General features: G+C 66.4%; 99 protein-coding genes, 2 tRNA genes and 2 pseudogenes (2 of these 103 cut by a window edge). 68 read left to right on the plus strand and 35 right to left on the minus strand.

Annotated features, from left to right (window positions below):
• From BVC93_RS20475 to BVC93_RS20500, 6 genes are all read left to right on the plus strand, one after another.
• A protein-coding gene (locus BVC93_RS20475) for a wax ester/triacylglycerol synthase family O-acyltransferase (protein ID WP_083739068.1) crosses the window boundary here: on the plus strand, positions 1 to 862 show its 3' portion. Its footprint begins 572 nt before the window's first position; the window shows 862 of its 1,434 coding nt (coding positions 573-1,434); the start codon falls outside the window, past its left edge; the stop codon is at positions 860 to 862.
• Positions 859 to 2,391: an HAD-IB family hydrolase/lysophospholipid acyltransferase family protein gene (locus tag BVC93_RS20480; protein WP_083739069.1), complete on the plus strand. Its 1,533-nt coding sequence runs from the start codon at positions 859 to 861 to the stop codon at positions 2,389 to 2,391. Before BVC93_RS20475 ends, BVC93_RS20480 begins: the two co-directional genes overlap by 4 nt.
• A complete protein-coding gene (locus BVC93_RS20485; protein ID WP_083739070.1) occupies positions 2,388 to 4,736 on the plus strand; it encodes a glycerol-3-phosphate 1-O-acyltransferase in 2,349 nt (782 codons plus the stop codon). Before BVC93_RS20480 ends, BVC93_RS20485 begins: the two co-directional genes overlap by 4 nt.
• Before the next feature lie 20 nt (positions 4,737 to 4,756).
• A complete protein-coding gene (locus BVC93_RS20490; RefSeq protein ID WP_083739071.1) occupies positions 4,757 to 6,775 on the plus strand; it encodes a cytochrome c oxidase assembly protein in 2,019 nt (672 codons plus the stop codon).
• Positions 6,776 to 6,900: 125 nt separating this feature from the next.
• A complete protein-coding gene (locus tag BVC93_RS20495) occupies positions 6,901 to 7,608 on the plus strand; it encodes an alpha/beta fold hydrolase (RefSeq protein WP_236950041.1) in 708 nt (235 codons plus the stop codon).
• Between the two features lie 59 nt (positions 7,609 to 7,667).
• Positions 7,668 to 8,573: a LysR family transcriptional regulator gene (locus tag BVC93_RS20500; protein WP_192860050.1), complete on the plus strand. Its 906-nt coding sequence runs from the start codon at positions 7,668 to 7,670 to the stop codon at positions 8,571 to 8,573.
• Positions 8,574 to 8,583: 10 nt separating this feature from the next.
• On the opposite strand, the gene BVC93_RS20505 is transcribed toward BVC93_RS20500, so the two are convergent.
• The gene (locus tag BVC93_RS20505; RefSeq protein ID WP_083741194.1) at positions 8,584 to 9,204 is read right to left on the minus strand and encodes a TetR/AcrR family transcriptional regulator; all 621 of its coding nucleotides are present in this window, start codon (positions 9,202 to 9,204) and stop codon (positions 8,584 to 8,586) included.
• Positions 9,205 to 9,283: 79 nt separating this feature from the next.
• On the opposite strand from BVC93_RS20505, the gene BVC93_RS20510 reads away from it, so the two are divergent.
• Positions 9,284 to 10,315, plus strand: a complete 1,032-nt coding sequence (locus BVC93_RS20510) for a Rieske 2Fe-2S domain-containing protein (protein ID WP_083739074.1) — start codon at positions 9,284 to 9,286, stop codon at positions 10,313 to 10,315.
• Complete coding sequence (locus BVC93_RS20515) at positions 10,312 to 11,385, plus strand: NAD(P)H-dependent amine dehydrogenase family protein (protein WP_083739075.1); 1,074 nt, start codon at positions 10,312 to 10,314, stop codon at positions 11,383 to 11,385. Before BVC93_RS20510 ends, BVC93_RS20515 begins: the two co-directional genes overlap by 4 nt.
• A gap of 100 nt (positions 11,386 to 11,485) precedes the next feature.
• On the opposite strand, the gene atzF is transcribed toward BVC93_RS20515, so the two are convergent.
• Positions 11,486 to 13,126 carry an allophanate hydrolase gene (atzF, locus tag BVC93_RS20520; protein WP_083739076.1) on the minus strand — a complete coding sequence of 547 codons (1,641 nt, stop codon included), beginning with the start codon at positions 13,124 to 13,126 and terminating at the stop codon, positions 11,486 to 11,488.
• A gap of 175 nt (positions 13,127 to 13,301) precedes the next feature.
• On the opposite strand from atzF, the gene ssb reads away from it, so the two are divergent.
• The 6 genes from ssb to BVC93_RS20550 all read left to right on the plus strand — a co-directional run bounded on the left by ssb (position 13,302) and on the right by BVC93_RS20550 (position 22,805).
• Positions 13,302 to 13,772, plus strand: coding sequence for a single-stranded DNA-binding protein (gene ssb, locus BVC93_RS20525; protein ID WP_083739077.1), 471 nt, complete (start codon positions 13,302 to 13,304; stop codon positions 13,770 to 13,772).
• Positions 13,773 to 13,868: 96 nt separating this feature from the next.
• Positions 13,869 to 14,996 carry a zinc-binding dehydrogenase gene (locus BVC93_RS20530; protein ID WP_157517011.1) on the plus strand — a complete coding sequence of 376 codons (1,128 nt, stop codon included), beginning with the start codon at positions 13,869 to 13,871 and terminating at the stop codon, positions 14,994 to 14,996.
• A gap of 144 nt (positions 14,997 to 15,140) precedes the next feature.
• The gene (ettA, locus tag BVC93_RS20535; RefSeq protein ID WP_083739079.1) at positions 15,141 to 16,814 is read left to right on the plus strand and encodes an energy-dependent translational throttle protein EttA; all 1,674 of its coding nucleotides are present in this window, start codon (positions 15,141 to 15,143) and stop codon (positions 16,812 to 16,814) included.
• 56 nt (positions 16,815 to 16,870) lie between these two features.
• A complete protein-coding gene (locus BVC93_RS20540; protein ID WP_083739080.1) occupies positions 16,871 to 21,706 on the plus strand; it encodes an NAD-glutamate dehydrogenase in 4,836 nt (1,611 codons plus the stop codon).
• The gene (locus tag BVC93_RS20545; RefSeq protein WP_083739081.1) at positions 21,703 to 22,128 is read left to right on the plus strand and encodes an acyl-CoA thioesterase; all 426 of its coding nucleotides are present in this window, start codon (positions 21,703 to 21,705) and stop codon (positions 22,126 to 22,128) included. The genes BVC93_RS20540 and BVC93_RS20545 overlap by 4 nt, the downstream gene beginning before the upstream one ends.
• Complete coding sequence (locus BVC93_RS20550; RefSeq protein WP_083739082.1) at positions 22,116 to 22,805, plus strand: hypothetical protein; 690 nt, start codon at positions 22,116 to 22,118, stop codon at positions 22,803 to 22,805. The genes BVC93_RS20545 and BVC93_RS20550 overlap by 13 nt, the downstream gene beginning before the upstream one ends.
• A gap of 48 nt (positions 22,806 to 22,853) precedes the next feature.
• On the opposite strand, the gene BVC93_RS20555 is transcribed toward BVC93_RS20550, so the two are convergent.
• Positions 22,854 to 23,249 (minus strand): globin, encoded by a 396-nt coding sequence (locus BVC93_RS20555; RefSeq protein ID WP_083739083.1) that lies wholly within the window; start codon positions 23,247 to 23,249, stop codon positions 22,854 to 22,856.
• 151 nt (positions 23,250 to 23,400) lie between these two features.
• On the opposite strand from BVC93_RS20555, the gene BVC93_RS20560 reads away from it, so the two are divergent.
• The 5 genes from BVC93_RS20560 (at position 23,401) to BVC93_RS20580 (ending at position 26,744) form a co-directional block, all read left to right on the plus strand.
• Positions 23,401 to 24,051: an HNH endonuclease gene (locus BVC93_RS20560; RefSeq protein ID WP_083739084.1), complete on the plus strand. Its 651-nt coding sequence runs from the start codon at positions 23,401 to 23,403 to the stop codon at positions 24,049 to 24,051.
• Positions 24,052 to 24,133: 82 nt separating this feature from the next.
• Complete coding sequence (gene ctaJ / locus BVC93_RS20565; protein WP_083741195.1) at positions 24,134 to 24,340, plus strand: aa3-type cytochrome oxidase subunit CtaJ; 207 nt, start codon at positions 24,134 to 24,136, stop codon at positions 24,338 to 24,340.
• Positions 24,327 to 24,806 carry a DUF5130 domain-containing protein gene (locus BVC93_RS20570; protein ID WP_083739085.1) on the plus strand — a complete coding sequence of 160 codons (480 nt, stop codon included), beginning with the start codon at positions 24,327 to 24,329 and terminating at the stop codon, positions 24,804 to 24,806. Before ctaJ ends, BVC93_RS20570 begins: the two co-directional genes overlap by 14 nt.
• Before the next feature lie 58 nt (positions 24,807 to 24,864).
• Positions 24,865 to 25,749 (plus strand): helix-turn-helix transcriptional regulator, encoded by an 885-nt coding sequence (locus BVC93_RS20575; protein ID WP_083741196.1) that lies wholly within the window; start codon positions 24,865 to 24,867, stop codon positions 25,747 to 25,749.
• A gap of 68 nt (positions 25,750 to 25,817) precedes the next feature.
• Entirely contained in the window at positions 25,818 to 26,744 is a 927-nt protein-coding gene (locus tag BVC93_RS20580) for an SDR family oxidoreductase (RefSeq protein ID WP_083739086.1), read from the plus strand.
• A 4-nt stretch (positions 26,745 to 26,748) separates the two neighbouring features.
• Here BVC93_RS20580 and pepN read toward each other — a convergent pair whose 3' ends face one another.
• On the minus strand, positions 26,749 to 29,331 hold the full coding sequence (gene pepN / locus BVC93_RS20585; RefSeq protein WP_083741197.1) for an aminopeptidase N: 2,583 nt from the start codon (positions 29,329 to 29,331) through the stop codon (positions 26,749 to 26,751).
• A 47-nt stretch (positions 29,332 to 29,378) separates the two neighbouring features.
• Complete coding sequence (locus BVC93_RS20590; RefSeq protein WP_083739087.1) at positions 29,379 to 29,795, minus strand: DUF732 domain-containing protein; 417 nt, start codon at positions 29,793 to 29,795, stop codon at positions 29,379 to 29,381.
• A gap of 214 nt (positions 29,796 to 30,009) precedes the next feature.
• Between BVC93_RS20590 and BVC93_RS20595 the strand changes: the two genes are divergently transcribed.
• Positions 30,010 to 30,618 (plus strand): mycothiol-dependent nitroreductase Rv2466c family protein, encoded by a 609-nt coding sequence (locus BVC93_RS20595; RefSeq protein WP_083739088.1) that lies wholly within the window; start codon positions 30,010 to 30,012, stop codon positions 30,616 to 30,618.
• A gap of 18 nt (positions 30,619 to 30,636) precedes the next feature.
• On the opposite strand, the gene BVC93_RS20600 is transcribed toward BVC93_RS20595, so the two are convergent.
• Positions 30,637 to 31,266 carry a flavodoxin family protein gene (locus BVC93_RS20600; protein ID WP_236950042.1) on the minus strand — a complete coding sequence of 210 codons (630 nt, stop codon included), beginning with the start codon at positions 31,264 to 31,266 and terminating at the stop codon, positions 30,637 to 30,639.
• Positions 31,267 to 31,354: 88 nt separating this feature from the next.
• Between BVC93_RS20600 and BVC93_RS20605 the strand changes: the two genes are divergently transcribed.
• Positions 31,355 to 31,798, plus strand: coding sequence for a nucleoside deaminase (locus BVC93_RS20605; RefSeq protein ID WP_083741198.1), 444 nt, complete (start codon positions 31,355 to 31,357; stop codon positions 31,796 to 31,798).
• Positions 31,799 to 31,854: 56 nt separating this feature from the next.
• Here BVC93_RS20605 and BVC93_RS33210 read toward each other — a convergent pair whose 3' ends face one another.
• Complete coding sequence (locus BVC93_RS33210) at positions 31,855 to 33,252, minus strand: hypothetical protein (RefSeq protein ID WP_236950043.1); 1,398 nt, start codon at positions 33,250 to 33,252, stop codon at positions 31,855 to 31,857.
• Between the two features lie 453 nt (positions 33,253 to 33,705).
• On the opposite strand from BVC93_RS33210, the gene BVC93_RS20615 reads away from it, so the two are divergent.
• From BVC93_RS20615 to BVC93_RS20625, 3 genes are read left to right on the plus strand one after another with little or no spacing between them, the layout of a single operon-like run.
• Positions 33,706 to 34,185: a ribose-5-phosphate isomerase gene (locus BVC93_RS20615; RefSeq protein WP_083739090.1), complete on the plus strand. Its 480-nt coding sequence runs from the start codon at positions 33,706 to 33,708 to the stop codon at positions 34,183 to 34,185.
• A gap of 3 nt (positions 34,186 to 34,188) precedes the next feature.
• Positions 34,189 to 34,995, plus strand: coding sequence for an Fpg/Nei family DNA glycosylase (locus BVC93_RS20620; RefSeq protein ID WP_083739091.1), 807 nt, complete (start codon positions 34,189 to 34,191; stop codon positions 34,993 to 34,995).
• 44 nt (positions 34,996 to 35,039) lie between these two features.
• Entirely contained in the window at positions 35,040 to 36,728 is a 1,689-nt protein-coding gene (locus BVC93_RS20625) for a cation:proton antiporter (RefSeq protein ID WP_083739092.1), read from the plus strand.
• On the opposite strand, the gene BVC93_RS20630 is transcribed toward BVC93_RS20625, so the two are convergent.
• The 6 genes from BVC93_RS20630 to BVC93_RS20655 form a co-directional block, all read right to left on the minus strand.
• Positions 36,725 to 37,492, minus strand: a complete 768-nt coding sequence (locus BVC93_RS20630) for a hypothetical protein (protein ID WP_083741199.1) — start codon at positions 37,490 to 37,492, stop codon at positions 36,725 to 36,727. The two genes, BVC93_RS20625 and BVC93_RS20630, sit on opposite strands and share 4 nt — an antisense overlap.
• A gap of 41 nt (positions 37,493 to 37,533) precedes the next feature.
• Positions 37,534 to 38,505, minus strand: a complete 972-nt coding sequence (locus BVC93_RS20635) for a linear amide C-N hydrolase (protein WP_083739093.1) — start codon at positions 38,503 to 38,505, stop codon at positions 37,534 to 37,536.
• Positions 38,506 to 38,521: 16 nt separating this feature from the next.
• Positions 38,522 to 40,999, minus strand: coding sequence for a CocE/NonD family hydrolase (locus BVC93_RS20640; protein ID WP_192860051.1), 2,478 nt, complete (start codon positions 40,997 to 40,999; stop codon positions 38,522 to 38,524).
• A gap of 105 nt (positions 41,000 to 41,104) precedes the next feature.
• Positions 41,105 to 41,776, minus strand: coding sequence for a hypothetical protein (locus tag BVC93_RS20645; RefSeq protein WP_442928965.1), 672 nt, complete (start codon positions 41,774 to 41,776; stop codon positions 41,105 to 41,107).
• A gap of 168 nt (positions 41,777 to 41,944) precedes the next feature.
• Positions 41,945 to 43,261: a hypothetical protein gene (locus tag BVC93_RS34560; RefSeq protein ID WP_083739096.1), complete on the minus strand. Its 1,317-nt coding sequence runs from the start codon at positions 43,259 to 43,261 to the stop codon at positions 41,945 to 41,947.
• 416 nt (positions 43,262 to 43,677) lie between these two features.
• Positions 43,678 to 43,751, minus strand: a tRNA-Gly gene (locus tag BVC93_RS20655).
• 133 nt (positions 43,752 to 43,884) lie between these two features.
• On the opposite strand from BVC93_RS20655, the gene BVC93_RS20660 reads away from it, so the two are divergent.
• From BVC93_RS20660 to clpX, 5 genes are all read left to right on the plus strand, one after another.
• Positions 43,885 to 43,961 (plus strand) — tRNA-Pro (locus BVC93_RS20660).
• 55 nt (positions 43,962 to 44,016) lie between these two features.
• The gene (gene tig / locus BVC93_RS20665) at positions 44,017 to 45,432 is read left to right on the plus strand and encodes a trigger factor (RefSeq protein ID WP_083739097.1); all 1,416 of its coding nucleotides are present in this window, start codon (positions 44,017 to 44,019) and stop codon (positions 45,430 to 45,432) included.
• 133 nt (positions 45,433 to 45,565) lie between these two features.
• Positions 45,566 to 46,150, plus strand: a complete 585-nt coding sequence (locus BVC93_RS20670) for an ATP-dependent Clp protease proteolytic subunit (protein WP_083739098.1) — start codon at positions 45,566 to 45,568, stop codon at positions 46,148 to 46,150.
• A complete protein-coding gene (locus BVC93_RS20675) occupies positions 46,147 to 46,773 on the plus strand; it encodes an ATP-dependent Clp protease proteolytic subunit (RefSeq protein ID WP_083739099.1) in 627 nt (208 codons plus the stop codon). Before BVC93_RS20670 ends, BVC93_RS20675 begins: the two co-directional genes overlap by 4 nt.
• A 229-nt stretch (positions 46,774 to 47,002) precedes the next feature.
• Positions 47,003 to 48,289, plus strand: a complete 1,287-nt coding sequence (gene clpX / locus BVC93_RS20680) for an ATP-dependent Clp protease ATP-binding subunit ClpX (RefSeq protein ID WP_083739100.1) — start codon at positions 47,003 to 47,005, stop codon at positions 48,287 to 48,289.
• A gap of 49 nt (positions 48,290 to 48,338) precedes the next feature.
• On the opposite strand, the pseudogene BVC93_RS20685 reads toward clpX, so the two are convergent.
• The 6 genes and pseudogenes from BVC93_RS20685 to BVC93_RS20710 form a co-directional block, all read right to left on the minus strand.
• Positions 48,339 to 49,642, minus strand: a pseudogene (locus tag BVC93_RS20685) (glycosyltransferase).
• A gap of 138 nt (positions 49,643 to 49,780) precedes the next feature.
• On the minus strand, positions 49,781 to 50,437 hold the full coding sequence (locus BVC93_RS20690; protein ID WP_083739101.1) for an MspA family porin: 657 nt from the start codon (positions 50,435 to 50,437) through the stop codon (positions 49,781 to 49,783).
• A 321-nt stretch (positions 50,438 to 50,758) separates the two neighbouring features.
• Complete coding sequence (gene fdhD / locus BVC93_RS20695) at positions 50,759 to 51,580, minus strand: formate dehydrogenase accessory sulfurtransferase FdhD (RefSeq protein ID WP_083739102.1); 822 nt, start codon at positions 51,578 to 51,580, stop codon at positions 50,759 to 50,761.
• The gene (locus BVC93_RS20700; protein ID WP_083739103.1) at positions 51,573 to 53,897 is read right to left on the minus strand and encodes an FdhF/YdeP family oxidoreductase; all 2,325 of its coding nucleotides are present in this window, start codon (positions 53,895 to 53,897) and stop codon (positions 51,573 to 51,575) included. Before BVC93_RS20700 ends, fdhD begins: the two co-directional genes overlap by 8 nt.
• Positions 53,898 to 53,906: 9 nt before the next feature.
• Positions 53,907 to 54,971 (minus strand): YncE family protein, encoded by a 1,065-nt coding sequence (locus BVC93_RS20705; protein ID WP_236950044.1) that lies wholly within the window; start codon positions 54,969 to 54,971, stop codon positions 53,907 to 53,909.
• A 102-nt stretch (positions 54,972 to 55,073) separates the two neighbouring features.
• A complete protein-coding gene (locus tag BVC93_RS20710) occupies positions 55,074 to 55,307 on the minus strand; it encodes a hypothetical protein (RefSeq protein ID WP_083739105.1) in 234 nt (77 codons plus the stop codon).
• 232 nt (positions 55,308 to 55,539) lie between these two features.
• Between BVC93_RS20710 and BVC93_RS20715 the strand changes: the two genes are divergently transcribed.
• Together BVC93_RS20715 and BVC93_RS20720 are read left to right on the plus strand one after the other, a co-directional pair.
• A complete protein-coding gene (locus BVC93_RS20715; protein ID WP_083739106.1) occupies positions 55,540 to 57,714 on the plus strand; it encodes a glutamine synthetase III family protein in 2,175 nt (724 codons plus the stop codon).
• Between the two features lie 99 nt (positions 57,715 to 57,813).
• Complete coding sequence (locus tag BVC93_RS20720) at positions 57,814 to 58,299, plus strand: hypothetical protein (RefSeq protein WP_083739107.1); 486 nt, start codon at positions 57,814 to 57,816, stop codon at positions 58,297 to 58,299.
• 37 nt (positions 58,300 to 58,336) lie between these two features.
• On the opposite strand, the gene BVC93_RS20725 is transcribed toward BVC93_RS20720, so the two are convergent.
• The 6 genes from BVC93_RS20725 to iolC are packed head-to-tail and all read right to left on the minus strand — an operon-like array spanning position 58,337 to position 64,929.
• Entirely contained in the window at positions 58,337 to 59,338 is a 1,002-nt protein-coding gene (locus BVC93_RS20725) for a Gfo/Idh/MocA family protein (protein WP_083739108.1), read from the minus strand.
• A gap of 17 nt (positions 59,339 to 59,355) precedes the next feature.
• Positions 59,356 to 60,258 carry a sugar phosphate isomerase/epimerase family protein gene (locus BVC93_RS20730; RefSeq protein WP_083739109.1) on the minus strand — a complete coding sequence of 301 codons (903 nt, stop codon included), beginning with the start codon at positions 60,256 to 60,258 and terminating at the stop codon, positions 59,356 to 59,358.
• Between the two features lie 9 nt (positions 60,259 to 60,267).
• Positions 60,268 to 62,217, minus strand: a complete 1,950-nt coding sequence (iolD, locus tag BVC93_RS20735) for a 3D-(3,5/4)-trihydroxycyclohexane-1,2-dione acylhydrolase (decyclizing) (RefSeq protein WP_083739110.1) — start codon at positions 62,215 to 62,217, stop codon at positions 60,268 to 60,270.
• A gap of 3 nt (positions 62,218 to 62,220) precedes the next feature.
• Positions 62,221 to 63,084 (minus strand): 5-deoxy-glucuronate isomerase, encoded by an 864-nt coding sequence (gene iolB, locus BVC93_RS20740; protein WP_083739111.1) that lies wholly within the window; start codon positions 63,082 to 63,084, stop codon positions 62,221 to 62,223.
• Between the two features lie 5 nt (positions 63,085 to 63,089).
• Positions 63,090 to 63,965 carry a Cgl0159 family (beta/alpha)8-fold protein gene (locus tag BVC93_RS20745; RefSeq protein ID WP_083739112.1) on the minus strand — a complete coding sequence of 292 codons (876 nt, stop codon included), beginning with the start codon at positions 63,963 to 63,965 and terminating at the stop codon, positions 63,090 to 63,092.
• A complete protein-coding gene (gene iolC / locus BVC93_RS20750) occupies positions 63,958 to 64,929 on the minus strand; it encodes a 5-dehydro-2-deoxygluconokinase (RefSeq protein ID WP_083739113.1) in 972 nt (323 codons plus the stop codon). Before iolC ends, BVC93_RS20745 begins: the two co-directional genes overlap by 8 nt.
• 239 nt (positions 64,930 to 65,168) lie before the next feature.
• On the opposite strand from iolC, the gene BVC93_RS20755 reads away from it, so the two are divergent.
• The 5 genes from BVC93_RS20755 to BVC93_RS20775 all read left to right on the plus strand — a co-directional run bounded on the left by BVC93_RS20755 (position 65,169) and on the right by BVC93_RS20775 (position 69,800).
• Positions 65,169 to 65,906: a GntR family transcriptional regulator gene (locus tag BVC93_RS20755; protein WP_083739114.1), complete on the plus strand. Its 738-nt coding sequence runs from the start codon at positions 65,169 to 65,171 to the stop codon at positions 65,904 to 65,906.
• 243 nt (positions 65,907 to 66,149) lie between these two features.
• The gene (locus tag BVC93_RS20760; protein WP_083739115.1) at positions 66,150 to 67,154 is read left to right on the plus strand and encodes a substrate-binding domain-containing protein; all 1,005 of its coding nucleotides are present in this window, start codon (positions 66,150 to 66,152) and stop codon (positions 67,152 to 67,154) included.
• A gap of 31 nt (positions 67,155 to 67,185) precedes the next feature.
• Positions 67,186 to 68,244 (plus strand): ABC transporter permease, encoded by a 1,059-nt coding sequence (locus BVC93_RS20765; RefSeq protein WP_083739116.1) that lies wholly within the window; start codon positions 67,186 to 67,188, stop codon positions 68,242 to 68,244.
• Positions 68,245 to 68,256: 12 nt separating this feature from the next.
• Complete coding sequence (locus BVC93_RS20770) at positions 68,257 to 69,075, plus strand: ATP-binding cassette domain-containing protein (protein WP_083739117.1); 819 nt, start codon at positions 68,257 to 68,259, stop codon at positions 69,073 to 69,075.
• Positions 69,076 to 69,272: 197 nt separating this feature from the next.
• Complete coding sequence (locus BVC93_RS20775) at positions 69,273 to 69,800, plus strand: SRPBCC family protein (RefSeq protein ID WP_083739118.1); 528 nt, start codon at positions 69,273 to 69,275, stop codon at positions 69,798 to 69,800.
• 54 nt (positions 69,801 to 69,854) lie between these two features.
• On the opposite strand, the gene BVC93_RS20780 is transcribed toward BVC93_RS20775, so the two are convergent.
• From BVC93_RS20780 to BVC93_RS20800, 5 genes are all read right to left on the minus strand, one after another.
• Entirely contained in the window at positions 69,855 to 70,631 is a 777-nt protein-coding gene (locus BVC93_RS20780) for a TIM barrel protein (protein ID WP_083739119.1), read from the minus strand.
• A 101-nt stretch (positions 70,632 to 70,732) separates the two neighbouring features.
• Positions 70,733 to 71,695 (minus strand): Gfo/Idh/MocA family protein, encoded by a 963-nt coding sequence (locus tag BVC93_RS20785; protein WP_083739120.1) that lies wholly within the window; start codon positions 71,693 to 71,695, stop codon positions 70,733 to 70,735.
• Positions 71,692 to 72,549: a sugar phosphate isomerase/epimerase family protein gene (locus BVC93_RS20790; RefSeq protein ID WP_083739121.1), complete on the minus strand. Its 858-nt coding sequence runs from the start codon at positions 72,547 to 72,549 to the stop codon at positions 71,692 to 71,694. The genes BVC93_RS20785 and BVC93_RS20790 overlap by 4 nt, the downstream gene beginning before the upstream one ends.
• Positions 72,546 to 73,550 carry a Gfo/Idh/MocA family protein gene (locus tag BVC93_RS20795; RefSeq protein WP_083739122.1) on the minus strand — a complete coding sequence of 335 codons (1,005 nt, stop codon included), beginning with the start codon at positions 73,548 to 73,550 and terminating at the stop codon, positions 72,546 to 72,548. Before BVC93_RS20795 ends, BVC93_RS20790 begins: the two co-directional genes overlap by 4 nt.
• Positions 73,547 to 74,695: a phytanoyl-CoA dioxygenase family protein gene (locus tag BVC93_RS20800; protein WP_083739123.1), complete on the minus strand. Its 1,149-nt coding sequence runs from the start codon at positions 74,693 to 74,695 to the stop codon at positions 73,547 to 73,549. The genes BVC93_RS20795 and BVC93_RS20800 overlap by 4 nt, the downstream gene beginning before the upstream one ends.
• A 74-nt stretch (positions 74,696 to 74,769) precedes the next feature.
• Here BVC93_RS20800 and BVC93_RS20805 point away from each other — a divergent pair, with 74 nt between their 5' ends.
• The 6 genes and pseudogenes from BVC93_RS20805 to BVC93_RS20830 all read left to right on the plus strand — a co-directional run.
• Positions 74,770 to 75,771 (plus strand): LacI family DNA-binding transcriptional regulator, encoded by a 1,002-nt coding sequence (locus tag BVC93_RS20805; RefSeq protein WP_083739124.1) that lies wholly within the window; start codon positions 74,770 to 74,772, stop codon positions 75,769 to 75,771.
• A 320-nt stretch (positions 75,772 to 76,091) separates the two neighbouring features.
• Positions 76,092 to 78,047 carry a 2-oxoacid:acceptor oxidoreductase subunit alpha gene (locus BVC93_RS20810; RefSeq protein ID WP_442928966.1) on the plus strand — a complete coding sequence of 652 codons (1,956 nt, stop codon included), beginning with the start codon at positions 76,092 to 76,094 and terminating at the stop codon, positions 78,045 to 78,047.
• Complete coding sequence (locus BVC93_RS20815; RefSeq protein WP_083739126.1) at positions 78,044 to 79,135, plus strand: 2-oxoacid:ferredoxin oxidoreductase subunit beta; 1,092 nt, start codon at positions 78,044 to 78,046, stop codon at positions 79,133 to 79,135. Before BVC93_RS20810 ends, BVC93_RS20815 begins: the two co-directional genes overlap by 4 nt.
• A gap of 9 nt (positions 79,136 to 79,144) precedes the next feature.
• Positions 79,145 to 79,723: a molybdenum cofactor guanylyltransferase gene (mobA, locus tag BVC93_RS20820; protein WP_083739127.1), complete on the plus strand. Its 579-nt coding sequence runs from the start codon at positions 79,145 to 79,147 to the stop codon at positions 79,721 to 79,723.
• A gap of 32 nt (positions 79,724 to 79,755) precedes the next feature.
• Positions 79,756 to 79,998: a hypothetical protein gene (locus BVC93_RS20825; protein ID WP_083739128.1), complete on the plus strand. Its 243-nt coding sequence runs from the start codon at positions 79,756 to 79,758 to the stop codon at positions 79,996 to 79,998.
• Positions 79,999 to 80,839: 841 nt separating this feature from the next.
• A pseudogene (locus BVC93_RS20830) lies at positions 80,840 to 81,073 on the plus strand (transglycosylase family protein); the annotation flags it as partial.
• Positions 81,074 to 81,150: 77 nt separating this feature from the next.
• On the opposite strand, the gene BVC93_RS20835 reads toward BVC93_RS20830, so the two are convergent.
• Positions 81,151 to 82,326 (minus strand): FAD-dependent oxidoreductase, encoded by a 1,176-nt coding sequence (locus BVC93_RS20835; RefSeq protein WP_083739130.1) that lies wholly within the window; start codon positions 82,324 to 82,326, stop codon positions 81,151 to 81,153.
• Positions 82,327 to 82,435: 109 nt separating this feature from the next.
• Here BVC93_RS20835 and BVC93_RS20840 point away from each other — a divergent pair, with 109 nt between their 5' ends.
• From BVC93_RS20840 to BVC93_RS20850, 3 genes are read left to right on the plus strand one after another with little or no spacing between them, the layout of a single operon-like run.
• On the plus strand, positions 82,436 to 82,975 hold the full coding sequence (locus tag BVC93_RS20840) for a dimethylamine monooxygenase subunit DmmA family protein (RefSeq protein WP_083739131.1): 540 nt from the start codon (positions 82,436 to 82,438) through the stop codon (positions 82,973 to 82,975).
• On the plus strand, positions 82,972 to 83,907 hold the full coding sequence (locus BVC93_RS20845) for a PDR/VanB family oxidoreductase (RefSeq protein ID WP_083739132.1): 936 nt from the start codon (positions 82,972 to 82,974) through the stop codon (positions 83,905 to 83,907). The genes BVC93_RS20840 and BVC93_RS20845 overlap by 4 nt, the downstream gene beginning before the upstream one ends.
• Positions 83,908 to 83,929: 22 nt before the next feature.
• Positions 83,930 to 84,913 carry a heme-dependent oxidative N-demethylase family protein gene (locus tag BVC93_RS20850; protein ID WP_083739133.1) on the plus strand — a complete coding sequence of 328 codons (984 nt, stop codon included), beginning with the start codon at positions 83,930 to 83,932 and terminating at the stop codon, positions 84,911 to 84,913.
• 74 nt (positions 84,914 to 84,987) lie between these two features.
• Here the strand turns inward: BVC93_RS20850 and BVC93_RS20855 are convergent, their stop codons facing one another.
• Entirely contained in the window at positions 84,988 to 85,206 is a 219-nt protein-coding gene (locus BVC93_RS20855; protein ID WP_083739134.1) for a hypothetical protein, read from the minus strand.
• On the minus strand, positions 85,207 to 86,544 hold the full coding sequence (locus tag BVC93_RS20860; protein WP_083739135.1) for an ammonium transporter: 1,338 nt from the start codon (positions 86,542 to 86,544) through the stop codon (positions 85,207 to 85,209). It lies immediately after the preceding gene.
• A 402-nt stretch (positions 86,545 to 86,946) separates the two neighbouring features.
• Between BVC93_RS20860 and glnT the strand changes: the two genes are divergently transcribed.
• From glnT to BVC93_RS20885, 5 genes are read left to right on the plus strand one after another with little or no spacing between them, the layout of a single operon-like run.
• Entirely contained in the window at positions 86,947 to 88,269 is a 1,323-nt protein-coding gene (gene glnT / locus BVC93_RS20865; protein WP_083739136.1) for a type III glutamate--ammonia ligase, read from the plus strand.
• 16 nt (positions 88,270 to 88,285) lie between these two features.
• Positions 88,286 to 89,185: a glutamine amidotransferase gene (locus BVC93_RS20870; RefSeq protein WP_083739137.1), complete on the plus strand. Its 900-nt coding sequence runs from the start codon at positions 88,286 to 88,288 to the stop codon at positions 89,183 to 89,185.
• Positions 89,173 to 89,850 (plus strand): protein glxC, encoded by a 678-nt coding sequence (locus BVC93_RS20875; protein ID WP_083739138.1) that lies wholly within the window; start codon positions 89,173 to 89,175, stop codon positions 89,848 to 89,850. The genes BVC93_RS20870 and BVC93_RS20875 overlap by 13 nt, the downstream gene beginning before the upstream one ends.
• Before the next feature lie 18 nt (positions 89,851 to 89,868).
• Positions 89,869 to 91,194 (plus strand): FMN-binding glutamate synthase family protein, encoded by a 1,326-nt coding sequence (locus BVC93_RS20880; protein WP_083739139.1) that lies wholly within the window; start codon positions 89,869 to 89,871, stop codon positions 91,192 to 91,194.
• On the plus strand, positions 91,187 to 92,374 hold the full coding sequence (locus BVC93_RS20885; RefSeq protein WP_083739140.1) for an NAD(P)/FAD-dependent oxidoreductase: 1,188 nt from the start codon (positions 91,187 to 91,189) through the stop codon (positions 92,372 to 92,374). Before BVC93_RS20880 ends, BVC93_RS20885 begins: the two co-directional genes overlap by 8 nt.
• Positions 92,375 to 92,384: 10 nt before the next feature.
• Here BVC93_RS20885 and BVC93_RS20890 read toward each other — a convergent pair whose 3' ends face one another.
• A complete protein-coding gene (locus BVC93_RS20890) occupies positions 92,385 to 92,858 on the minus strand; it encodes a MarR family winged helix-turn-helix transcriptional regulator (RefSeq protein WP_083739141.1) in 474 nt (157 codons plus the stop codon).
• 90 nt (positions 92,859 to 92,948) lie between these two features.
• On the opposite strand from BVC93_RS20890, the gene BVC93_RS20895 reads away from it, so the two are divergent.
• From BVC93_RS20895 to proB, 18 genes are all read left to right on the plus strand, one after another.
• Positions 92,949 to 94,001 carry an LLM class flavin-dependent oxidoreductase gene (locus BVC93_RS20895; protein ID WP_083739142.1) on the plus strand — a complete coding sequence of 351 codons (1,053 nt, stop codon included), beginning with the start codon at positions 92,949 to 92,951 and terminating at the stop codon, positions 93,999 to 94,001.
• On the plus strand, positions 93,998 to 95,377 hold the full coding sequence (locus BVC93_RS20900) for a DUF2252 domain-containing protein (protein ID WP_197687511.1): 1,380 nt from the start codon (positions 93,998 to 94,000) through the stop codon (positions 95,375 to 95,377). Before BVC93_RS20895 ends, BVC93_RS20900 begins: the two co-directional genes overlap by 4 nt.
• Before the next feature lie 41 nt (positions 95,378 to 95,418).
• Positions 95,419 to 96,066, plus strand: coding sequence for a helix-turn-helix domain-containing protein (locus tag BVC93_RS20905; RefSeq protein ID WP_083739143.1), 648 nt, complete (start codon positions 95,419 to 95,421; stop codon positions 96,064 to 96,066).
• An 82-nt stretch (positions 96,067 to 96,148) separates the two neighbouring features.
• Positions 96,149 to 97,561, plus strand: coding sequence for an ethanolamine ammonia-lyase subunit EutB (locus BVC93_RS20910; protein ID WP_083739144.1), 1,413 nt, complete (start codon positions 96,149 to 96,151; stop codon positions 97,559 to 97,561).
• A complete protein-coding gene (gene eutC, locus BVC93_RS20915; protein ID WP_083739145.1) occupies positions 97,558 to 98,319 on the plus strand; it encodes an ethanolamine ammonia-lyase subunit EutC in 762 nt (253 codons plus the stop codon). The genes BVC93_RS20910 and eutC overlap by 4 nt, the downstream gene beginning before the upstream one ends.
• Positions 98,320 to 98,340: 21 nt before the next feature.
• Positions 98,341 to 100,305: a S9 family peptidase gene (locus BVC93_RS20920; RefSeq protein WP_083739146.1), complete on the plus strand. Its 1,965-nt coding sequence runs from the start codon at positions 98,341 to 98,343 to the stop codon at positions 100,303 to 100,305.
• Between the two features lie 20 nt (positions 100,306 to 100,325).
• Positions 100,326 to 101,585 carry a saccharopine dehydrogenase family protein gene (locus tag BVC93_RS20925; RefSeq protein ID WP_083739147.1) on the plus strand — a complete coding sequence of 420 codons (1,260 nt, stop codon included), beginning with the start codon at positions 100,326 to 100,328 and terminating at the stop codon, positions 101,583 to 101,585.
• A gap of 59 nt (positions 101,586 to 101,644) precedes the next feature.
• Positions 101,645 to 102,232, plus strand: coding sequence for a DUF937 domain-containing protein (locus tag BVC93_RS20930; protein WP_083739148.1), 588 nt, complete (start codon positions 101,645 to 101,647; stop codon positions 102,230 to 102,232).
• Positions 102,233 to 102,267: 35 nt separating this feature from the next.
• Entirely contained in the window at positions 102,268 to 102,786 is a 519-nt protein-coding gene (locus tag BVC93_RS20935; protein WP_083739149.1) for a hypothetical protein, read from the plus strand.
• A 50-nt stretch (positions 102,787 to 102,836) separates the two neighbouring features.
• Positions 102,837 to 105,503, plus strand: coding sequence for a valine--tRNA ligase (locus tag BVC93_RS20940; RefSeq protein ID WP_083739150.1), 2,667 nt, complete (start codon positions 102,837 to 102,839; stop codon positions 105,501 to 105,503).
• On the plus strand, positions 105,500 to 106,981 hold the full coding sequence (gene folC / locus BVC93_RS20945) for a bifunctional tetrahydrofolate synthase/dihydrofolate synthase (RefSeq protein WP_083739151.1): 1,482 nt from the start codon (positions 105,500 to 105,502) through the stop codon (positions 106,979 to 106,981). The genes BVC93_RS20940 and folC overlap by 4 nt, the downstream gene beginning before the upstream one ends.
• A gap of 47 nt (positions 106,982 to 107,028) precedes the next feature.
• On the plus strand, positions 107,029 to 107,364 hold the full coding sequence (locus BVC93_RS20950) for a DUF4233 domain-containing protein (protein ID WP_083739152.1): 336 nt from the start codon (positions 107,029 to 107,031) through the stop codon (positions 107,362 to 107,364).
• 45 nt (positions 107,365 to 107,409) lie between these two features.
• Positions 107,410 to 107,820, plus strand: a complete 411-nt coding sequence (gene ndk, locus BVC93_RS20955) for a nucleoside-diphosphate kinase (protein WP_083739153.1) — start codon at positions 107,410 to 107,412, stop codon at positions 107,818 to 107,820.
• A 387-nt stretch (positions 107,821 to 108,207) separates the two neighbouring features.
• A complete protein-coding gene (locus tag BVC93_RS20960) occupies positions 108,208 to 111,303 on the plus strand; it encodes an Rne/Rng family ribonuclease (RefSeq protein ID WP_083739154.1) in 3,096 nt (1,031 codons plus the stop codon).
• A gap of 180 nt (positions 111,304 to 111,483) precedes the next feature.
• Positions 111,484 to 111,807, plus strand: a complete 324-nt coding sequence (rplU, locus tag BVC93_RS20965; protein WP_083739155.1) for a 50S ribosomal protein L21 — start codon at positions 111,484 to 111,486, stop codon at positions 111,805 to 111,807.
• 15 nt (positions 111,808 to 111,822) lie between these two features.
• Positions 111,823 to 112,080 (plus strand): 50S ribosomal protein L27, encoded by a 258-nt coding sequence (gene rpmA, locus BVC93_RS20970; RefSeq protein WP_068917934.1) that lies wholly within the window; start codon positions 111,823 to 111,825, stop codon positions 112,078 to 112,080.
• A 91-nt stretch (positions 112,081 to 112,171) separates the two neighbouring features.
• Complete coding sequence (gene obgE / locus BVC93_RS20975; RefSeq protein WP_083739156.1) at positions 112,172 to 113,632, plus strand: GTPase ObgE; 1,461 nt, start codon at positions 112,172 to 112,174, stop codon at positions 113,630 to 113,632.
• A complete protein-coding gene (gene proB, locus BVC93_RS20980; protein WP_083739157.1) occupies positions 113,629 to 114,729 on the plus strand; it encodes a glutamate 5-kinase in 1,101 nt (366 codons plus the stop codon). The genes obgE and proB overlap by 4 nt, the downstream gene beginning before the upstream one ends.
• Here proB and BVC93_RS20985 read toward each other — a convergent pair.
• Positions 114,726 to 115,343: the 3' portion of a TetR/AcrR family transcriptional regulator gene (locus BVC93_RS20985; protein WP_083739158.1), read on the minus strand. It continues 39 nt past the right edge of the window; the window shows 618 of its 657 coding nt (coding positions 40-657); its start codon lies beyond the right edge, outside the window; its stop codon occupies positions 114,726 to 114,728. The two genes, proB and BVC93_RS20985, sit on opposite strands and share 4 nt — an antisense overlap.

Genomic DNA, 115,343 nt, shown 5'->3' on the forward strand with positions numbered 1-115,343 from the left:
CACGCTCGCCGGTGGTGTGCGGGACGCGGTGGCCGGGGCGGTCGGGGCCGTCGGCAAGGTGGTCGGAGATCCTGGGTCCGCGTTCTCCGGTGTGCTGGAGTTCGCCTCGGCGAGCAGGCGGGCGACGCGGCAGGCCGCCGCACCGTCACCGCTGCTGCGCCGGCGCAGCCTGGCCAGTCGCACCGAGGCCGTCGACATCAAACTGTCCGACCTGCATCGTGCTGCCAAGGCCGCAGAAGGCTCCATCAACGACGCGTATCTGGCTGGGCTGTGTGCGGCGCTGCGGCTCTACCACCAGGCGCTCGGCGTCCCGATCACCACGCTGCCGATGGCCATCCCGGTGAACTTGCGCGCCGAATCGGACCCCGCGGGCGGCAACCGATTCACCGGCGTCAACCTCGCTGCCCCGGTGGGCACCACCGACCCGGCCGAACGCATCCGCAAGATCCGCATCCAGATGGCCCACCGCAAAGAGGAGGCCGCCATCGACGTGATCGGCTCACTGGCTCCGGTGCTCTCGCTGCTGCCCGACGCTGTGCTGGAATCGCTGACCAGTTCGGTGATCGCCTCGGATGTCCAGGCCAGCAATGTCCCGGTGTTCCAGGGGGACACGTTCATCGCCGGAGCAAAAGTGTTGCGGCAGTACGGGCTTGGTCCGCTACCCGGGGTGGCGATGATGGTGGTGCTGGTGTCGCGCAGTGGCTGGTGCACCGTCTCGGCACGTTATGACCGGGCGTCGATCACCGACGAGGTGTTGTTCGCCCGGTGCCTGAAGCAGGGATTCGACGAAGTGCTCGCCCTGGCAGGCGATCCGGCGCCGGTCGCGACGCCGGCGTCCTTTGATCTGGAGGAGCAGGCATGACCGGCCCACGTGACATGCGGCTGCCCGGGTCGGTCGCCGAGGTCAAGGCCAGCCCTCGAGGCCCGCACATCGGCGCATTCTTCGACCTGGACGGCACCCTGGTCGCCGGCTTCACCGGCGTCATCCTCACCCAGGAGCAGTTCCTGTCCCGCCAGCTCGGGGTCGCCGACTTCTTCGGGATGATCCAGGCCGGCCTGAACCACAAGCTGGGGCGTCGCGAGTTCGAGAACCTGATCACCGCCGCGTCCAAGGCGATGCGGGGTCGCTCGCTGTCGGATCTGGATCAACTGGGGGAGCGGCTGTTCCGGCAGAAGATCGAATCCCGGATCTACCCGGAGATGCGGGAACTGGTGCGTGCGCACCTCGAACGCGGACACACCGTGTGCCTGAGCTCGTCGGCGCTCACCATCCAGGTGGAGCCGGTGGCCCGATTCCTCGGCATCCCCAACACCTTGACCAACCAGTTCGTCGTCGACGACGACGGGGTGGTCACCGGCACCATCGTGGAACCGATCCTGTGGGGCCCGGGCAAGGCCAATGCCGTGCAGAAATTCGCCGCCGAACACGACATCGACCTCAAGGACAGCTACTTCTACGCCGACGGCGACGAGGATGTCGCACTCATGTATCTGGTGGGCAATCCGCGGCCCACCAACCCCGAAGGCAAGATGGCTGCCGTTGCACGGCAACGGGGTTGGCCCATCCTCAGTTTCTCCAGCCGCGGCGGCAGCAGCCTGGGCGGCGTTGTGCGCACGTTGGCCGGTGTGGGGGCGATACTGCCGGTGGGCTACGGAGCGCTCGGCTGGGGTCTGCTGACCCGGAGTCGGCGCCGCGGGGTGAACTTCTTCACCACCAACTGGACGCAGACGCTGCTGGCGGCCAGCGGTGTCCGGCTCGACGTCCTGGGCCGGGAAAACCTCACCGCGCAGCGGCCGGCGGTGTTCATCTTCAATCACCGCAACAACTTCGACCCGGTGATCACCTGTTCACTGGTGCGCGACAACTTCACGGGCGTGGCCAAGAAGGAACTCGAGAACGACCCCCTGGTGGGCAACTTGGGCAGGCTCATCGATGCCGTGTTCATCGACCGCGACGACGCGAAGTCCGCTGTCGAGTCGCTGCACAAGGTAGAAGAGGCCGCCCGCAACGGGCTGTCCATCGTGATCGCACCTGAGGGCACCCGACTGGACACCCACGAAGTGGGCCCGTTCAAGAAGGGCCCGTTCCGTATCGCGATGGCAGCCGGGATTCCGGTGGTGCCGGTGGTGATCCGCAACGCCGAGGTGATCGCCGCACGCGACTCGTCGGTGATGAACCCGGGCACCGTGGACGTCGCGGTGTTTCCGCCCATCTCGGTGTCCGACTGGACGCCGGAGAACATCGAAGAACGCATCGCCGAAGTGCGTCAGCTCTACCTCGACACGCTCAAGAACTGGCCCGACGACCAGTTGCCCACGGCGGCACCGTATCTGCACAGCCCACCCAAGAAGGCCCCCCGAAGGGCCGCGCCGAAGAAGGACCGGCCGTGAGCTCGGCGTCCCGGGACATCCCGGCCGTGGAGATCACCGACGACTCGCTGATCCTGGCAGCGGTGTCCTCGGCGGCCGAACGTGACATGCTCGATGACTGGATCCGCCAGCAACGCACCCGCCATCCCGAGCTGGACGTGGCGGTAGTGCAGTTGCCCGGGGAGGACGAGGAACCACCCCCGGGGGTGATCGCCAAGCTGGTCAACGAACTCTCCGACGGTGACGACCGCTCGGTGGTGCCGGTACGGGTGTTCTGGCCTCCCGGCGGGCTGCCCACGCGCGTGAAGGTGGTCGGGCTGTTGTCCGGTCGCGACACCTACCGGCCTCCGGAGTTGTTGCAACGCCGCATCCTTCGTCGTGATCGGTCGAGGGCACAGGTGGTGGCCGGTGAGCCCGCGAAGGTCTCGGAGCTGCGTCAGCAGTATCAGGACACCACCGTCGGTGAGAGCCCGCGCGATTTCGCCCGGTTCGTGTTGCGCCGCGCCAGCTTGGCGATCGAGCGCATCGAATACCGGCTACTGGGACCGGAATACAAGTCGCCGCGGCTGGTGAAACCGGAGATGCTGGCCTCGGCCCGGTTCCGTGCCGGTCTCGACCAGATCCCCGGTGCCGGCGTCGACGAGGCCGGTGAGATCCTCGACGAGCTGGCCACCGGCTGGAGCCGATTCTCCGTCGACCTGATTCCCAACTTCTCCAAGTTCCTCTACAGCCGCGGTTTCGACCCCCACATCGACTACGACGCCGAGCAGGTCGAAGTGATGCGGCACGCGCTGGAAACCCATCCCGCCGTGATGCTGTGGTCACACCGGTCCAACCTCGACAGCGCGGTGCTGACGGTGGCACTACAGGAGAACCGGCTGCCGCGGGTCAACCTCTTCGCCGGCATCAACATGTCGTTCTGGCCCATGGGTCCGCTGCTGCGCCGCTCCGGAGTGATCTTCATCCGCCGCAAGCTCGATGACCCGCTGTACAAGTATGTGCTGCGCGAATTCGTGGGCTACATCGTCGAGAAGCGATTCAACCTCAGCTGGTCCATCGAGGGCACCCGCTCACGCACCGGAAAGATGTTGCCGCCCAAGCTGGGTCTGCTGGCCTACGTCGCCGACGCGTATCTGGAAGGCCGCAGTGACGACATTCTGCTGCAGCCGGTGTCCATCAGTTTCGACCAGTTGCACGAGATCGCGGAGTACGCCGCCTACGCCCGCGGCGGCGAGAAGGCTCCCGAGGGCGTCAGCTGGCTCTACAACTTCATCAAGGCGCAGAAGGAACGCAACTACGGCAAGATCTACGTCCGCTTCCCGGAGGCGGTCTCCATGCGCCAGTACCTCGGGATCCCCCACAGTGAAGGCGCGCTGGACGAAAACAGCAAGCGGCTGGCCATGCAGAAGATGGCATTCGAGGTGGCCTGGCGCATCCTGCGCGTCACCCCGATCAACGCCACCGGACTGGTGGCGGGACTGTTGTTGACCACCAACGGAATTGCGCTGACCCTCAACCAGGTGCACCACACCGTGCAGGACTCGCTGGACTACCTGGAGCGCAAGCAGACCCCGGTCACCGACAGCGCAGTACGGCTGCGGACTCCCGACGGGGTACGGTCGGCCCTGGATGCGCTCTCGGGTGGGCATCCGATCACCCGGGTGGACGGTGGCAGAGAACCGGTGTGGCGCATCGCGCCCGAGCACCAGCACGAGGGTGCCTTCTACCGGAATACCTTGATCCACGCGTTCCTCGAGACCTCGATCGTCGAACTGGCCCTGGCCTATGCCAGCCGCGCCGACAGTGACCGGCTGGAGGCGTTCTGGTGGCAGGCCCTGCGCCTGCGTGCACTGCTCAAGTTCGACTTCTACTTCGCCGACACCGCGGCGTTTCGGGCCAACGTCGCCGAGGAGATGGCGTGGCACCAGGACTGGGAGGCCCACGTGGCCGCGGGCGGCGAGGAGATCTCCCAACTCCTCTACGACAAGCGTCCCCTGATGGCGCATGCGATGTTGCGTCCCTTCTTCGAGGCCTATGAGATCGTCGCCGACGTGCTGCGCGGAGCTCCGCCGGAGATCGACAGCAAGGAGCTCACCGAGAAAGCGCTGGGCGTGGGTGCGCAGTACGCGGCGCAGCATCGGGTGCGGACCACCGAATCGGTGTCGGCACTGCTGTTCGCGACCGCCCGGCAGGTGGTCGCCGATCAGGGGCTGCTGACGGAGGCGCCCGATCTGGCCGCCAGACGGGTGTCGTTCCTGCAGGAGCTGCGCGGGGTGCTGGCCGATATGGACCGCATCGACAGGATCTCTCGCGAGCAATTCGTCGAGCGGGAGCGTCGGTCCCGGACGAAGTCCGACTCGTTGTAGTAGGTCGCTACCCTGGACAGGTGAACGCAGCTGTTTCCGGCACGACAACCCGGTCGCCGGTGTGGCCGATCCTGATCGGGGTGGCGCTGCTGGCGGGATTCACCGCTGCCGGACTGGCCGCGTTGTCGCTCACCGACGCTCTGACCGCCACCGGACTGCCCGACCCCGGCCCCGTCACCACGATGGGCCTGCCCTTTGTCCGTGCGGTCGGTGAGATCGCCGCCGTCGTCGCCATCGGATCGTTCCTGTTCGCGGCGTTCTTCGTGCCACCCCAAACTTCTGGCGTGCTGGATGCGTCCGGTTACCGGGCGATGCGGACCGGCAGTGTCGCCGCCGGGGTGTGGACGGTGTGCGCGGCACTCTTGGTGCCGCTGACCATCTCCGACGTGTCCGGACAGCCACTGCGTGACCACCTGAACCCGGTGACCATGTGGTCATTGGCCGATCTGGTGGAGACAGCGGGGGCCTGGCGGTGGACGGCCATTCTGGCGGCGGCGGTCACGCTGGCCAGTATCCCGGTGCTGCGCTGGGCCTGGACCCCGGTGCTGACGGCCGCCGCCCTGGTCACCCTGGTTCCGCTGGGGTTGACCGGGCATTCGTCGTCGGGCGGTTCGCACGACGTCGCCACCAACAGCCTGCTGATCCACCTGGTCGCCGCGTCGCTGTGGGCCGGCGGCCTGTTGGCGCTGCTGGCGCATGCTTTGCGACGTGGCGCGCACGCCGACGTGGCCGCGCGGCGCTTCTCCGCGGTGGCGCTGTGGTGTTTTGTCGCGATGGGTATCTCGGGTGTCATCAATGCGCTGGTCCGGATGTTCCCCAGTGACCTCTTCGACACGCGGTACGGTCTGCTGATCCTGGCCAAGCTGGTGGCTCTGGTGGTGCTGGGCCTGCTGGGTTGGCAGCAGCGCCGCCTCGGGGTGGCCGCACTGCAGGCCGATCCCGCCGCGCGGCGTCCCCTGATCCGCCTTGCCCTGACCGAGGCCGTCATCTTCGGCGTCACATTCGGTGTTGCCGTTGCCCTGGGACGCACACCGCCGCCGCCGCCGCGGGTGCTCAACCCGTCGGCCACGGAAGTGGAACTCGGCTACAACCTGAGCGGCCCGCCCACGGTGTCGCGTTTGCTGTTCGACTGGCGCTTCGATCTGCTACTGGGCACAGCCGCAGTGGTGATGGCCCTGGTGTACCTGTTCGGGGTACGACGACTGCGCCGCCGCGGCGACGCCTGGCCCGTGGGCCGCACGGTGGGGTTCCTGCTGGGCTGCCTGACGCTGCTGATCGCCACCTCGTCCGGCGTGGGGCGCTACATGCCAGCCATGTTCAGCGTGCACATGTCCGCCCACATGCTGCTGTCGATGCTGGTGCCCATCCTGCTGGTGTTGGGAGCGCCGATGACCCTGGCGTTGCGTGCGCTTCCGACGGCAGGCAAGGGACAGCCCCCCGGTCCCCGGGAGTGGCTGCTCGCCGCACTGCACAGCAGGTTCTCGCGGCTGATCACCAACCCATTGGTGGCAACCGCCTTGTTCGTCGGCGGCTTCTACGGGCTGTACTTCGGCGGCATCTTCGACGCCGTGGCCGGCAGCCACGCCGGCCACGTCGCCATGAACGTGCACTTCCTGCTGTCGGGCTACGTCTTCTACTGGGTGGTCATCGGGATCGACCCGACGCCGCGTCCCATCCCTCATCTGGGCAAGCTGGCCATGGTGTTCGGCTCCCTGCCCCTGCACGCCTTCTTCGGGGTGGTCCTGATGGGGATGAACACCGTGCTCGGGGAGTCCTTCTACCGCTCGCTGCAGCTGCCGTGGCAGACCGACCTGCTCGCCGATCAGAAGCTGGGCGGTGGCATCGCCTGGTCGGCGGGTGAGGTGCCGCTGGTGGTGGTGATGCTGGCGCTGCTGATCCAGTGGACCCGCAGCGACCGTCGGACGGCCAAGCGGATCGACCGCGCCGCCGACCGAGACGAGGACGCCGACCTGGCGGCCTACAACAACATGCTGAAGGTGCTGTCGGATCAGGAGAAGCGTCGAGACACCTCGCCGTAGTCGACCCGCGGCGGATCGAAGTGCTCTATGAGGTGATCGGGATTTCCGATTGGACCGCGCACGAGCAGTGCGGGATCGTTCCACGCGAAAGATGCTGATTCGCAAGCCGAGAGGTTCTCATGCCGGTGCCGACTGTTGTCCTTGTCCATGGTGCATTCGCCGATGCCTCGTCCTACCAACCGGTCACTCGGGCACTGTTGGACGCGGCGACCCCGGTGGTGGCAGTCGCAGTACCCAACCGCAGTCTGCTCGGTGACGCGGCGATGGTGCGCGCCGCCATCAACTCGATCGAGGGGCCGGTGGTCCTGGTGGGTCACTCCTACGGCGGAGCGGTGATCACCGTGGCCGGCGCGGCAGCCAACGTCGTTGCGTTGGTGTACCTGGCCGGCTATGCCCTCACCGAAGGGGAGAGTCTGGCCGAACTGCAGGGCCAGTTTCCCGACTCGGAGCTACCCGCGGCTTTGCTGCAGACGCCGTATCCGGCCACTTCGGGCGGCATCGGCGGTATCGACGTCAGCGTGGTGCCGTCGATGTTTCCCGCGGTGGTGGCTGCCGATGTGGACCCCGCGCTGGCCGAGGTTCTCGCCGCATCACAGCGCCCTCTTTCCGCAGCCGCGTTCACCGAGAAGGCCACCGAGGCAGCCTGGCGCGACAAGCCGGCCTGGGCGGTGGTGTGTACTGCGGACAAGGCGATCAATCCGGATGTCCAGCGTTTCGGATATGGCCGGGCCGGGGCCACAGTGCGTGAAATCGACTCCTCACATCTGGTGATGCTGTCACAACCGAAGATGGTGGTGGATCTCATCGAAGAGGTCATTGCCGCGGTAGCGTGACGAGCGCTCGCATCCGGTGAACAAGCCGGTGGGTGTACCGGTACGGCATGCTGTACGTCATGGATCTGCGCAGCCTCGAGTACTTCCTCGCCGTTGCCGAGGAGCGGTCCTTCACGCGTGCCGCGCAGCGCTGCTTTGTCACCCAACCCACCATCAGTGCCCAGATGCAGGCATTGGAACGCGAACTCGGAGAGCCCCTGTTCGACCGCGGGCAGCGGGTCGTGACGCTTACCGACGGTGGTCGATTGTTGCTCCCGTACGCGCGTGAATGTCTGCGAGCGGTCCATGACGCGAGGGCCGAATTCTCGGCCCGCACAGGGTTGCTGCGTGGTGAGCTGAGGATCGGCACCGGCGGTGGGGTCGAGCACACCACCATTCCCACACTGTTGGGTGCGTTGCGCCAGAAGTTCCCCGGGATCGATATCGATGTCACCGAGACCACCAGCGCACCCCTGCTGGAGATGGTGTTGCAGGGAAGTCTGCACGCAGCCGTCATTGCCATGCCGCCGGAGCAGCTGCCCGCGACAATCAGCGCAGCGCCGATGTTCACCGAACAGATCGTCGCCGTCTTCGACCCTGCGGTGTTCGCTGATCTCGACGGCGAGGTGGTGACAATCGCCGCAGTGGCCGGGCATTCGGCGATCACCTACCCGAGAACCAGCGCCCTGCGTGCCCGGATCGACACCGTCGCAGCAGAAAGCGGTGCGACGGTGCACGTGCACTACGCCGCCAACGATGCGCGCCTACAACTGGCCTTCGCCGAACAGGGGCTCGGCGTCGCGTTGGTAGCCGGATCGGACCCGGCCCTGCAAAGTACGCACCTGACCGTTCGACCCGTCACTCCGTCCATCGTCTTCGAAAAGGTTCTGGTGTGGCGCAACGATGTCGCTGTCCCGGCGCCCTTGCGGGCCTTCTTCGATCTGTGGAAGGACACCAGCGTCACCGCGCAAGCGGTGTCCGCCTGAACCCGGGAGGTCAGGTTGGGTCGAGGTAGGCGACGATGGCGTTGGTCAGGCCGTGGCGGGCGAGGTCGTGGTCGTTGAAGCTGCCGAGCAGCCGTTCCGAGGCCAGGCCGCGCATGGCGCCGGGGATGAACGCCGCCACCTCGAGGATGCGCTGGCTATCCACCCCGAGATCGGCAAATGCTTTCTGGCAGGACGTATTCCATGCCTGGCCCCAGGAAACGAACTCGGCGGCGGTCTGCGGGTAGAGCCGTTCCAACTCGTCGGGATCGCTGGGCAGCGCGGCTCGCAGGTTCTCGATGGCCCGCGAATGTGTGGAGATCAGTCCGTCGTAGAGCAGGTCGATGATGGCGGCGACCCGCTGCTGCAGGGGCGCATTGGAGTCCGACGGCACCGGTAGTTCGCCTCGGCGTTTCGCGGTGTGGTGCAGCACGGCGGCCCAGAAACCGTCGACATCGCCGAACTGGTACTTCACCGCACCCCAGGTGGCGCCGATGTCCTTGGCGATCCTGGCGGCTGACACCGAACCGGGATCGCCGGAGGCCAGCGAGCGAATTGCGGCGTCCAGCATGTTCTCTCGTGTTGCGAGGCCACGACGATTGCTGCGTCTGCCCTGCGTACCTGCTGCCGCCATCTGCTTGATGGTAGTGGATCGGAAGATTTTCACAGTGCCCTCTATCAATTTTTCGTAGAGGTCACTACCATCTCGTGGCATGGCGAAACCGCCGCTGTCCATGAAGCCCACCGGATGGTTCCAGGTGGCCTGGTCTGATGATCTCGCCGTCGGTGACGTCCGGACGATGAAATACTTCGGTGAAGAGCTGATCGCCTGGCGGGCGCAGTCCGGCCGTGTGACGGTCATGGCCGCCTACTGTGCGCATCTCGGCGCGCATCTGGGCTTCGGTGGTCACGTAGTGGGCGAGGTGATCCAGTGTCCGTTCCACGGCTGGCAGTGGAGCGCCGAAGGTCGAAACGTCTGTATCCCCTACGAGGACAGGCCGAACCGCGGACGCCGGATGACCACCTACCCGGTGACCGAGCGCAACGATTCCATCTACATCTGGCATGACACCGAAGGCAGGGCTCCGTTCTTCGAGGCGCCCGACATCTTCGCCGACTTCGGCGACGACGCCACGGCGACGGACTACTACCCGCAGCAGCGCCTGTATCGCGAAGCGCTGGAACTGCATCCGCAGTACGTGCTGGAGAACGGCGTCGACTTCGCCCACTTCAAGTACGTGCACGAGACGCCCATCGTGCCGGTGTTCACCCGCCACGATTTCGCCGAACCGGTGTCCTATGTCGATTTCACCATCACCTTCGAAGGTGATGAATCTCAGTCGATCGATGATGTGCGCAGCGGTGTCGAGGCCATCAACGGCGGGCTCGGGATCGCCGTCACCAAGAGCTGGGGGATGGTGGACAACCGCACCATCTCCGCGGTGACGCCGGTGGACGAATCCACCTCGGACGTGCGGTTCACCGTGTATATCGGACGGACTCCGGGCAAGGACCAGCCGCGCCATGAGATCAAGGCTCGCCAGTTCGGCGACGAGGTGATCCGCCAGTTCGCCCAGGACGTGCACATCTGGTCGCACCAGCGGTATTCGGATCCGCCTGCGCTGTCGAACTCGGAGTTGCCGGGCTTCACCGCAATCCGCAAGTGGGCCATGCAGTTCTATCCCGACGGGCTCGGTGGTTCCGCTGCCGACCTACACGCGAGAACCAGTGAGGTGTTGCGATGACAATACGAGTGTTCCAAGTGGCGACCGGCAACGTCGGCTCGGAGATGATCAAGCGCATCGCGCTCGAGCCTGAACTGGAACTGATTGGGGTGCACTGCTATTCACCTGAGAAAGTCGGCAAGGATGCCGGAGAGCTGGCGGGAATCGCGCCCAACGGGGTGATCGCCACGGGTACCGTCGAGGAGATCATTGCAGCCCGGCCCGACGTGCTCACCTTTCACGGCGTGTTCCCCGACGAAGACCTCTACGTTCAGGTGCTCGAGGCCGGCATCAACATCGTCACCACCGCTGACTGGATCACCGGCTGGCACCGCGACCACAACCACCCGCACCCGTCGGGAAAGCTGGTCTCGCAACTGTTGCAGGAAGCCTGTGACAAGGGCGGGTCCACGTTCTACGGCACCGGCATGAATCCCGGGGTGAATCAGATCCTGGGCGTGGTGTGCTCGGCCGACGTGGCCGAGATCGAGAACGTCACCACCATCGAATCCGTGGACGTGTCGTGCCACCACTCCAAGGAGACCTGGATCGAAGTGGGTTACGGCCTGCCGGTGGATGATCCGTCGATTCCAGACAAGCTGGAGAAGTACACCCGGGTGTTCGCCGACAGTGTGTTGATGATGGCGGACTGCTTCGACCTGGAACTGGACGAGGTGGTGTTCAGTTACGAACTCGGCGCGTGCACCAAGGACGTCGACCTCGGTTGGTACGTGCTGCCCAAAGGCTCACTGGGCGGCAACTACATCAAGTACCAGGGGTTGGTCGACGGGGTGCCGCGGGTGGAGACCCACCTGGAGTGGCAGATGACACCGCACACCGATCCCAGCTGGGATATCAAGGGCTGCTACATCACCCAGATCAAGGGTGACCCCTGCATCTACAACAAGCACATGATCTTCCCGAAGCCCGGCGTCGACCTGTCCGACCCCACCAACTTCGCCTCCATCGGGATGACCGTCACCGGTATGCCCGCGCTGCACTCGATCAAGTCCGTGGTGGCCGCCCGGCCCGGCATCATCACCAGTGCCGATCTGCCGCTGCGGGGTTTTGCGGGGCGGTTCAAGCTCTAGTTCTTCAGGCGGAGTGCCCGGTGGCATGTTCGAGGTCCTACCGACGCAGTACGCGGGTACGGGGTAGCGCTGAGCTGCGGTTGTCGGCGACCGCGGAGTTCTAAGTCAGCGCACCCGCCGCGATGGCTGCCGGCCAACTGCCGTATTCACTGATGTCCTTGCCCGCCGCGGCGGCATAGCCGTCGCAGCCGAACGCCGTGCGCCAGGTGCCGTCGTCGAACTCGACCTTGCCCAGCTGCATCGGGGCGGGCAGCGCGGTCAGGAAGGTGCCCAGCGCGGCGGGGGAGAGCATCCACCGGTGCCCCAGGATTGCCGTTCCCGAAACGTCCTGGGGCAGGCGAACGATCGCGGGCTTGGGCGGTGTGGTCTGCATGGCAGTCATCCGATAGCGCGGCGCGGTGGACAGTTCGCCAGCCCAGCGGGCACCGAGGTCGGTCAACTGGTGCACCAACACGCCACCGCGCAGGTGTGCTCCGAAGACCACCAGCTCCAGCGCGCCGGCGGGGCCGGTGGGCCAGATGTCCTGCGGGACGTCCTCCCCGGTGATCATCGCAGCGATGTCGAAGGCCACGGCGTCCTCGAAAGTGCGGGCCAATACCGACACCCCGAACTGGGCATCGCCGGCAGTACCGAAAGGCACTGCGACCGCGCACATGTCGAAGAGGTTGCAGAAGTTGGTGTAGGTGCCCAGCCGGGAGTTCACGCCCACGGGATCAGCAGCCACCTCGTCGAGGCGGGGGTGCTCCGGCGCGGTCGGTACCAGCAGGGCATCGGCACCGTCGAGTTGTTCCATGGCCACGGCGCGAAGCCGCGCGAGCTCGCCACGGTCGCGGATCAACTGGTGCGCGGGGATGTCCCTGGCAGCGGTGATGATGCTGCCCACCGTCGGGTCAACGCTGGCATCTGGATGGGTGTCGATGAATTCGCCTACCGCAGCGTATCTTTCGCTGACCAGGGCACCGTCGTAGAGCAGCTTGGCGGCGGCCAGGAACGGGGCGATCTTAACGGTGACGATCTGCGCGCCGGCGGCCTCGAGGTGTTGTACCGCGGACTGGAAGGCAGCGCGCCAGGTGGCGTCGAGTTCGGGCAGTTCGTCGGGCACAGCGACCACGGGCCGCTCAGGAGCGGCCAGTCGCACATCGGCAGGCCAGCTGCGATGGGGGGCGCCGGCGGCCATGGCGGCCATGGCCCGGTTGGCGGTGGCGAGGTCGTGGGCAAAGATCGTGGGGCAGTCGTAGGACTCGCAGGCGGGCACGATGCCCTGCGGGCCGAGCACGCCGTAGGTCGGTTTGATGCCGACGAGGCCTTGGAATGCGGCCGGGATACGGCCGGACCCGGCGGTGTCGGTGCCGATCGCGATATCGGCTTCACCAAGCGCCACTGCCACCGCTGAGCCGGAGCTCGATCCGCCGCTGACGTACTCGGGTCTGCGGCTGTCGGGCACCGCCCCATAGGGCGAACGTGTGCCCACCAGGCCGGTGGCGAACTGGTCGAGATTCGTCTTTCCCACCACCACGGCCCCGGCGGCGCGCAGGCCGGCCACGATCGGCGCATCGGTGCTCGGCTGGTAGGCGAACTCAGGGCAACCCGCGGTGGTGGGCAGCCCGGCGACGTCCACGTTGTCCTTGACCGCAAGGCGCAGACCCGCCAGTGCGCCGCCGCCGGCACGGCTTGTGACCAGGTCGGATTCGACATCCTCCGGCGCCCGACGCGTGATCCAGGCAGCACTGTGGGAAGGCATGCCGGTAAACCTAGCGCTCGACAGGTATTTGTGCGACTCCACAGTCAGGACTTCATCCACAGGCAACAAAGCGACGACGTCTCGTCGCGGCGCAAGTGTCGGTACCCCGGCAGACGGTGAGGTCGGCGCCACCACAGGGCAGCGCATCGAGAACCGAATTGAAGGGACAACCGCGATGTTCGAAACACCTTTGACCGTCACCGGCAGGATCGTCACCGACCCCGTTCGCCGCCGCGTCGGCGACCAGGAGCTGGTCAAGTTCCGGCTGGCGAGCAACTCGCGCCGACGCACCGGCGATGGCACCTGGGAGCCGGGCAACTCGCTGTACCTCACCGTCAACTGCTGGGGCCGGCTGGCTGCAGGTGTCAGCGGCAGCCTCACCAAAGGCGACGCGGTGATCGTCTCCGGGTACGTCTACACCAGTGAATACGAAGACCGTGAAGGCATGAAGCGTTCGTCGGCCGAACTGCGCGCCACAGCGGTCGGGCCGGACTTGGCCTGGTATCTGGTGAAGCTCGAACGCATCAACCACACTCCTCAGGTTGTCGAACCCCAGGCCGAGGAGGCAGGGCAGGCAGTGGAAGACGCCGCAGAGGACAACGGAGTAGCGGGCGACGAGGAGGAGATACTGCCGCTGTCGGCCTGAACTCGACCGCGCGGAGGGTCGGCCGCACGACCCTCCGCGCGGCGGTTGGTTGCGTTGTGAAGCAACGCAACCAACGACGTGAGTAGTCTCACGAACATGACGACCGACACCATGCGCGCAGCTGTCTGGACCGGCGATGGGCCCGCCCTCCAGGTCGAGACCATCCCCGTGCCGCAACCCAAGCGGGGCGAGGCACTGGTCAAGGTCACCGCATGCGGGGTCTGCCACACCGACCTGCACGTCATGAAAGGCGAAGTGGCATTCCCGTCTCCCGCGGTGTTGGGCCACGAGATCTCCGGCTCCGTCGTTGCGCTCGGGCCTGACACGGAACCGGCCCGGGGTGTCGATGTCGGCGCCAAGGTGGTCGGCGCGTTCATCATGCCGTGCGGTGAATGTCGGCAGTGCCAGCGCGGGCGCGACGACATGTGCCTGCCGTTCTTTGCCCAGAACCGGCTCAAAGGCACCCTCTATGACGGCACCACCCGACTGGAGCGCGCCGACGGTTCGCCGCTGGCGATGTACTCCATGGCCGGTCTGGCCGAGTACTCGGTGGTGCCGGTGAACGCACTGGCCCCGCTGCACGGCGACGTTCCGGACGTCGAGGCCGCCGTTCTGGGGTGCGCTTTCTTCACGGCGTACGGCGCGGTGCACCAGACCGCGGCCCTGCAGGCCGGCGAAACCGTCGCCGTGGTGGCCACCGGGGGAGTGGGCACCGCCATCGTTCAGCTGGCCCGCGCAGCCGGCGCCGAGACCGTCATCGCCGTCGACATCAGCGATGAAAAGCTGCAAGCCGCAAAGAAACTGGGCGCCGATCACGTCGTCAACTCCGCCGCCGGAGACGCGGTGGCCCAGGTCAGGGAACTCACCGGCGGTGCCGGAGTGGACGTCGCGTTCGAGGTGCTCGGTCGTCAGCAGACCTTCGAGCAGGCTGTCAAGATGCTCACCGACGGCGGCCGCATGGTCGCGGTGGGTATCGCGGCCGGCCAGTCGACGGCCAATGTGGAGATCACGCCGCTGGTGCGCCGCGGCTACCGCATCATGGGTTCCTTCGGCGGCCGTACCCGCGCGGACCTGCCTGCGGTGATCGACCTCGCCGCCACCGGCGTATTCTCGGTCCAGGACACCGTCACCCGGACCTACTCACTGGACTCCGCCGACGAAGCATTTCAGGCGTTGGCACGAGGTGAGATCCAGGGGCGAGCGGTGATCAGTATGACCTCCTGACCGTCCGGTCGCCGAGCCGGGCGGGGGACGAGCCCGGGGAGAGCGGGCCGGGCTTGGAGACCCTGCTGGCGTCCGTCTGCAGATGGCTGCGGCCTAGGATGGTTCGCGAGTTACACCTGTAGATCAGAAAGGCACTACTGCGGCATGGCCGAATACATCTACACGATGAAGAAGGTCCGCAAGGCCCACGGCGACAAGGTCATCCTCGACGACGTCTTCCTGAACTTCCTTCCGGGCGCCAAGATCGGCGTCGTCGGCCCCAATGGCGCCGGAAAGTCCAGCGTCCTGAAGATCATGGCCGGCCTGGACAAGCCCAACAACGGCGAAGCCTTCCTGGCCAACGACGCCACCGTCGGCATCCTGATGCAGGAACCGCAGCTCGACGAGTCGAAGACCGTTCGCGAGAACGTCGAAGAGGGCGTGCCGATCAAGGCCAAGCTCAACCGGTTCAACGAGGTGGCCGAGCTGATGGCCACCGACTACACCGACGAGCTCATGGAGGAGATGGGCAAGCTCCAGGAGGAGCTCGACGCCGCCGACGCCTGGGACATCGATTCCCAGCTCGAGCAGGCCATGGACGCGCTGCGCTGCCCGCCGCCGGACGAGCCCGTCACCCACCTCTCCGGCGGTGAGAAGCGGCGCGTCGCGCTGTGCAAGCTGCTGCTGAGCAAGCCGGATCTGCTGTTGCTCGACGAGCCCACCAACCACCTGGACGCCGAGAGCGTGCTGTGGCTCGAGCAGCACCTGGCGTCCTACCCGGGCGCCATCCTGGCGGTCACCCACGACCGGTACTTCCTGGACAACGTGGCCGAATGGATCCTCGAACTCGACCGCGGCCGGGCCTACCCCTATGAGGGCAACTACTCCACCTATCTGGAGAAGAAGGCAGAACGCCTCGCGGTGCAGGGCAAGAAGGACCAGAAGCTGCAGAAGCGCCTCAAGGAGGAGCTGGCCTGGGTGCGTTCTGGCGCCAAGGCCCGCCAGGCCAAGAACAAGGCCCGCCTGACCCGCTACGAGGAGATGGTGACGGAGGCCGAGAAGACCCGCAAGCTCGACTTCGAGGAAATCCAGATCCCGACCGGCCCGCGACTGGGCAACACGGTGGTCGAGGTCAGCCATCTGGACAAGGGTTTCGACGGCCGCATCCTGATCAAGGACCTGTCGTTCACGCTGCCGCGTAACGGCATCGTCGGCGTCATCGGCCCCAACGGTGTCGGTAAGACCACGCTGTTCAAGACCATTGTCGGGCTCGAAGAACCCGACAGCGGCACCGTGAAGGTCGGCGAGACGGTCAAGCTGTCCTACGTGGACCAGACCCGCTCCCGCATCGACCCCAAGAAGAACGTCTGGGAGGTTGTCTCCGACGGCCTGGACTACATCGAGGTCGGCCAGAACGAAGTGCCCTCACGTGCCTATGTGTCGGCCTTCGGCTTCAAGGGCCCCGACCAGCAGAAGCCGGCAGGCGTGCTCTCCGGCGGTGAGCGCAACCGGTTGAACCTGGCGCTGACTCTCAAAGAGGGTGGCAACCTGATCCTGCTCGACGAACCCACCAACGACCTTGACGTCGAGACACTGAGTTCACTGGAAAACGCACTGGAGAACTTCCCAGGTTGCGCTGTGGTGATCTCTCACGATCGGTGGTTCCTCGATCGCACCTGCACTCACATTCTGGCGTGGGAGGGCGACGACGACAACGAGGCCAAGTGGTTCTGGTTCGAGGGCAACTTCGGCGGCTACGAGGAGAACAAGATCGAAAGACTCGGTGCCGATGCTGCGCGTCCGCACCGGGTTACCCACCGACGGCTGACACGCGACTAATGTGGCCGCTGCGTGCCAATGGGGCCACGCAGCAGTTACGTCAGGAGTGATCCAGCATGACGGTGAATCCGGGTGCCACGGAGAATTCGGTGCTTTCCCCGGACCTTTTGACCCGGCTTCGGGACGCCTATCAGGCGACCTACCGCGGGCCGCACGGCGACGCTCCCGTCACCGGTGGGGACGCTGCTGATACCGGGCCTGTGAAGCAGATTGCCGCGGCCGAGGACAACATCCCCACCGCATTGCTGACCGCGCACGTCGCGCTGGCCCGACGGCGTCCGGCGGGGCAGGTCTCTGTTGCCGCCTACGACGACGGCGAGAGCTTCGCCCCGGCAATGCAGGTGGTCACCGACCACGGCGGCATGCAGATGGACTCGGTGACGGTGTTGTTGCACCGTCTCGGTGTCGCTTACACGGCGATCATGAACCCCGTGATCCGGGTGCGCCGCGACGCTTCCGGAGAACTGCTCGACATCGTGACGGGGGCTGACGACAACGGGGCCACCACAGAAACGTGGATCCACATCCAACTGGTTGAATCGGTGAACCGCGCCGCCCTCGAGAAAGCGGCCGAGGCGCTGCCCCGGGTGCTCTCCGATGCCCGGCAGGTGGCGCTGGACTCGGTGGCGATGGATTCGGCGCTGCTGAGCCTGGCCGCGCTGTTGGACGCCGATGACGCCGATCGTTTTCCCGGCCCCGATCGCAGCGACGTGGCAGATCTGCTGCGGTGGTTGGCCGACGGCCACTTCGTGATGCTGGGCTATCAGCGCTGCCCGGTCAGCGACGGCCAGGCGTCGGTGGATACCTCCAGCCGCCTCGGTGTGCTGAAATTCCGCGAGGACGTGCTGCCGCAGCTGACCGGAAACGACGATCTGCTGGTGCTGGCGCAGGCCACCATGCCGAGCTATCTGCGCTACGGGGCCTATCCGTACATCGTCGTGGTGCGGGAGGACTCCGGTGACGGCCAAGCGATCGAGCACCGGTTCGTCGGCCTGTTCACCGTTGCCGCCATGAGCGCGAACGTGCTGGAGATCCCGTTGATCGCCAAGCGGGTCCATGCCGCGTTGGCGCTGGCCGAGAACGACCCCAGCCACCCCGGGCAGCTGCTGCTGGACGTCATCCAGACGGTGCCGCGCTCGGAGCTGTTCGCGCTGTCGGCCGAAGAGCTGCGTGACATGGCCAAAGCGGTCATCGATCTGGGGTCGCGGCGCCGCAGCCTGCTGTTCATCCGTGGTGACCAGCTCGGGCACTTCGTCAGCTGCCTGGTGTACCTGCCGCGTGATCGCTACACCACCGCGGTACGTCTGGAGATGCAGGACATCCTGGTGCGCGAATTCGGCGGCACCAGCATCGACTACGCCGCACGGGTCAGCGAATCACCTTGGGCTCTGGTTCATTTCACCGTCAAGATGCCTCCGGGAACCAATCCGCAGAGCATCGACGTGTCCGAGGCCAACGAAGTCCGCATCCAGCATCTGCTGACCGAGGCCGCGCGCACGTGGGGGGACCGGCTGCTGGGCGCGGTGGCCGAGGGATCCATCGGCCACCGGCTCGCCGAGCACTACTCCTCGGCACTTCCCGAGGTGTACAAGCAGGCTGTCTCGCCGCAGGAAGCCATCGACGACATCGCCATCATCGAGGGATTGGGCGACAACACCGTCAAGCTGGTCTTCGAGGATGCCGGCGACGGCGGCAACGCACAGCTGAAGTGGTATCTGGGCGGGCGCTCCGCGTCACTCAGTGAATTGTTGCCGATGCTGCAGAGCATGGGTGTGATCGTTCTGGACGAGCGGCCGTTCACCGTCACCCGGCCGGATGGACTCCCGGTGTGGCTGTACCACTTCCGCATCTCGTCGCACCCCACCATTGCCCCGGCTGCCCCCGAGGACATCGCCGACGTGGCGCAGCGCTTCGCCGACACCGTCACCGCCATCTGGCACGGGCGGGTGGAGATCGACCGGTTCAACGAGCTGGTGCTGCGGGCCGGACTGACCTGGCAGCAGGTCACCATCATCCGTGCGTATGCAAAGTACCTGCGGCAAGCGGGTTTTCCCTACAGCCAGTCGCACATCGAAACCGTGGTCAACGGCAACGCCCTGACCGCGCGCGCCCTGGTGCAGCTGTTCGAGGCGGTGTTCGACCCCGACCTCGCCGAAGCCGACCGCTCGCAGCGAGCCCAGCTGGCCGCCGCCGCGGTGGCCGCTGACATCGACGCGCTGGTGAGCCTGGACACCGACCGGGTACTGCGGGCGTTCGCGTCCCTGGTTCAGGCCACGCTGCGTACCAATTACTTTGTCACGGACGCGAATTCGGCTCGCAGCAATGGTGTGCTGTCGGTGAAGCTGAACCCGGGCCTGATCGACGAACTGCCGTTGCCGCGGCCAAAGTTCGAGATCTTCGTGTACTCACCGCGGGTGGAAGGTGTGCACCTGCGGTTCGGCTCCGTGGCCCGCGGCGGCCTGCGGTGGTCGGATCGCCGGGAGGATTTCCGCACCGAGGTCCTGGGCCTGGTCAAAGCACAAGCTGTCAAGAACGCGGTGATCGTGCCGGTGGGCGCCAAAGGTGGCTTCGTGGTGAAGAATCCGCCCTTGAGCAACGACAGGGACGCCGTCCGTGCCGAGGGCGTCGCCTGCTATCGGTTGTTCATCTCGGGTCTGCTGGACGTCACCGACAACATCGATCGAACCGCGGGCGGAGAGCGCGCCTCGGGCGAGGTCATCGCACCGCAGCGGGTGGTGCGCCGTGACGGAGACGACGCGTACCTGGTGGTGGCCGCCGACAAGGGCACCGCGACGTTCTCCGACATCGCCAACGACGTCGCGAAGTCCTACGGCTTCTGGCTGGGCGACGCTTTCGCCTCCGGCGGCTCGGTGGGTTATGACCACAAGGCCATGGGCATCACCGCCAAAGGCGCGTGGGAGAGCGTCAAGCGGCACTTCCGAGAGATGGGTGTGGACACCCAGGCACAGGACTTCACCGTCGTGGGCATCGGTGACATGAGCGGTGACGTGTTCGGCAACGGGATGCTGCTGTCCGAACACATCCGGCTGGTGGCCGCCTTCAACCACATGCACATCTTCTTGGACCCGAACCCCGATGCGGCGAGCACCTTCACCGAGCGGCGCCGGCTGTTCGACCTGCCGCGCTCCACCTGGGATGACTACGACAGGACTCTGCTGTCGCCCGGCGGCGGAATCTACAGCCGTGACCAGAAGTCGATACCCATAACCCCGCAGGTGCGAGCCGCACTGGGACTGGGTGACGTCACCGAGTTGACCCCTCCCGCCCTGGTGAAGGCAATACTGCAGGCCCCGGTGGACCTGTTGTGGAACGGCGGCATCGGCACCTACATCAAGGCCGAGAACCAGTCCGACGCCGACGTCGGCGACCGCGCCAACGACCCGGTGCGGGTGAACGCGAATCAGGTGCGCGCCAAGGTGATCGGCGAAGGTGGCAACCTCGGCGTCACGTCTCTGGGGCGCATCGAGTTCGACCTGGCCGGTGGCCGCATCAACACCGATGCCCTGGACAACTCCGCGGGGGTGGACTGCTCCGACCACGAGGTCAACATCAAGATCCTGGTGGACTCGTTGGTGACCGTCGACAAAGTGCACCCCGACCAGCGCACCGCGCTGCTGGAATCGATGACCGACGAGGTGGGCGAGCTGGTGCTCGCCGACAACGCCGCCCAGAACGACCTGATGGGCACCAGCCGCGCCAACGCCGCCAGCCTGCTCAACGTGCATGCGCGTCAGATCAAGGATCTCGAGGACAACCGCGGTCTCAACCGGGAGCTCGAGGCATTGCCGTCGGACAAGGAGATCCGGCGGCGCACCGAAGTGGGTCTGGGCCTGACGTCGCCGGAGCTCGCGACACTGATGGCGCACGTGAAGCTGGCGCTCAAAGACGACGTGCTCGCCAGTGAGCTACCCGATCAGGATGTGTTCGCAGCCCGGCTGCCGTCGTATTTCCCTGCGCCGCTTCGGGAGAACTTCACCGCCGAGATCCGCAGCCATCAGCTGCGCCGGGAGATCGTGACCACCATGCTGGTCAACGACCTGGTCGACACCGGGGGGATCAGTTACGCCTACCGGGTCACCGAGGACGTGGGCGTCGCACCGGTGGATGCGGTGCGCACCTTCGTCGCCACCGATGCCATTTTCGGGGTGGGCGACGTGTGGCGCCGAATCCGAGCGGCCAGCCTGGAAAACGGTGTCCCCGTGCATGTCTCGGACCGCATGACCCTGGATCTGCGGCGCCTGGTCGACCGGGCCGGGCGGTGGCTGCTGAACAATCGACCCCAGCCGCTTGCGGTGGGCGCCGAGATCAACCGGTTCGCCACCAAGGTCGCGGCGTTGACCCCGCGGATGCCGGAGTGGCTGCGCGGTGACGACAAGGCGATCGTGACCAAGGAAGCCGCCGAGTTCGCCTCCCATGGTGTGCCGCAGGACCTGGCGTACATGGTGTCCAGCGGTCTGTACCAGTACAGCCTGCTCGACATCATCGACGTCGCCGACATCGTCGACCGCGACGAAGCGGAAGTGGCTGACACCTACTTCGCCCTGATGGATCACCTGGGCACCGACGGACTGCTCACCTCGGTGTCCGGGTTGCCACGTGATGATCGCTGGCATGCGTTGGCCCGCTTGGCAATTCGAGATGACATCTACAGCTCGCTGCGGACGCTGACGCTGGATCTGCTGGCTGTCGGTGAACCCGACGAAAGCGGCGAGGAGAAGATCGCCGAGTGGCATCACACCAACGGTTCCCGGCTGGAGCGTGCGCGCCGCACCCTCGATGAGATCTACGCCGAGGACGAACGTGACCTGGCCACCCTGTCGGTGGCCGCACGCCAGATCAGGAACATGACACGATCGGGGTCTTCGGCTTGACGTCTGTAAGCAGCGAACGTTTTGTCACGCCCATCGGCGTGCGGTGGTCCGATATCGACATGTATCAGCATGTCAACCACGCCACCATGGTGACCATCCTGGAAGAAGCCAGGGTCCCGTTCCTGACGCCGGCGTTCGGCCCCACCATCACCACGGTCGGCCTGCTGATCGCCGAGGTCAAGGTGTCCTACAAGGGGCAGCTGCGGCTGATCGACTCACCGCTGCAGGTCACGATCTGGGTGAACCGTTTGCGCGCAGTCGATTTCACTCTCGGCTACGAGGTGCGCTCGGTGAGCGCCGACCCTGATTCCCGCCCGGCCGTGATCGCCGAGACGCAGTTGGCGGCCTTCGACATCGATGAACAGAAATTGGTGCGGTTGTCGCCGACGCACCGGGAGTACCTGGAGCGATGGGTCCGCTGAGTGCGGAGCGGGGCCTGTGGCTGACCGACCCTGCACACCGCGCTGATCTGACGATGTTCGTCGAGCGCGCTCAGAAGCTCGACGACGCCGCCATCATTCGGATCAGGGCTCGTTCCGACGGCCTGTTGGGTGCCTGGGTGGCCACCAGTTTCGACGTGCTGGCCGGTCGGGCGGTCGGTGGCACCGTGCGACCGGACGACCTGTCGGCGGGGGCCGACGCGCTGTTGCGGGGCCTGGGATCAGTCGATCGTGTCGGGTTCGTGGATCCGGGCTGGGCGATGGACTCGTCCTGGCGCGGTGCCTTGCCCCCGGAGTCCGGATTTGCGCATCTGGACGACGTGCCGGCGCGGGTGATGCTGGACCTGGCGCAGCGGGGTGTGGCCCTGGCCCGCGAACACGGCAGCGGGCAGGGGCCGCCGGTGTCGTTGCTGGACCAGGATGTGGTCAGCGTGAGTGCCGGTGGGGTCAGCGTCGGCATCCCGATGCGGTGTGTGTTCGCGCTGACCGCCATGCGATTTCTGCCCCAGACATCCAACGGGGAGGGCGAGCTGGCTCCCGAGTCGGTGACGCCGGACGAGATCGTGCGCGTGCGGGTGCTGCCGGCTTGGCTGCGCATCGACGCCCGCTTCGGTTCGGTGTACCGCCGCCGCGGCGATCCGTCGCTGGTCCTTCGGTGATTTCGGCGTGATTCCGACCGCTGACCGACCGGAATCACGCCGAAATCCCTAAAACGGCGAGTTCATCATCGACTGCGCGGCCATCTCGAGGTAGTCCAATAGCGCCTTGCGGTGCTCGTCGTCGAGAGTCTGGCTGTCGATCTCGGCGATTGCGGTGTGCATGCACCGCAGCCAGGCGTCACGCTCCAGTGGGCCGATCCGATAGGGGTGATGCCGCATGCGCAGCCGGGGGTGCCCGCGCTGATCGGAGTACGTCCGGGGCCCACCCCAGTACTGCTCGAGGAACATCCGCAGGCGGTCCTCGGCGCCGTCCATGTCGTCGGCGGGATACAGCGGCGCCAGGATCTCGTCCTCGGCGACCTGCTCGTAGAACCGGGAGACGATTCGGTGGAACGTGTCGGCACCGCCGACGGCGGCGTAGAAGGAATGTGGGTCCGAGGGCACGAGTCCATTGTGTACTTCTGCGCGGCGTGATCCGATGTGGCCTCGGGCGTTTTGACACGTCACACGATGTTCACCGGATTGACCTGCGAACACGGATGAAATTGTCGTGCGGTGGCCGCTGATCCATGGTGGACTGTCCGCGGAGGGACCAATGGCCCAGCGCAAGCGAAACCAACTGAATAGGGTTGGACACCGCGCCGCGGTGGGCCGATCCGGGTCTGCTGTCGCGACCACGCTGCACACCGTCGAGGGCGTGCTTCCACCGCCCACGGACGCGGGTTCGGTTTGGGGTCGACGCCGGGTTCTGCTGCTCAATTCGACCTACGAACCGCTGACGGCACTCCCCATGCGACGGGCCGTTGTGATGCTGCTGTGCGGTAAGGCCGACGTGGTGCACGACGACCCGGCAGGCCCGGTGATCCACTCGGCGACACGCACCATCACCGTGCCGTCGGTGATCCGGCTGCGCACCTTCGTGCGGGTGCCCTACCGGGCCCGGATCCCGATGACACGCGCCGCTTTGATGCACCGTGACCGTTTCCGTTGCGCCTACTGCGGCGCCAAGGCCGACACCGTGGACCACGTGGTGCCGCGGTGCCTGGGTGGTGAGCACAGCTGGGAGAACTGTGTGGCGTGCTGCGCCAGCTGCAACCACCGCAAGGCCGACAAGTTGCTCTCCGAGCTGGGCTGGACCCTGCGGGTGACCCCCACCCCACCGAAGGGGCAGCACTGGCGGCTGCTGTCCACGGTCAAGGAGCTGGATCCGGCCTGGGTGCGCTACCTCGGCGAGGGCGCGGCCTGAAAAATGGTGGCTCACTCCGACACGCTGTAGTTGGTGGGATAGGTTTGGCGTTGTGACCGAGACCGCGATTGCCCATTCCGTGATGGGCGGGGTGCCGCTGCTGCTGTTCTTGCTGCTGGCCGTGATCTTCCTGCGCAAGCCGGGGCCGCACCCAGCCTCCTACAAGCTCTCCGAGCAATGGACACACGAGCCCATCCTGTGGGCGGCCACCGACGAGGTGATCGGTGACGCGCACGGACACGGTTCGCACGAATTCAGCGTGGGAGGTGGCGCAAGTGGCAAGTGGTGAGCACAGCACCGAGGTCTCGACCATCGACCCCGAGAACCTGCCCTACGGCTGGGCGCTGACCTACAGCGGCCGACTCTCCGGTGTCACCGAGCCCGGCGAGTTGTCGGAGACCTACCCGTTCTCCATCAAGGAGCGGGTGGAGCTCGATGAAGCGCTGAAGTGGGGTTCACGCGCCTCCAAGGCACGGTTCGCCGTCTACATCGGGGACCTCGGCGCGCCTTCGGCCGCCGCCGCGCGCGCCATCCTGGCCAAGGTGCCCACCCCGGACGAGGCCGTGCTGATCGCGGTGTCGCCGAACCAGAAGGTGATCGAGGTCGTCTACGGCTCGGCTCTCCAGGGCCGCGGCGCCGAATCGGCCGCACCTCTGGGGGTTGCGGCCGCCACGTCGGCGTTCAAAGAGGGCAACCTGATCGACGGTCTGGTCAGCGCAGTTCGGGTGATGTCGGCGGGTATCGCCAGGCCCTGAGCTTATCGGGGGTCTGCTGATCCCTGGCAAGACGCTGTCAGCCTGGGACACTGTGAGCATGGACCAAGGTCAACTGGCTGACTTCCTGCGCACCCGCCGTGAGGCGCTCACGCCGGCAGACGTCGGGTTGCCCACTGGGCCCCGGCGCCGCACCGCGGGACTGCGGCGTGAAGAGGTGGCCGCCCTGGCTGTCATCTCCACGGATTACTACACCCGCATGGAGCAGCAGCGCGGGCCGCAGCCGTCGGCCGAGGTGCTGGCGTCGCTGGCCCGCGCGCTGCGGCTCAACCTCGACGAGCGCGACCACCTGTTCCGGCTGGCCGGACACAACGCGCCCGCCCGCCGCCCGGCGTCCGAGCAGGTCAGTCTGGCGACCATGCGGATCCTCGAGCGGCTGCAGGACACCCCGGCTCAGGTGATGTCGGCGTTGGGGGAGACCCTGGTGCAGACGCCGGCGGCGCGGGCACTGCTGGGCGACGAGACGAAGTACGAAGGTTTGTCCCGCAGCGTGGTCTACCGCTGGTTCACCCATCCCGGCGCGCGCGATGTCTACCCGGAGGCCGACCACCCGCGCATCTCGCGCACCTGGGTCGCGGGTACCCGGGTGGCCTACGTGCGCGACGGCCCCGGCTCACGGTCTGCGCAGATCGTCGACGACCTGCTGCGGCGTAGCGCGGAGTTCACCGAGCTGTGGAAGCTGCACGACGTCGCGGCGCACAACGACCTCAACAAGCGCATCGCCCACCCGATCCTCGGTGTGCTGGACGTGCAATGCCAAGTACTTCACGACCCGGCGCTGCTGCACACCCTGCTGGTCTTCACCGCCGAGCCGGGCACCGCCAGCTATACCAAGCTCGCCGCCCTGGGTGCCGACCCGCAGTCCTATCTGCGCGACGACCGGGCGCAGGCAGGGACTGCCGATCAGTGGACAGCTCGACTCTGAATCTGGATGCCCGGAATCAGGGACCGTGGTCGTAGAGCGCAACACGGCGACGACCAAGGAGAGTTCCCATGACATTCGACGTGCCGGATCTGAGCGGCAAGCTGGCGGTGGTGACCGGGGGCAGCGACGGGATCGGGCTCGGTCTGGCCGGCCGCCTGGCCGCGGCCGGCGCCGAGGTGATCCTGCCGGTGCGCAATCCCGACAAGGGCGCCGCCGCCGTCGAGACCATCACGGGCCGGCTGCCCGGCGCTGCCGTGAGTACCCGGCGACTGGACCTGTCCTCGCTGCAGTCGGTGGCAGACCTGGCCGGCGAGCTGACCGCAGAGGGACGGCCGATCCATCTGCTGATCAACAACGCCGGCGTGATGAATCCACCGAAGCGGCAGAGTACCGCCGACGGGTTCGAATTGCAGTGGGGAACCAACCATCTGGGCCATTTCGCGTTGACCGCCCGCTTGTTGCCACTGCTGACGCAGGGGCGGGCGCGGGTCACCACGCAGTCGAGCATCTCCGCCCGCAGCAATGCGATCAACTGGGATGACCTGAACTTCGAGAAGTCCTACTCGAGTGGCAAGGCCTACAGCCAGTCCAAGATCGCCAACCTGATGTTCGCGCTGGAGCTCCAGCGCCGAAGCGCGGCCGCCGGCTGGGGCATCACCAGCAACGCCTCACACCCGGGCGTGACCCCCACCAACCTGCTTGCCGCCCAGCCGGGCATGGGCCGCACCAGCGACACCTTCGGTGTCCGGGTGATCCGCACCATGGCCCGACTGGGAGTGCTCAACACCGTCGACGGGGGCCTGCTGCCTGCCTTGTATGCCGCCACCAGCCCCGAGGCATCAGGTGGCAAGTTCTACGGCCCCAGCCGGTTTCAGCACCTGTCCGGTCCGCCTGCCGAGCAGGAGGTGTTCCGGCCGGCCCGCGACGCCGACGAGGCCAAGCGCCTGTGGGACATCTCCGAGACGTTGGTCGGAGTGCAGTTCGCGACGGCCTGAGCCGCTACTCCGCGTCGAAAGTCCGGGCCCGCAGTGCGCGCTCGACTCCGGCGCGGCCCTCGAGCACCAACCGCCGCAGAGCGGGTGGCACGTCGGCCGCCAGGAACCGGTCGGCCGCGTCCAGCGCGGCCTGGCTGATGTCCCAGGACGGGTAGAGGCCCACCACCACCGTCTGGGCCACCTCACTCGAGCGCCGCTCCCAGACACCGGTGATGGTCTCGAAGTAGCGCTCGGTGAAGGGCAGCAGCAGTTCCCCCTGGCCGGGTCGGACGATGCCGCCGATGATGGCGCGTCCGGTGATGTTGGCCAAGGTGTCGTCCTCGATCACCTGGGTCCAGGCGGCGTCCTTGACCGCCGGCTGCGGCCGGGCGGCCTTGGCGGCGGCGGCATTTCGGCGGCCGGCAGCGGTGGGATCGGTGGCGGCCTCGTTGTCGATGAACGGGGACTCGAGGCCGTCGGCGTCCAGGTCGCCGCTGGCGGCCAGCGCGGTGACGATGCGCCAGCGCAGATCGGTGTCGATCACAAGCCCGGACAGGTTCACCGCGGCGGGTTCGTTGTCCAGCAGGGTGGCCAGCACCGCGACGTGGTTGCGCGACAGCACCGACGTGCACAGCGCGTTGACGAACGCGAGCTGATGGTCCGAGCCCGGCTCGGACTCGCGGGCCAGGTCCAGCAACTTGTCGGCGAACGCCGGCCAGCCGGTGCTCTGCGCCCAGCCCGGCTCGGCGTAGGAGCTCAGGGCGGTCTGCGCCTGCAGCACCAGCCGCTGAGCCACGCCGACCTCGGTCTCGGCGTGCAGACCACTCATCACCAGCGTGACGAAGTCCCGCGCCTTGAGTTCGGCTTCGCGGGTCATCTCCCAGGCTGCCGACCACACCAGGGTGCGGGGCAGCGGCTCGGCGATGTCGGCGATGCGGCTCAGTGCGGTCTGCAGTGATTCCGCATCAAGGCGCAGCGAGCAGTAGGTCAGGTCGTCGTCGTTGACGAGGATCAACTTGCCGCGCGAAACACCCTGCAGCGCAGCTACTTCCGTCACCGAACCTTCGACGTCGAGTTCCTCTCGATGCACTCGGACCAACTTGCCCGTTGCATCCTCGTCGTAGATTCCGACGGCCAGCCGGTGCACGCGGGTCTCGCCGGCGCCTGGCGCTGCTCCGCCCTGGTTGATGGCGAAGCGGGTGAAGTGGCCGTCGTCGTCGACGTCGAAGTCCGCGCGTAGGGTGTTCAGCCCGGTGGTCTTGAGCCATTGCCGGCCCCAACCGGACAGGTCACGCCCGGACGACTTCTCCAGCGCCCCGAGCAGGTCACCGAACGTCGCATTGGCGAAGGCGTGATCACGGAAGTAGTCGCGCAATCCGGCCAGGAACGACTCCAGTCCCACGTAGGCCACCAGTTGCTTGAGCACGCTGGCGCCCTTGGCGTAGGTGATGCCGTCGAAGTTCACCTCGACGGCGTGCAGGTCGGGAATGTCGGCGGCGACGGGGTGCGTGGACGGCAACTGATCCTGACGGTAGGCCCACGACTTCTCCACGTTGGCGAAGGTGGTCCACGCCTCGGTGTACTCGGTGGCTTCGGCCTGGCACAGCACCGAGGCGAAAGTGGCGAAGGATTCGTTGAGCCACAGGTCATCCCACCACTGCATGGTCACCAGGTCGCCGAACCACATGTGCGCCATCTCGTGCAGCACCGTCTCGGCGCGGCGCTCGTAGGAGGCGCGGGTGACCTTGGAGCGGAACACGTAGTCCTCGAGGAAGGTGACCGCGCCCGCGTTCTCCATGGCGCCGGCGTTGAACTCGGGCACGAACAGCTGGTCGTACTTGCCGAAGGCGTACGGGGTGCCGAAGTTCTTGTGGTAGAAGTCGAATCCCTGCTTGGTCTCGGTGAACAGTCGTTCGTCGTCCATGAATTCGGCCAGCGAGGCGCGGCAGAAGATGCCCAGCGGGATCTCGCCGTGCTCGTCGGTGTAGGTGTCGTCCCACCGCGCGTACGGGCCGGCGATCAGCGCCACCAGATAGGTGCTCATCCGGGGTGTGGTGGCGAAGGTGTGGATCTTGGCGCCGTCGGCATCCTCGACCAGCGTGGTGGCGCCGTTGGAGATCACCTGCCAGTGCGTGGGGGCGGTGACGCTGACATCGAAGGCGGCTTTGAGGTCGGGCTGATCGAAACACGCGAACATCCGCTTGGCGTCGGCGGTCTCGAACTGCGAGTAGAGGTACACCTCGCCGTCGACGGGGTCGACAAACCGGTGTAGCCCCTCGCCGGTGTTGGAGTAGCTGCAGTCGGCGTCGACGACAACGACGTTGTGCTCGGCCAGTCCGGTCAGCGTGATTCCTGTGGACTCGTCGTAGCCGGAGACGTCGATCTCGTGGCCGTTGAGGGTGGCACTGCGCACGCTGTCCGCGGCCAGATCGAGGTAGGTGTCCGAGCCGGCGAGGGCGTCGAATTCAATGGTCGTGACCGACCGAAACGTTTTCTCACCGGCTGCCCCGCTCCCGTCGGTGAGGTCCAGCGAGATCCGGTAGCTGTCGACGGTCACCAACGCGGCCCGTTCGGCCGCCTGGTCCTGGGTCAGATTGGGAAGTGCCACGCCCGCCAACACTAATGGCCGTGGCGCCGGTTGTGCGCGCCTGGGAACTAGAAGGCGCCGAGTCCGGACAGCAGGCTGGAGCCGACGAGTCCGTTGAGTCCCGTCAGGCTGTCGAGTCCGTTGAGTTGATTCAGCACGCTGCCGTCGGCCACCGACGCCAGGAACTGTGGGCAGTACGCCTGGATGGCGATCCCGGCGAAGAACGATGCCATGGCGGGGTTGACACCCTTGTTCTGCACTTCGGCCACCGTCGATGCGAAGTCCTTACCGGGCTGCACCAGCATGTTGCACACCTGCTTGCCCAGATCGGTGGTGTCGTTGGCATTGCCGTAGGCGATTCCGGCGCTGGTGAGCAGATTGAGGAAGTCGCTGTTGGGATCGGCCTGCGCGGGGCCGGCGGCCACGACGGCGGCGGTGGCCAGCGCTGTGGAGAGTGCAACGACAGTTGGGGTGCGGTAAGCCATGGGAGCTCCTGCTCAAAGGGGAATGAATAGCACTCTGGTATCGCAGGTAACGCTGGTCTACTCGAGTAACGTCCGTAACACGGTTTGGTCAAGATTCGAACCCTATGCGTTTCGTGAGGGCCGACAGTGAGATGCGCGTGTTGGACGGGAACACTCCGACACGACGGCGAGTTGTGCTGAAAGTTGAACTCTGACCACCGAGAGGAATGCCGAGATGGCCGGGAAAGATACTGCTGGGTTCTGGTTCGATCCGCTGTGCCCGTGGTGCTGGATCACCTCACGTTGGATCCTCGAAGTCGAGAAGGTTCGCGACATCGACGTCGAATTCCACGTGATGAGCCTGGCGGTACTCAACGAGGGACGTGACCTGCCCGAGGAGTACCAGGAGATGATGAAGAAGGCCTGGGGTCCGGTGCGGGTGGCGATCGCCGCCGAGCAGGCGCACGGGTCGGAGGTGCTGTCCCCGCTGTACACCGCGATGGGCACGCTGATCCACAACGAGAACAACAAGGATTTTGATGACGTGATCGCCAAGTCGCTGGCGCAGGTTGGGCTGCCCGCCGAGCTGGCGGAGGCCGCCACCACCGACAAGTACGACGAGGCGCTGCGCAAGAGCCACCATGCCGGGATGGATGCCGTTGGCGAGGACGTGGGTACGCCGACCATCTACGCCAACGGGGTGGCCTTCTTCGGTCCTGTCTTGTCGCGCATTCCCCGCGGTGAGGAGGCCGGCAAGCTGTGGGACGCGTCGGTGACGTTCGCGTCGTATCCGCACTTCTGGGAACTCAAGCGCAGCCGCACCGAAGGGCCCGAGTTCGATTGAGCCGCGACGGGAGCTGCCTCAGGCGGGCAGCTCCCACACGCGGTTGGAGCGCACCGTGTCCAACCGGTAGTCCGTCACCCTGGTGTCGTAGAGCCGTGCGGCTGTTGCGCGGGCCCGGTCAACGGGATCTGTTGGGTCGCAGACGATCTCACCGCGGCTGTTGCCGTTGCCCACCACCACGCCCACCAGGTCCTGGCGCAGGTAGCGGGTCAGCTCTTGGAACTGGGCGACAACGCCCTGGGTGGCGCCGACGTAGTTCTCCTCGCACGAGATCAGCACCGCGACGCGTTTGTCCATGATCCCGGCCACCACGTCGTCGCGCTGCGGCGCGCTGTTGGCGGTGTAGCAGAACAGTCGGTCGAAGACGGTCTTGAGCCGGGCGGGCATGCCGTAGAAGTACAGCGGCATCGCGTAGATGATGCCGTCGGCGGGCAGGATGTGATCCAGTAGGAGTTCCTGGTAACGGTCGTCCAGGCTGCAGGTGCCGTCGTCGGGGCGGCGGCACTCGCGGCAGTTGCCCAGCATGTGCTGGACGTAGTCGTCGAGGTGAATCAGGTTCACTGTGTGGCCGGCCTCCCGTGCTCCGGCCACCGCGGCCGCGGCGAGGGTGTGGGAGTTGCCGTCGTCGCGCGGGCTCGCGCTGATCACCAGGGTTCGCACTGTTCGGACAACTGCGCGCCACCGTGGAATGTTCCTGATGTTGCATCGCAGCGACCGGCAGGCCACGGTGTATGCCATGACGCCCGCGGAGATGCTCGACGTTGCCTATGCCGAAGCCCGAAAGGGTCTGGACGAGGGCGGGATACCGATCGGCGCCGCACTTTTCAGCGCTGACGGGACGCTGCTGGGCAGCGGTCACAACCGCCGGGTGCAGCAGGACGATCCATCAGTGCACGCCGAGACCGACGCGTTCCGGGCCGCCGGGCGCCAACGTGACTACCGGTCGACGATCATGGTCACCACGCTGTCTCCGTGCTGGTACTGCAGCGGCCTGGTCCGCCAGTTCAACATCGGCGCCGTGGTGATCGGGGAGAGCCGTACCTTCACCGGTGGGCATGACTGGCTGGCCGAACACGGGGTGTCGGTGACGCTGCTCGACGATCCGCGTTGCGTGGCGATGATGACCGACTTCATCGCGGCTCAGCCGCAGCTGTGGAACGAGGACATCGGGGTCAGCTGAAACGGGGACGGCCCCCGGCTCTGATGAGCCGGGGGCCGTCGCACTTGGGGTACTGACTACGGGCTGGCGTTGTCGCTGCCGTCGTTGCCCTGGTTGCCGGTGCTGCCACCGACGCCACCCTGGCCGCCCGAGCCGCCGTTGCCGCCGGTGCCCGCCTTGCCGGCATCGGGGTTGGCGCTGCCGCCGCTGCCGCCGTTGCCGCCGTCGGCGTTCAAGCCGCCACGGCCGCCGGTTCCGCCGTTGCCGCCACGAGAGGTACCGCCGGTTGCGGAACCACCGCTCATGCCCTGGCCGCCGATGCCTTGGATGGCGCCGCCGTCGCCGCCGTTGCCGCCACGACCGCCGACGGTGTTGCCGCCGGTCGAGGTTGCGCCGCCGCCCCTGCCGCCACGGCCACCGAGGCCGGTGACCACGGAGTCGCCGCCGCTGCCGGCCGCACCGCCGGTGGCGGAGCCGGACTCGGAGTTGGCCGCGCCGCCGCTGCCGCCGTTGGTGCCGCGGCCGATCAGGCGCTCGCCGCCGTCGCCGCCGGTGCCGCCGACAGCCTTGGCGCTGCCGCTTGCGGTGGCTGAGCCGCCGTTGCCGCCGCCGCGGCCGAGAACCTCAGGCGTGCTGCCGCCGGAGAGGGTGCCCTTGCCGGCCATTCCGCCGTTGCCGCCGGTGGCGGTCTGGGTGCTGTCGCCGGTGCTGGTGGTGCGGTCGCCAACGGTGGCCGAACCGCCCGCGCCGCCGGCGCCCGCACCGTAGGAGGTGGTGTCGTCCTGCGAGAACGGGATACCGATGGTGGCACCGCCGCCGACGCCGCCGTCACCACCGGTGGCGTTGCCGAACAGCGAGGTGGCGCTGCCACCGGCGCCGCCCTTGCCGCCGTTGCTCGGGACGAAGGTCGCGCCGTTGCCGCCGCGCCCGCCGTCACCGGCCACGGCGTCGCCGGCGATGGTGGCGTTGGCGTTGCCGCCCGCGCCGCCGTTGCCGCCGTCGCCTGCGAACAGGCCGGCGCTGCCGCCGTTGCCGCCATTGGTGGCGGCGGAGATCAGCGCACCTGTTTCGGCGTCGTAGACCGCGTCGACGCCGTTGCCGCCGTTGCCGCCGCTACCACCGAAGTAGCCGGCGTTGCCGCCGTTGCCACCGTTGGCGCCGGCACCGCCGTTGCCCCACAGCAGGCCTCCGTTGCCGCCGTTGCAGGCGCTGCCGGTGCACGAGGCACTGGCGTCGATGCCGTTGCCGATCAGGAATCCGCCCTCACCGATGACCGTGGCGCCGGTGTAGACGTTGGCGCTGGCGGTGGCGGGGCCACCCTCGGTGTAGAGGAACGGGTTGATCGGGGTCTCGTCGTTGACCAGCTTGACGTCGGCGCTGAAGGCGGCGGGTACCGACGGTTCCTCCGACGCGGCGGCGGCAGCCACCAGGGCACCGAGCCCCACCATTGCCGCGCCGGCGACGCCCGTAGCCACGTGCTTGTGCACGGAACGGTTAGTCGCCTTGTGGCGTCCGGACTTCACGTACATGTACCAACCCCCATCGGGATGAGCCTGCGCGTGCAGGCGGGTTACTTGATTCCTTAGGCATTCCTGTGAAAAGCCGCCCTGATTGTTGGGTTTGCGGAGTCACTCGTCAAGACCTACCCCTAGGCAAGGCTTACCTATCGTTGCGTTTTCAACTAAAACCCCAGGGGTCTCGTGGCTGGTAGGCCGTTTTCCTGCAGGTAGACGTATACGTAAATTTCTTTTAGGTCACACTTGTGTGACCTAAGCCTCATAAATTCAAAGTTATCCCGGTTTGTCGCCCATCTGTGCTAGAAACTTCGGCGACCCAGAATGGCTGATCTGGTTTGCTGGAATCGCGCGGCCGGGTGAACAGCGCCGGAGTGTGCAGCGCGGGGAGCCTCGGAAAGTAGGGTTACCGCCATGCGCGTCTACCTCGGTGCCGACCACGCCGGATACGAACTCAAGCAGGCCATCTTCGATCACCTCACCGCTACCGGCCACGAGCCCGTCGACTGTGGTGCATACACCTACGACGCCGAGGACGACTACCCGGCTTTCTGCATCGCGGCGGCGCAGAAGACCGTCGCTGATCCAGGCAGCCTGGGCATCGTTCTCGGCGGGTCAGGAAACGGGGAACAGATCGCCGCCAACAAGGTGCCCGGGGCGCGTTGCGCGCTGGCGTGGAGCACCGAAACGGCGTCGCTGGCCCGTCAACACAACAACGCCCAGTTGATCGGCATCGGTGGCCGGATGCACACAGAAGAGGAGGCGTTGGCCATCGTCGACGCGTTCCTGAGCACACCCTGGTCGGAGGCGCCGCGCCACCAACGCCGCATCGACATCCTCGCCGAGTACGAGCTGACGCACGACGCGCCGCCCGTACCCGGCGCCCCGGAGTAACCCGTGCCCGAAGGGCACACGCTGCACCGGCTGGCTCGCCTGCATCAACGCCGGTTCGGCCGTGCCCCCGTACGTGTGGGCAGCCCGCAGGGCAGGTTCACCGACGGAGCAGCCGCTGTTGACGGACGGGTGTTGCGCAAGTCCGACGCGTGGGGCAAGCACCTGTTCCATCACTACGACGGCGGGCGGGTGGTGCACGTCCACCTTGGGCTCTACGGCACGTTCACCGAGTTCCCCGCCGCCGACCTCGACGCCATCCCGGACCCGGTCGGCCAGGTGCGAATGCGGTTGATAGGCACCGAGTACGGCACCGATCTTCGCGGTCCGACAGTCTGCGAAGTGATCAGCGAGGCCGAGGTCACCGACATCGTGGCCAAGCTCGGCCCCGACCCGCTGCGCAAAGACGCCGACCCGGCCCCCGCGTGGGCGCGAATCACCAAATCGCGCCGACCGATCGGCGCACTGCTCATGGACCAGTCGGTGCTCGCCGGGGTGGGCAACGTATACCGCAGCGAACTGCTCTTCCGACACCGGATCAACCCGCTGCGCCCCGGCACGGACATCACCGCCGGCGAGTTCGCCGCCATGTGGACCGACCTGGTGGAGCTGATGAACGTGGGGTTGCGCCGGGGCAAGATCGTGGTCGTCCGCCCCGAAGACGACCATGGCGCACCGTCGTACCGGAAGGGTCGGCCGCGCACCTACGTCTACCGGCGCGCTCTCGAACCGTGCCGTGTGTGCGGTACCGCCGTCAAGACGATGGAGCTCGAGGGCCGCAACCTGTTCTGGTGTCCCAACTGTCAGGCCTGACTGCCCAGTCAGCAGGTTCACAGGATTGACGCGACAATCTGCGGGTGGAACTGATCTTGGTTGTCGTCGGTGCGATCGTAGTAACTGCCATGGCGCATCGGCGTGGCCTTGAACCGGCGCTGATCATCGTCGTCATCGGTGGTGTGGTGTCGTTCCTGCCGGGATTCGAAGCGCCCGAACTCGATTCGCACATCCTGTTGAGCGTCGTGCTGCCGCCGCTGCTGTACTCGGCCGCACTGGACTTCTCGTTCCCGACGTTTCTGCGCAACATCAAGCCGATCCTCGGCCTCGGCGTCGCGCTGGTGGTGGTCACCGCCTTCACCGTCGCAGCGGTGTCGTCATGGTTGGTCGTGGTGCCCCTGACCTTCGGAACCGCACTGATCCTCGGCGCCATAGTGGCACCACCGGACGCGGTGACCGCGGTGGCCGTCGGCCGCAAACTCGGGCTGCCCAAACGGGTGATGGCCATCCTGACCGGGGAGAGTCTGATCAATGACGCCGCAGCGCTGGCACTGTTCTCCATCGCCGTGGCCCAGGTGGCCGGCACCCACACCTTCATCGAGAACCCGCTGCTGCTGTTCGGCTATAGCGCGGTGGTGGGGCCGATAGTCGGTGCCGCACTCGGTTACGTCACGCTGTGGATCCGGCGACGGCTGAACAACCCGGGGCTGGAGACCGTGCAGGGACTGGTGGTTCCGTTCGCGGCGTTCATCGCCGCCGAACACCTCCACGCCTCCGGGGTACTGGCCGTGGTGGTTGCCGGCTTCGTCGTCGGTAGCGGCACCGTCGACGCCGGGTACCAGACCCGACTCCAGGAACGCTACGTCTGGAACTCCGTCGACGTCCTGTTGGAGGCGTTCGTCTTCGCCTACATCGGACTGCACCTGCGCTTCGTGCTGGAGGACCTGCGCGAAGCACACGAGTCGTTGGCAGAGGTGGCCGTCGCGTCGGCGATCGTGCTGCTGGTGGTTCTGGTGATCCGACCCCTGTCGGTGTTCGCGATGTTCAGCCGAGGAGTCCTGTCCCGCCACGTCGAGCGGCGCTTCAGCGTGCCGGTTCCCGAACGTGGCGGCCGCGGCGCCCTGGGCACCCGTAAACGCGACCGAGCACCCGCCAAGTGGCGATCGCGTATCGACAACCGCAGGCTCACCTGGCAGGAGAACGTGGTGGTGTCCTGGACCGGAATGCGCGGTGTGGTGACTCTTGCTGCGGCAGCGGCCATTCCGGTGACCACGGCCGCGGGGGAGCCGTTCCCGGAGCGGGCGACCATCCAGGCCATCGCATTCGTCACGGCCATCGGCACCCTGCTGCTGCAGGGCTGGACGCTGCCGCTGCTGATCCGCCGCCTAGACTTGACCTCCGACGACGAACACGTCTACGCGTTCGCTGAGACCGCCAAGGCCGAAGACGTTGTGCACCGAGCCGCCGTCGAGGTGCTGGCCGAGTTCCGCGACAACCCGCCGGAAGGGCTTGACCCCCGCATGCTCGCCGAGATCCGGACCACCATCGCCCGGCAGTCGCAGGATGCTGATGAGATGCCGGATCCGGAGGCGCACACACTGCGCGCGGAGACCTTCGCCGCGCTGTACCGAGCGGTGTTGACGGCGCAACGAGCGGCCCTGATCGGGGAACGCGACGAAGGCCGCATCGATGACGAGGCGGTCCGCGCCATGCTGGAGCGACTGGACCTACAGGAGGCGGGCGTCACCGCCCGTCTGGAGAGCCGGTTCTAGAAGCCGAAATCTCCACCGAAGTCGCCGCCACCGAAATCGCCACCGCCCCAGTCGCCGCCACCCCAGTCACCGCCGGTGTCACCACCGAGGTCGCCGCCGCTGTCACCGAAGCCTTGGTCGTAACCCTGGGCGAAGCCTTCTTCATACCCGGTGCCGGCCATGCCGGAGAACAAGGTGCTGAACAGCAGCATCGAGCCCACGCCCCAGGCGCCGGCCACCAGCGCCGGCTTCCACCACGGCTCCGAGTACCAGCCCGCGGGAACCGGCCGACCTGCGACGTTGCCGCCGGGGTAGTAGTTCGGGGTGCGCTGCGACGGGGACGGTGATGCTTCGATTTCACGGCCCTCGAACTCCACGCGACGGTCCTCGGTGACCTGCCCCGCGGTGCGCTGCCCGTGCAGGGATTCCAGCTCGGGACCGGGATCCATGCCCATGGCAAGGCGGGCTGCGCGCACGTAGTAGAGACCTTCGAGCGCGCTTTCCTTGGCCAGCAACGCCTGCTTGGCGGTGGTGGCCTGCTCGATCTGCGACCCGGCGGCGGTGAAGCGCTCCGAGGCGTCGGCCAGCGCCTGCTTGGAAGCGTCGTCGTTGCCGCTGAGGTTGATCACCTGCCCGCCGAGCCGGTCGATGACCCGCCGGGCGTCGGCTTTGGCGTCGGCCAGCGATGCCTCGTTACGCCGGCCGCTGTTACGCGAGGAACTCCACACAGCCAGGCCGATGGCCCCGACAACAACGAGGATGAGTAGCAGCAGGAAGCCGTCCATGGCGTCCAGGGTACTCACAGAAACCGAGTGCTCCCCAGATATCAGAACCCGAGGTCGACGGGAGCGAACTTCGAGGTCACGTCACCGGCCAGCGACTCGTCATAGGGGTTCACCGCGTGCGGTTGCACACCGGCGCTGATGTCGAGGCCGTCGAGTTGCGCCCACAGCACGCTGGGGCTGCTGGTCAGCTCGAAGAAGTAGGTGCGATTGGTCAGATCGCAGACCGTGCGGTATTCGGTGTTGTACACACCGAAGTCCTCATAGGGCGCCCCGAACGGTACCGAGACATTGCGGGCGATGGCCATCACCGCGGCCACCGCCTGCCGTTCGTCGGCCGGTTCCGGCAGCAGACCCGAGAAGTAGGCGGCCCGCTGGAAGCGGTCGACGGCGTTGACGTTGCCGGGCACCGGTGTCGATCCGGTGGGATGTGAGAAGTCATGCTGGGCAAGCAGTTCCAGCTGTTCCTCGTAGGTGGGGTCATTGGTCATCAAGGTGTACTGCCGCCCGTGGTGCACTACCGGCTTGCCGTCGGCGAATTCGATGATCGCCGAGTCTCCGCTGGCGTCCTCGAGCGCCACATGCAGGTTGGCGTCGAAGCCACGGACATTGATCAGCACCACCTGGATGGCCTCCATCAAGGCCAGCGCGTCGGCGACCGTTTCCGCCTGGTCCAACAGGTACTGCACCCAGAGCCCGGTTTGCACACCGGGTTTGGACGAGTCGCGGTCGCCGAAATCCGTCGAGTCCAGATACAGGCCGTGTGCTGCCAGGCCCCGCTCGTTGAACCCGTCGATGGTGCCGATGCCGTAGATCGTGGTGACCAGGCTGCCGTAGCGGCTGGTCCACGTCAGTGGATTCTCGGTGACCATCACCTGGGAGCCGACCAGTCCGCCGTTGCGCTTGCGGCCCCGCGGCATCGCAACGACTAGAGGCTGCGTGGACTCCGGCCAGTCCATGGTCCGTCCCGAAAGGACGGCCAGATCATTGCTGTTCCAAAGGATTCGGGTGCACACATCACTACCGTAGTGGTCAGCGGGCCGATGCGCCGGTGAGTAGCTGCTCGACGCTTGAGGCGCTCGAGGTTGCGGGCGGTACTGGCACGTGCGGCAGTGTGGTCGGCACTGCCTGGGCCGCCGTCGGCAAGGAGATGGCGACATCGGAGACGTTGACGATGCCGAACGACGTGAAATCCTCGTACGCCACCGCGGAATCCACGATTTGCAACCGCAGCACATCCCGGGAGTCGGCCATGGTGTAGGCGATGTTCTCCATCTTGATCTCGACGGTGTGTTGGCGGCCGTCGAGGGTCACCGGGATCGGAGTCACCAGGTTGCCGACCACCAGGCCCGTCTTGTCGTCCACCAGTTGGGCGTAGATGGTGCGGCTGGTACCCACGCCGGAGTAGGTCAGGGTCACCGTGGGTGCGCCCACGATGTGCACCGGTGCCTGCGCGGTGCCCTGGCTGGCAATCTCCACTTCGAGTGCGTGTCGTGACGCGGCGGCCGAGGGCAGCGACAGGGGGAACGGCGCCTGGGTCTGCGGGCCGGAACCGCCGAGAAAGGGCACCACCGGCAAGAGGCCGCCGGGCCCGGACTGGTTTATCACCTCGCTGCCGAAGAAACCGGTGCCCGGCAACGGGAGGTGATCGGCGGCGAACCAATCACCTTTCTGGTCCACCCACATGAACGTCGGGCCGGGAGTCGGTACCTCGTCACCTTTGTTCTTGACGTAGGTGTCCATCCAGGCCAGCGTCTGGGCAGTGAGGAAGCCGTACTGGTCGGCGCTCTGCTGCTTGTCCAGATTGAGGCAGTACCCGTGCCCGCCGCAGTACCAGATCATCCGAACCGGCACGTCCTGGCCCAGCTGTGCGGCATTGTCCAATGCCTGCTGCAGCACGAACAACCCGTCGACGGTGCCCTGAAGGAACATCGTCGGTGCGGTGATGTCACCCACCACGGTGTCGGGGCTGTTTCTCGAGAGGAACCGCTGCTGGCCAGGTGTCAGGAAGCCTGCGACGAGACCGGTCACGATGCCCGCGTAGATCTGTGGATCGGGCCGGGAGCCGGTCAGCGCCAACGACAACGCCAGGAGCGACGCCCACGCGCTCTTGAAGGTGCGGTTGGGATACAGGGCTTCGTTGAGCGAGTTCCATGCAATACCGGGTGCGATGGCATCGATGCGGTGATCGATGCCCGCCGACGTCAACTGGATGCCGCCGCCGTAGGAGCCGCCGACCATCCCGACCAGAGGATCACCCGCGGTCTCGTTCTTCACCCCGGGCTGACTGCTTGCCCAGTCGATGATGGCCGACACGTCGCGGGCCTCGAACAGTTCCGAGTCCAGATGCATGAGTCCGCCGGAGGCGAACTCACCGCGCGGATCCCAGGTCACCACGTTGTAGCCGGCGGCGCGCATCCGCGAGATCCCCGGCACCAGGCCGGCCACCGTGCTGGCCTGCTGCAGGTTGACGTAGCCGGCGGTTGCCAGGCTGGGTCCGTTGAGGAGGGTGGGCGCTTCCGCGCCGAACTCGAGGCCGCTGGCGGGGAAGAAGTTCACGCTGATCCGGGTGCCGTCGAAGGATCGGATCTCGGTGGTGAACGCGATGGGGGCGGCGTCCTCGCCGACGTACGGGGCCACGTCGACGACGACGCTGTACACGTGCGCACGGCCGATCAGCGGGGAGAGCACGTCGTTGACGATCGGCACCTGCTGCAGCACGACGATGATGCGGGGGGCCAGGGCGCCGACGACGGGAATGGCCTCGACAGTCTGGGTGAACCGGGTCTGTTCGGCGACCAGGACCGAGAACCGTTCCTGGGCGGCAGGACGCGACGGTGACAGGTAGGGCAGGAATGTGAAGTCACCGTCTGCTGTGTCCAGGCTGACCTTGCCGCCACCGCTGGGTTTGCGAACCAGGGTGTAGGTCAACGGTTTTGGCGGCTCGGCCATGTTGGTACCGGTGATGACGCCGTCGTCGAGTGAGATGCTGGGGGTGTAGGGGACTGCGGCATCGGCCTGGCGCCCGGCGCCTGCGACCAGCGGCGGGTCCGTTGCGGTGTCCGTGGGCTCGCCGCGCTCCTGCCGTTCCGGGGTTGTGGTGGCGGCTGACCCGGTAGGCGTCGGGCTGGAGTCCAGTGTGTCCTGATTTGCCGAGTCGTCCTCGTCGGCGGACGTCTCGGCCACGTCGTCGTCTGCGGCGGTGTCCTGGGAGTCCTTGGCTCCGCGGTCCGTGTTAGCGGTGCGGTAGCTCGATCGCTTCGTGGTCGCACGCGTGTCTTCGGCGCCGGAGTCCGTCTCGGCCTTGTCCACTTTGTTGGCAGACGTGTTGTCCTGCTTGGTATCTGAGGCCTTGTCATCCTGGGCAGACGACGACTCCGAGGTGCTGGTGCCGGGGGAGCTGTCCTCGGTATCGGCAGTGGCGGCACCGCTGCCGACAAAGATCGCGATGCCGACGCCCAGTGCGACGGCCAATCCGCCGACTCGGCCCACATACTTCGAAGCGCCCATCATGACCTCGTTGTCACCCGACGGAATGTGGGCCGAGACTACCGCCGATCAATCGACAATTGACGGCATTCGCAAATTAGCGCGTGAGGAAGATCGAGCGTCAGCTCAGCGGTAGTAAACCTCGCCGCCGTCGGGATATCCGCCGCCGGTGGTGGTGATGTGCACGTGGTCGTAGTGCCCGTAGCCGCCACGTTGGGCGCCGGACGGTGTGTAGTAGACGCCGCGCCAGATGGCGTCCTGGATGCCGAACCGGTCGGCGTGCTTGAGGACGTAGGCCACGATCTGATTGCCCAGTTCGATGCTCTGGGCTGATCCGGGGTTCTGGATCATGACATCGAGTGCCAGGCCGTCCGGGTGCCAGCGCAGGGCATCGGCGCGAACACCGCCGATCTGCTGGATCTCGGGGAACACGGCGCTGATGCTGCGCGCGGTCAGGATGGTCCTGACTTGTAGGCCGCGTTCGGGGGCGACGCCGACGGGCAGGGTGCGCTCGACGGTGCGCAGCCCGCGTGACGCCGACGCGTTCTGGTCGGCGGCGTATTTCATGTCACCGCCGGCGAAGCCCATCGGGGAGACGGCGACCAGTTCCACGCAGCACAGCGCGGCGGTTTCTTCGGTGGAGGGGGCCATCTGATCGACGATGGGAGCGGCCTGGACCTCGACGGGAACCTGCCCGACGTCACCTTTGACGGCGAAGAGCACGGCGGCCGGAACGGCGACGGAGGCCAAGATCATCGACGGTTTGCGCCGCGTCTCGGGTTGTGAATGCCGTCCCACGGACAGCAGCCTACGACAGGCGCGGCACAGTACCCCAACAAAAGTGGAAAAAGTATCCGCGACACGATTCGTTACTCGATCGAGATTGAGGCGCCATCAACCCGCGATGTGGCCGCCCGGATGCGGGTTGACCTGCGCAAAGAAGATCAACCCGCACCGAGTGCGTCCTCAGTCGATCGAGTGGCTGTCGCCGTCGGTGCCGGACTGCCCGGAGCTGCCACCGATACCGCCGGAGCCACCCTTGCCGCCGGTGCCTCCTTCAGCCTCGATGCCGCCGGAGGCGTCACCGCCGTCACCGCCGCGGCCTCCGCTGCCCGCAATGGCGCCACCCGCACCGCCGGCGCCGCCATCACCGCCGTAGGCATCGGCAGGTTCCGACGATGCGTCGCCGCCGCGACCTCCTGCGCCGCCCGAACCGGCGATCGCACCGCCGCGGCCACCCGCGCCGCCCTTACCGCCGTCGCCGGTTCCGCGGGTTGTGGTGCCGCTGCCGGCGTTGCCGCCGCGGCCGCCAGTGCCGCCGATGGCGGAATTGCCGCCCTGGCCGCCTGCGCCGCCGACTGCATGGCTGTGGAAGTTGTCGGCGTCGCCTCCCTCGCCTCCGTTGCCGCCGTCGCCGATGACCGCATATCCGCCTGCGCCACCCGCGCCGCCTGTCGCGGTGGTGCCGAAGTCGGCGGCCTCGGCGTAGCCTCCGTAGCCACCGTCTGCGGCCACGCCCAGCGTGGCGTCACCGCCTTCGCCGCCGGCGCCTCCGGTGGCGTTGCCGAAGCCCGCCTGGGCCTGCCCGCCGTCACCGCCCACGCCGCCGTCGCCGACGATCCAGCCGCCGCGCCCGCCGTTGCCGCCCGCGGCGCCCTGGGCATTGACGACGTCCGCGTCGGGGCCCAGCCAGTTGATGTCGTTGCCGCCGTGGCCACCCACGCCTCCGTCGCCGGAGAACAGCCCACCGCGTCCACCGTCCCCACCGCGGGTGGCTGCCGAGAGTTGGCCGTCGACCAGGTCGTAACGGGCGCTGGAGCCGGCACCGCCGTCACCGCCGTTGCCGATCAGCCAGGCGCCGTTGCCGCCCCGGCCGCCCGCCAGACCGACGCCGTGACTGCCGTTGCCGCCGTTGCCGAAGAGGAAGCCGGCGTCACCGCCGTTGCCGCCATTGGCTCCGTTGCCGCCGTTGCCCCACAGCAGTCCGCCGTTGCCGCCGTTGCACGCCGAGCCGGTGCAGTCCTGCGCGGCATTGGCACCGTTACCGATCAGCCATCCGCCATTGCCGATCGCTGTGCCCACGGTGAACGCGGCTGTGCCAACGGCTGGGCTGTTGCCGTCCAGCAGGTAGTTGAGCGTGGACTCGTTCGTGGTCAGCTGGATGTCGGTGCTCGGCATCTCGACGGAAGCGGCGATGGCCCACGCGCCCATTCCTGCCAGCGCGGCGCCGGCGATGCCTGCCGATGCCGCTGTCTTCCGGAGGGACGAAGTGGGTTTTGCCATGGGGAAGGGTCTCCTAGCTGTTGGAAACGTCGACGGCTGAAGCCGATGGCCACGGGCTGGTGGCAGACAATGAACTTATTGATGGCTCTTGTGCTGGTCAACTGTTGTTTACGCTAAACAAATTTACGCAACTGTTAAAAGTCCTGACAGGGACTGGCAAAGTCATCCTGGGCCTCCGTTGGTTTTGCTATGGGTGAGCCTCCGGGGTGTCGCCTCGGTGGATGGCTCCTGTCGCCGGGGATTGGAGTCCGTGCCGCAGAAGCACTCTCGGCAGTCGGGGGCCGCGCGGGTAAAAGTCAACCGGCGCAGTGGGTTTCGTCCACCGGGAGGGTGGATTGGCGGCCGGGGCCCGCTTGTTCTCCCGGTCGAACGCCTGTGTGAAAACAGAAAACCGGCCCGCATCGGGGCCGGTTCTGTGGAGCGGGCGACGGGAATCGAACCCGCGTAATTAGTTTGGAAGACTAAGGCTCTACCATTGAGCTACGCCCGCGTGCACTGCTTCGAGCCAGACTGTACCGGCCCGAGGGAGCTCAAATCCAATCGATAGTCTTTCACCGATACGGCCTGTTTAACAGCCATGCCCGCGGAAGCCGTAGGATGCCGTGGGCTTGTGATGAGCATGCCGGGGTGTAGCGCAGCTTGGTAGCGCATCCGCTTTGGGAGCGGAAGGCCGCAGGTTCAAATCCTGTCACCCCGACCAGCACGACCACCGACCAAGACATCGTTGACCAGCGAAAGTGATTCGAGGAGTACCAGTGAAGAGCACCGTCGAGCAGTTGAGCCCCACCCGGGTGCGGATCACCACGGAGGTGCCCTTCGAAGAACTGAAACCAGACTTCGACCGCGCCTACAAGGAGCTGGCCAAGCAGGTCCGTCTCCCCGGTTTCCGCCCGGGCAAGGCGCCCGCCAAGCTGCTGGAGGCCCGCATCGGCCGCGGCGCCGTGCTGGAGCAGGTCGTCAACGACGCGCTGCCGTCCCGCTACAGCGAGGCCGTGACCACCACCGAGGTCAAGCCGCTGGGGCAGCCCGAGATCGAGATCACCAAGATCGAGGACGGCGAGGAACTGGTGTTCACCGCCGAGGTGGACGTCCGTCCCGAGATCGCGCTGCCCGACTTGAGTGCACTCAAGGTCGAGGTCGACGCCATCGAGATCACCGATGAGGACATCGACAAGGAGCTGCAGACCCTGCGCGCCCGGTTCGGCACCCTCACCGGCGTGGACCGCCCCGCCCAGGACGGGGACTTCGTCTCCATCGACCTGTCGGCCACCGTCGACGGCGAGGACGTCCCGGACGCCAAGACCGAGGGGTTGTCCCACGAAATCGGTTCCGGTCAGCTGATCGAGGGCCTGGACGAGGCGATCATCGGCCTCAAGTCGGGTGAGACCAAGGTCTTCACCACCACGCTGGCAGCCGGCGAGCACGCCGGCAAGGAAGCCCAGGTCACCGTCACCGTCGGATCGGTCAAGGAGCGTGAGCTGCCCGCGCCCGACGACGAGTTCGCCCAGCTGGCCAGCGAATTCGACACCATCGACGAGCTGAAGGCCAACCTGTCCGAGCAGGTCGAGCGCTTCAAGCGCATCCAGCAGGCCGAGAGCATCCGCGACAAGACGCTGGAGACCCTGCTCGAGACCGTCGAGATCGCGCTGCCGGAGAAGATCGTGCAGGCCCAGGTGGACGAGACCGTGCACCAGGCCATCCACGGCCTCGACCACAGCGAAGAGCGCTTCGCCGAGCAGCTGGCCGAGCAGGGCACCACCCGCGAGGAGTTCGACGCCGAGGCCCGCAGCAATGCCGAGAAGGCCGTCAAGACCCAGCTGCTGATGGATGCCATCGCCGATGATCTCGACATCCAGGTAGGCCAGAACGACCTGACCGAGCGGCTGGTGCTGATGTCGCGTCAGTACGGCATCGAGCCCCAGCAGCTGCTGCAGGTGCTGCAGCAGAACAACCAGCTGCCCGCCATGTTCGCCGATGTGCGTCGGGGCCTGACGGTCGCCGCCGTGGTCGAAGCCGCCACCATCACCGACTCGGCGGGCACTGTGATCGACACCTCGGAGTTCTTCGGATCCGGTTCCGAAGAGGCCGATGTCGCGGACGCTGTTGACGAGGACGAAGCCGCCGAGGACGAGGCCGAATCCTCCGTCGAACCCGACGGCGACACCAAGTAAAAAACGAGCGCAGCACCCCGGGCGCGTGACGCTCACAGCGAAAGCATGCGTCTCGGGGAGTGCACGTGTCGGCCAGTTGGTTAGGGTCGTTTGAGTATGAACACGAGAAAGCAGGTATCCCGTCGTGACTGACATGCGTTCCGGGTCAATGGGCCTGAACCTCACCGACTCGGTCTACGAGCGGTTGCTGGCCGAGCGGATCATCTTCCTGGGCACCCAGGTGGACGACGACATCGCCAACCGGCTGTGCGCGCAGATCCTCCTGCTGGCCGCCGAGGACCCCACCAAGGACATCAACCTCTACATCAACTCGCCGGGCGGTTCCGTCAGCGCCGGCATGGCCATCTACGACACGATGGTGCTGGCGCCGTGTGATGTCGCCACCTATGCCATGGGCATGGCCGCGTCCATGGGCGAGTTCCTGCTGGCCGCCGGCACCCGCGGCAAGCGTTACGCCCTGCCGCACGCGCGCATCATGATGCACCAGCCGTCGGCCGGTATCGGCGGTAGTGCTGCGGACATCGCCATCCAGGCCGAGCAGTACGCGCTGACCAAGAAGGAGATGAACCGGCTCAACGCCGAGTTCACCGGTCAGCCGCTGGAGCGCATCGAGGCCGACGCCGACCGTGACCGCTGGTTCACCGCGCCGGAGGCCCTCGAGTACGGCTTCGTCGACCACATCATCACCCGCGCCCACCTCAACGGGAGTGCATCATGACCTCACCCAGTGCCCGTTACATCCTGCCCTCGTTCATCGAGCACTCCAGCTTCGGTGTCAAGGAGTCCAACCCGTACAACAAGCTGTTCGAAGAGCGAATCATCTTCCTCGGCGTGCAGGTGGACGACGCTTCGGCCAACGACATCATGGCCCAGCTGCTGGTGCTCGAATCGCTGGATCCCGACCGCGACATCACGATGTACATCAACTCGCCCGGTGGTTCGTTCACCAGCCTGATGGCCATCTACGACACCATGCAGTACGTGCGCGCCGACATCCAGACGGTGTGCCTGGGGCAGGCCGCCTCGGCCGCCGCTGTGCTGCTGGCCGCCGGCACTCCCGGCAAGCGCCTGGCCCTGCCCAACGCGCGTGTGCTGATTCATCAGCCCGCGGTCGGCGGCGCCATCCAGGGACAGGTCTCCGACCTGGAGATCCAGGCCGCCGAGATCGAGCGCATGCGCACCCTGATGGACACCACGCTGGCCCGCCACACCGGCAAGGAACCGGCCGTGATCCGCAAGGACACCGACCGCGACAAGATCCTGACGGCCGAGGAGGCCAAGGACTACGGGATCATCGACACGGTGCTGGCGTACCGCAAGCTGTCGGCCCAGTCGGCCTGATGCGCAGCGGCGGTGTCGCGGGCGGATAACTACCGCGACACGGCCGCGCGTTGCGCGCCCCGCGAGGGGAATCAGACGATATGTTCTTGCGACAGGCGAATACCACCGACGCTATTCGCTTTATCGGTCGCCCAGTACCCGCGGAAGCGGGTAGCGTCGGGAACGGCACCAACAGAGCCCGACATCCCGGTGAATTTCACCGGCGGACAGGAAGTGGGACCCCTGCACCATGGCGCGCATCGGAGACGGCGGTGACCTGCTGAAGTGCTCGTTCTGCGGGAAGAGCCAAAAGCAGGTCAAGAAGCTCATCGCGGGCCCCGGGGTGTACATCTGCGACGAGTGCATCGACCTCTGCAACGAGATCATCGAAGAGGAACTGGCCGACGCCGACGACGTCAAGCTCGACGAGTTGCCCAAACCGCAGGAGATCCGAGATTTCCTCGAGGGCTACGTCATCGGCCAGGACACCGCCAAGCGCACACTCGCGGTGGCTGTCTACAACCATTACAAGCGCATCCAGGCCGGCGAGAAGAGCGGCCGAGACTCCCGCTCCGGTGAGTCCGTCGAGCTGGCGAAGTCGAACATCCTGATGCTCGGTCCCACCGGCTGCGGCAAGACCTACTTGGCGCAGACGCTGGCCAAGATGCTCAACGTCCCGTTCGCCATCGCCGACGCCACTGCGCTCACGGAGGCAGGCTATGTCGGTGAGGACGTCGAGAACATCCTGCTGAAGCTGATCCAGGCGGCGGACTACGACGTCAAGCGCGCCGAGACCGGCATCATCTACATCGACGAGGTCGACAAGATCGCCCGCAAGAGCGAGAACCCGTCGATCACCCGCGACGTCTCCGGCGAGGGTGTGCAGCAGGCGCTGCTGAAGATCCTCGAGGGTACGCAGGCGTCGGTTCCTCCGCAGGGCGGCCGTAAGCATCCCCATCAGGAATTCATCCAGATCGACACCACCAACGTGTTGTTCATCGTCGCGGGTGCGTTCGCCGGGTTGGAAAAGATCGTCTCCGACCGAGTGGGCAAGCGCGGCATCGGCTTTGGCGCCGAGGTGCGCAGCAAGGCCGAGATCGACACCCAGGACCACTTCGCCGAGGTCATGCCCGAAGATCTGATCAAGTTCGGTCTGATCCCGGAGTTCATCGGCCGCCTGCCCGTGGTGGCTTCGGTGACCAACCTGGACAAGGACTCGCTGGTTCAGATCCTGTCGCAGCCGAAGAACGCCCTGGTGAAGCAGTACACCCGCCTGTTCGACATGGACGGCGTGGAGCTGGAGTTCAGCGCCGATGCGCTGGAAGCCATCGCCGATCAGGCCATCCACCGCGGCACCGGTGCCCGCGGCCTGCGCGCCATCATGGAAGAAGTCCTGCTGCCGGTGATGTACGACATCCCCAGTCGCGACGATGTAGCCAAGGTGGTGGTCACCAAGGAGACGGTCGACGACAACGTGCTGCCGACCATCGTGCCGCGCAAGCCTTCTCGGACCGAGCGTCGCGACAAGAGCGCCTAGTAGACACCGGGAGGCGCCCTCTGCCCACTGGGGAGAGGGCGCTTTTTCGTCAGCGTGCCACCGCGGCCCGTTGGGCGATCACTTCATCGACCAGCACGGCGATCTCGGCGACACCATCGCGGCGGGCGTACGCGGATTCCAGTGCCCGTGCGTTGGTCAGGAAGTGGCCGTGGTCCAGAATGTCGCGTACTGCGCGTCGCACCATGCTCGCCGAGGGTGTTCCGGTGTTCAGGTTGATTCCGGCACCGGACCACTGCACTCGCGCGGCCACCTCGGGCTTGTCCTCGGTGTCTCCGGCGACCACCAACGGGACGCCCTCCGACAGCGCACGTTGCACAGCGCCATAACCGCCGTTGGTCACCATGACGTCCACCTTGGGCAGTAAGAGGTCGTGCGGAACATACTCGGCGACACGGACGTTGGCGGGCAGCGGGATGCTGATCTGCTCGACGGGCCGCCCGCCGGTGGTGGCGACCACCAGAACGTCCTCGTCGGCCAGCGCAGTGATGGTGGGTTCGAGCAGCCGGCTCAGATCGGCGTTGTCGATGGTGCCCTGGGTGACATGTACCACCGGCTTGCCTGCGTCCAACTCCGGCCACCACGCCGGTGCACGGAAACCTTCGGACGGCCGAGGGTGCACGTGTCCGACATAACGCACAGCGGTAGGCAGGTCACCGCGCGGATAGTCGAAGGTCGGCACGGTCGGTGCGATGAGCCGGTCGGCCATGGCCGGGGAGTCCATGACGAACACCGGCAGTTGCGGTGCGTCCAACCGGCGCAGCTGGTCATTGGCCGCACGTTGGCTCGCTCGCAGCAAAACGTTGTGTGACAACAGGTTCAGGATTCGATTGCGCAACCGGCCCAGCACGGTCGCCGACGGTTGCAGGCCCAGACCGAAAGGGGCGTGGTCGCGGCTGCTGATCATCAGCGGGGTGGTGGAGTAGGTGAGCACCGGCGGCCGTTCTGCCGGGTCGCCCAGCAGCAACGGCAGGATGCCGAAGAATCCGGCGTCGGCGATCAGCGCGTCGTAGGCGGTGGTGCGCATGAGTTCGGTCAGTGTCGCGGTCTGGTACTGCATGGGTCCGAGAAAAACATTCGTGATGTCGAAGTTCACCCGTTGTATCCCCGAAGTGGCTGAACGGCCCGGGAATTCGGCTTCCAGGTTGGTTTCGTCGAACTCCGCTTCGGGGGCAGCGCGGCCGGGATGGCCCCGACGGCCCGGATACGGGCGGCGTGCTGTGATGCGGTCAGTACCGTCACCCGGTCGCCACGGGCCACCAGCCCCTCGGCGACCGTGAGCAGCGGTCCGACATGGCCGACCGGTTGCATCGAGGCGATCAGAATCTCCGCCATTGGTGAGTCCTCCCTTGGTTCGCGTGTCGATTGCGTTGGCGTCGATGCTTCTCGACGGCGCTGCGGCGAACTTGGAGGCTGTGTGGAGATCCGATGGAGATTGCAGGTAGACGGCCCGAGGCATCAGGCCGCCCTGCCTCAGTTCATGTTCCAGGGGGTGCCGTAGGTGGTGACGCTGTCTCCGGCGTCGGAGATCAGCCGAGCGTACGGGCGCAACATGACGCCGCCGGCCGCGCCGGTGACGGTGCCGCTGGCGTTGGCGACGGCCACCGCCCCGTTGGCGCCCTTGACGTCCACCGAGAACGTGGCGACCTCCTGGATGCCGGGACCGTTGCCCAGGTCGGCGGAGATGGAGGCGCCGGGTAACAACGGCGGTGTGACGATGGCCGGAATCAGATCTATCGACGTGGGGACGCCCGGTCCGAACGATCCGTAGTCCTGGCTGTCGAAGGCGATGTTGGGGGTGGTGTAGCTGAAGTTGATGCCGACGCCCAGCGACCATGGGAAGCCGACTTGGTAGCCGAGTTCGAGCGTGCCCTTGAACTTGTCGGCGTTCTCACCGGTCACCGTGTAGACGGCTTTGCCGGAGTGAAACCACTCCCGGGTCAGGCGGTTGCGGTCCAGCGGCGGAACACCGTTGAGGAAGGTGTCCCATTGCTGAATTGTCAGGGTGCGGCCCTGTCCGTCGACCAGGCTCAGTTCGTTGTCCATCCCGGCGTGTGCGACGCCGCTGCCGGCGAACAGCACTGTGGCGGAGGCGATCAACGCCATGAGAAGCCGACCGACAACCGACATATCCGCTCCTTGCTACCCACCAACGACGACTCGCAGAACCTATAGGCAAAAGCGCGGGTTTGGTGATCGAGATCGCCTCAGCAGAGCGGATTTTGGAGGTTGCACGGGTGACTGCGCAGTCGCCACGTGCGGTGATGGGCATGGCTGCCAATCCACTGTGGACTTGCTCAACCCTTGGTGTCAACACCTGTGGCGGCGGATCTTTGGGCATCACAACCTATGCCGGCACCCGCTGAGATGTGCCGAGCGTAGGGTCCGCACGGCACACCACCGCGCAGCGGAACCACTCGGGGCCAGGTCCGAACAATCGGAACTGGATCTTCAGAGAATTCGGTCCGGTCGACTGTAGATGTTCATCGACTCACCACGCAGGAACGCGACGAGGGTGACGCCGGACTGCGTGGCCAGATCGACGGCCAGTGAGGAGGGCGCTGACACCGCGGCCATGACGGGGATGCCTGCCATGACGGCCTTTTGGGTCAACTCGAACGACGCCCGACCGCTGACCAGCAGCACGGTGCCGGTCAACGGGATGCGGTTGTGCTCCAGGGCCCAGCCGATCACCTTGTCGACGGCGTTGTGCCTGCCGATGTCCTCACGCAGCACCAGCAGGGTGCCGTCGGCGGTGAACAGTGCGGCCCCGTGGAGTCCGCCGGTGCTGGCGAACACCTTCTGGCCGGCACGCAACTTCGCCGGCAGCGCGGTGAGAGTGTCCGCGGAGATGGTGGTGGGATCGTCGCCAGGGGAGTGACGGCTGATGGTGGCCACCGCGTCGAGAGAGGCCTTGCCGCAGATCCCACACGACGAGGTGGTGTAAAAGTTGCGGCGAACATCCACGTCGGGCGGCGGCACCCCGGGGGCCAGGGTGACGTCCAGGACGTTGTAGCTGTTGACCCCGTCGGCGTCGGCGCCGCGGCAGTAGCGCACGCCGCTGATATCATCGCGGTTGCCCACCACACCTTCGGTGAGCAGAAATCCTTGCGCCAGTTCCACATCCGAGCCCGGAGTGCGCATGGTGACTGTCAGCGCGCTGCCGTCCAGCCGGATCTCCAGCGGCTCCTCGACCACCAGCGTCTCGGGACGTTCGGTGACGTGCTCGGCCGAGACGTGGCTGGCCCGGCGACGCGCGGTGACCCTACCCATGGACCTGCTCGATACGGATGGTCACGGCCTTGGACACCGGTGTATTGGACTTGATCGCGGTGTGATCCAGCGGCACAAGCGGATTGGTCTCCGGGTAGTACGCCGCCGCGTTGCCCACCGGTGTGGAGTACGGCACCACCCGGAAGTTCTTCGCGCGTCGTTCCTGGATCCCACCGTTGCCGTCGGGGTACTCCGAGATGAGGTCGACGTGGGAGCCGTCGCGCAGTCCCAGTGCAGCCATATCCTCGGGGTTGACGAAGACCACCCGGCGACCGCCCTTGATACCGCGGTAGCGGTCGTCCAGACCGTAGATGGTGGTGTTGTACTGGTCGTGGCTGCGTAGTGTCTGCAGCACCAGCCGGCCTTCGGGTACCGGTACCCATTCCAGTGGATACACCGAGAAGTTGGCTTTTCCGGTATGGGTGGGGAATTCGCGGGAATCGCGCGGCGGGTGCGGCAACTGGAACCCGTCGGGCTGGCGCACGCGTTTGTTGTAGTCGGCGCATCCGGGCACCACGGCGGCGATGGCGTCGCGGATCCGGTCGTAGTCCTCGACGAACGACAACCAGGGAACCGGATGGCCGTCACCGAACAAGGTGTGCGCCAACTGGCAGACGATGGCGACCTCGCTGCGTAGCTCATCACTTGGTGGGTGCAGGCTGCCGCGGGACAGGTGCACCATCGACATCGAATCCTCCACCGACACCAGCTGTTTACCGCCGGCCTGGATGTCGCGGTCGGTGCGGCCCAGCGTCGGCAGGATCAGCGCGGTGCGGCCGTGCACCACGTGGCTGCGGTTCAGCTTCGTCGAGATCTGCACGGTCAGAGCGCAATTGCGCAGTGCGGCTTCGGTGACCTCGGTGTCCGGGGTGGCGGCCGAGAAGTTGCCACCCATGCCGATGAACACCTTGCCGTGGCCGTCACGCATGGCGCGGATGGCATCCACGGTGTCCATGCCGTGCTTGCGGGGGCTGGTGATGCCGAAGCGGGCATCCAACGCGGCCAGGAACTCCTCAGGCATCTTCTCCCAGATGCCCATGGTGCGATCGCCCTGCACATTGGAGTGCCCACGCACCGGGCACACCCCCGCGCCGGGCTTGCCGATCATGCCGCGCATCAACAGCAGGTTGGTGGCTTCACCGATGGTGGCAACACCGTGGCGCTGTTGGGTCAACCCCATCGCCCAGCAGATGATGGTCCGGTCCGAGGCGATCAGCATCCGCGCGACCTTGTGCAACTGCTCGCGGCTGACGCCCGACGCCTCGACCACCGTGTCGAGGTCCACGGCTCGGGTCTGCGCCTCGTATTCGGCGAAGCCAGCGCAATGGCCGTCGATGAAGGCGCGGTCCAGCACGGTTCCGGGAGCGGCATCTTCGGCCTCGAAGAGCAGCTTGCCCAGGCCGGCGAAGAACGCCATGTCCCCGCCGATGCGGATCTGTACGAACTCATCGGCGATGGGCACCCCGTGGCCCACGACGCCGTGCACCTTCTGCGGGTCCTTGAACCGCATCAGCCCCGCCTCTGGCAAGGGGTTGACCGCGATGACGGTGGCTCCGCGCGCCTTGGCCTTCTCCAGGATGGACAGCATCCGTGGATGGTTGGTGCCCGGATTCTGTCCCGCGATCATGATGACGTCGGCCTCGATGAGGTCTTCGACGGTAACCGAGCCCTTGCCGATGCCGATGGCGTCCACCAGCGCCGCGCCCGACGACTCGTGGCACATGTTGGAGCAGTCCGGCAGGTTGTTGGTGCCGAAGCTGCGCACCAGCAGCTGATAGAGGAACGCGGCTTCGTTGCTGGTGCGCCCGGAGGTGTAGAACATCGCCTCGTCGGGGTCGGCGAGGGCCCGCAACTCCTCGGCGATCAACCCGTAGGCGTCGTCCCAGGAGATGGGCTCGTAGTGCGTGGCGTCGGGCCGTAGCACCATCGGGTGGGTCAACCTGCCCTGCTGAGACAGCCAGTACTCGGGCTGCTCGGCCAGCTCGGCAACAGAATGCCTGGCGAAGAAGTCCGGGGTCACCACACGTTTGGTGGCTTCCTCGGCGACGGCCTTGGCGCCGTTCTCGCAGAACTCGGCCAGCTTGCGGCCGCCATGTTCCTCGGGCCAGGCGCACCCGGGGCAGTCGAAGCCGTGCCGCTGGTTCAGCCTGGACAGCGCCGCCGCCGTGCGTAGCGGGCCCATCTGCTCCACACCGCGCTGCAACGACACCATCACCGCTTTGACGCCCGCGGCCTCGTGCTCGCGCTCGGAGGTGATCACCGCGCTTTCGTCGACGGTGGCGATGTTGTCCTGATGGGGATGACGGCGGCTGCTCACTACACCAATCTATTCCTGAGGGTCGATGATCTGAACATTCCCCGATGTCGTGCCAGCCACGAACAGCCGGCCTGTGCGTGCGTCGACGCCGAGGGTGTACGGATTCTGCAGCGTCGGTATCCGCGCGACCTCGCGTGGCGTCTGTTGGGTCATGTCATAGCCGACCACTTCGTTGGCTCCCGACGAGGCCACCCAGACCCGATCGCGCACCTCGTCGTAGGTGATGCCGTACGGACCGCCGGGTTGGACGACGCTGGCCACTTCTCTTGGTTCTGGGAGTGCGGTGAACACACGCACCGCGTCGCCGCGGGTGTCGGCAGCGATCAGCCGGCCGTGCTTGTCGGCAACAAGATGGGTGGGGCCCGCACCAGCCGGTGTTGATCCGACGATGGCGAGACTGTCGACGTCGTACACCGTGAGGTCGTTCTTGCGGACGTCGAGCAATCCCATCACCGAGCCGGTGGGAGCCAGACCGGCCGGTTGCACGCTGTCGGTGAACACCATCACGATGTCGTCACCGCGCAGGGCTGCCACGGTGCCGCCGTGCTCGTTGGCGACGAAGACGATGCCGTTCCCGGCCTGGGCGGCGTCGTGGGGGAACGTGCCGGTGAGGATTTGTTGTCGGACTGCACCGTTGGGCAGGTCCACCCGAACCAGCGTGTCGGCGCTCTCTACCGGCACCAGCACCGGCCCTCCCGGGGCCGCGAGTTGTAGATGGCGGGCGAAGCCGGGCAGCGGACTGCGACCGCTGACCGTTCCGCTGTCTGCGTCGAGCAGGACCAGTTCGTTCGGCTCCCTGGAGGCGATGGCGACGCGGCGCGTGACGGGGTCGACGACGACGCCTTCGGGTGACGTCCCAACCCGGACCTGTCTGCCGGGAAGGTCGTTCAGAGGTGGCGGCGCCTGTTGTGGCTCGGCCGGTGAGGGCAGTCCGTCGGCATCGGGGCGGGTGCCTTCGGTGGGCACGCCGGAAGGCAGCAGGCCGGTTGTTGTCCCGGACGGGGCATTGGGCGACGGGGGTGTGGCGCCGCAGCCGCCGGTCAGCAGGGCGCAGACGGCGACCACTGTGGCCATGGCACGCATGCCGCAGCGGTACCCCGGCCGCCGGCGGCTGATGTCTGCTCCTCGGTGACGATGATGTGACGCCCCCTGGATGAGGGCGTCACATCATCCCGGTCAGCGTCGGCGAGCGGCCTTCTGCGCTACGTCGGTAGCCGGGCAGTCAGAGCCGGGGGCCTTGGCGACGGCGCAGGCCTTGGCCACCAGGTCGGCCGGCGCCTCGGCAGCGGCGTGGGTGGTCTGGGGAGCCGGTGCCGGGGCAGCGACGGCTGTGCCTGCCAATCCCAGGCCGGCGATACCGATGGCGGTGGCGGCGATGGCGGACCGGATGGCGGTGGCGAACTTCGACATTGTTTCCTCCTGTGTTTCGGACTTGCGTGAACACAGGATCGGCGGTGGTTCTTGGCGGATTCTCCAAAGATCCTCAACGCTCACGCGGTTGTTTGCCGTCCGTCCCACTCTTTGCGTCCTGTGCCGCATTCTGACGTTGACGCGTCTGTAACAAATTTGCCATCGAATGTTCCTAGGTTGGGTCGGTCACACGTCCGTCGACCAGATGCGGACGCAAGCAGTAAGGAAGTCCATGAGCGGAAATGCCGTCCGTCTGCAGGCGATCAACAGCGTGGAGGCCTATGAACCTCCGGCCATCAGCTTCGACCCCACCGAGGCACCCGGAGAGATCTTCGGCTCCAATGTGTTCACCAAGGCCGAGATGCAGCTCCGCCTGCCGAAATCGGTGTTCAAGTCCGTGGTCGCCACCATCGAGAAGGGTGCGACGCTGGATCCCGCCGTCGCCGACTCGGTGGCCTCGGCCATGAAGGACTGGGCGTTGAGCAAGGGCGCCACCCACTACGCGCATGTCTTCTACCCCATGACCGGATTGACCGCCGAGAAGCACGACAGCTTCCTCGAGCCGGTGTCCGACGGCCAGACATTGGCCGAGTTCGCCGGTAAGACCTTGATCCAGGGCGAGCCGGACGCCTCCAGCTTCCCGTCGGGTGGCCTGCGCAGCACCTTCGAAGCGCGCGGCTACACCGGCTGGGATGTCACCAGCCCGGCGTACATCCTGGAGAACCCCAACGGCAACACGCTGTGCATCCCGACGGTCTTCGTCTCGATGACCGGTGAGGCCCTGGACTACAAGACTCCGCTGCTGCGCAGCCAGCAGGCCATGGGCACCCAGGCCGAGCGCATCCTGAAGCTGTTCGGGCATTCGAACTTCGACAACATCGTGTCGTTCTGTGGCCCCGAGCAGGAGTACTTCCTGGTCGACCGCCACTTCTTCCTGGCGCGCCCCGATCTGGTGAACGCGGGCCGCACCTTGTTCGGCGCCAAGCCGCCCAAGGGCCAGGAGTTCGACGACCACTACTTCGGCTCGGTGCCGGACCGGGTGTTGGCGTTCATGATGGACACCGAGCGTGAGCTGTTCAAGCTCGGTATCCCCGCCAAGACCCGGCACAACGAGGTCGCTCCCGGACAGTTCGAGATCGCGCCGATGTTCGAGCGGGCCAACATCGCCGCCGATCACCAGCAGCTGCTGATGACGACCTTCCGCAACATCGCCAAGAAGCACGGCATGGAGTGCCTGTTCCACGAGAAGCCGTTCGCCGGTGTCAACGGATCGGGCAAGCACGTCAACTTCTCCATGGGCAACGCCCAGTTCGGCAGCCTCCTGGTGCCGGGTGACACCCCGCACGAGAACGCCCAGTTCCTGGTCTTCTGTGCCGCCGTCATCCGGGCCGTGCACAAGTACGCGGGCCTGTTGCGGGTGTCGGTGGCCTCGGCCACCAATGATCACCGCCTCGGTGCCAACGAGGCCCCGCCTGCCATCATCTCGATCTTCCTCGGGGCGCAGCTGGCCGACGTGTTCGAGCAGATCGCCAAGGGCGCGGCCACCTCGTCGAAGGGCAAGGGGACGATGATCATCGGCGTCGACACCCTTCCCGTGCTGCCCACCGACCCGGGCGATCGCAACCGCACCAGCCCGTTTGCGTTCACCGGCAACCGGTTCGAGTTCCGCGCCCCCGGTTCAGGCCAGACCATCAACGTCCCGATGATCATCCTGAACACGATCATGGCCGACTCGCTGGACTACATGGCGACCGCGCTGGAGGCCGCCGTGGCTGAGGGCACGGACTTCGATGCGGCCGTGCAGACGCTGCTGACCGAGATCATCACCGAGCACGGCGCGGTGGTGTTCAACGGCGACGGCTACTCCGACAACTGGCAGATCGAGGCGGCCGAGCGTGGGCTGCCCAACCTGAAGACCACCCTCGATGCCATCCCGGAGCTGATCACGCCGGAAGCCATCGCGGTGTTCGAGAAGTACGGCGTGTTCAACGAGCGTGAGTTGCACAGCCGCTACGAGGTGCGCCTCGAGCAGTACGCCCTGACCATCGCCGTCGAGGCCAAGCTGGCATTGGAGATCGGCACCACCGTGATCCTGCCCGCCGCTGTGCGCTACCAGACCGAGCTCGCGCAGAACGTCGCGGCGCTCAAGAAGGCCGGTGTTGAGCCCAGTTTGATGATGCTGGAGGAGGTTTCGGCTCCGATCTCAGCTCTGACGGCGGCGCTGGGAACGCTGAAGTCGGCACTGGGCGAGCACGTCGAGGGCTCGCTCGAAGAGGCCACGCATGCCCGGGAAGCGCTGCTGCCCGCCATGGCTGCCGTGCGTGAGGCTGCCGACACCTTGGAATCCGTTGTGGCCGATGATCTGTGGCCGCTGCCCACCTACCAGGAGATGCTCTACATCCTCTGATCCACCTCGGCGCGAGCGTGCGCGTCCCCGGCCGACACATGGTGTCGCAGCCCCGGGGGTGCGCACGCTCGTTGCTTTGTGGCGACTAGTCTCGCGCGTATGCCGAAGAGCAAGAGTCGCGCAAAGAAGTCCAAGGGCAAGGCCTGGCGCACTGGGCGGGCCGGCTCGGAGTACCAGGACAACAGCGTCGCCGAACCCGCATCGGACTTCGACATCGCGTTACCTGACGGCATGCTGGAGGCGCTCGCGGAGTCACTGGCCGAAGAAGCCGAGCAGGTGTACGGCGACGAAGAACTGGGTCGCGTCCTGATCCGTCGTGGCTGGGAGCCGATGCACGAGCACATCGAGGACAGCTCCGATATGTGGTCGTGGCTGCCGTCGGCCCCCGACGACGATTCCTGGGTGCCCACCATGGTGACGGTCTTGGAGGACGGCTACCTGGTCCAGTTCGCCGACTACGAGGCGTTGATGCGTGATCAGTTCGCCGAGTACGGCAGCCGAGAAGAGCTGCTCGACGACATCGAGGCCATTGAGGCGCACCGGCACCCCGCGGACCCGCGCCAGGGCATCGACGGCGGCGGGTAGGTCATCGGGGTGAGTTGAGCGCGGCGGCCCGTCGCCGTCAGCGCTTCGCCAGCTCCACGGTCTCCACGGCACCGGACTGTAGCGACCGTACTCCGGCCTCGCACACGGCGGTGGAGGCGTAGCCGTCCCATGTCGTGGGCCCGTCCACGTTGACCCCACTGTGGACGGCGTCGACCCAGCGCTGGATCTCGGTGTCGTAGGCCTGGCCGAAACGCTCGCGGAAGCCCGGGGTGATCTGCCCGCCCCAGTGCCCGGGTGCGCTCTTGCGGATCAGGCCCACGTCCAAACCGATCATCGCGCTGCCCAACTCGCCGACCACCTCGGTGCGAACCTCGTAGGCCACCCCGGTGGTGACGAACAGCTCGACGTCGACGTGCTTGCCGGATGTGGTGCGCAACACCGCGATCTGCGGGTCCTGCACGCCCTGGGGTGCATTGGGATTGGCGGAAGGCTTGATGATCTGGATGGACGTGATCTCCTCATCGAAGAGGAATCTGGTGACGTCCACTTCGTGCACCAGCGAGTCGCGGACGATCATCATGCTGTCGAAATACGTTGGTACAGCTGGGTTACGATGCACACAGTGCATCAGCAACGGCTCACCCAGGGCGCCTCCGGCGAGCAGCGTCTTCAGCTGGACGTACTCGTGATCGAATCGGCGCATGAAGCCCACCTGGATCAGCGGAACGCCGAGTTCGGCCTCGCGCCGCACGATCTCCAAAGAGCTGGCGGAGTCGGTGGTCAACGGCTTCTCGCACAGCACCGGCTTGCGGTGCTCCAGGCAGGCCAGCAGTTGCTTCTCGTGACTGGGGCCGGGGGTCGCCAGCAGCACGGCATCGACCTCCGCGTCGGCGATGGCATCCAGCGGGTCGGCCACCGCGCGGCACCCCGGGATCTCCGAGGCAAGTTGCTCGGCCTTCTCGGTGAAGTAGTCGTTGACCACGGACACCCGGGCTCCGCTGATCTTCGACGTGATGCGTGCGACGTGATCAGTGCCCATGACACCGACACCCAGAACGGCAATTCGCAAGTCAGACATCGCTCTTCGCTTTCTCTTCAGAACCGGACCGCAGGAACGCCGCAGGACCCGAGATACTGTCGGGTGCGCCGGGCGATGGGCAGGGGAGCGTCGACCTCGCACGGGTACATGTCCTGCTCGACGATGGCGAACACATCGATGCCCAGTTTCTCGACGGCCTCCAGCAGCGGCGGCAGCTCCGGGATGCCCCGCGGCGGTTCGGTCATGGCGCCCAGTCTGACCGCTTCACCGAACGGCAGGTCTGCGGCCGCCACCTTGGCCCGCACCCCGGGATCGACCTGTTTGAGATGCAGGTAGCCGATGCGCTCGGGTGCGCGATTGATGATCGCGATGTTGTCGCCGCCACAGTAGGAGACGTGCCCGGTGTCCAGGCAGAGATTCACGAATTCAGCATCGGTGCCGTCGAGGAAGCGGTAGATGTTCTCCTCGGTGTCCACATGACTGTCGGCATGCGGATGGTATTGGGCTCGCACACCGTATTTTTCGAACATGGCACGCCCCAGGTCGTTCATACCCCTGGTCTTGTTGTGCCACTGTGCAGGGGTGAGGGTGCGGTTCTCGAGCACGGCGCCGGTGGCCGGATCACGCCACATCTCGGGGATGACCACGACGTGTGAGGCGCCCGCGGCCGCGGTGAGTCTGGCGACGTCCTCGATCTGGCTCCACACCGCATCCCAGCTTGCGTCCTGGTGCAGGTGCTCGAAAACCGTTCCCGCGGAGAGTTTCAGGTCACGAGCACCCAGTTCGTCGAGTAGTCGCTGCGGGTCGGTGGGCAGATAGCCGTAGGGTCCCAGCTCAATCCACCGGTAGCCGGCGGCTGCCACTTCGTCGAGGAAGCGAGTGTAGGGGGTCTGGTTGGGATCGTCGGGAAACCACACACCCCAGGAGTCAGGAGCGGAGCCCACCAGGATTGTGCCCATCGGGATACCTCAGCGGTCGGAGGGGTTGAACAGGGGGCGCTGGACGTTCTTCCATTCCGCGTAACGCTGATAGGCGGCCTGGGTGGACTCCAGCTCGGAAACCTCACTGACCGGCACGTCCCACCAGGAGTGGCTGTCCGGGGCGAAGATCATCGGGTCGGTCTCCACGTGGATCACCGTGATGCGATCGGCGGCCTTGGCCACCTTGACTGCGTCGGCGAATTCTGCGGCGGTGGCCGCCTTGATGACGTCGGCACCCAGGCTGGCGGCGTTGGCCGCCAGATCGACGGGAAGCTTGCCGCCGTCGAGACGGCCGTCGTCACTGCGATAGCGGTAGGCGGTGCCGAATCGTTGTGAGCCGACGGATTCGGAAAGCCCACCGATGGAGGCGAATCCGTGATTCTGCACCAGAACCGGGATCACTTTGACACCCTCCTGGACAGCGGTGGCGATCTCGGTGGCCATCATCAGATAGGAGCCGTCGCCGACCATGACGAACACGTCGCGGTCCGGTGCGGCCATGCGCACACCGATGCCGCCGGCGATCTCGTACCCCATGCAGGAGAAGCCGTATTCGACGTGATAGCCCTTACGATCCCTGGTCCGCCACAGCTTGTGCAGATCACCGGGCATCGATCCGGCCGCACACACCACCACGTCCCGTGGGTCCGACAGGGTGTTGACCAAGCCGATGACCTGGTTCTGGTTCAGTTGCACGCCGTCCTGGCAGGCGTACGCCGCGGATACGGTGTCCTGCCACTCTGCGGCCAGTTCCGTGACGCGGGTGCGGTACTGCTCGGACACCCGGTGGTCGCCCAGCGCCGCGCCCAGTGCCTCCAGCGCTTCCCTGGCATCCGCGACGACGCTGAGGCCGCCCTGCTTCACCGTGTCCAGCGACGCCACGTTGATGTTGATGAACCGGACGTCCGGGTTGTTGAACGCCGTGCGCGATGCGGAGGTGAAATCGCTGTAGCGGGTCCCTATTCCGATGATGAGGTCGGCATCGGAGGCCAAGGCATTGGCTGCGGTGGTGCCCGTCGACCCGATGGCGCCCACCGACTGGGGGTGGTCGTAGTGCAGTGATCCCTTGCCGGCCTGGCTTTCTCCGACCGGGATGCCGGTGTGTTCGCAGAATGCGGCGAGGGTATCTGTGGCGTCGGAGTAGATGACCCCGCCACCGGCGACGATGAGCGGCTTCTTCGCCGAGCGGATGAGCTCGGCGGCGCGGTTGACCACGGCGTGTTCCGGTAGCGGTCGTGCGACGTGCCAGGTGCGCTCCGCGAACAGCGACACCGGCCAGTCGTGCGCCTCGGCTTGCACATCCTGGGGGATTGCGACGGTGGCGCAACCGGTTTCGACCGGATCGGTGAGTACCCGCATGGCCCCCAGTAGAGCGGCGGGCAGCTGCTCAGGCCGCCACACCCGGTCGAAATACCGCGACAACGGTTTGAACGCGTCGTTGACGGTGACATCGCCGGAGGACGGCAGTTCGAGTTCCTGCAATACCGGGGAGCTGACCCTGGTGGCGAAGGTATCGGCGGGCAGCAGCAGAACGGGCAGCCGGTTGATGGTGGCCAGCGCCGCGCCGGTGAGCATGTTGGTGGAACCGGGTCCCACGCTGGCGGTCACGGCCCACGCCTGTAGGCGGTCCTTCTGGCGGGCGTAGGCGACCGCGCTGTGCACCATGGCCTGTTCGTTGCGGCCCAGCACGTAGGGCAGCAGCGGTTCGGTGCCGGCTGTGCCGGCGGCGATCTCGTCCTGCAGCAGCGCCTGACCCAGGCCTGCGACATTGCCGTGCCCGAAGATGCCGAAGCAGCCTGCGAAGAATCGGGACCGCTGTCCGTCGCGCTCGACGTACTGGTTTCCCAGGAAGCGGACGGTGGCCTGGGCGACGGTCAGCCGGACGGTGTCCTCGGAGTCGGCGAACTTCGCGGCGGACTTGGGTGCGGTGGAGACCATGGCTCAGCCTTTCGGATCATGCAGTGGCAGGCGCGGATCGACGTCCTGGCCGTCCCAGGTACCCCGCAACCAGGTGTGTTCGGGATCGTCGACGATCTTCCAGGCGCGTTCTGCGCCCGGTCCGGCCATCACGTTGAGGTAGTACATGTGGTAGCCGGGGGCGGCGACGGACGGGCCGTGGTAGCCGTGTGGCACCAGGACCACATCTCCGGTGCGGACTTCTTCGAGCACCTCGATGGGCCGCTCCGGTGTTCCGTACACCCGGTGATAGCCGAAGCCGCGCGAGTTGTCCGGTCCGTCAGCGATCTCGAAATAGTAGATCTCCTCGAGAGCGCTCTGGGTCGGGGTGTTCTCGTCATGCTTGTGCGCCGGATAGCTGGACCAGTTGCCGCCGGGCGTGATCACTTCACACGCGATCAGGGAATCGGCTTCGAAGGTGTCGGCAGTGCCGAAGTTGTGCACCTGGCGGCTGCAGTTGCCGGCGCCGCGCAGTTCCAGCGCTACGTCGGCGGCGGCCACTCGGCGGTTGGGCAACGACCGTGTGGCGCGTGCGCCGCAGACAGCGAACCGGCCGGCGCCGGACAACGTGTACCGCTGGTCGATCCCCAGGTACACCATGTCCGAGGGGCCGTCGAAAACCGAGGCCCGCGGGGACAGTTCGAAGGTCACCCCGTCACACGTGACGGACCCGCCTCCGGCCAGTGGCAAGATCATCACCTCGTTGTCGCGGGTGCCCAAGTCGACGCTGCCGCCGTCGAGTTCGAGGACTTGTAGCGACGTCTCGGTCCAGCCCGCGCTCTCGGGCGTGATGTCGACGGTGTAAGGCTGCGCAGCGCTGCGGGCCGGAATGTAGAGCTTGCTGTGCATGTTCCCTACCGCACCATCGCCACTGCGGTGGCCACCGCGGAGCTCACGTCGTCATCCGGCGGGTAGAGCAGCGTGCGTCCCACGATGAGGCCGCGCACCGACGGCAGCGCCAACGCCTTTTCCCAGCTCGCGAAGGCTTCATCGGGATCTGTGGGATCACCGCCGAGCAGCAGGGTGGGCAGTGTGGTGGCCTCCATCACCCGGTCCATCTCGTCGACCACCGGCAACTTCATCCAGGTGTAGGCCGAGGTGGACCCGAGGCCCTGGCCGATGTGGATGGACTTGATCACGGCGTCGGGGGACAGGTCGTTGCGTACCTTGCCATCGATCCGGGTGGACATGAAAGGTTCGACCATGGCGATCAGGCCGTTGGCGGCCAGCTCATCGACGGCCTGGGCGCACGCCGCCATGGTGGCCACGGTACCGGGATCGTCGAGGGCAATGCGGCACAACATCTTTCCGCCGTTCATCCGGGCTGCCGCGGTGGACGCGGCGGTGGCTCCGGTCATGCGGTCGTCGAGTTCGAACGCCGCTCCCGCCAGCCCGCCTCGGTTGAACGACGAGAACACCACCTTGTCGTCGAGCGCACCCAGCAGCACGAGGTCGTCGAGGATGTCGGAGGTGGCCAGCACACCGTCGACACCAGGGTCTGCCAGTGCGGCCTGCAGCCGGTCCAGCAGATCGGTGCGGCTGTTCATCGCGGTGGGTCGGCTGCCGACGGCCAGCGCGCCGCGGGCCGGATGGTCGGCGGCCACGATCATCAACCTGCCGTTGCCGCGCATGGTCGGACGGGTCACACGGCTGTCCCAGGCCCGCTGGACGGCACCCGGGTTGGATGCGCGCAGGTCGGTGACCTCGGCGTAGTCACGGCACTCAGACATTGACGGCCTCCACTGCGGTCTCTTCGGCCAGGGCAGCCACCTCGGCGGCCGTGGGCATGGCGGTCGAGCATTCGAGCCGGGAGGCCACGATGGCACCAGCGGCGTTGGCGTACCTCAGGGTCTTCTCGATCGACCAGTTGTGCAACAGGCCGTGAATCAAGCTGCCGCCGAAGGCATCTCCGGCTCCCAGACCGTTTACGACGTCCACTTCGTTGGGGGGTACCACGACGGAACTGCTGCGTGTCTTGCCCAGTACCCCGCGCGGGCCCTGTTTGACGATCGCCAGCTCCACACCGAGGTCCAGCAGTGCGTCGGCAGCCCGGTGGGGATTGGACTCGCCCACGGCGATCTCGCACTCCTCACGGTTGCCGACGGCTACCGTGACCTGGCTCAGTGCCCGTTGCACTTGTTCGGTGGCCGCGGACGGCGACTCCCAGAACATCGGCCGGTAGTCCAGGTCCAGCACTGTCAGGGGCACCCTCCCGCGAGCCTCCCAGGCCGCGAAATGTGCACTGCGACTGGGCTCTTCGGACAAACCGGTGACGGTGGACCAGTACAGCCGGGCTGAGCGCACCGCGTCGAGGTCCAGCTCGTCGACGCGGATCTGCAGGTCAGGGGCCGACGGCTTGCGGTAGAAGTAGAGGGGAAAGTGATCGGGTGGGTAGATCTCGCAGAAGGTCACCGGAGTCGGATACTCGCCGTGTTCGGTGACGAAGCGGTTGTCGACGCCCAGTCGGGCGAGTTCCGTGCGGACGAAGCGGCCGAACGGATCGTTGCCCGCGCCTGAGATGAGTGCGGCTCGGTTACCGAGTCGGGCTGCGGCGACCGCGACGTTGGCTGCGCTGCCACCGAGGAACTTGCCGAACGACTCCACGTCCTCGAGGCCGACGCCGATCTGCAGGGGATAGACGTCGACGCCACTGCGACCGATGGCGAGTACGTCGAAGGGTTCTGTGAGGGTCACGGCTGACTCCGAATCGGTAGTGCGTGTTGTCTGTTCAAAGTGCGCAGAGGCGCCTGACCGGACCGAGCATCTTGTCGGTCGGGAAAGGCGACGCGCCCGGTGTCGGTGTCGACTGTGCTCCGGATCACCCCGTTGTGTCAAGAGTTTGTTCGGACATTCTTACTTTCCGTCATAGCGCGGTAGTCTGTTGTTCACCGTCAGCGAATTCGCGTCAGTGAGGACAAAGGATCGGAGCAGGAGTGACCACCACGCTGTCCGTCGAAATTGACCGCTCGAGCCCCGTGCCGCTGTATTTCCAGGTGGCGCAGGTATTCGAGAAGGCCATCCTGGACGGGCAGCTTAAGCCGGGGGATCGGTTCGAGAACGAGCTGGCGCTGGCCTCGCGCCTGAATCTGTCGAGACCCACCACGCGGCGGGCAATCCAGGAACTGGTGGACAAGGGCCTGCTGGTCCGCAAACGGGGCGTCGGCACGCAGGTGGTCCAGACGCCCGTGCACCGCCCCGTCGAGCTCACCAGCCTGTTCGACGACCTGGCACGGGCGGGGCAGGAACCGGCAACCCGCGTACTGGAGTACCGGCTGGGACCGGTGGCCGAAGATGTTGCCGCACACCTCAATTTGGCACCCGATGCAGAAGTGGTGACCATGCGCAGGCTGAGGACGTCCGGCGGTCAGCCGTTGGCCCTGATGACCAACCACCTGCCCGCTGCCCTGGCGCCGGATCAGGAGGAACTCGAGCGCGCCGGCCTCTACCAGGCCCTTCGGTCGCGCGGGGTGCACATCCGGCTGGCCCGCCAGCGCATCGGCGCCAAGGCTGCCGACCGTGACGAGGCCCGGCTGCTCGACGAGAAACCCAAGGCCCCGTTGTTGGTCATGTCGCGGACTGCTTTTGATGACTCCGGCCGCATCGTCGAGTACGGCAATCACGTCTATCGGGCGTCGCGCTACTACTTTGACACCACGTTGGTAGATCGCTGACCTAGCGTCCGGGATCTTTGCTGAAATCATCGGATCCCTTGTGGTGCAGCACCTTTGGCTACCGCTATCAAGCCTGTGAGTTTGCCGCCCGCGGGCGTCGGCCTGACTCGCATTTGACTTGCAGTCCTAATGTCAGAACAAAGTCTTGACTTCTGCCTGTGATGCGTATTACATCATCAGGAGTGCGTGATCTATGACCGGCCGAACCCGGCCGAGTTGGGCGTCATTCCCTGAGGAGAATCCATGAAGTTGCAGGAAGGCCCGCAGTGTCGCTGGGTCAAGATCGCCGGCGTCGCAGCAACTGTGACGCTGTTGGCCGCGTGTTCGAGCACCGGCGGTAAGTCCGAGGAGGCCGGTGGCGACGGTGCCGGTGGCGGCTCGGTGGACACCCCCCGCTTCACCGTTGCGATGATCACGCACGAGGCGCCCGGCGACTCCTTCTGGGACCTCGTCCGCAAGGGTGCCGAGACAGCGGCGCAGAAGGACAACATCGAGTTGCGGTATTCGAGTGATCCCGAAGGCCCCAACCAGGCCAATCTGGTGCAGACGGCCATCGACAGCAAGGTCAACGGCATCGCCGTCACTCTGGCCAAGCCCGACGCGATGAAACCGGGCGTGGATGCTGCTGTCGCAGCGGGCATTCCGGTGGTTGCATTCAACGCCGGCCTCGAGGACTGGCAGTCGATGGGCATCAAGGAGTACTTCGGCCAGGACGGCTTCATCGCCGGCCAGGAGGCAGGCAAGCGTCTGGCGTCGGAAGGGGCCACCAACGCCATCTGCATCATCCAGGAGCAGGGTCACGTGGACCTGGAAGCGCGCTGCGCCGGCCTGAAGCAGACCTTCCCGGCGTCCGAGGTGCTCAACGTCAACGGCAAGGACATGCCGTCGGTGGAAGCCACCATCACCGCCAAGCTGCAGCAGGACCCGTCCATCGATTACATCGTGGCTCTGGGTGCGCCGTTCGCGTTGACCGCCGTGCAGTCAGCCAAGACCGCGGGCAGCTCGGCCAAGGTGGGCACCTTCGACACCAATGCCGCACTGGTGGACGCCATCACGGCGGGTGACATCCAGTGGGCGGTGGACCAGCAGCCCTATCTGCAGGGCTACCTCGCAGTCGACTCGCTGTGGCTCTACCTGACCAACGGCAACGTCATCGGCGGCAACCAGGCCACCCTGACCGGACCGTCCTTCATCGACAAATCCAACATCGAGGCCGTCGCCGAGTATGCGAAGGCCGGCACGCGCTGATGAGCGCCGCCCCGGAGAACGGAGTGGATCCATGACCACACAAGCAGACCTCGATCTCGGCACCCACAAGGTCGTCCACGACGAACGGGTCAAAGAACAGAATCGGTTGCAGCGCATTCTGATCCGACCTGAGATGGGCGCACTGGTCGGGGCCGTCGGGATCTTTGCCTTCTTTCTCGTGGTCGCACCGCCGTTCCGTTCTCCGGAGGCGCTCGCGACCGTGCTCTATGCCAGTTCCACCATCGGGATCATGGCGGTGGGTGTCGGTCTGCTGATGATCGGCGGCGAGTTCGACCTGTCAGCAGGTGTTGCCGTCACCACGACATCACTTGCCGCGTCGATGCTGTCGTACAACTTGCACCTGAACCTGTGGATCGGTGCGGCCCTGTCGCTGGGCCTGGCGCTGGCTGTTGGATTCTTCAACGGCTACCTGGTGATGCGTACGAAGATTCCTTCCTTCCTCATCACGCTCGGCACGTTCTTCATGCTGGCTGGCATCAATCTTGCTGTCACCAAGCTGCTTTCGGGACAAGTGGCTACTCCGAGCGTGTCCGACATGGCGGGATTCGACTCGGGCCGCGCGGTGTTCGCGTCCTCCTTCACGTTGTTCGGGGTATCCGTCCGGATCACCGTGGTGTGGTGGATCCTGTTCGCCCTGGTCGCCACGTACGTCCTGTTCAAGACCCGCATCGGCAACTGGATCTTTGCCGTCGGCGGCAATCAGGACAGCGCACGGGCCGTGGGCGTGCCGGTGATGAAGGTGAAGATCGGGCTGTTCATGGTGGTCGGCTTCTGCGCCTGGTTTGTCGGCATGCATCTGCTGTTCTCGTTCAACACCGTCCAGTCGGGACAGGGCGTCGGCAACGAGTTCTTCTACATCATCGCCGCCGTGATCGGTGGCTGCCTGCTCACCGGTGGTTACGGCACCGCGATCGGCACCTTGATCGGCGCGTTCATCTTCGGCATGACCAACCAGGGCATCGTCTACGCGGGCTGGAATCCGGACTGGTTCAAGTTCTTCCTCGGCGGCATGCTGCTGTTCGCGGTGATCGCCAACAATGCCTTCCGCAACTACGCGGCCAAGCGGTAGGAGAAAGCAACAATGAGTACTGCTGCTGAAACGGCGATCAATCCGTCCTCCCCGGGTGGGGCGATGCCCCTGGTGGAGCTGAAGAGCGTCGGCAAGAGCTACGGGAACATCATCGCGCTCAAGGACATCAACCTTCGGGTGGGTGCCGGGCAGGTGACCGGCGTGCTGGGCGACAACGGCGCCGGAAAGTCAACGCTGATCAAGATCATCGCCGGCCTGCACAAACCCACCGAGGGTGAATTGCTGGTCGACGGTGAGGCCACCACGTTCGATTCACCCAAGGATGCCTTGAACAAGGGCATCGCCACGGTGTACCAGGATCTCGCCGTGGTTTCTCTGATGCCGGTGTGGCGCAACTTCTTTCTGGGGCAGGAGTTGAGAAAGAAGGGCTTCCTGCGGTCCCTGGACATCAATGCCATGCGCGCCACCACCATCTCCGAACTGCACAAGATGGGTATCGACCTGCCCGACGTGGACGCACCCATCGGCTCCCTCTCGGGAGGCCAGCGTCAGTGTGTGGCGATCGCGCGGGCCATCTTCTTCGGAGCGCGGGTGCTGATCCTCGACGAACCGACGGCCGCGCTCGGCGTCAAACAGTCCGGCATGGTGCTTCGCTACATCACCGCTGCCAAGGAACAGGGATTCGGCGTCATCTTCATCACCCACAATCCCCACCACGCGCACATGGTCGGTGACCACTTCGTCCTGCTGAACCGCGGCAGGCAGAAGTTGGACTGCACCTATGACGAGATCACGCTCGAACACCTCACCCAGGAGATGGCCGGCGGCAACGAATTGGAAGCTCTGACGCACGAACTCGGTCGGCGGTAACCTCGACGCTGGAGAGCATCTGCTCATCGACGGCGCCGGAAGTGCAGTGGCAGCGGGCAGTTTGCGGGCCACGACTCCCGGCGCCGTTGCATGTGTCCCGCTCTTGGGATGCGCTTGCTATTTTCTCAGGAAATTCATGTCCTACCTGGCATACTCCTCATGGTTATCGTTGCTGGTTTGCGGGTACTGTCCGTTACATGGTGACTGTCGTCGACGTGGACGCGGGCCCAACTGCCGTTGCAAGGCGGGTGGAGGTCGCAGCTCCCGCTGCTGAAGTGTTTGCCTTGATTGCGAACCCCCAACAGCATCGCGAATTTGATGGTTCGGGGCTCCTGCGTGACCTCCCCGTCCTTGGCCCCGAGCGCCTGTCGATCGGGGACAGTTTCACCGTAGCCATGCAGCAAGCTGGTGTTCCGTACCAGGCCACGTCCACCGTCACCGCTCTGGAAGACGGCAAGTCCATCGAATGGCAGGATGCCTACGGCCGCGTCTGGCGGTGGGAGCTCACCGAAATCGCTCCCGGCACCACCGAGGTCACCGAGTCCATGGAGTACGGCACCGCCGTGACTCCGCTGTTCGATCAGCTCACCGGTGACGCCGATCAACACGCGTCGACCATCACCGAGAACCTGCACAAGCTCGCTGAGAAGTTCGCCCACGAGCCGGCCCGCCCAGCAGTTTGCTACGCCAGGTGGGTCAGCCCCAATCTGCGGGCCGCCAGCTAGCGCAGACACCAAAAAGGCGGGCGCCGAGGCGCCCGCCTTCGTCGTCTCAGAGGCTTACACGGTGAAGGCCGCCCGGAAAGCCTCGAGAGCCACCACGGTGTCACCGGCGGCGAACGCCTCCATGCCGACAGGTCCGCGATACCCGGCGTCGTGCAGCGCCGCGGCCACCGCGCGGTAGTTGATCTCGCCGGTGCCGGGCTCACACCGGCCCGGCACATCGGCCACCTGGATCTCACCGATCGCCACGCCTGCCCGGCGCACCAGCTCGATCAGATTCCCCTCGCCGATCTGGGCGTGGTAGAGATCCAGCATCATCTTCACGTTCGGATGTGCCGCCGCTTCGACGAGTGCCAGGGTGTCCTTGGCGCGCGCCAGTGGCACACCCGGGTGATCCACGATCGTGTTCAGGTTCTCCAGGCAGAAGGTGACTCCGGAATCGGCGCCCAGTTCCCCCAGCGCTGCCAGGCCCCGCTGGGCGGCGAACCACATCTGACCGGTGACCCGGTGGACCGGTCGCGCCGCCTGCCCGTCCACCAGCTCGCCCGGGTGTACCACCAGCCGCGGAACGCCCAGAATGGCAGCAGCTTTCACCGCAGCCTGGGCCGTCCGCACCACTTCGTCGGCGCCGTCGGCGTCGTAGAGGTCACCGTGCAGGTACCCGGTCATGGAAGAGAACCGCGCCCCGGTGGCGGCAAGGGCATCGAGATCCTTGTCGTGGAAACTCCAGATCTCGACGGCGAAGCCCAGGTCGTGGATACGGCGCACCCGCTCGAGGATCGGCAGGTCGGTGAACACCATCTCGGCGCAGACTGCCAGGTCGAACCTGCTCATGCCGGTACCGCCGTCTGTGCGGCAGGTGATTCGGCGTGCACCCGGCCGATCCAGCCGGTACCGATGAGGTCGAAGCGACGTGTCATTGTGTCTCCCGGAGACTAGCGCGGTTCCATGCCGGCGGCGCGGTAGGCCTCGTCGATCAGCGCCATGTTGGCGACGGCATCGTCGAGACCGATGGGCAGGGGAGCTCCGCGTTCGACGTGGGCGGCGAACGCCTCCAGCTGATAGGTGTAGGACGCCCGTGTGCCCAAGTGCTCCACCCGGGTCCCCTCGGCGGTGGTGACGGTGATCCTGTCGTCATCGTGGGGTTTGATGAAGTTGTGCACCAACACCTCACCCTGAGATCCGATGATGCGCAATGTGAATCGGTAGGCATCGGAGTCCATGGCATAACGGGACACGCCCACCGTTCCGTCAGGGAAGGACAACTCGACGTCGCAATTGGCGTCCACCCCGGGGGTGCGCTGCGTCGCGCTGGCCGCGGTCACGTGCGGGGCGCCGAACCTGCGCATGATGTGCAGGCCGTAGCAGCCCAGGTCCATCAATGCGCCGCCGGCCAGTTCCAGTGACCACCGCGGATCATGCGCCGCGGGCTCGGGCATGGTCATCAACACCTCGACGCGGCGCACCGCACCCAATGACCCGTCACCGGCCAGTTCCAGTGCCCGTCGGGTCACCGGATGGAAGAGGTAGTGAAAGCCTTCCAGCACAGGCACTCCCGTGGCCTTCGCTGCCGCGGCCACGTCGGCGGCCTGCTCACGGTTGTCGGCGAACGGCTTCTCGGTGAGCACCGGCTTGCCCGCCTTGATCGCCGCCAGATTCCACGGCGCGTGTAGTGCGTTGGCCAGCGGGTTGTAGATGACGTCGACTTGCTCGTCGTCGATCACGTCCTGGTACGAGCCGAGCACCCGTTCCACGCCGTACTTGTCGGCGAACACCGCTGCCCGCCGCGGGTCCCGCGCCGCCACCGCCACCAGCTGGTGACCCAGCTCGGCAGCCGGCCCGACGATCGCCGTCTCCGCGATCCGCGAGGCTCCCAGTATCCCGATGCGAAGGGTCATGAAATTCCCTGCAGGAAACGGACACTGGTTACCACGTCGGCCAGCGGCCCCTCTCCGTCAGGGGTATCGGCGAGGATGTTGTCCTGCTCCATCACGTACCAGCCCGTGTAGCCGCCGTCCTCGAGTGTCTTGACGATGCCGGCAATGTCGACATCGCCGGCGCCCAAAGGCACGTACATGCCCGCCGCCACAGCCTCGGTGTAGGTCAGTTCACCGGCCTGGACCTTTTGCGCCAGCGCGGCGTCGACATCCTTGAGATGGGTGTGCTCGATACGGTGGGGTACTTCCTGCGTCAGAGCCAGCGGATCCGTCCCGCCGATCAGCAGGTGGCCGGTGTCCAGGCACAGCGGGATCGTCGAACCCTCCAGTACCCGGTCCACGTCTGTCCGAGTCTCGACCATGGTGCCGACGTGGGGATGCAGTACCGCCTTCAGGCCCCGCGCGGCGACGATGCCGGCCAGCCGATCGAGGTTGTCCAGCAATGTCTTCCACTGTGTGTCATCGAGCTCGGGACGGGCGTCGTAGCCCTCGGCGCCGGTGGCGGCGGCCAGCACCACGACATCGGCGTGGGCGGCGACCAGTGATTCCAGCGGTCCCGCGAGATCGTCGGCGGGGTCATGGCTGTCGTCGTGCAGCAGTACCGGGACAAATCCGCCGACACAGGACAGCCCGTAGCCGTCGAGAAAGGACGTGAGTTCCGCGGTGTCCGAGGGTAGGAAGCCGTCCGGGCCCAGTTCGGTGGCAGTCAACCCGGCCTCGCGCATTTCGGCCATCACCCGGTCGCGGTCCAATTGGTAACCCCAGCCGGGCACTTCACACACGCCCCAGGAAATGGGGGCTCCGGCGATCTTCACTGGCGGACCTCCTCGATGCGTACCGGGGTGCCGCGACGCAGCGACTCGGTGGCGGCTTCGGCGATCCAGGCCACCTCCACCGCGTCGGCCACCGTCGCACCCAGGATCGGGCCACCGTTGACCACGCGCACGAAGCCGCTGAGCTCGGTGCGGAACGCCTCGGTGAAACGGTCCATGAAGAAGTGATGCGGTGTGCCGGTGGGGAAGTCCACTGCCGGGTCGGTGTTGCCCACGGGCACCCCCTGATCCCAACCGGCGACCACGGTGTCGTTGAAGCCGTGCACCTCGAGGCGGCAGTCGTAACCGCGGCCGTTGTAGCGGGCGTTGGAGACCACGCCGAGCGCACCACCGTCGAAGCGGACGATCACCGCGGCGGTGTCCACGTCGCCGTACTCGGTGAACAGTGGATCACCTTGCACGCTGCCGGTGGCGTACACCTCGACGGCCTCCTGGCCGGTGATCCAGCGCAGGGCGTCGAAGTCGTGCACTGCGCAGTCGCGGAAGATGCCACCGGATCCCTTGATGTAGTCCAGCGGCGGGGGAGCGGGGTCCATGGTGGTGCTGCGGACGGTGTGCAGATGGCCGAGTGCGCCACTGTCCACCACCGCCTTGGCGGCGGCGAACGCGGCGTCGAACCGGCGCTGGTAGCCGATCTGCACCGGCACCCCGGACTTGGCGATGGCCGCTGCCACCCGTGCGCTTTCGGTGGCGGTCGAGGCCACCGGCTTCTCGCAGAACGTCGGCAGTCCACGCTCCACGGCGGCCAGCGTCAGCTCGGCGTGCGCGGGGGTGGCCGCAGCCACCACCACGCCGTCGATCCCTGAATCAAGCAGCGCCGCAACCGAATCCACCGGCGTCGCGCCGTATTTGTCGGCCACCTGGCGAACCAGCTCGGTGCGCTCGTCGGTGATGACGAGACCGTCGAGTTCCGGCAGGCCGCTCAGTGTCTCGGTGTGGAAGGCCCCGATGCGGCCGAGGCCGATGAGTCCGAGGGTGGTCATGGAATTCTCCGTTCGTTCTGGTTGCGCAATGCGGTGTCGAGTTGTTCGAGGGTCAGCTGGTCGCGAAGTGCGTCGAGGACGACGTCGACCTGACTGGGCGGCGCCAGGCTGCCGATCGGCTGGTCGCGGTCGAGGTTGGTGGGGAAGGCGTAGCCCTCGGCGGTGGCCACCACGGCGTTGAGCACGTCTCGACCGGCGTGGTGCATCTGCAGGAGGGTCGGGTAGATCGCGCGCACCATCGCGGTGCGATCCAACGACTCCATGGCCCGGCCGAACGGCGACGAGATCTGCAGCAGGTTGGCCATCCGCTTGATGTCGGCCGACTTGTTGTGTCCCGCACCGTGATACAGCGCTGGATTGAAGAACACCGCGTCACCCTTGCTCAGCGGTATCTGCACCTGATGTTCGATGAAGAACTCGATGAACTCGGGACGGTAGAAGGCGATGTAACCGGCCGCGAACTTCTGCGAGTGCGGCAACAGCATGGTGGGGCCGCTCTCGACCGGCATGTCGCAGTGGGCCACCGCGCCCTGCAGTGTCAGGGCGGGGGAGAGCAGGTGCAGATGGGTGGGGTAGCTGGCCAGCTGGTCGGCGTTGACGAAGCCCAGGTGATAGTCACGGTGCGGCACTTGGGCGGCGCCACCCGGATTGACGACGTTGACCTGGGAGGTCACCTGGTAGCGCGGTCCCAGCCAGGCTTGGGAGATCAGCGCCAGCGCGTCGTTGGCGTAGTACTCGGCGAACACCTCGGGAGCGTGCAGCGCAAGTTTCTGCGCGGCGTTCCACACTCGGTCGTTGGCGCCGGGCTTGCCGAAGTGGTCACCGGCCGCCGCACCCTCCGCGCGCTGGTCGGCGATCAGCTGGTCGAAGGCGGCGCTGGCCCGGTCCACCACGTTGTCGTCGAAGGCGTTCTCGAATACGACCACGCCGGGGCCGTCGGAGAGTGCCCGGATCAGTTCGGCCTGCAGGGCGCGACGATCGGCAGCCTCGAACGAACCGGAGGAGTAGACGAGCACACCGCCGCGGACGTCGTGCGCATGGGGATAGTCGGCGAGGTCGGTGCTGCGCAGTACCTGGGCGCGGAACTCCTCGAGGCTGCAATCGGCGTCTTCGATCCAGGCGCCCGGCAGAACGGATGTGGACATGTCGAGAAGTCTTGCTGTGCGATGGGACACAATCAACACCAGAAAACCATCAAAAAACCCTCACAAGGAGATCCATGCACCGCTACAAGGTCAGGGAGATCGCGCAGCAGTGCGGGCTCAGCGAGGCGACGGTGGATCGTGTCCTGAACAACCGCGCCGGTGTCCGCGAGAACACCCGTGCCGAGGTACTGCAGGCGATCGCCGATTTGGACAAGCAGCGCGCGCAACTGCGGCTCAACGGCCGCCGCTATCTGATCGATGTGGTGATGCAGACCCCCAGGCGCTTCTCCGATGCCTTCCGGGAGGCCGTCGAGGCCGAGTTGCCCTCATTTGCACCGGCCATGCTGCGGGCACGCTTTCATCTGTGGGAGAGCGGCACCACCTCGGCCACCGTCGACATGCTCGAGAATCTGCGCGGCAGCCACGGCGTCATTCTCAAGGCACCCGACGAGCCCGAGGTCGCTGAGGCGGTCGACCGTTTGGTCGCCGCGGGCACGCCGGTGGTCACCTACACAACCGACATTCCGGCCAGTAGCCGGTGCGGCTACGTCGGCATCGACAACCACGCGGCCGGTCTGACCGCGGCCTACCTGATCAGGCAGTGGCTGGGCACAGACCTGGGGTCTGTCCTGATCACCCTGTCACGCAATGTGTTCCGCGGTGAGGGGGAACGTGAGGTGGGCTTCCGGTCCGGGCTGCGCGGGTCCGGACTGGCCGTGGTCGACGTCACCGACAGTGACGGGATCGACGCCACCAACGAGGGGCTGGTACTGGCTGCCCTGGAGCGCAACCCCGACATCGAGTCGGTGTACTCGGTGGGCGGCGGCAACACCGCCACCGTGTCGGCGTTCGAGAAGCTGAACCGCAGATGCCGGGTCTTCGTCGCTCATGACCTGGACGCGGACAACCGCAGGCTGCTGCGGGAGGGCCGGCTCTCCGTGGTGCTGCATAACGACCTGCGTGCCGATGCGCGCATGGCGTTGCGGACGATCCTGCAGGAGCGGGGTGCGCTACCCACCGAAACCGTGCGTCCGGTTCCCATTCAAGTGGTCACGCCCTACAACATCCCCGGGTGATGGTGTAACGCTGGGCACTCGCTCAGCGCAGTGCTGGAACAAGTTACTGGTGCGTACGTTGTGGTTCTTATATTTTGAGCCCCGGCAACAGTGACGAAAACCACAAATTTGTCTCACCTGTGACGTCGATGGGTCGCTGATCAGGGCTGACGGCTGCACCGCGGCGGCGTGTCGACTCACCCCGGCGTCAGGCGTTGCCTAAGGAAAGTGCAATAATCGGTACTACGAGTGACATCAACTTCTGATGGGCTGTGCCCAACGGAGCGTTCAACCGAACCGCGCCGGGGTGCGTCCACATCCGAAGTGGTGCATATACACGGGTGAAAGGTGGGGACGTGGGTCCGACCGACAACGGAACCAAGTCGCATCCTCGGGAAAAACTGGAGAAAGTTGTCATCCGGTTCGCGGGTGACTCCGGCGACGGTATGCAGCTGACCGGAGACCGGTTCACCTCCGAGGCCGCGCTCTTCGGTAACGATCTGGCCACCCAGCCCAACTACCCGGCCGAGATCCGGGCACCACAGGGCACGCTGCCCGGTGTCTCGTCGTTCCAGATCCAGATTGCCGACTACGACATCCTCACCGCCGGTGACCGCCCCGACGTGCTGGTGGCGATGAACCCCGCGGCGCTCAAGGCCAACATCGGCGACCTTCCGCGCGGCGGTCTGGTGATCGCCAACTCCGACGAGTTCACCAAGCGCAACCTGGCCAAGGTCGGCTACGAGTCCAACCCGCTGGAGAACGACGAGCTGGCCGACTACAACGTCCAGGCCGTGGCCATGACCTCGTTGACCCTCGGTGCGGTCGAGGAGATCGGCGCCTCCAAGAAAGACGGCCAGCGCGCCAAGAACATGTTCGCGCTCGGTCTGCTGTCGTGGATGTACGGACGGCCCATCGAGACCTCCGAGACTTTCATCCGCGAGAAGTTCGCCCGCAAGCCCGACGTCGCCGACGCCAACGTGCTCGCACTGAAGGCCGGCTGGAACTACGGCGAGACCACCGAGGCGTTCGCCACCACCTACGAGGTGTCGCCCGCCAAGCTCAAGTCCGGCGAGTACCGCCAGATCTCGGGTAACACCGCGCTGGCCTATGGCCTGGTGGCGGCCGGACACCTGGCCGACTTGCAGGTGATGTTGGGCAGCTACCCCATCACCCCGGCCTCGGACATCCTGCACGAGCTGTCCAAGCACAAGAACTTCAACGTCCTGACCTTCCAGGCCGAGGACGAGATCGCCGGCATCGGCTCGGCCATCGGTGCCTCCTATGGCGGTGCGCTCGGTGTCACCACCACCTCGGGCCCCGGCATCTCGCTGAAGTCCGAAGCCATCGGCCTGGCCGTGATGACCGAGCTGCCGCTGGTGGTCATCGACGTGCAGCGCGGCGGCCCGTCGACCGGGCTGCCCACCAAGACCGAGCAGGCCGACTTGCTGCAGGCCATGTTCGGTCGCAACGGCGAATCGCCGGTGGCGGTGCTGGCTCCGCGTTCACCCTCGGACTGCTTCGACATCGCCGTGGAGGCGGTGCGGATCGCCATCAAGTACCACACTCCGGTGATCGTGCTGTCCGACGGTGCCATCGCCAATGGCAGTGAGCCGTGGCGTATTCCGGACATCACGAGCTACCCGCCCATCGAGCACGCCTTCGTCGAACCGGGTCAGCCCTTCCAGCCCTACGCACGCAATCCGCAGACCCTGGCCCGCCAGTTCGCCATCCCGGGTACGCCGGGAATGGAGCACCGCATCGGTGGACTGGAGTCGGCCAACGGCTCGGGCAACATCTCCTACGACCCGGCCAACCACGACCTGATGGTTCGGCTGCGCCAGGAGAAGATCGCCGGTATCGAGGTACCCGACCTGCAGGTCGACGATCCCTCCGGTGACGCCGAACTGCTGCTGCTGGGCTGGGGAAGCTCCTACGGTCCCATCGGCGAGGCCTGCCGTCGCGCCCGTCGCAAGGGCTTGAAGGTGGCGCACGCGCACCTGCAGTACCTCAACCCGTTCCCGTCGAACCTCGAAGAGGTGCTCAAGCGCTACCCCAAGGTGGTGGCTCCGGAGATGAACCTCGGACAGCTGGCACTGCTGCTGCGTGGCCGGTTCCTGGTGGACGTGCAGTCGGTGACCAAGGTGCAGGGCATGGCATTCCTGGCCGACGAGATCGAAGGCGTCATCGATTCCGCATTCGACGGAACGCTGGCCGAAAAGGAAGTCGACAAGGCCAAGCTGGCTCGGTTAGGCGCCGTGACCATTGATCTTGACGGGGCAGGAGTGAACGCATGACGGACCTGATGGGAAGCATCAACGGCCTCGATCTGGGACTGACGCCGGGACTTTCGAAGACCCACGGCGTGCCCACCACCGATCAGCCCATGAAGGGCAAGGACTTCACCAGCGACCAGGAGGTGCGCTGGTGCCCCGGCTGCGGTGACTACGTCATCCTCAACACCATCCGCAACTTCCTGCCGGAGCTCGGGCTGCGCCGCGAGAACATGGTGTTCGTCAGTGGTATCGGCTGCTCCAGCCGGTTCCCGTACTACCTCGAGACCTACGGTCTGCACTCCATCCACGGGCGCGCGCCGTCGATCGCCACCGGGCTTTCGCTGGCCCGTGACGACCTGTCGGTCTGGGTGGTCACCGGTGACGGCGACGCATTGTCCATCGGCGGCAACCACCTGATCCACGCGCTGCGCCGCAACATGAACATCACCATTCTGCTGTTCAACAACCGGATCTACGGTTTGACCAAGGGCCAGTACTCGCCCACCTCCGAGGTCGGCAAGGTCACCAAGTCGACGCCCATGGGCTCGCTGGATCACCCGTTCAACCCGGTGTCGCTGGCGCTGGGTGCCGAGGCCACGTTTGTCGGCCGCGCTCTGGACTCCGACCGTGCCGGTCTCACCGAGGTGCTGCGCGCGGCGGCCGCCCACCGTGGCGCCGCGCTGGTGGAGATCCTGCAGGACTGCCCGATCTTCAACGACGGCTCGTTCGATCTGCTGCGCAAGGAAGGCGCCGAGGAGCGTGTCATCCGGGTCAAGCCGGGTGAACCGATCACCTTCGGTACCGGCGACGAGTACGCCGTGGTGCGCAGCGGCTTCGGGCTCGAGGTTGCCAAGACCGCTGACGTGTCCGCCGACGAGATCGTGGTGCATGATCCCTCGCTGAACGACCCGTCGTACTCGTTCGCCCTGTCGCGGTTGAGCGATCAGAATCTCGACCACACGGTGATGGGAATCTTCCGGCAGGTCAACCGACCCACCTACAACGACGCCGCCCGGCATCAGGTGGCCACCGCCAGGGAGACCATCCCGCACGACACGGCAGCACTTCAGTCACTGCTTCGGGGCCGCGACACCTGGACCGTCGACTAGCCTGAGCGCATGACCTCAGAGCTCGCCGGTGTGGTGCTGGCGGGCGGGGCGTCGCGTCGAATGGGTCGCGACAAAGCCACCGTTACCTTCGACGGTCCGGACGGGGTCAAGTCGATGGTCGAGTACGTGGTGGCTGCGGTCGCCTCGCGGTGTGCGCCGGTCTTCGTGATCGCCGCACCAGGCCAACCGTTGCCCGAGTTGGCGGCGACAGTTCTGCGCGACGAGGTTCGTGGAGTGGGGCCGCTGCTGGCCACCGGCCGCGGGTTGCGTGCCGCCGCCGGTGCCGGTGCCGACCGGGCTTTTGTGTGCGCGGTGGACATGCCGCAGATGACGGCGGCGTTGATCGACGAGCTCGCGATGCACACCGGGGCCGACGTGATCCTGCCGTGGGACGGTCGTGACCATTACCTGGCCGGCGTCTACAGCACCGCGCTGGCGGACAAGGTGGACCAGTTGATCGCGGCGGGGGAGCGCAGCATGCGAGCACTGGTCGACACTGTCAACACCCAGCGCATCGTGATGCCCGAAACGCCTGCGTTGGCCAATGTCAACACCCCCGCAGATCTGGGCGCACAACCCGCCAGCTAACTTCTGCCGCCGGCGCATCGGTGGCAGTCAGCGTGAATCCGTTTCGCCCGCCGTCGTCTGCTTCGTGGGCGTCGGGGTCGACCGGCGGTGAGATCCGGTGTGGGAACGCGGATCTGCTGCGAACCAAGGCTGCTGCGGTGGGGCGGCACCGGGTTTGCTGGAAGCCGATGCTGGTGATGCCGGTCGAGGTGGTGGGTGTCGGCATCGTCTGGCGCCTACTTCCGAGGATGCCCCGGCCTTGGAGCATCAGCGCCATCCACGTCGAATATCGGTGAAAAGTACTGTGATGGAGAGGTTTTCGTCACAGAGTCCGAGCAATGAGTGTCAATCATGGCTCTGCCGTGGCCAGTTGGTGATGGGATTTGCGCCGCGCATCGGTGGCGGGATTGCTTCACGATGGTCGGTGAAAATCACTGTGGATAAGCAACTTTGGACTTCTCGGCCGGAACTGCTGAGCTGAGGACAGTGGATTGCGTGTAGCAAAAGTGTTGGGCAGAAATGGTTCCAACTCGGACCAAATCCAAAACACTTGTGTCACATGGTTAACAGATTCTGGATAGTCCCCACCCGAGAGGCTGTCGCGAGCCGTCGCGGAGTGGTCCAGCTCACAAAAATGTGGTGAGTTGCGTCACCTCTGGAATGTATTCATCCTGGTCGGGTACGTCGCTCGATTGCTGCAGTGACCTGCATAGATTCCTCTCAGGTTTCGTCGTGATCTGACTGTTATCAAAACGAGATATCCAGATCGGCGATGTGACTCGTCCAGATTCGGCACGTACGGTCCATTTGTCCCGAAAGGGAGCAAACAACTTCACAAGAACCACGAAACCTGCGTGTGAGTGGGAGTGGCGGGGCCCTGGACGGGCTCGGCCGCCGCCGAGTTTCGGCGGGCAGATGCTGCCTCCCCTGTCATGTCTGACCGAGACGACGTGACCCGACCTGCCGCGGTCCTCCCCCCAGAGAACCCAGCACGCCCACTTCCTGAGTGGGTGTGGCGATGGCGCGCGCGTGGCGAAAGGAACGATGTTGCAGAACCTCCGCAAGAAACTCACGATGGCTGCGATCGGGGGAGCCCTGGTGGTCGCCCCGATGGCGCTCAGTGCCGGTACCGCGAATGCGGACAGCGTGAACTGGGATGCCGTTGCAGCCTGCGAGTCTGGCGGCAACTGGGCGATCAACACCGGAAACGGCTACTTCGGTGGCCTGCAGTTCACCATGGGTACCTGGCAGTCCAACGGCGGAAGCGGCTCGCCGCACCATGCCAGCCGTGAAGAGCAGATCCGCGTCGCGGAAAACGTGCTGCGCAGCCAGGGCATCGGCGCATGGCCGGTGTGCGGCGGCCGCGGCTAGCGAGCCGAGCACTACCCGGTCAGTCGATCTGACGAGCTGATGGTGTCGGGCGAACCGCCCGGCACCATCAGCGTTTTTCAGTCGGGCAGCTGAAACGCGGTCCTGGCGGCCACCGACGCCAGGTGGTTGATCAACACCGCTTCCGGCACCAGTGCGGAGGCGCGTGTGAATGCCGCGCCGAGGCCGCGGAGGTTCAGAATTGTTCCGATCGCGGCCGACTCTCTCACCAGGGGAGTGGTTCTGGCCTTGCGAGCGGCGGCGAAGTCCGCGAACGCCGCCGCCGGGTCTCTTGCTCGCCGAAAAGCGCCGCTCGCCGAACCCGGAGGGCGCCGCAGCAGATGGGCCAACACGGCTGCGTCCTCGAGCGCCTGGCATCCACCCTGACCCAAATGGGGCCGCATCGGGTGCGCGGCGTCACCCAGGATCACCACCCGACCGCGCGCCCACTGCCGCGCAGGTGTGCGGTCGTAGAGGTCATTGCGTAACACCTGTGCGGGCGCCGTCGCGTCCAGGATCTCGGGCACCGGTTGTGCCCAGTGCGCGAACTTCTCCTTCAAGTACTTCAATTCCCCGTCCGGCCGGTGCCCTCCCTCTCGCGCGCGTTCGGTGGCGAACCAGTAGGTGAGTTCCTCTCCGAGCGGCACATGGCCCACCTCGGCCCCCGCGGCCAGCGTCTCGCCGGCCAGGTCGGGATCGAGGGCGTAGCGCGCCACCCCGCGCCAGGCGGTGTACCCCGCATAACGGTTCGTGAGCGTGCCGTTGAGATGCCGCGCGACCACTGAGTGGGTGCCGTCCGCGCCGATCACGGATTCGCCGATCACCACACTGTTGTCGTCCAGCGTCAGGCGCACACCGTCGGCTGTTGCCACCAGCGCAGTGACGGCCACGCCATAGCGCACAGTGCCGGGGGCGAGTGCGCCCGCGAGGATGTCGCGCAGGACCGCGCGCTCAACCACCACCAACGGCTCGCCGAGCGCCTTGACAAGACGCTGCGGTGAGGGCCGTCGCAGCCATGAACCGTCGTACCATCGCATGGCCCCCGCGGTGACCCGGCCCCCGGCCGACCGCACGGCGTCACCGAGTCCGATCTCGTCGAGGGCGGCCAGCGCGTTGGGCCAGATGCTGATCCCGGCGCCCGGTGAGGTGTCAGAACGCGCCTCCAGCACCAGGACCTGATGTCCGTCGCGCTGAAGTGCGGCGGCAGTGGCCAATCCGGCGATTCCGGCGCCCACGATCACGAAGGCTTCGCTCACGGGTGAACGGTAACCGGTGGAGACGTCGGATTCACATCGACGAAACGCAGCGATGATTTCCTGTCAGGGAACAATGTCTACCACTGGTACACGTTCGACGGAAGGTGCGATGAAACCCGAACTGGACTTGACCAGCGTGCCTGCCTGGGCGGCCGCTGCCCGCGAGCCCGAGGCCGACCTGACCGGGCGGTTCTGGACCATCGTGGGATTCGGCGCCGACGCCCGCTCGATCGTCGAGCGATGGACCTCGCAGATAGACGGCAGGCGCCCGGGCGCGCACGTGTCGGTTCACCTCTTCGAGCCCGACGCGGACGTCCTTGCCGCCGAGTCGGTATCGGCGGCTCTGGCCGACGCGTTGGTGGGCTGGCGACTGATGATCGCCGGCCCTGCCGCCGTGTGCCTGCGACTGCGGGCGCACGCGCTGCGTTGCGGGGTTGCCGACGACGAGATCCTGGTGGCCAGCACCACGGTCGCCGTTCGTGACGTGGCCTGCGTGCACTGCGGTGCCCGCACCAGCACCGAAGTCGGCATCGAGGGAGTGGTGCCCTGTATCGGCTGTGGCCGCAATCTCCTTGTCTACTACCATGTTTCACGACTCAAGGGTGCACACCTCGGATTCATGGTGGACGCCGAGGAGGTTGCGTCGTGACGACACTCGAGTTGGTGGTGCGTGCCATTGACGACGGGGTTCCCGGCGTCCGTACCCTGACCCTGGCCCGCGCCGACGGGGCTGCGCTACCGTCTTTCACCCCCGGCAGCCATCTCGTCATCGAGTGTGGTGACAAGGCCAATGCCTATTCACTCACCTCCGACAGCGTCGCGCCGCGCGAGTACACGGTATCGGTGCTGGAATGCCCGGACGGAGCCGGCGGATCGCGCTGGATCCACCACGAACTGGCGGTCGGGGACAGCGTCGTCACCCGCCCGCCGCGCAGCGCCTTCGCTCCGGTGCTGCGCGCCCGCCGGCACCTGTTGGTGGCGGCCGGCATCGGTATCACCCCTATGGTGTCGCACCTGCGCAGCGCACACCGCTGGGGCAGAGAGGTGCAGCTGCTGTACCTGCACAGAGAAGGCAAGGGTGCCTACCTCGATGAGGTCAAGGCACTCACCGACGAAGCCCGCATCTACACCGACCGAGCCGCGTTCCTGGCTGATCTGACCCCGGCGCTGGCCACCCAACCGTTCGGGGCGCACCTCTATGTCTGCGGGCCCGCGTCGTTCATGGACTATGTGATGGCCACGGCGGCCGAGCTTGGTTGGCCGGCCAGCCGAAGTCACATGGAACGCTTCGGAATCGACGCACTCGATCCAGGTGAGCCGTTCGAGGTGACGCTGCGCGGCAGCGGTGAGATCTTCGTGGTCGAATCCGGGGTGTCCCTGCTGGAGGCGCTGGAGGCGCGCGGCCACGACATTCCCAACCTGTGCCGCCAGGGCGTGTGCGGTGAATGTCGGGTCGCGGTGACCGGGGGGGACATCCTGCATCGCGACCTCTACCTCAGCGATGCCGACAAGCAGGCCTGCGACTCGATGATGAGCTGCGTCTCGCGGGCCGCCGGCGACCGTGTGGAACTATCTCTGTGAAAGGAAGCCGAGCATGCCCCCTTTGATCTCCGCACCGGATCTGGTGCGCACCTTTCCTTTTCCGTTTCCCGCCGAGACCTACCGGTACAGCACCAATGTCGAGCCGGCGGGCACAGCGGTGGTCACCCCGGCAGGGCAGTGGGGTGAGCGGGTCATCGACATCGACAGTGAGTACGAATACGAACTGGCCGAACGCAAACGCATCCTCGATGAGGATCCCACCCGCTACGCCGTGCTGCCGCACATGCGCACGGCGTGCTGGGACGTGATGCTGAGCCTGATGACCGAGATGGCCACCGCCTACCCCGAGTTCATTTCGTTGACCCGCGACGGCGAGCTGTGGCACTGGCGTAATGAAAAGCTGGGTCTGACAGCGGATTTTGTGGTCGGTGACGAGTCGACACTGCCCTCCGAACCGTTGGCCTTCATCGCCGCCCAGGTGCAGGAGGACATCGTGCTGCTCGACCAGCGCGACGGCGATCTGTTCGGTGATGCGGGCGTGGTCACCTTCGCCGCCGACTGGTCATTCGGATTCGACGTCGGGATGACCTTCCTCGAGATCCACGGCCCGGTGCCGCGTTTGCGGCAGACCGGAGTGATCACCCGCGCTCGCGAGTTCCTGATGCGGCTGCAACCGAATGAGACCTACCGTCGCACCAACTGGTCGATGACCGTCGGCCGGCGCCTGGACGTGTCCACCGAGCTGTACCACGAATGGGGGCCGGACCGGCCGATGGTGGGCACCGTGGACGACGAGACCTTCGGCAGGCTGGTGCATCTGCGGGTCGAGGTGCAGCACCTGATCCGGCTGCCGGAGTCCGGCGCGATCTGTTTTCTGATCCGCACCTACATGCTGCCGCTGGCGGATCTGATCACCTTCGAGCCGTGGCGGGCGCGCGCCGAGATGGTGCTGGCCGAATTGCCGGACGACATGGCCGATTACAAGGGAATCATCTCCTACCGCGACCGAGCTGTGGCCTGGTTGCGGTCGCACGCGCCGAACTGAACCGGGCTCGGCACAAGAAGCGGGGCCGACCACCTGGCGGTGGCCGGCCCCGAATCTGTTGGGCTGCAGATGGATCAGTAGACGGGCGGTTCGCCTTCGGCGGCGGGGCCGGCCTCGACTGGCTTGTGCTCGATCATTGCTTTGTACGCGTGGTTCTCGTGCTGGATCATCCGGACGAAGAACCCGACGAACAGCACCACTGCGAGGATCACCGAGATCCAGACGCCGACCGAGTTTCCGCCGAACGTGAAGACCGGGCCCAGTTCGTCATAGCTGTCGATGGGACTGAACATTTATTTCACCCCCTCGCCGGCTCCGAGCACCGCGGTGCCGCTGGAGGGTTTCATCGCCGTCATCGGGATACCCTCGGGGTACGGCGTGGCGGGGATCTCGGTCAGATCCAGGCCCTGCACTTCGACCTCCGGCGGAATGCGCAGCAGCCCGACCTTCTTGAGCAGCAACGACAGCAAGTAGGTCGGGAAGAAGCCCAGTGCGGCGAAGACCAGTGCGCCCACTGCCTGGCCCCAGAACGAGATCGACGGGTTGCCGTCGGTGTTCGGGTAACCGGCCAGGAAGATGCCGGCGACCAGCACCGAGTACAGGCCGACGCCGCCGTGGACGGTGACCGCACCCACCACGTCGTCGATCTTGAACTTCTCGATCAACCTGCCGATGAACGGGATCAGTGCGCCGGCAACCAGGGCGATGACGAATGCCAGCGCCGGATGGTAGAGGTCCATGCCCGAGGCGATACCGATGATTCCGGCCAGGCCGCCGGAGATGGTCCAGAACGGCTCACCGCGGGAGGTGATGTACGTGCCGATGATGCCGCCGGCCAGACCCATCAGGGCGTTGAAGGCGAAGGCGGACAACGTGGTTGGGCTGCCGTAGATGGTGGCGTAACCCGCGCCGCTGTAGATGACGCAGCCCATCAGGAAGCCGAAGAAGCCGGCGAAGATGAGCATCAGGCCCACCATGGTCAGCGGCAGGTTGTGCGGCCGGATGGTGATGGCGGTGCCGTCCGGGGCGAACCGGCCGATACGCGGGCCGAGGTTGATGAGGATGCCGAGGGTGGCGAAGCCGGCGATCATGTGCACACAGCCGGCGGCGCCGACGTCGTGGAATCCGAGCTGGGTCAGCATCCAGCCGGCACCGTGCCAGCCCCAGGCCGCGCCGATGATCCAGACGACGGAGCCGACGAGCACGGTCAGGATCAGGAAGGCACTGGTACGGATTCGCTCGAGCACCGCACCGGACATGATCGAGCCGGTGGTCGCGGCGAACAGTGCGAACGCACCCCAGAAGATGCCGCTGGCGGAGTCGGCCGTGTTCGGGCCCATGTTGTCACTCCACGGCAAGGCTGCCTTGGCCGCATCGGTCATCTCGATGAAGCCACTGGGCATGGCGTTGTAGAGGAACCAGCCGACGAAAAAGAAAGACGCAATGATGGTGGCCAGGGCCAACAGGTTCTTCATGGCCGTCGCCAGCACGTTCTTGGAACGCGATGCGCCCATTTCGTAGGCGAGGAAGCCGGCGTGGATGAGCATCATCACCGCGATGGACATCCAGTAGAAGAACTCATTGTTGACCGCAGCCATGGTCGTTAATGCGTCCTCGACTTCAGGTGTCAAGGGAAACCTCCACGGGTCGGAAACTCTGTGGTTTCTCCACAGTGTTCGGGGGGTACTGCCGGGATACGAGGCTTGACGCTAGCTGTGGATGTGTGTCCCACCGGTCACCACGCGTTAATTTGCTGTGAAGTCCTCCTGTGAGACGAGCGCGACCTCGGATTTTCTGGATCATGGTCGGCGCAAAGGTGATCCCGCCCACGAGGCTTCGACGATCTGAGACCGCCCAGATTGGCGGAAATATCTGCTCGGGGTGCAAAGAACTCTTCCCGGGGCCACGCCGTGAGATCTGAATCTCATGGCCGTGTCATGCCGGTGAAACAATTGCGTGTTTACCTTTGGTGTACATTGACCACTATGAGGAAACGTTCCGCACGTTACTAATCACAGGAAGAGGCTTCCGAGATGGCAGCTCCCACGGATCTGGCGCAGGCGGCGAAGGACACGAACACCAAGTTCATCCTGGCGTTGTTCGTCGACCTTCGCGGCAAGCCCTGCGCCAAGCTGGTTCCCGTCGAGGCCGTCGACATGCTGGTCGAAGAGGGCGTGGGTTTCGCCGGATATGCCGTGGGTGCTATCGGCCAGGAGCCCAAGGACCCCGACCTGATGGCCATGCCCGACGCGGCGTCCTTCACACCCATCCCCTTCATCAAAGAGGGGCTGGCCATCGTGCACTGTGATCCGCACGTCGAAGGCAAGCCGTGGCCGTTCGCCCCGCGGGTGATCCTCAAGTCGATGCTGGCGCGGGCCGCGGACAGCGATCTGAAGGCCTATGTCGGTGCCGAGGTGGAGTACTTCCTGCTGCGCCGCGACGCCGACGGCAACCTGTGCACCGCCGACCCCGGCGACAGTGCCGACCAACCTTGTTACGACGCCCGCGGCGTCACCCGCATGTTCGACCACCTGTCTGGCATCTCCACCGCCATGAACACACTGGGCTGGGGCAACTACGCCAACGACCATGAAGACGGCAATGGTCAGTTCGAGCAGAACTTCACCTATTCCGACGCTCTGACCACCGCCGACCGGGTGATCACGCTGCGCTATCTGTTGACCATGCTCGCCGAACAGCGCGGCATGATCGCCACCTTCATGGGCAAGCCGTTCAGCGACCGTACCGGCAGCGGCATGCACCTGCACCTGTCGCTGCGCGGCAAGGACGACTCACCGGTGTTCCCGGACGCCGACGATCCACGCGGACTTGGCCTCTCGTCGCTGGCTTACAACTTCCTCGGTGGCATCCTCGAGCACAGCTGCGCGCTGCAGGCCGTCGTCGCGCCCACGGTGAACGCCTTCAAGCGCACCGGCGCTGTCTCCACCACGTCCGGGGCCAGCTGGGCGCCGCGCACCCCGACCTACGGCGGCAATGACCGCACCCACTACGTGCGGATCCCCGACGACCAGCGCATCGAACTGCGCGGCCCGGACGGCTCTGCCAACCCCTACCTGGCCATCGCCGCCGCCCTGGGCGCCGGTCTGGATGGCATCAAGCGCAACGTCGATCCCGGCGAGCCCGGCGCCTCCACCGAGCAACGGCTGCAACCACTTCCGCTGACCCTGCTGCACGCGGTCGAGGCGCTGGAGGCCGACGACGTGATTTCGGGTGCGCTGGACGGCGCGGGCGAGGGCGTGGCCGCGTACTTCGCCAACCTCAAGCGCGAAGAGTTCTTCACGTGGCACCGCGAGGTGACGCCGTGGGAGATCGATCGTTACCTGCAGGCGTTCTGAGTAAGGAGTCAATCGAATGTGCGGAATTGTCGGGTTGCACCTGCGCAACCCCGAGCTCTATCCCAGGCTGGGGGAGTTGCTCACCGGGATGCTGTGCGAGATGGGCGAGCGCGGCTCGGACTCCGCCGGTGTCGCGGTGTACGGCGACCCCACCTGGTCGCCGGCCGGGCACAGCACGGTGTCGCTGCTGGAAGTAGACGCTGCGCAGGCAGATTCGTTGAGCGCGGTGCTGAGTGAGGCGCTGGGCGCGGACGTGACGGTGCTGCCGCTGGGGGACACCCTGGTGGTGCATGCACCGGTGGACACCGACGCGCTGTTGGCCGCCGCCAAGGCCGCCGTGCCCACGGCGCTGGTTGCCGGGTTCGGTCAAGACGTCGCCGTCCTCAAGGGGGTCGGTCACCCCCGCGAGCTTGCGCAGCGCTACGGCCTGGCGCAGGCGCAGGGCTGGCAGGGTGTCGGGCACACCAGGATGGCCACCGAGTCCGCCGTCAACGCCGCGGGCTGCCACCCTTACGCGGTCGGACCCGACCAGTGCCTGGTGCACAACGGATCCTTTGCCAACCACGCCACCATCCGGCGGGAACTGCGTGCCGACGGGGTGGCCTTCGACAGCGAGAACGACACCGAGGTGGGTGCCCGGTTCGTGGCACACCAGCTGGCGTCGGGTGCCGACGTCGAGCTGGCGCTGAAGCGATTGTGCGCCGAATTCGACGGCTTCTACACGCTTCTGGTGTCCAACTCCGACTCCTTTGCGGTGGTGCGCGACGCCATCGCCTGCAAACCGGCCGTGGTCGCCGAAACCGACGACTGGGTGGCCATGGCCTCCGAATACCGCGCGCTGGTCGGACTGCCCGGTATCGAGAAGGCGCACTTGTTCGAACCCGAACCCGAGGTGGTGTACGCATGGAGTCGATGACGTCCTTCGATCTGCAGCAGAGCAGCGTACGAGAGGTCAACGCCGCCTTGCATTCTCCCGATGCCGACGGCGCGTTCACGATTTTGAATCCGGCCGGGGCCCACAACCTGGCGGTGGGGATCGACGCTGATATCCGGGTGCGGATTGCCGGTCACGTGGGCTACTACGCGGCAGGGATGAACAAGCACGCCGAGGTGACCATCGAGGGCAACGCCGGAGTGGGCGTCGCGGAGAACATGATGAGTGGCACCGTGCTGGTCAAGGGCAACGCCTCCCAGTCGGCGGGTGCCACCGCCCACGGCGGCCTGTTGGTGATCGAAGGGGATGCCGCAGCGCGCTGCGGCATCTCCATGAAGGGTGTCAACATCGTCGTCGGCGGCAACGCCGGGCACATGAGCGCGTTCATGGCGCAAAGTGGCACCCTGGTGGTCCGCGGTGATGTCGGTGATGCACTGGGTGATTCGATTTACGAAGCCCGCATCTACGTCCGGGGTGAGGTCGCCTCCCTCGGTGCCGACTGTGTGGCCAAGGCCATGGACGACGAACACCACTCCGAGTTGGCCACACTGCTCAAAGAGGCCGGCTTCGACGACGACACCAGCACCTACACCCGGTACGGGTCGGCGCGTTCGCTGTATCACTTCCACTCCGACAACACGTACTGAGCTTCCGAGGATCCCGATATGAATGACGACGCCCGCGTTCAGCGCGGCCTGCGTGAGTCCGCCACCTTCGACCGCGCCACCATCGCCGACATCCAGCGCGCCGCCGCCACCGGTATCTACGACATCAGGGGTTGGGGCGCCAAGCGACGGCTGCCGCACTTCGACGACCTGGTGTTCTTGGGCGCCAGCATGTCTCGCTATCCCCTGGAGGGTTACCGTGAGCGCTGCGACACCGACGTGGTGCTGGGCAGCAGGCACGCCAAACACCCTCTACACCTGAGTATCCCGGTGACCATCGCCGGGATGAGCTTCGGGTCGCTGTCGGCCAACGCCAAGGAGGCGCTGGGACGCGGCGCCAGTGAGGCGGGTACCTCCACCACCACCGGTGACGGCGGTATGACGCCCGAGGAGCGGGGCCAGAGCAAGAATTTGGTGTACCAGTATCTGCCCAGCCGCTACGGCATGAACCCCGACGACCTGCGCAAGGCCGACGCCATCGAGGTGGTGCTGGGCCAGGGCGCCAAGCCCGGTGGCGGCGGAATGCTGTTGGGTCAGAAGATCACCGAGCGTGTGGCCAAGATGCGAGACCTTCCTCAGGGCATCGACCAGCGCAGCGCATGCCGGCATCCGGATTGGACCGGGCCGGACGACCTGACCATCAAGATCAACGAGTTGCGTGAGCTGACCGACTGGGAGAAGCCGATCTACGTCAAGATCGGGGCGTCCCGGACGTACTACGACGTCAAGCTTGCGGTCCACGCCGGCGCCGACGTCGTCGTCGTCGACGGTATGCAGGGCGGCACCGCCGCCACCCAGGACGTCTTCATCGAACACGTCGGCATTCCCACGCTGGCCGCTGTCCCGCAGGCGGTGCAAGCCTTGCAGGAGTTGGGCGTTCACCGCGAGGTCCAGTTGATCGTCTCCGGTGGTATTCGCAGCGGCGCGGACGTGGCCAAGGCGCTGGCACTGGGCGCCGACGCGGTGGCGATCGGTACCGCAGCTCTGATCGCCTTGGGGGACAACGATCCTCGCTACGAAGACGAGTACGCCAAGATCGGCAGCGCTGCCGGCTTCTACGACGACTTCCAAGACGGCCGCGACCCGGCCGGTATCACCACCCAGGATCCGGAGCTGTCGTCGCGGCTGGATCCGGTGGCGGCTGGCCGACGGTTGGCCAACTACCTGCGCGTGATCACCATGGAGGCGCAGACCATCGCCCGTGCATGTGGCAAATCCCATGTCCAGCATCTCGAACCGGAGGACATGGTGGCTTTGACCATCGAAGCCGCCGCCATGGCCCGCATTCCGCTGGCCGGTACCGATTGGATTCCCGGCCATGCCTGAAGTCGTCATTGTGGGAGGTGGGCTCGAAGGAGCCGCCACAGCATGGGCACTCGCGCAGCGCGGCGTCACCGACGTGCTGGTACTGGAGCGCTCCACCGTCGGCTCCGGGATGACCGGCAAGTCCAGCGGTATCGTGCGTTGCCATTACGGGGTCAGCTCGCTGGCCGCCATGAGCCAGTACGGGCTGGAGGTGTTCGAGGCGGCCGAGGACCTCTTCGGCCAACCCATCGGATTCCACGGCACCGGCTATGTGGTGGGCGTCGGCGAGGGCGACGTCGAAGCCCTGGATGCCAACCTGGCCGCTCAGCAGGCTGTCGGGGTGCAGACCGAGCGCATCGACCACACCGAGGTCGCAAAGCTCTGGCCCACAGCGTATCTCGACGACTTTGCCGGGTTCGCCTACGAGCCGCGCGGCGGCTACGGTGACGCCTACATGACTGCACAGGCCATGGCCGTCACCGCGCGGGCTGCCGGAGTGAAGATCCGGCAGAGCACCACGGTGGCCGAGATCGTGACCGACGGTGACCGGGTTACGGGTGTGCGGTTGCGCGACGGGGAATTCATCTCCTGTGCCACCGTGGTGCTGGCCACCGGAGCGTGGTCGCCGTCGTTCCTGTCCGCGCTGGGTATCGACCTGTCGATCACCGTGGTGCGCGAGCAGATCGTCATGCTCAAACCGCCCGCCGATGTCGGTGACACGGCTCTGCTCCCGGTGTTCTCCGATCTGGTGTCGCTGCAGTACGTGCGCCCCGACGTCGGCGGCGAGATCCTCTTCGGCAACAGCGATATGGAGACCATCGAGACCGCCGACCCGGACGCCTACAGCAATCGCGCCGACAGCGATTTCCTCGAGACCACGGTGGAGAAGCTGAGCCACCGGTTCCCGGGTCTGGCCGACGGGGCCGTCGCGTCCACCTACGCCGGCTGCTACGACGTCACCCCCGATTTCAACCCGGTGATGTCGCGCACGGACATCGACGGCCTGGTGTTGGCGGTCGGGTTCAGCGGGCACGGGTTCAAGATCGCTCCGGCGGTGGGACGCCTGGTCGCCGATCTGGTGGTCGACGGGCGCAGCAGCGACCCGCGGATTCCCGAGTCGGACTTCCGGTTGTCGCGCTTCGCCGAGGGGAAGAAGCTGACCAGCCCGCATCCGTACTCCGGTGCGGGGCAGCTGCGTTAGTCGGCTCAGCTCAGCCCGGTCGGGCATCGAGGTGTCGGCGCATGGCTGCGGCAGCTTCGCCCAACTGGGTCAGTTGGGCAGCAGTGAACGCGTCGACGAACTCCTCCTTGATCGCCTTGAGATGCGGTGCGGTGCTGGCGCGGAAGGCGCGGGCACCGTCGTCGGTGAGGACGACGCGTGCGCCGCGGGCGTCCTCTTCGCAGGGTTCGCGCCGAACCAGGCCGCGTTTCTCCATACGGCCGAGGTGGCCGGACAGGCGGCTGCGTTCCCACTCGATAACGGTGGCGAGTTCCGATGACCGCAGTGCGTTTCCGTCCGCCTCGCTCAGTGCCAGGAGTATCCGGTAGTCGCCGCTGGACAGTTGGCAGTCGTGGTGTAGCCGGGCCTCGATGCGGGCGCGCACCATCTCGAAGGTCTCCAGGTGTGCTCGCCAGATTGCCAGCTCGTCCCTGGTGGGCAGGCGTCGACCCGTCGGTGTGTCCATCAGGCCTCCAGAGTAGTTGACATGTGAACAATGCCAGGCATGATCGATATGTCAATTACATGTGGCGACCGTGGAGGGCCCAGCAATCACATGGATGTTCCGCAGATCGAGTTCGGTATCGACAGCTTCGGAGACCTGCCACGCGGCGACGACGGGGAGGTGGTCTCTTACGCGCAGGCAATCCGCGCCACGGTGAGCGAGGCGATCCTGGCCGACGACGTCGGCATCGACGTGGTGGCGCTGGGGGAGCACCACCGGCCGGACTATGCGATCTCGAGTCCGGAGACGGTGCTGGCGGGCATCGCGACCGCCACACAACGCATTCGCCTCGCGTCCGGGGTGACGGTGCTGTCCTCGGACGATCCGGTGCGGGTGTTCCAGCGGTTCGCCACCGTCGACGCGCTCTCCAACGGCCGCGCCGAGATCATCCTGGGGCGCGGGTCGTTCACCGAGTCGTTCCCCCTCTTCGGCTACGACCTGAAGGACTACGAGGTCCTGTTCGAGGAGAAGATCGAGCTGTTCCACCGGCTCCTCGACGAGAAGCCGGTGACCTGGTCGGGCACCACCCGCGCCGCTCTGCGGGACGCGGATGTGTACCCCAAGACCGAATCGGGGCGTCTGCGCACCTGGGTGGGCGTCGGCGGGTCGCCGCAGTCGGTGGTCCGCACCGCCCAGTACGGATTCGGTCTGATGCTGGCCATCATCGGCGGCGCCCCAGATCGGTTCGCCCCCTACGTCGATCTGTACCGGCGTGCGACGCAGGAACTCGGCACCACCGCTCAGCCGGTCGGCATGCACTCGCCCGGCTTCGTGGCCGCCACCGACGAGGAAGCCAAGGAGCTGTTCTACCCCGGATACCGGGAAATCCGCGACCGGATCGGGGCGCAGCGGGGCTGGCCGCCGATCACCCGGCGGGAGTTCGACGCGGAGGTCGAGCACGGCTCGCTCTACGTCGGCTCGGTCGAGACGGTGGCGCAGAAGATCGCCCATGCCATCGGTGTGCTCGACGTTGGCCGGTTCGACATGGTCTACAGCTCCGCGGGTGCGGTGTCCGCCGATGCGAGGCTGCGTTCGGTCGAGTTGTACGGTGCCCACGTCATTCCCCGGGTCCGTGAGTTGCTGGCCGAGGCGTCGGCGGCATGACCACGGTCCCGGCGCCGCGTTCGCGAGCCATCGACATCGTTCCCCAAGATGCAGCCGATGGCCGGCGTGCGCGTAAGCGCGCTCCCCGTCGGGCCGCGGCGCAGTGGGACGCCGGCCTTCGCCAGATGAGCGCCCTCGACCGGTTGCGTGCACAGGAGGCCGTCCGCGACACCACGCTGCTGCCGTTGCGGTACGCCCGGATGGCGGCCTCGCCGTGGACGTATCTGCGGGGTGCGGCCGCGGTGATGGCGGCAGATCTGGCTGCGACGCCGCACTCGGGGTTGACGGTGCAGATGTGCGGCGACGCCCACGTGCTGAACTTCGGTTTCTGGGCCTCGCCGGAACGGCAGTTGCTCTTCGATGCCCGCGATTTCGACGAAACGCTGCCCGGACCTTTCGAATGGGACCTCAAACGCCTCACCACCAGCGTCTATGTACTCGCGGCCGCAGAACGGCTGCCGGGTGGATGTGGCGAGGATGCCGCCGCCGCGGCCGTCGAGGGCTACCGCGCGGCGATGCGCGGTTACGCCCGGATGGCGGAGCTGGACGTCTGGTATGACCGGATCACCTGTGAGGTCCCGCTGAAAGGCCTGGCTTCGGACTTCGCCGATGCCGCCATTCGCGATATCGCAAAGCAGTCACGCAAGCGAACCCATCACGGCGCGGCTGCGCAACTGGTCACCAAGGACGACGGGCGGAGCCGGATCAGCCTGGACCCGATGAAGCGCATGGACGACGGGCTGAGCCCCGAGCAGCGGGTGCAGGCCTGGGAGCAGGTTCACGAAACTTATCTGGCCTCGATTCCGCCGCACCTGCGTCGGCTCGTCGGGCGCTTGCAACTCGTCGATTCGGTCCGGCAGATCGTGGGCGTGGGCAGCGTCGGCATGCGGGTCTGGTTGAACCTGATGGAGGGCGACAGCGGCAAACAGCCGGTGTTCACCCAGGCCAAGCAGGCAGCCGCATCGGTGTACGAGGAGTTCCTGGGTCCCAGCGAATTCGCCAACCACGGCGAGCGGGTGGTGGTCGGCCAGCGTCTCATGCAGACGGCCAGCGACATCTTCCTGGGACATATGCGCGTCGACGGATTCGATTACTACGTGCGCCAGTTCCGCGACATGAAGGTCATCCCCGACGGCAAACAGATCGCGGGTTACCTGCCGCAGTTCGCGTCCGCGTGCGGGCACGCCCTGGCCAAGTCGCACGCTCGCAGCGGGGATCCCGCCGCGATCGCGGGCTACATCGGCAAGGGTGATGCTTTCGCCGACGGCATCCGCCGATACGCCCGCGCCTACGCCGAGCAGACCTGCCTCGACCATGCCGATCTTCGCACCGCGATCGCCAACCAAGACGTGGTGGCCGCAGCACATGGGTGGTAGGAAGCACCTCTGATAGGCGTGTCAGGGTAGCGTCTCCTGCCATGACCGATGATCCACTCCTGCGAAACCGCGCTGGTAGTGCGGGGGAGCGCACCACCGCGGAGCCGCTGCTCGGCGCCGGATTGGAAGGTGCGATCGCCCGCAATGTGCGTGCGTTACGCACTCAAAGTGGGCTCTCGGTGTCGGAGATGGCCGATCGTGTCGGCATCTCCAAGGCGATGATGTCGAAGATCGAGAACGCTCAAACCTCTTGCAGTCTGGCCACGCTGGCGCGACTGGCGGCGGGGTTGGACGTGCCGGTGACGTCGCTGTTCCGCGGTGTGGACGCCGAGCGGGCCGCGGTGTTCACCGCCGCGGGTACCGGCCCGCAGATCGCCCGCAACGGCACTCAGGTTGGCCATCACTACGAGTTGCTGGGCGCGTTGCGCGGACAGCACAAGCGGCTGGAATCACTGCTGGTGACGCTCACCACCGAGAGCGAGACGTATCCGCTGTTCCAGCATCCAGGCACGGAGTTCATCTACCAGCTCGAAGGGGTCATGGAGTACGGCCACGGCGCGTCGGTCTACCGGCTGGGGCCTGGCGATTCACTGCAGTTCGACGGTGAGGGTGCGCACGGGCCCACCGCCCTGATCGCCCTGCCGATCCGATTCCTGTCGGTGATCGCCTTCCCGGACACAACCCCATAGTGATTTCGGCGTGATTCCGGTCGCTCAGCGAGGGAAATCACGCCGAAATCGCTAGGTAACAGCGGACGACAAGGATGGGACGGTGACTGTTCGCCGCCATACACTCGCCGGTCAGACGTACACCTTCGACAGCCTGGTGGAGGTGATGGCCAAGGCCTCGCCGGCGCGGTCGGGAGATCAACTGGCCGGATGCGCCGCGGACACCGACGCCGAGCGCGCCGCTGCCCGCTACGCCCTGGCCGAGATCCCGCTCGCCGATTTCCTCACCGAGGTGGTGGTGCCCTACGAAACCGACGAAGTCACCCGCCTCATCATCGACAGCCATGACGCCGAGGCTTTCGCGCCGGTGAAGTCGCTGACCGTCGGTGAACTGCGAAACTGGTTGCTGCGCATGGTTATCGACCCCGAGGGGGCCGAAAAGGTGACTGCGCTGGCGCCCGGGCTGACACCCGAGATGGTGGCGGCCGTGAGCAAGCTGATGCGCAACCAGGACCTGGTGGCCGTGGCCCGGCTGCCGCTGGTGACCTCGGCCTTCCGCTCCACCATCGGGCTGCCCGGCCGGCTGGCCAGCCGGCTGCAACCCAACCACCCCACCGACAATCCGCACGGAGTCGCCGCCGCCACTCTCGACGGCCTGCTGATGGGCAGCGGCGACGCAGTGATCGGCATCAACCCCGCCACCGACTCGCCCCGCGCGGTCTCCGAGCTGCTGCGCCTGCTCGACGAGATCCGCTCGCGCTACGACATCCCCACCCAATCCTGTGTGCTGACGCACGTCACCACCACCATCGACCTGATCGACAAGGGCGCGCCGGTGGATCTGGTGTTCCAGTCCATCGCAGGCACCGAGGCCACGAACAAGGGCTTCGGCATCACCATCGACCTGCTGCGCCAAGGCATGGAAGCGGGGCGTTCACTACAGCGCGGCACCGTCGGCAACAACGTCATGTACCTCGAAACCGGCCAGGGCTCCGCGCTCAGCGCGGGAGGGCATCTGGGGGTGGGCAACCAGCCCGTGGATCAGCAGACTCTCGAGGCCCGCGCCTACGCCGTCGCCCGCGAGGTCGAACCCCTGCTGGTGAACACCGTCGTCGGCTTCATCGGCCCCGAGTACCTCTACGACGGCAAACAGATCATCCGCGCCGGGCTGGAAGACAACTTCTGCGGCCGCCTGTTGGGTCTGCCGATGGGGGTGGACGTCTGCTACACCAACCACGCCGAGGCCGACGGCGACGACATGGACGTTTTGCTGACGCTGCTGTCCGCGGCGGGCACCGCCTTCGTGATCGCCGTGCCCGGCGCCGACGACATCATGCTCGGCTACCAGAGCCTGTCATTCCACGACGTGCTGTACGCCCGCCGCACCCTCGGGCTCAAACCGGCACCTGAGTTCGAGGAATGGCTTGCCGCACAGAACATGATCGGTGCCGACGGCCTGATCCGTCCGTTGGATGCCAGTGCGTCGTCGCTGCGGGCATTGGCGGCCAGCGCATGAGCTCGCGCGATGCCGAACGCGCGCTGTGGGACCGGCTCCGCGTACACACCCGCTCGCGCATCGGGCTGGGGCGCGCCGGTGACGCACTGGACACCGCCGCCGTGCTGGATCTGTCCGCCGCACATGCAGCGGCCCGCGACGCCGTGCACTCCGCCATCGACGCCGACGGCCTGGCCGCCGCGCTGAGCGAACTCGGGGTGGGTGAGGTGCCGGTGATCACCAGCCAGGCTCCGGACCGCTCCACCTACCTGCGCCGTCCTGATCTCGGTCGGCAACCCGACGATCTCCGTGCCCTGAACGCCACCCGCCCCGATGTCGCGATCGTGGTGTGCGACGGTCTGTCCGCGCGCGCGGTCACCGACCACGCGGTGCCGATGGTGCGGGCTCTGGTGGACGCATTACCCGCGTTCACGACGTCGGTCGTCGTCGCCACCCAGGCCAGGGTGGCACTCGGGGACCACGTCGCCGCCGCTCTCGGTGCCGAGGCGGTGGTGGTGCTGGTCGGGGAGCGGCCGGGACTCTCGGTCGCCGACAGCCTGGGTGCCTACCTGTCCTACCGGCCGCGGCCCGGTATGGCGGATTCGGAACGCAACTGCGTGTCCAACATCCACTCACATGGTGTGGGCTACCAGCGCGCCGCAGCCATCGTCGCGGCGCTGCTGGCCGGCGCCAAGGAGCTGGGCCGTTCGGGCGTCGACCTCAAGGACACCTCCGAAGACCTGCTGGTCGAGGCCGAGCAGGCTGCTGCGCTGCAGTGAGTGTGTGCTAGACGTGGCGGTATGACTTCGCCGTTTGACGACCTCGACGACTATCTGGCCCTGCCGCGGATCACCGACCTGGCCGCCAGCGCCGACGGCAGCCGGGTGGTGATGGCGTTGAGTGAGCTCGCTGCCAAGACGACCGAATTCCGCACTGCCCTGTGGGAACTGGACCCGTCGGGAATCAAGCCGGCGCGTCGGTTGACTCGTGGCGCCAAGGGGGAGTCGTCCCCGACGTTCACCGCAGGCGGTGATCTGCTGTTCCTGGCTGCGCGCCCCGACGCGGACGACGACACTCCGCCGGCCGCGCTGTGGCGGCTGCCGGCGGCCGGCGGAGAGGCCGAGAAGATCCTGTCGCTGCCGGGCGGGGTCAGCGGTGTGCACACCGCCCGCGCCGCGGAACGCACCGTGGTGTCTGCCTCCCTGCTGCCGTCGGCTGCCGATCTGGACGAAGAGAAGCGGCTGCGCGACCTGCGCAAGGACTCGAAGGTCAGCGCGATCCTGCACACCGGCTATCCGGTGCGGTACTGGGACGCCGACCTGGGGCCCGCGCAACCTCACCTGTTGGACGCGGACTCGACGCGTGACCTGACGCCCATGCCGGGAGATGCGCTGCGGGAGAGCAAGTTCGACGTCAGCGCCGACGGCACCTTCATCGTGGCGGCTTGGCGGCGACCCGGACCGGGTGCGTCGCTGCGCAGCGTGCTGGTCCGCATCGACGTCGCGACCGGTGATCGCAGCGTCATCGCCGACGATCCGGACGCCGACCTGGAATCTCCGGTGATCTCTCCTGACGGCACCCAGATCGCGTTCACCAGGGAATCGCTGTCCACCCCACATCAAGCGCCGCGGATCACCTTGTGTCGCATGGTGTTCGGATCCGACATCAAGACCGTGGCGCCGGACTGGGACCGGTGGCCCGCCGCCGTCACCTGGGCGGCGGATGGGGCGGCGCTGCTGGTGGTGGCCGATGACCGCGGCCGCAGCCCCGTCTTCCGGGTGACCTTGGACGGGACGGTGACCCGGCTGACCGTCGACGATTTCGCCTACACGAGCGTGACCGTCACGGACACAGCGGTATTCGCCCTGCGCAGCAGTTACGCCTCGCCGCCGCACCCGGTGCGTATCGATACCGACGGCACGGTCACGGTGTTGCCCAGCGTCGACCTGCCCGCGTTGCCCGGCGAACTCACCGAGATCGAGGCCACCGCCGCCGACGGACGTACGGTGCGCTCGTGGCTGGTGCTGCCGGACGCCGACGATCCCGCCCCGCTGCTGCTGTGGATCCACGGCGGACCACTGGGCAGTTGGAACGCCTGGTCCTGGCGGTGGAACCCATGGCTGTTGGCCGCGAAAGGCTACGCGGTGCTGCTGCCCGACCCGGCGCTGTCCACCGGCTATGGTCAGGATTTCATCCAATTGGGTTGGGGCGCATGGGGTGGACCACCCTATGACGACCTGATGGTCGCCACCGACGCCGCCTGCGCCCATCCTCGCATCGACGAGACCCGCACCGCCGCCATGGGTGGCTCGTTCGGTGGGTACATGGCCAACTGGGTGGCCGGGCACACCGACCGGTTCGCCGCCATCGTCACCCACGCCAGCCTGTGGGCACTGGATCAGTTCGGCGCCACCACCGACTCGTCGTACTACTGGCTGCGGGAGATGACGCCCGAGATGGCCGAACAGAACTCCCCGCACCGCCACGTGGCGAACATCAGCACCCCGATGCTGGTGATCCACGGCGACAAGGACTACCGCGTCCCGATCGGCGAGGCGCTGCGGCTGTGGTTCGAGCTGCTCACGGCCTCCGGGCTCCCCGCCGACGACAGCGGACAGTCGCCGCACCGCTTCCTGTACTTCCCGTCGGAGAACCACTGGGTGTTGACGCCCCAGCACGCCAAGCTGTGGTACCAGGTGGTGACAGCGTTCCTGGCCGAGCACGTCTTGGGCGAGACCTCCGCGTTGCCGGAGACGTTGGGCTGACCGACCGGTAGGTTGAGCTCATGATCGCAGCGGAGCGCGAATTCGACATCGTGGTGTACGGGGCGACAGGCTTTGTCGGCAAGCTCACCGCCGCCTACCTGGCCCACTCCGGCGGTGATGCCCGTATCGCGTTGGCCGGACGCTCACCGGAGAAGTTGCTGGCGGTCCGGGACTCACTCGGACCCGACGCGCAGGCCTGGCCGTTGATCACCGCCGACGCGTCGCAGCCGTCGACGCTGAACGCGATGGCCGCCCGCACCCGGGTGGTGGTCACCACGGTGGGTCCCTACACCAGATACGGCCTTCCGCTGGTGGCGGCATGCGCGGCCGCGGGCACCGACTATGCCGATCTCACCGGCGAGACGATGTTCATCCGAGACAGCATCGACGCCTACCACAAGGAAGCCGCCGACACCGGTGCGCGGATCGTGCATTCGTGTGGATTCGATTCCGTCCCATCCGATCTCACCGTCTACGCGCTGTACAAGCAGGCGCAGGCAGACGGGGCGGGGGAGCTGCGGGACACCACCATGGTGGTGCGGCGCTTCGCCGGCGGCGTGTCCGGCGGCACCGTCGCCTCCATGATCGAGGTGATGAAAACGTCGTCGAAAGACCCGGCGGCGCGGGTGGCGATGCTCGATCCCTACACCCTGAGCACCGATCGTGGCGCCGAACCCGACCTCGGTGCGCAACCCGACGTCGGCTGGCGCAAAGGAGCACAGATAGCTCCGGAGTTGGCGGGCATCTGGACCGGCGCGTTCGTCATGGGCGCCACCAACTCCCGGATCGTGCGGCGCAGCAATGCCCTGCTGGAGTGGGGTTATGGCCGCGGGTTCGCCTACAGCGAGGCGATGAGCATGGGATCCTCGCCGATGGCTCCCATCGCCGCGGCGGTGGGCACCGCCACCAACGCCGCCGTGGTGGCACTGGGCAGCCGGTACTTCGACAAGTTGCCGGACCGGCTGGTGCAGCGCATCGCCCCCAAACCGGGCACCGGCCCCAGCGAGCGGGCCCGCGAACGGGGCCACTACACGGTCGAGACCTACACCACCACGACCTCCGGAGCGCGTTACCGCACCACCATGGCCCAGAAGGGCGATCCCGGCTACAAGGCGACTGCGGTGCTGCTCGGCGAATGCGGGTTGGCGTTGGCGCTGCACCGCGACACGCTCTCGGATCTGCGAGGCGTGCTGACCCCGGCCGCCGCCATGGGCGATGCGCTGCTGGACCTACTGCCGGCCGCCGAGGGTGTCACCTTGGAAACAACCCGGTTGAACTGACCCCCGGCTTCGCCCGAGAGGTCTACCGTCGAGATAACTTCGACGAAGAGGTGCACGCCATGGCCGGACTCGACGATCTCTACCGCCAGATTCCCGTCGACGACATTGCCGCCAGACTCGGCGCCGACCGCGGTGAGGTGGACACCGCCATCCGGGCGCTGGTGCCCACATTGGTGGGCGGACTGGCGCACAACGCCGGCGCCGACGACGCCACCGCAACCACGATCGAAGCTGCCGCCCACGATCATGCCGCCGCAGGACTGCTGGACGGCGGTGTCTCTGTCGACGACGTGGACCTGGCCGACGGCGACAAGATCGTCGGCAAGATCTTCGCCGGCCGCGACAGTGATGCGGTGGCCTCGGCGTTGGCCCCCGCAGGCGTCGGCAGCAGCGGCCTGATCAAACAGCTGTTACCCATTCTCGCGCCCATTGTGCTGGCCTACCTCGGCAAGCAGTTCGGCCAACAGTCGTCGGGCGGCGGCGGGATCGGTGACATCCTCGGCAGCATCCTCGGCGGTGGCAGTGCGCCGCGCGGACAGAGCGACAACCCACTGGGCAGCATCCTGGGCGGCATGCTCGGAGCCGGCTCGGGCAAGGACAATCCGATCGGCGACATTCTGGGTGGACTGTTGGGCGGCAAACGCTGAACTGGATCCGGCGCCCGCCCGGGCCGGTTCTGGCCTTGGCCGCAGTGGTCGCCGGAATCTGCCTGATGTGGGCGTCGAGCCTGCCCAGCTCCGATTTCGGGCTGGCGATGTACTCGGTGTTGGCCGGGATGACGATCTGTGGGCTCTGGTTGATACGCACCGTGTGCTTTGTGATCACCACCCGGCGGCTCTCGTCCTGGATCGTAGTGGTGCCCGCGGTGGTGGTGCTGTGTCTGAGCATCAACGCGGCGCAGGCTCCGTTGCGGCTGCGTTTTGCGCTCGCCGAGAACGCCTTCACCCAGGCACTGGCCGCCGCCGTCGACAACCCACAGGCTGCGAACACCCTCGCCGGCGACATCGGCAGCTACCCGGTCAGCAGTGTCGAAGTCCACCACGACCGGGTCTACTTCTGCGTCGCAGGCAGCGGGTTTCTGAGTCAGGGTGGGTTCGCCCACCTACCGTCGGGGCTTCCTGCGACCGACGATCCGATCGGGGAGTCGGTGACTGTCAGCCCGCTCACCGGAGCCTGGTACGTGTTCAGCTCGTCATGGTGAGCGCCCAACCCGCGGTCTCCGGCGCCCGCGTCGCTACCTAGAATTGACCGGTGACTGCCAGCTCCCATACCGACGCCGCTGCCTCCCGGGCACAAGACCTGCCCAAGTCCTGGGACCCAACGGCCGTAGAAAGCGAGCTGTACGAGGGCTGGGTCAAGGCCGGGTACTTCACCGCCGACCCCTCCAGCGACAAGCCGCCCTACTCGATCGTGTTGCCGCCGCCGAACGTGACGGGCAGCCTGCACATGGGCCACGCCCTGGACCACACCATCATGGACGCGCTGACCCGGCGGCGCCGCATGCAGGGTTACGAGGTGCTGTGGCTGCCCGGTATGGACCACGCCGGCATCGCTACCCAGTCGTTGGTGGAAAAGCAGCTAGCCGAGGACGGCAAGACCAAAGAAGACTTCGGCCGCGAGCTGTTCATCGACAAGGTGTGGGACTGGAAGCGCGAGTCCGGAGGCACCATCGGCGCACAGATGCGCAGCATCGGCGACGGCGTCGACTGGAGCCGTGATCGCTTCACCATGGACGACGGCCTGTCCCGTGCCGTGCGCACCATCTTCAAACGGCTCTACGACGCCGGATTGATCTACCAGGCCGAACGCCTGGTCAACTGGTCGCCGGTGCTGCGCACTGCCATCAGTGATCTCGAGGTCAAGTACGAAGACGTCGACGGCGAGTTGGTGTCCTTCCGCTACGGCTCCATGAACGACGACGAACCACACATCGTGGTGGCCACCACCCGGATGGAGACCATGCTGGGCGACACCGCCATCGCGGTGCACCCCGACGACGAGCGTTACCGAGCGCTGGTCGGCAAGACCCTGCCGCACCCCTTCCAGGACCGTGACATCGTGATCGTCGCCGACGAGCACGTTGATCCCGAATTCGGCACCGGCGCAGTCAAAGTGACACCGGCCCACGACCCCAATGACTTCGAGATCGGCCTGCGGCACAACCTGGCGATGCCGACGATGATGGACGAGACCGGCCACATCGCCGACACCGGAACGCAGTTCGACGGGATGGACCGGTTCGCGGCGCGTGTCGCCGTGCGTGAGGCGCTGGCCGCCCAGGGCCGCATCGTCGCCGAGAAGCGGCCCTACCAACACAGCGTCGGCCACTCCGAGCGCAGCGGTGAGCCCATCGAACCCCGGCTCAGCCTGCAGTGGTGGGTCAAGGTGGAGGGTCTGGCCAAGGCGTCCGGTGACGCAGTCCGCAACGGCGACACCGTGATCCACCCGGCCAGTCTGGAACCGCGGTGGTTCGGCTGGGTCGACAACATGCACGACTGGTGCATCTCGCGTCAGCTGTGGTGGGGCCATCGCATCCCGATCTGGCACGGCCCCGACGGTCAGAAGGTCTGCCTGGGACCTGATGAGACCCCGCCGGAAGGCTGGGAGCAGGACCCCGACGTACTGGACACCTGGTTCTCCTCGGCGCTGTGGCCGTTCTCCACGATGGGCTGGCCGGACAAGACGCCGGAGCTCGAGAAGTTCTATCCGACATCGGTTCTGGTGACCGGTTACGACATCCTGTTCTTCTGGGTGGCGCGGATGATGATGTTCGGCACCTTCGTCGCCGGGGACGAGACCATCCCGAATCCGGCCACGGGCCGTCCCCAGGTGCCGTTCCAGAATGTGTTCCTGCACGGGCTCATCCGCGACGAGTTCGGCCGCAAGATGAGCAAGTCCAAGGGAAACGGCATCGACCCGCTGGATTGGGTGCAGACGTTCGGCGCCGACGCCCTGCGCTTCACCCTGGCCCGCGGGGCCAGCCCCGGCGGTGACCTCTCCATCGGCGAGGATCACGCCCGCGCGTCACGCAATTTCGCCACCAAGTTGTTCAATGCCACCCGCTTTGCGCTGATGAACGGTGCGGAACCGGCGGAGTTGCCCGCGGAATCAGTGCTCACCGATGCCGACAAATGGATCCTTGGACGCCTCGAAGAGGTTCGGGCCGAAGCGGATTCGGCGTTCGAGAACTACGAGTTCAGCCGTGCCTGCGAAGCGCTCTATCACTTCGCCTGGGACGAGTTCTGCGACTGGTACGTCGAACTGGCGAAAGTGCAACTGGGCCAGGGGCACACGCACACCACGGCGGTGCTGGCCGCAGTGCTCGACAGCCTGCTCAAACTGCTGCACCCGGTGATGCCGTTCGTCACCGAGACACTGTGGAAGGCGCTCACCGGCGGTGAGTCGCTGGTGATCGCCGACTGGCCGCAGACCTCGGGCATCACCTTGGATCAGGGCGCCGCCGGGCGGGTGGCCGATCTGCAGAAGCTGGTCACCGAAGTGCGCCGATTCCGCAGCGATCAGGGTCTGGCCGACCGGCAGCGGGTGCCGGCCCGGTTGTCCGGTATCGACGCCGCGGGGCTCAGCGACCACATCCGCGCCACCACGGCGTTGTCCTGGCTGACCGACCCCGCGGATGGTTTCATCCCGTCCGCCTCGATCGAGGTGCGCCTCGGCGGCGGCACGGTGCAGGTGGAATTGGACACCTCCGGCACCGTCGACGTCGCCGCCGAACGTCGCCGTCTGGAGAAGGATCTGGCCGCCGCGCAGAAGGAGCTGGCAGGCACCACTGCCAAGCTGGGCAACGAAGCATTCCTGGCCAAGGCGCCCGAAGCCGTGGTCGCCAAGATCCGGGACCGCCAGCAGCTCGCCGGCGAAGAGGTGGACCGGATCACCGCCCGCCTGGCCGGATTGGCATGAGCGAGTCCGATTTCCCGCTCGACGATGACTTCGGGGATCCGGAAGCGATCACCCCCGAGGCCATCATCGAACCGAGCCCCGACGAGGTGGCGGCGCTGCTGCAGGTCGAGCACCTGCTGGACCAGCGGTGGCCGGAGACCAAGATCGAGCCCAGCACGGCGCGCATCTCGGCATTGATGGAGCTCCTCGGCTCGCCGCAGCGCAATTACCCGAGCATCCACATCGCGGGCACCAACGGCAAGACCTCGGTGGCGCGGATGATCGACGCGTTGATCAGCGCACTGCACCAACGCACCGGTCGCACCACCAGCCCGCACCTGCAGTCGGCCACCGAGCGCATCTCGATCGACAACGCACCCATCAGCCCGGCGAAGTACGTCGAGACCTACCGGGAGATCGAACCGTTCGTCGAGCTCGTCGATCAGCAGTCGCACGCCGCCGGCGGGCCGTCCATGAGCAAGTTCGAGGTGGTCACGGCCATGGCATTCGCGGCTTTCGCCGACGCCCCGGTGGACGTCGCGATCATCGAGGTGGGCCTGGGCGGTCGCTGGGACGCCACCAACATCGTCGATGCGCCCGTCGCCGTCATCACTCCGATCGGTATCGACCATGTGGAGTACCTCGGCAACGACATCACCTCCATCGCGGGTGAGAAGGCCGGCATCATCCGCAAGCCCGAACCCGACGACGTGCTGCCGGAGGGCGTCGATCCCAGCATGGTCGCCATCATCGGCCAGCAGGTGCCTGAGGCCATGGAAGTCCTGATGGCCCAAGCTATCGAAGCCGACGCCTCGGTGGCCCGGGAAGGCTCGGAGTTCGCGGTGCTCTCGAGGCAGGTGGCCATCGGCGGGCAGCTGTTGGAACTGCAGGGCCTCGGCGGCGTGTACTCCGAGGTGTTCCTGCCCCTGCACGGCGAACACCAGGCCCACAACGCGGCTGTCGCCCTGGCCGCCGTGGAGGCGTTCTTCGGTGCGGGCGCCTCACGTCAGCTCGACATCGACGCCGTACGCGCCGGTTTCGCCGCCGTCACCAGCCCCGGCAGGCTGGAGCGGCTGCGCACCGCCCCGACGGTGTTCATCGACGCCGCCCACAATCCCGCCGGCGCGACGGCACTGGCCGCCACGCTGGCCGAAGAGTTCGACTTCAGGTTCCTTGTGGGCGTGGTCTCGGTGATGGGCGACAAGGACGTAGCGGGCATGCTCGACGTCCTGGAACCGGTATTCGATCAGCTTGTGGTCACGCACAACGGATCGCCACGGGCGCTGGAGACCGATGCCCTGGCGCTGCTGGCCGAAGAACGGTTCGGCCAGGAGCGGGTGATCACCGCCGCCACGTTGGCCGACGCCGTGGAGACCGCCACCGCGTTGGTGGAGCAGGCGGGCCAGGACGGCGGAGTGTTCGGTACCGGGATCGTCGTCACCGGGTCTGTGGTCACCGCCGGCGCGGCTCGCACCCTGTTCGGCAAGGACCCGCAGTGACCGACACGCCGACACCGCCAGACCCGTGGAAGAGTTTCCGGGGCGTGATGGCCGGGACGCTGATTCTGGAAGCCATCGTGGTGCTGTTGGCCCTGCCGGTGGTGGGCGCTGTCGGAGGCGGTCTGAACGCCTTCTCGATGGCGTACCTGATCGGCTTCGCGGTGTTCTTGATCCTGCTGTCCGGGATGCAGGGCAGGCCATGGGCGTTGTGGGTGAACTGCGGTGTCCAGGTGCTGCTGATCGCCGGATGGGTGGTCTATCCCGGAGTCGGATTCGTCGGGCTGGTGTTCGCGGTGGTCTGGGGGCTGATCGTGTACCTGCGCGCCGAGGTGCTCCGGCGACAGCGCCGCGGGCTGCTCCCGGGGCAGCGGAATAGCGACTGACCAGGCGATACAACGAATTCGCCCGCGTTCGGTACGCTGTGCGCCGTGACTGAGCGGACTTTGGCCCTGATCAAGCCTGATGGCGTCGAGCGGCAACTGATCGGAGAGATCATCAGCCGGATCGAGCGAAAAGGACTCTCGATCGCAGCGTTGGAGCTCAAGCACGTCAGCGACGAGCTGGCGCGCGCCCACTACGCCGAGCACGAGGGCAAGCCTTTCTTCCCCTCACTGCTGGAGTTCATCACCTCCGGTGCCGTGGTGGCTGCCATCCTCGAAGGCCCCCGCGCTGTGGCGGCCTTCCGGCAGATCGCCGGCGGCACCGATCCGGTGGAGAAGGCCACGCCCGGCACCATCCGCGGTGATTTCGGCCTGGAGACCCAGTTCAACCTGGTGCACGGATCCGATTCTCCGGACTCCGCAGAGCGCGAGATCGCGCTCTGGTTCCCCAACTCCTGAGGCCGGGCCAGGCCGGGTGTCAGTTGGTCCGGCCCTGCCCTCTCGGCGCGCCGGGGGCACCTCAGCCCGGTTCCTCCGCGCGGCGTCGGCGACCGGCCTGACCCGACTCTGGTCGGACGCACTACTTCGGTATGGGATACTGGACGCGGGTGTACGGCGTCAGACCGGTGGCGTACACCCGGATGAAGACTTAGACGAGCGCGACCACCGCTATCCGCGATGCGGCGCCGACCGTCCCAGCCATCATTCAACCCAGGCACCGGGTGGGTTCATACAGAGCCGCCCGGGGCGAGACCACAACAAGTTCGGTGAAGCCAGCCGAGCCCATAACCGAAGTCCTCGCGCGGCCGCGTCGTATGACGCGCCCGGGGGCTCGAAGGAGAGTACGTGGACGACGATGCCCAAATCCATGACCACACCGACAGCAGCGCCGCGGAGAACAGCGCGCCTGCTGACAACGGCGGGGACACCTCTCACCCGGAGATTCCCGAGCGACTGAGAGTCCACTCGCTGGCCAGGGTGCTTGGCACCACCAGCCGCCGCGTGCTCGAAGCGCTCGCCGAGTTCGACGGCCGGTCCCGCAGCGCGCACTCCAGTGTGGATCGTGTTGACGCGGTGAAGGTGCGTGACGTCCTCGCCGCGGCCGAGCAGGCCCAGGCGCCCGCCCCACAACCACAGTCGGTGCCCGAACCCGAGGTTGCGCCGGAACCCGAGGCCGCTCCGGAACTCGAGGTGGCTCCGGAATCGCGACCTGAACTGGAAATCGTCGAGCCCGACACGCCGCAGGTTGCCGAATCCGAGTTCGCGACCATCTCCTCAGCGGACGAGGTGCCCGAGGGCGAGCCTGAATCCCGGCTGCTGATCGACGTGCCGCAGGAGCCGGAGTCCGAGGCCTCCGATGCCGTGGTGGCCGACTATCTGCCGCTGTTCGTGGCACCGCAGCCGGTCAAGGACCGGCCGGTCAGGGAACGTCCCGCCCCCGAGGTGCGTGCTGACGAGGCCGACTCCGACACCGATGACGGCGACACCGACGACGGTGACGACTCCGATGACGAGCAGGCCGAAAAGCCGGCCAACCGCAGGCGCCGGCGTGGACGCCGTGGCCGTGGCCGCGGTCGCGGTGGTGAACCCGGGTCCGACGATGACTCCGACGACGAGCAGGCCGAGAAGTCCGACACCGAGGACAAGTCCGATGGTGACGAGGCTGCTGAGGATTCTTCGGACGACGACGGCGAGGACGACGACAGCGGCAGCGGTGACGGCTCCAGCCGGCGCCGTCGCAGGCGTCGTCGCCGCAAGTCCGGTTCCAGCGACGACGGGGGTGAGTCGGCCTCGCCTGACGACCCGCCGAACACCGTCGTCCACGAACGCGCCCCTCGCAGCAAGGCCGACAAGGCCGACAAGGCGTCCAACGAGATCCAGGGCATCAGTGGGTCCACCCGACTGGAGGCCAAACGCCAGCGCCGCCGTGACGGCCGTGACGCCGGTCGTCGCCGCCCGCCGATCCTGTCCGAGGCCGAGTTCCTGGCCCGCCGGGAGGCTGTCGAGCGGACCATGATCGTGCGGGACAAGATCCGCACCGAGCCGCCGCATGCCGGCGCCCGCTACACCCAGATCGCGGTTCTCGAAGACGGCGTGGTGGTGGAGCATTTTGTCACCTCGGCCGGGTCCGCTTCGTTGGTCGGCAACATCTACCTCGGCATCGTGCAGAACGTCCTGCCGTCCATGGAGGCGGCGTTCGTCGACATCGGCCGCGGCCGCAACGGCGTCCTGTACGCCGGCGAGGTCAACTGGGAGGCCGCTGGGCTCGGCGGCGCCCAACGCAAGATCGAGCAGGCCCTCAAGCCCGGCGATTACGTCGTCGTCCAGGTCAGCAAGGACCCGGTGGGGCACAAGGGCGCGCGGCTGACCACACAGGTGTCCCTGGCCGGCCGCTACCTGGTCTACGTTCCCGGCGCCTCGTCGACGGGCATCAGCCGCAAGCTGCCCGACACCGAGCGCCAGCGGCTCAAGGAGATCCTGCGTGAGGTGGTTCCCGCCGACGCCGGCGTGATCATCCGCACCGCCTCCGAAGGCGTCAAGGAAGAGGACATCCGCACGGATGTCGAGCGCCTGCAGAAGCGGTGGACCGAAGTCGAGGCCAAGGCTGCCGAGGTCACCGGCAAGAAGGCCGGCGCCGCCGTCGCGCTGTACGAAGAGCCCGATGTGCTGGTCAAGGTGATCCGCGACCTGTTCAACGAAGACTTCTCCGGACTGATCGTTTCCGGTGACGATGCCTGGAAGACCATCAACGACTATGTCGCCTCGGTGGCTCCGGAGCTGATGTCGAAGCTGACGAAGTACGACGCGGCTGACAACGGCGGGCCCGACGTCTTCGCGGTGCACCGCATCGACGAGCAGCTGACGAAGGCCATGGACCGCAAGGTGTGGCTGCCGTCCGGCGGCACCCTGGTGATCGACCGCACCGAGGCCATGACCGTGGTGGACGTCAACACCGGCAAATTCACCGGTGCCGGCGGCAACCTCGAGCAGACCGTCACCAAGAACAACCTGGAAGCTGCCGAGGAGATCGTGCGCCAACTGCGGCTGCGCGATATCGGCGGCATCGTGGTGATCGACTTCATCGACATGGTGCTGGAGTCCAACCGGGACCTGGTGCTGCGCAGGCTCACCGAAGCCCTGGCACGCGACCGCACCCGGCATCAGGTCTCCGAGGTGACCTCGCTGGGCCTGGTGCAGTTGACCCGCAAGAAGTTGGGCACCGGCCTGGTCGAGGCGTTCTCCACCACCTGCACCCACTGTGCGGGCCGCGGCATCGTCCTGCACAGTGATCCGGTCGATTCGGGGGCGCCCGCACCGGCGCGCAAGGCCGCTGAGCCTGCCGGGGGCAGCCGGCGCAGCAAGCGTTCTGGCAAGAGGGGCAAGGCCGAGGAGCCCACACCGGAAGTCGCCCGGGTGCCCACGCACAGTGCCGAGCATCCGATGTTCAAGGCGATGGCCGCCGCCAATGGCAAGCACGAAGACGACGACGAATCCGACATCGACGAATCCGACATCGAGACCGCCGAGTCCGAGGAGATCCTCACCGAGGAGGCTGTGCACGATGCGGTCGGTGAGGAACAGTCGCAGGAGCGGGTGGACGCCGAACTCGAGGATGACTTCGACGATTCGGACGACGACGACGATTCGGACGACGACGATTCGGACGACGACGATGATTCGGAGGACGAGTCCGACGAACTCGATCTCGACGAGGTAGACGAGGACGAGGACGAGGACGAGGACGACGACATCGAACTCGACGAGGACTCGGACGAATCCGACGAGGACGACGACGACTCCGATGACGACGACGATTCCGATGACGAAGAGTCCGACGACGACCCCGAGGACGAGCCCGAACCCGTCGTTGAGGTGATCTCCACCACTCGGCCACGTCGCCGTCGGGCGGCCGCAAGACCCGCGGGGCCGCCAAAGGCCTGATCAGAGCGCGGTTTGACCCGTAAGACGCTGCTCACGTAACCTTGAGCAGTTGTCGTCAGGCCGTCACCTGCGACAGCGGGGATGAACATTGCCCCGCACCACAAGACCCGCGCGTGCAGCCTCCGGGTAGCGCGCGCCCGCACGAAGCACTGCAAGACTAGAGATAGAGAGACAGGAACGATGGCAGCCGAGAACGCCACGTACGCGATCGTCAAGACCGGCGGCAAGCAGTACAAGGTCGCCGTCGGCGACATCGTCAAGGTCGAGAAGCTGGAGATCGAGGCCGGCGGCTCCGTCTCGCTGCCCGTCGCTCTCGTCGTCGACGGTGCCAAGGTCACCACCGACGCCAAGGCGCTGGAGAAGGTTGCCGTCACCGGTGAGGTGCTCGAGCACACCAAGGGTCCCAAGATCCGCATCCACAAGTTCAAGAACAAGACCGGCTACCACAAGCGCCAGGGGCACCGTCAGCAGCTGACGGTCCTCAAGGTCACCGGCATCAAGTAAAGGGGAGCGAACACCATGGCACACAAAAAGGGCGCTTCCAGCTCACGCAACGGTCGCGACTCAGCCGCCCAGCGGCTCGGCGTCAAGCGCTTCGGCGGCCAGGTCGTCAAGGCCGGTGAGATCATCGTCCGCCAGCGTGGCACCCACTTCCACCCCGGCGTGAACGTCGGCCGTGGCGGCGACGACACGCTGTTCGCGCTGTCGGCCGGCGCTGTCGAGTTCGGCAGCAAGCGCGGTCGCAAGACTGTCAACATCGTTCCGGCTGACGCCTGACGTTCCGAGGACCACGCCTGCGAATGTGAAGCTGCTGCGAGTTCTCGAAAGATCTCGCAACTAGCTTCACACCTCACAGGAAGGTCGCCCGATGGCACCCCGTTTCGTCGACCGCGTCGTCATCCACGCCCGCGCCGGAGCAGGTGGCCACGGTTGCGCTTCGGTGCACCGTGAGAAATTCAAGCCACTGGGTGGTCCCGACGGCGGCAACGGCGGACGTGGCGGCAGCATCGTCCTGGTCGTCGATCCTCAAGTCCACACTCTGCTGGACTTCCACTTCCATCCCCACGTCGACGCACCCTCCGGTAAGCAGGGCGCAGGCGGTAACCGCGATGGTGCCCAAGGCGCCGATCTCGAGGTGAAGGTGCCCGACGGCACCGTCGTGCTCGACGAGCAGGGTCGGCTGCTGGCCGATCTGACCGGTGCCGGTACCCGTTTCGAAGCTGCTGTCGGCGGTCGTGGCGGCCTTGGCAACGCCGCGCTGGCCTCGCGTGCCCGCAAGGCGCCCGGCTTCGCCCTGTTGGGTGAGAAGGGCGAGGAACGCCAGCTCATCCTGGAGCTGAAGACCGTCGCCGACGTTGGCCTGGTCGGTTTCCCGTCCGCTGGGAAATCCTCGCTGGTGTCCGCCATTTCGGCGGCCAAGCCGAAGATCGCGGACTACCCCTTCACCACATTGGCCCCCAATCTCGGGGTGGTCTCTGCCGGTGATCACACCTTCACCGTCGCTGACGTCCCCGGTCTGATCCCCGGAGCCTCCGAAGGTCGCGGTCTGGGCCTGGACTTCCTGCGCCACATCGAGCGCTGCGCAGTCCTTGTGCACGTGATCGACTGCGCCACAATGGAACCCGGCCGTGATCCGATCTCCGACATCGACGCGTTGGAAGCGGAGTTGGCGGCCTATCAGCCCACGCTGCAAGGTGATTCGACGCTGGGCGACTTGGCGGAGCGGCCCCGGGCGGTGGTGCTGAACAAGATCGACGTTCCCGACGCCAAAGAACTGGCCGACTTCGTGCGCGACGACATCGCTGCCCGCGGCTGGCCGGTGTTCGAGGTGTCGACCGTGGCCCGGACCGGGTTGCGGCAGTTGACGTTCGCTTTGTGGGATCTGGTGGCGGCCTACCGGGCCGCGCAGCCGGTGCTGGCTCCGCGCCGCCCGGTCATCCGACCCGTCCCTGTCGACGAGAAGTCCTTCTCGGTGCAGCCTGACGGCGACGGTGGCTTCGTGGTGCGCGGTGTGCGCCCCGAACGCTGGATCGCGCAGACCAACTTCGACAACGACGAAGCCGTCGGCTATCTCGGTGACCGGCTGGCCCGCCTCGGCGTCGAGGACGCGCTGTTCAAGGTCGGCGCCCGGCCGGGCTGCGCGGTGACGATCGGCGACATGACCTTCGACTGGGAACCGCAAACCCCGGCGGGCGTGGACGTGATGCCGACCGGCCGTGGCACCGACGTGCGACTGGAGCGCAGCGACCGCGTGGGTGCCGATGAACGCAAGGCGGCACGTCGCGCGCGGCGCGAACACGGTGAGCACGACGCCGGCGAGCAGACGTGAGCGTCCACCGCGACGCCATCCGTACCGCACGCAGCATCGTCGTCAAGATCGGCACCACTGCGCTCACCACGCCCACCGGCGTGTTTGATGCCGGCCGGTTGCAGTACCTGGTGGATGCCATCGAGCGGCGGATGAAGGCCGGCTCGGACGTCGTCATCGTGTCCTCCGGTGCTATTGCCGCGGGGATCGAGCCGCTCGGATTGCCCAGGCGACCGACGGATCTGGCGACCAAGCAGGCTGCGGCCAGTGTGGGTCAGGTGGCGTTGGTGAATTCGTGGAGCGCGGCGTTCGCCCGCTACCAGCGCACTGTCGGTCAGGTGCTGCTGACCGCGCATGACATCTCGATGCGAGTGCAGCACACCAATGCCCAGCGCACGCTGGACCGGTTGCGGGCGCTGCACGCCGTGGCGATCGTCAACGAGAACGACACGGTGGCCACCAATGAAATCCGGTTCGGCGACAATGACCGGCTCTCGGCGTTGGTGGCCCATCTGATCGGTGCGGATGCGCTGGTGCTGCTGTCGGATATCAACGGCCTCTACGATTCCGATCCCAGGAAGGCCGATGCCCGTTTTATCCCCGAGGTGTCGGGTCCCGATGATCTGGACGGTGTGATCGCCGGTCGCGGAAGTCATCTGGGCACCGGTGGGATGGCATCGAAGCTGTCGTCGGCGCTGTTGGCCGCCGACGCCGGGGTGCCCGTGCTGCTGGCCGCTGCCGCCGATGCCGCCGACGCGTTGTCGGAGGCTTCGGTGGGTACGGTGTTCGCGCCCAGGCCCGCCCGGATGTCGGCGCGCCGGTTCTGGGTGCGCTATGCGGCGGAGGCCGCCGGCAGTGTGACGTTGGACGACGGCGCCGTACGGGCTGTGATCGAACGTCGGCGGTCATTGCTCGTCGCTGGAATCACGGCTCTGGCAGGACGATTCGTCGGCGGCGACGTGATCGAGCTGAAGGGCCCCGACGGTGGCGTGGTGGCCCGAGGCGTGGTTGCCTACGACGCGGTGGAGTTGGCATCGATGATGGGTCGCTCCACTTCGGAGTTGCCCGCCGACATGCGCCGCCCTGCCGTGCACGCCGACGACCTGGTCGCCTGCTAGCGGCGTTGCCCGTCGGGCGCACTCCAGGGATCGCACAGATACAGCGAGGCCCAGACGATCTGTGTCAGCGCCTCGACCAACTCCGTGTCGTACTCGGCGGGCCGGTTCGGCAGGTTCTGCTGACACGACCGCTCCACCATCCAGGTCAGCGAGGTGGCCGTCGCCTCCGGTGGCAGTTCGGCGCGGATGGTGCCCGCGGCCTGTCCGTCCTCGATCACCCGGACCACCTGCCCGGCGATCTCGGTCAGAAGTTCGCGGTAGGTCGCCGACACCTGGGGGTCGTAGCCAGCCATCTCGCTGAGGGAGACCAGCAGCGGCTGGTGTCGCCGGTACTGGGCGACCACCGCCGTCATGGCTGCCCGGACGTCGGCGGGGTCACGGCGGGCGGCCACTGACCACCACTGCTTGGCGCCATCGGCGAGGTCACCGAACACGTGCCCGGCGAGCCGGCGCAGCAGGTGCCCCTTGTCCTCGAAGTAGATGTAGAAGCTGGCGCGCGAGATGCCCGCTTCGCCGGCCAGTCGGTCGACGCTCAGTTCGGTGAAGCTGGCGCCGTCGTTGACCAGGCGTTCGGTGGCGGCCAAGAGGTCGCGTTCGATCTGTTCGCGGCGCTC

Source organism: Mycobacterium sp. MS1601, assembly GCF_001984215.1.
Classification (GTDB): Bacteria; Actinomycetota; Actinomycetes; order Mycobacteriales; family Mycobacteriaceae; genus Mycobacterium.

Bases quoted from the DNA above. Each gene is read 5' to 3' on its own strand.
- BVC93_RS20480 (WP_083739069.1), top strand. From the start codon at position 859: ATGACCGGCCCACGTGACATGCGGCTGCCCGGGTCGGTCGCCGAGGTC.
- BVC93_RS20500 (WP_192860050.1), top strand. From the start codon at position 7,668: ATGGATCTGCGCAGCCTCGAGTACTTCCTCGCCGTTGCCGAGGAGCGG.
- BVC93_RS20505 (WP_083741194.1), bottom strand. From the start codon at position 9,204: ATGGCGGCAGCAGGTACGCAGGGCAGACGCAGCAATCGTCGTGGCCTC.
- BVC93_RS20510 (WP_083739074.1), top strand. From the start codon at position 9,284: ATGGCGAAACCGCCGCTGTCCATGAAGCCCACCGGATGGTTCCAGGTG.
- BVC93_RS20515 (WP_083739075.1), top strand. From the start codon at position 10,312: ATGACAATACGAGTGTTCCAAGTGGCGACCGGCAACGTCGGCTCGGAG.
- atzF (WP_083739076.1), bottom strand. From the start codon at position 13,126: ATGCCTTCCCACAGTGCTGCCTGGATCACGCGTCGGGCGCCGGAGGAT.
- ssb (WP_083739077.1), top strand. From the start codon at position 13,302: ATGTTCGAAACACCTTTGACCGTCACCGGCAGGATCGTCACCGACCCC.
- BVC93_RS20530 (WP_157517011.1), top strand. From the start codon at position 13,869: ATGACGACCGACACCATGCGCGCAGCTGTCTGGACCGGCGATGGGCCC.
- ettA (WP_083739079.1), top strand. From the start codon at position 15,141: ATGGCCGAATACATCTACACGATGAAGAAGGTCCGCAAGGCCCACGGC.
- BVC93_RS20540 (WP_083739080.1), top strand. From the start codon at position 16,871: ATGACGGTGAATCCGGGTGCCACGGAGAATTCGGTGCTTTCCCCGGAC.
- BVC93_RS20550 (WP_083739082.1), top strand. From the start codon at position 22,116: ATGGGTCCGCTGAGTGCGGAGCGGGGCCTGTGGCTGACCGACCCTGCA.
- BVC93_RS20560 (WP_083739084.1), top strand. From the start codon at position 23,401: ATGGCCCAGCGCAAGCGAAACCAACTGAATAGGGTTGGACACCGCGCC.
- ctaJ (WP_083741195.1), top strand. From the start codon at position 24,134: ATGGGCGGGGTGCCGCTGCTGCTGTTCTTGCTGCTGGCCGTGATCTTC.
- BVC93_RS20575 (WP_083741196.1), top strand. From the start codon at position 24,865: ATGGACCAAGGTCAACTGGCTGACTTCCTGCGCACCCGCCGTGAGGCG.
- BVC93_RS20580 (WP_083739086.1), top strand. From the start codon at position 25,818: ATGACATTCGACGTGCCGGATCTGAGCGGCAAGCTGGCGGTGGTGACC.
- BVC93_RS20590 (WP_083739087.1), bottom strand. From the start codon at position 29,795: ATGGCTTACCGCACCCCAACTGTCGTTGCACTCTCCACAGCGCTGGCC.
- BVC93_RS20595 (WP_083739088.1), top strand. From the start codon at position 30,010: ATGGCCGGGAAAGATACTGCTGGGTTCTGGTTCGATCCGCTGTGCCCG.
- BVC93_RS20605 (WP_083741198.1), top strand. From the start codon at position 31,355: ATGACGCCCGCGGAGATGCTCGACGTTGCCTATGCCGAAGCCCGAAAG.
- BVC93_RS20615 (WP_083739090.1), top strand. From the start codon at position 33,706: ATGCGCGTCTACCTCGGTGCCGACCACGCCGGATACGAACTCAAGCAG.
- BVC93_RS20630 (WP_083741199.1), bottom strand. From the start codon at position 37,492: ATGGACGGCTTCCTGCTGCTACTCATCCTCGTTGTTGTCGGGGCCATC.
- BVC93_RS20640 (WP_192860051.1), bottom strand. From the start codon at position 40,999: ATGGGCGCTTCGAAGTATGTGGGCCGAGTCGGCGGATTGGCCGTCGCA.
- BVC93_RS34560 (WP_083739096.1), bottom strand. From the start codon at position 43,261: ATGGCAAAACCCACTTCGTCCCTCCGGAAGACAGCGGCATCGGCAGGC.
- BVC93_RS20670 (WP_083739098.1), top strand. From the start codon at position 45,566: ATGCGTTCCGGGTCAATGGGCCTGAACCTCACCGACTCGGTCTACGAG.
- BVC93_RS20675 (WP_083739099.1), top strand. From the start codon at position 46,147: ATGACCTCACCCAGTGCCCGTTACATCCTGCCCTCGTTCATCGAGCAC.
- clpX (WP_083739100.1), top strand. From the start codon at position 47,003: ATGGCGCGCATCGGAGACGGCGGTGACCTGCTGAAGTGCTCGTTCTGC.
- BVC93_RS20690 (WP_083739101.1), bottom strand. From the start codon at position 50,437: ATGTCGGTTGTCGGTCGGCTTCTCATGGCGTTGATCGCCTCCGCCACA.
- fdhD (WP_083739102.1), bottom strand. From the start codon at position 51,580: ATGGGTAGGGTCACCGCGCGTCGCCGGGCCAGCCACGTCTCGGCCGAG.
- BVC93_RS20705 (WP_236950044.1), bottom strand. From the start codon at position 54,971: ATGGCCACAGTGGTCGCCGTCTGCGCCCTGCTGACCGGCGGCTGCGGC.
- BVC93_RS20710 (WP_083739105.1), bottom strand. From the start codon at position 55,307: ATGTCGAAGTTCGCCACCGCCATCCGGTCCGCCATCGCCGCCACCGCC.
- BVC93_RS20715 (WP_083739106.1), top strand. From the start codon at position 55,540: ATGAGCGGAAATGCCGTCCGTCTGCAGGCGATCAACAGCGTGGAGGCC.
- BVC93_RS20720 (WP_083739107.1), top strand. From the start codon at position 57,814: ATGCCGAAGAGCAAGAGTCGCGCAAAGAAGTCCAAGGGCAAGGCCTGG.
- BVC93_RS20725 (WP_083739108.1), bottom strand. From the start codon at position 59,338: ATGTCTGACTTGCGAATTGCCGTTCTGGGTGTCGGTGTCATGGGCACT.
- BVC93_RS20730 (WP_083739109.1), bottom strand. From the start codon at position 60,258: ATGGGCACAATCCTGGTGGGCTCCGCTCCTGACTCCTGGGGTGTGTGG.
- iolD (WP_083739110.1), bottom strand. From the start codon at position 62,217: ATGGTCTCCACCGCACCCAAGTCCGCCGCGAAGTTCGCCGACTCCGAG.
- iolB (WP_083739111.1), bottom strand. From the start codon at position 63,084: ATGCACAGCAAGCTCTACATTCCGGCCCGCAGCGCTGCGCAGCCTTAC.
- BVC93_RS20745 (WP_083739112.1), bottom strand. From the start codon at position 63,965: ATGTCTGAGTGCCGTGACTACGCCGAGGTCACCGACCTGCGCGCATCC.
- BVC93_RS20760 (WP_083739115.1), top strand. From the start codon at position 66,150: ATGAAGTTGCAGGAAGGCCCGCAGTGTCGCTGGGTCAAGATCGCCGGC.
- BVC93_RS20765 (WP_083739116.1), top strand. From the start codon at position 67,186: ATGACCACACAAGCAGACCTCGATCTCGGCACCCACAAGGTCGTCCAC.
- BVC93_RS20770 (WP_083739117.1), top strand. From the start codon at position 68,257: ATGAGTACTGCTGCTGAAACGGCGATCAATCCGTCCTCCCCGGGTGGG.
- BVC93_RS20775 (WP_083739118.1), top strand. From the start codon at position 69,273: ATGGTGACTGTCGTCGACGTGGACGCGGGCCCAACTGCCGTTGCAAGG.
- BVC93_RS20780 (WP_083739119.1), bottom strand. From the start codon at position 70,631: ATGAGCAGGTTCGACCTGGCAGTCTGCGCCGAGATGGTGTTCACCGAC.
- BVC93_RS20785 (WP_083739120.1), bottom strand. From the start codon at position 71,695: ATGACCCTTCGCATCGGGATACTGGGAGCCTCGCGGATCGCGGAGACG.
- BVC93_RS20795 (WP_083739122.1), bottom strand. From the start codon at position 73,550: ATGACCACCCTCGGACTCATCGGCCTCGGCCGCATCGGGGCCTTCCAC.
- BVC93_RS20800 (WP_083739123.1), bottom strand. From the start codon at position 74,695: ATGTCCACATCCGTTCTGCCGGGCGCCTGGATCGAAGACGCCGATTGC.
- BVC93_RS20805 (WP_083739124.1), top strand. From the start codon at position 74,770: ATGCACCGCTACAAGGTCAGGGAGATCGCGCAGCAGTGCGGGCTCAGC.
- BVC93_RS20815 (WP_083739126.1), top strand. From the start codon at position 78,044: ATGACGGACCTGATGGGAAGCATCAACGGCCTCGATCTGGGACTGACG.
- mobA (WP_083739127.1), top strand. From the start codon at position 79,145: ATGACCTCAGAGCTCGCCGGTGTGGTGCTGGCGGGCGGGGCGTCGCGT.
- BVC93_RS20840 (WP_083739131.1), top strand. From the start codon at position 82,436: ATGAAACCCGAACTGGACTTGACCAGCGTGCCTGCCTGGGCGGCCGCT.
- BVC93_RS20855 (WP_083739134.1), bottom strand. From the start codon at position 85,206: ATGTTCAGTCCCATCGACAGCTATGACGAACTGGGCCCGGTCTTCACG.
- glnT (WP_083739136.1), top strand. From the start codon at position 86,947: ATGGCAGCTCCCACGGATCTGGCGCAGGCGGCGAAGGACACGAACACC.
- BVC93_RS20870 (WP_083739137.1), top strand. From the start codon at position 88,286: ATGTGCGGAATTGTCGGGTTGCACCTGCGCAACCCCGAGCTCTATCCC.
- BVC93_RS20875 (WP_083739138.1), top strand. From the start codon at position 89,173: ATGGAGTCGATGACGTCCTTCGATCTGCAGCAGAGCAGCGTACGAGAG.
- BVC93_RS20880 (WP_083739139.1), top strand. From the start codon at position 89,869: ATGAATGACGACGCCCGCGTTCAGCGCGGCCTGCGTGAGTCCGCCACC.
- BVC93_RS20885 (WP_083739140.1), top strand. From the start codon at position 91,187: ATGCCTGAAGTCGTCATTGTGGGAGGTGGGCTCGAAGGAGCCGCCACA.
- BVC93_RS20890 (WP_083739141.1), bottom strand. From the start codon at position 92,858: ATGGACACACCGACGGGTCGACGCCTGCCCACCAGGGACGAGCTGGCA.
- BVC93_RS20895 (WP_083739142.1), top strand. From the start codon at position 92,949: ATGGATGTTCCGCAGATCGAGTTCGGTATCGACAGCTTCGGAGACCTG.
- BVC93_RS20900 (WP_197687511.1), top strand. From the start codon at position 93,998: ATGACCACGGTCCCGGCGCCGCGTTCGCGAGCCATCGACATCGTTCCC.
- BVC93_RS20905 (WP_083739143.1), top strand. From the start codon at position 95,419: ATGACCGATGATCCACTCCTGCGAAACCGCGCTGGTAGTGCGGGGGAG.
- eutC (WP_083739145.1), top strand. From the start codon at position 97,558: ATGAGCTCGCGCGATGCCGAACGCGCGCTGTGGGACCGGCTCCGCGTA.
- BVC93_RS20920 (WP_083739146.1), top strand. From the start codon at position 98,341: ATGACTTCGCCGTTTGACGACCTCGACGACTATCTGGCCCTGCCGCGG.
- BVC93_RS20925 (WP_083739147.1), top strand. From the start codon at position 100,326: ATGATCGCAGCGGAGCGCGAATTCGACATCGTGGTGTACGGGGCGACA.
- BVC93_RS20930 (WP_083739148.1), top strand. From the start codon at position 101,645: ATGGCCGGACTCGACGATCTCTACCGCCAGATTCCCGTCGACGACATT.
- folC (WP_083739151.1), top strand. From the start codon at position 105,500: ATGAGCGAGTCCGATTTCCCGCTCGACGATGACTTCGGGGATCCGGAA.
- BVC93_RS20950 (WP_083739152.1), top strand. From the start codon at position 107,029: ATGGCCGGGACGCTGATTCTGGAAGCCATCGTGGTGCTGTTGGCCCTG.
- rplU (WP_083739155.1), top strand. From the start codon at position 111,484: ATGGCAGCCGAGAACGCCACGTACGCGATCGTCAAGACCGGCGGCAAG.
- rpmA (WP_068917934.1), top strand. From the start codon at position 111,823: ATGGCACACAAAAAGGGCGCTTCCAGCTCACGCAACGGTCGCGACTCA.
- obgE (WP_083739156.1), top strand. From the start codon at position 112,172: ATGGCACCCCGTTTCGTCGACCGCGTCGTCATCCACGCCCGCGCCGGA.